This is a genomic window from Rickettsia endosymbiont of Halotydeus destructor (assembly GCF_049278075.1).
Classification (GTDB): Bacteria; Pseudomonadota; Alphaproteobacteria; order Rickettsiales; family Rickettsiaceae; genus Rickettsia.
This window is the reverse complement of the sequence record NZ_JAPNPB010000003.1, coordinates 57,672-173,014: the sequence shown is the minus strand read 5'-3', so window position 1 is coordinate 173,014 and position 115,343 is coordinate 57,672. Positions and strand designations below refer to the sequence as shown.

Below are 115,343 nucleotides of genomic sequence, written 5' to 3'. Positions count from 1 at the left end.
ACATCATATCGGCCATGATATCATAGAGTGCTTGACCGATATATTTACGTCTTTCCCTATTATCTATTATGTCATGTGCAGCAAACTTTACTGGGGGTAAAATAGTAATAGTAATTTTTGGAAATATTTTCCTTTTTAATATATTTTTTAACTTAGAAAAATGCGTAAATTGTGTTCCGTCTATTCTAACTGGTAAAATTACTGCATCTGCTTTATCAGCAATCATCCCCGGACCTTCATAAACTTTCATTAAAGAACCGGTTATGCTTATTCTTCCTTCGGGAAAAATAGCTATTTTCTTATTTTTTTGCACTATTTTTATTAAGGTTTTTAGTGCCATAGCGTTAGAAGGATCAACCGGTAATGTTTTTGCCATACGCAAAAAAGGCTTAATCCACCATATTTTAGCTATCTCGGTATTAATAGCAAAAGTCAATTGTTCCGGCAAATATGTAGCAAGTAAAGGTGGATCAAGATAAGAAACATGATTAGCTATAATTACAGCTCTTTTTCCAGCATTATGGAAATTTTCTAGCCCTTTAACTTCCACTTTATACATAAAATCAAAAAATACTTGAAATATACACCTTATAAGCTTGAAAGGTATAATCTTAACTTCCGGCATTAAACGATAAATGTAAAAAGCAACGCTTATATTAAGTAAGCTTACCACTAATATGACGGATGGAATTGAGAAATTTAGGTAAAATAATAATGATAATATTATAGTAGAAGCCGCCATAAAAATTGAATTGATTAAATTATTTACGGCTATAATTCTGCTACGATGGGCGGGGCTTGTAAAATATTGTAATACTGCAAAGAGCGGTACGATATACAAACCACCGATAGCTGCAATAAAAAATAAATCTATAACAATACGCCAATTGTGTATTTTTGATAAAAATATTAAGATATTTTTTAATTGCTCAGGTTCATAGCGAATTGCACTTATTCGGCTGGCAAAAAATAAATCAATGCCAAATATACTAATTCCAAGAGCCGAAATAAAAACATACTTGGTGGTAATTTCATTTTCAAAAATCTTGCTGCACCAGAATGATCCTACCCCCACTCCAAGTGAAAAAATTGCTAAAAATAAATTAGCAACATTTGCGTCGGCACCAAAAGTTTCTTTAGCAAGTAAAGGGATTTGCGCAATTATTGCAGCACCTATAAACCAAAACCATGAAATACCAAGTATCGCTAAATATACCTGCTTTTTGGCTTTAGCATATTTTAGCATATTTAAGCTTTCATTGATGATATTAAAATTTATTTTAATATCAGGATTCGCGTTATTTGATTTGGGCGCAAAAAAACTAGTAACCAAACCTAAAATAGCTACAATAACTAATGCTAGAATAATAAAATTACTGTTTATAGTGTAATAACTGCCGATTATGGTACCGATAAAAATACTAATAAAAGTTCCAGCTTCAACAAAGCCGTTAGCTCCTAATAATTCGTCTTTATTTAAATGATCGGGTAAAACGCTATATTTTATTGGACCGAAGAATGTCGAATGAATGCCCATGAAACAAATAGATAATAACAAGAGTAACAAGCTATTATGAAGAAATCCATAAATAGCAAGGCCAATTATAGCAATTTCGCAGCTTTTAATAATTTTAACCAAATACGAGCGTTCGTATTTATCGGCAACTTGTCCTGCAATACTTGCAAATATTATAAAAGGCAATACGAAAATAGTATTGGCGACCAGCACCAATATATTACTATATTCACTTAAATGGTTGGATAAGCCATAAGTTATCAGGATAATAAGAGCGTTTTTTAATATATTATCATTAAGACAACCGCAAAATTGGACTATAAAATTTGGTAGAAAACGCTTGTCCCTAAAAAGATATAATTTATCTGATTTCATAATATTCAACTTAAAATATGCGCAGTATATTATGCAATTTATCTTGGTCTGTCAAATATAGCTTCGGTCTGTTTATACAGTTGATAACGCTTTTTCCTTTTTTTATGTATATCAATACTTATTTTGCAATACTGGCATTGCAAAATAAGTATTGATATAGTAATACTCGTAGGGCATAAGCGTTGTTGCACGGTTCGGAGATTATACTAAAATTCTCCAGCGTCATTCTCCTACTTCGTACAACTTTGCTCAGCTAATACCGAGATAGTTAAAAGTTTATGCAGACTTTTAATGAGCCTTGATGAGCCATATACTTCTTCGCTATATAAAAGAGCATCATAGCCTTACCCCACGCTCGAGCATACCATGCTTAACATTTAGGTTTACTCCAGCATTATATAAAGTTTTAGCTAAATTATCTGGTTTAGAAGTAGCTGCTTTAGTTTGCCCTTGGAGTTTTGCTTCTACTTTTGGTGATGAGTTGCTCAATTTCTGTACTGCCATAACGTGGGCGCTCGGCTCTATTACTGCTGTATCTATAACTATAGGCGCGCCCAAAATCCCATCAACTCTATTTACCTGCTTTTTTAGAAATAGCTCTGTTTTGTACTTCAGCTCCAGCTTTTGTATAGTTTATCCCATACGATTTACTATAGCCTATTCCCACAAACGGTGCTACTAATATTGAATCATTACTATAGCTTTTGTACATAGAAATTATTACCAAGTCTCTGCACCCCATATAAAGAGAACATTAAGCCGTTAATCTGCGCTTTGTCGCCAGACTTCGCATTTTATATTTCATGTCGGTCTTAGTTATTGCAACTGCGGTGCCAAGCATCGTGTCATCGCTTGGTAATATATCAAACCCAAATACGCCGCCAGTGGTTTTTGCATTATAACCAGCCACATTATTTTTCTGTTTTTGGCTTGACTGATTATAAAACGGTAAAGCCCATGCCCCATAATTCATATCAGATTCTTCACCTGCAGATGCAGTTCCTAAAGCTTTTCTTCTATCCGAGAAATCAATTCTATTAGATACTATGCTTCAACAGTAGGATTAATTCTGCCTATCTCTGTTGTAACTTTTGTTGATACCGGATTTTGATCATTTACTATATTTTTAATATTTTCTATTCTTCTTGCTACTTCTTGTTCTATAGCTTGCTCGGATATATCTGTATGCACTGCATAAATGTTATTATCTGCCGGATCAATTTCTAAATGCCATTTAGAGTAACCGTTGTTCGTTTTAACTATAGGTAGTTTATTCCCATGATCAGAAAATTCAACACTACCTCCATCTTTTTCGATAAATATATATTTTCTATTACCTAAAGCTACTGCCTAATCGATTTCAATTTGTTTAGTACGTACATTTGCATTAACGATAATTTTACTTTTAGTGACGATATGTTCGAGTTTACCGCTAGCGGCAAGAGTAGTTTTAAAGCTAGTGTTAGTCCCTAAATTTACATCCCCATCAGCAAAAATTAACTTACTATTATTTATATTACTATTAATGTGAGCTTCACCATTTAAAGTAGGGGCAAAACTTACACGGGCAGTACTTTCAGCAACCTCGATATTACTATTACCAAACTCAATTCTTGTGCCGTAAATGTTTTTAGTTAATGTAATCTTTTTATTGCTTGTAAACTCTACTATTGGTACTGCTTTAGCTTTACTGTTTATGATACAAGCAAATTTTTTGGCGCTCGTCTTGCCAATATACTAGTGTAAATCAGTACTGACTTGCCCTTAAATTTATCTTTCCTAATTCCTGTAGATAAGCACAATTCTTTAAAATGTAAATTATTAAATAAATCTCTAGATATATATCTAATATAAAATAAACCTGTAATACATTTCTTCTATTGGGAGCGGGTTTTTTGATCAAAAATACTATACAACTCAACCCTTCCTATTTATAAATATTCTTTTTCTACTTCTTAATTTTTTTTAACTTTATTTTACGTTGTAAATAATAAAAAATAATAAACAGGCTTTGTTTGGTAGACGGATTGGGATCAATTGACCGTGTATAAAAGCATTACATTTTAATAAACTAAAAATAATTTATAAATGAAAAATTTTACATTTGTTTTAAATACTGCCTTTTCAAAGTTAATAAAGTTTAATATTGACAGTGATTATAACGATCAAGGGCCATATATTAAGAACGCAACTGGTATATGGGGAAATGTTGAATATTACAGGCTTGTGTCTCAAAAAACGTTAAAGACATATCATTTTAATAATCCGAAGGTAAGTGTTCAAGCATTCAAGAATAATTTATATTTTCCTTTTTTAAAGGAGCTTAACATTGATTTAACAGATATTCATGAAGCGCTTATTGAGGCAAATTCAAGGTGTTTTTTCTTGAAAAATAAACAGGGTGAATATTTAAATGAGCTATTTTTATATAAACTACAACAAGTTGTTGAGGTAATATTTAATAAAATATCTACAGGTGTATCTTTAGTTGATTCATCACTAGAAGATATAATTGATTTACCACTAACTAATGCTTACAAAATGGAAGAGAGTGCAGCAGAGCAATTTAATAGCTTCTTTAATAACTTTGGGCTATTCCAGGTTCGCAATGTTACTCAATACATGCAAATGATTGTGAGCATGGATAACTTGGCAAAGGAGTTTGAACTTCCCCAATCAAGGATGAGGTATCAATTTTTAAAAATTACTACACCACGTAAAGAAATAAGACGCCCGGGGGGTATAATAACTGAGCAAGATAACTTAGCAATTTATTATAGAGATCAAGCATATCATATTTTTGATCCAGATTATGGTATGATTTCAGGTTTATCTTATCAAGAATTAAGGTCGATATTAATACAACTTGAGCTAACACGCAGTGTTTTTCTAATAGAAAGAATTGAGTTTTCCTCTGGTCCTCATGCAAAAAGGAAGTTAGAAAGGTTTTTGCAACCTATTACAAGAGCGCGGGATATGATTACGGAAAGCCGCAGAGTTGACGTAATAATATATGGTCATAAAATATCTAAGAGGATTTTAGATACTATGGGAGCATTTATTGTAGAGCAAGGTAGCGACAGAGAAAGGACAATTGGACAGTGGCTACTTACAAAGCCTCATAATAATACTTTAAGAGAATATGAAAAGATTTTTTTAGATGCAGGAGAATATGCAGCTACAGTAAACCTATTATTTAATGTGCAACCATCAAATTTAGCGGATATAATACAAGGAACTCAAAACTTACTATTTAAGAGAGGAGAGGGAAACGAGGAAAAGAAGAAGTACAGTATAGCGAAGAAAATTCAAGCACAAGCTACTGCGTTTATTCAAATGCGCAAAAAACAAACGACGGACTTGACTGATCTAAATCCAGATGACTTCAATATCAAGAGCCAAGCGCACAGTATTGCATCATTTAAGATATCCCAACTATCTTTATTAACAAAACAATTATCGCTCTCAATATTAGATATAAAAGATATAGCTAATTTATATTTAATGAATTCTCACAAAAGATTAAGGGTCAATCGTTTTAATAAACTTTCAAAAGCTAAATCTACATCTTTAGGTAGGTTGAGAAATGCCCCTGATATGATTTCTGCAACATTTTCAGGTGATAAAGTAAGCATGGCAGTAAATATAGGACATATGGTGTTTGGTCCTAAATTAGAAAGATTCTTAGGTAATTCCATGTCTACAAGTGCTACTGTAAAAAGAGCTGCAGCAAACTCTATTTTAAATTTTCTCAATATCAAGGATCTGCTCACCAACTCGTATCAATTACATAAATTAGGCTATAACCGCAGTGATCCACAAGTTCACGATCTGTTAGTAAGAATAGCTTTTAATATTATTGATTCTCTACCTTATATTCTTAGTACATTCGCTCCTTATATAAATCCTGCACTATATCTACAATTAATGCGATGTACGGTTATAGGAGCAACTGTATCGTTAATAGTACAAGTAATATACAACGCTAGTAAGTTAGTAGAGGAATATGCGCACAAGTATCCTCTCACTGAGGCGGAAAAGGTCCATCTCTTTTTAGACCAAGCGTTGAGTTTAGGGATGGCAGAGGTTTCATCGCATATTAAAAGGATAGTTGATACTACAATAACATCTAGATATTATTACGATGAGATGAAAACAATAGAAAAAATTTTTGGTTCATCAACAATATATGTTCGCTATGTAGAGAAAAAGCGAGCAAAAAATGATGGTCGCTCTTATTCGGACAGAGTAGTTCAAGAATATCAGAGTTTAGAGATAGTCAAGTGCGAGTACATACAACGTGACCCATGTACAGGGTTCCAACTCATATTTAATAGTATAATATCACTTGCTCGCTCAGTAAGGCCTACTCAGGAGTTTGTAGTAATAAAACCAGAAATTGCCTTAATAGATCTTACTAGAGTATCTCCAGATGCAGGACGCCGACTAAGTCGTTTTTCTATACAGCCACCAGAAAATATAACATTCTATGCTGCTCCAACATTAGATAGTACTGATAAAGGTGAATGTAGTGGTCCAAATAGTGTTTTTGGTCCACAGCAAGATACAAAGTATCATGCTTATAATATGGTAATGATAAGCGATACATCTCTTAAGACAGTTAGGCCGAAAGACATAACCATTATATATAATCTACAAAATGTTACAGTAGGAAGAATTAAAGCAGCAACAGAAACGACCAATATATTGGATAACGAGCAAAATGCAAAATATTATAAATATACCAATGTATTTTTTATATCTGAGGTTAAGACTATGCAAGAAGGGGTAATAACTAAAGCAGAAGTAAGAAATCCATGCGGGGTTTGGGCTACAACAATTCTTGAGGGGTTCAGATCTGAACATCAAGGCCCTGTAGATTTAGAAGAGCTAAGCAAGCATACTCTAGGCGCTGCATTGGTGTCCAAACTCCGTCACGACGCGCATAACACATGGGAAGTAGTAAAAGGTCTGGAAATAGAAGGGGGGGGCAATAATACTGCAAATTATTTCATGTTTTCTAGTATAAAATTTGTAGGTAAGATAGTACTCCATGAACATGCTATTAATACATTAGATTTTAATAATGTACAAGATGATATTTTACAAATTGCTATATCAGAGCATAAAATTATTATTACCCCTTATATTAATGAGAATGTGCCAAATTTACCAAGTTTCATAGATAAAGTTAATGCTATTAATTATATTATAGGAAGAGCCCATTTCACAGAAAAATTTATTTGTCAGCATTCTGATACACCAATCATAATTAATGGTCAAGGTACTAACTTAACTAATATAGACACAATTCATAATTGCCCGCATATCATGATGCACCCTGATACTTTGATTATAATTGATCAAGAGAATGTTAATTATAATATTTATTTAGACCAAATTCAATATAGAGGTAATAGTACCGTTGATAATAATATAATTAATGGTACTATAAATATTTTTTTTAAAAATCATTTGATGAATTCTCAGGAGGCTTTTGATAACCAGGTGAGTATGAGGTATTTAGAATCAGAGAATAGTTTATCTATGATTCTAACTCAACCTAGAACACAAGAACAATTTACCTTAAAGCTTAATAATTACAATGAGAGCTCAGTTTACAATATAATAAATCCACACAACGAAATTATAGACTTTATACTCCAAGAAGAAATAACAGATTTGATATATAGTAAAAGAAATACAACGTATGATGACCAAGAATGGTATATTAAGTCTCCTAGCAGCATAAAGTATAATTATCATTATCACGATGAGAATAGTATAAATTATTTAGGTTCGTGGTATCAAAATCATGAAATAACGTTCGGGCCAAGGATGGATTGTGCAAGAGGAGGGGGGAGCAATGATACGTATATCATTGCTGATTATAGTAGAGATAAAATCACTATTGACAATTGCTACATAGATGAAAATTATCCATTGCCAGCTCTTCAATATAATGCAGACCTAATAAGTATTGACACATCTAATAAAATTAGGATTGAATCATCATCAGATGATCTAGTATTAAAGTATAATCATAATAATATAACACTACCACCAAAAGCAATTACTCTTAAAAATTATTTTCGATGTATAATGATCAACGAGTATCTTACATCTGACTTAGGTATTAAGGAACAAAAAAAGATTATTATCGGAGATAAGAATGGATATTATTTTACTTTCAAAGATCCTCTAGATCCGCAGGAACTAATATATTATGGTAGCAAAGATAATTTTGGCAAAATTACATTAAATCATGATTACATTCTTAACTATGCACAATTAAACGCTAACTCTGTCGACGTGCTATACTATAAAGTTGATCACGATTTATTGATAGCTTTTAACTCTATCGTTCAAGATTATTACTCAGAAAAAGATGCGGGTAAATTAACGGTTCTAGAAGATTTCTTCCGTGTTCCAAGTGCGTGGTATAATTTTATCATATATTATACTCAAGATAATAAAGTGCTAACAGGAGAAATGTTATTAAATATTGCTACGGCCGCTATAAATGACAAGAATTTTAGGGAATCATGGGAGAGGTTAAATTATAAAGATTACCATATTAATACTACTGATACAAGACACGTAATGATTGATTGTAACGACAGATTGTTATCTGATAGTAGGACAGATATATATGGTACATACGGCAGGTTAGTATTTGACTTAGATCAAGTCACACCTAATGATCTTAAAATATCCTTTAATGAAAATCAAGATATTGTTTTATCTACTCCTAATAATTATATTACAAATATTACAATTAAAAATTGGCAAAATCAATCAATAAGTCCTTTACATACAATAGAGTTTAGGAATAATAAATACCACTCGAAATTAAGGAGTTTTTATTCATTTAATCTAGGTAAGTCTAATGATGTAAGTAAACTGAAAGAAAATTTTGCTTTCATAAAATTTTCTTATGTTCTTGATCAAGAGGACTTACTGCTACCTCTTTATTGTCAAAAGTACCTCAAGAGCATGCAAGATATTTGGGACATAATAAAAACAAATCTGAGTGCTAAAGAGAAGTATAAGAATATTAATGATAACGTTAATATTGCTGAATTAGAACAAAAGATTGGAGATCACTATTTGTGCGTAGCAAAAAAATTATTTATTCAAGAGATGCAAAAGATAAATGAGTTATATTTGATTGCTATTGCGAGGGAGAATTACGAGAGTTATGAGGCAAGTTTAAGACTTGGTAAAGATTATTATACTCCACATATTGCACCTTTAGTTGATTTTGTCAATAATAGTTTTTCAAGTTATTTAAATGATCCTATTACTATGCCAACTGATAGTGATTTAGAAAAAACTCTATGGGATTGGATAGACCCAATTTTTGGCAATATAGGTGCATTAAAGGAAAGTTTGCAGCCCCCAGCATCAAGGGTTTCTCAGCAGACTTTTGAGATAATATCAATCGAGAGTATTTATTATCTTGAAGAAGTAGCAAGTAGTGGAGCAAGGCCATCATCAATAATAAATAATGTTATTGGATGGTTTAAAAATTCAATGAATGAAATATCCACGAGTGTTTATAATAAAATTTTGAATAAATCTAGTATAGAACAAAATTATAATATTTCGGTACCTTATCAATTAGGTAATAATAAAAAAGCAGAAGGTAATAAATATAAAACTATAGATCCCTCATTATTAGACACAATATCCTCAAAATCCTTTAAAGAATTATCTACTATAGATAATTTTCAAAATCTTTACATTATTTTAGATTCTTTATCAGGTAGTACTTCTTCTCTTCTGATAAAAAAATTTTTGATTAATCCAATAAAAAATATTTTTTCTATATTTACTAACCCATCTATGGCTTCGCCTCATAAAGGTAACTATAATTATCAAAAACCTAATGATGCTCTTGATAAAATCATGCTTAACTTGATGAGAGGTCAAGAGAAATATAATGACCAAGACAATGAGCTTGTAAGCTCTCTCGTCGGTGAAATTATATAAGAATTAGGGGTATTCAACAATCATTAATCCACTACTAAAAATAAATGTTTATTAATAAAATAATATAGATTGAGTGTAATGTTTTGGTTGATAATCTCATACTAAAAATAGAAACAATATCTTTTTTTGAGCTTGACAAAGCGACAAAATAATAATAAAAGTGAATCATGATGATATCCTTAAAAGTTAAAAATTTTATTCAGAATTTAGGTTGGCGTAGATAGTCTTCTAGGTCTTTAAAAACTCATATTATATGAGCTTCAGAATAAATTATTAACTTTACATTATAGGATACCAAAATGTTCCTCTCTTTTATTTCTAAAAGATTTTCTTTTAAAAAAAATCTTTTAGTTTTTTTATTTTCTCTACTTATTACTACAATAGTGCACGCAGATCACAAGAAAGTTGTAATTATAGTGCCTCTTGAACATGAGGCGATGACGCAAATTGTTGCTGGAATTAAAGAGTCTCTAAACGATAATGACGTAGAGATCATAGTTAAAAATGCTCATGCTGACGCTAATATTTTACTTAGCTATATCAAACAAATGAAACATCAAAATATCGATCTAATAATCCCGATTGGTACTTCTACCAGTCAAACCGTAATTGCGCATATAAAAGATAAGCCGATTGTTTGTACAGCAGCCATGATTGATAATAAAAATCTTCCTTTAGTTATCGGGGTTAATGATGAAATAAAAATTACCGAGGTAATTAGTAAATTATCTTTTTTGAATAATATAACCCTGATTTATAGTAGTAATGAAAAAGTTGTGCCGGAAGTTGAAGAGCTAAAATCATACGCTGCAAAAAATAATATTTCAATACATCTTGCAATGGTCCAAACTTTAAATGATCTGCCGATAGCTGTAAAAAATGCTCCAAGAGATACACAAGCTTTTCTAATATTAAAAGATCATTTAATAGTTAGCGGTATAAATATACTAAAGCAAGAAGCCTTTAAACGTGAAATTCCAATAATTGCTTCTGATGAAGGTTCGGTAATTAACGGTGCAACTATTGCATTAGGGGTAAGAGAAAAAGAAATCGGAGTAAGAGCCGGTTTGATAGCTAAAAAGATTTTAACTGGCACAAAACCAAGTGATATTCCTTTTGAGTCTATGAGCGATTTAACTTTATTTATTAATCCTGTATCTTTTGCCAAACAAAACATCCTTACTGAGGAAAATTTATCGGCGCTGCCATTTGCTCATATCGCAACGCAGGAATAATAAAGATATGAGTATTTTATTTATTGCGCTTGAGCAGTCTTTGCTGATGCTGCCTCTTATTTTAGGTATGTATATAAGCTATCAGATCTTAAAAATTACTGATCTTACTGTGGATGGTACGTATGTTTTAGGTGCAGCAGTATTTGCTCGCACTATTTCATTTGGTTTATTACCTGCTTTGATCGCTAGTATGATAGCTGGTATTATAGTAGGTAGCATAGTTAGCTTTATGCAAAAAGATAATCGGGTTAACAGTTTAATAACCGGCATACTTGCAGTATTTATGCTTTACTCGGTTAATTTGCAAATTCTTCAGCGTCCTAATATATCCGTTTTGGGTATGCCGACTATTTTATCTTTGTTTAATGGCGAGAACTGGTTAATTCCTCTGATTATAATTAATGCTCTGATTATGATTACGGTAATAATTTTATTGCAAGGAAGGATAGGGCTATTACTTCGGGCATTTGGTTATAATAGGAATCTGCTACACACCTTAGGTAAGTCGGCGGAGCTTTATCGCACAATAGGGCTTAGCCTTAGCAACTTGCTCGCCGCTTTAACAGGCGCCTTGACTGCTCAAGTAAACGGTTTTGCTGATATTAATATGGGGTTTGGTATAGCGCTTGTAGGTATCGGAGCTATTGTAATCGGGCGTCATATCTTAATCCATGCTAATAAATTTAGTCCTTTTAAAGAAATATTCGCTTGTTTCATAGGTATATTATTTTACTTTATAAGTCTTAGTTTTTTACTAGCAATAGGAATTGATCCAATAAATCTTAAACTAATTCTCGGCATAATATTATTTATTTCATTACGCAAAGTAAGAAAAGGTAGCTTATGAAACCTTATTTATATGCCGAAAAGATAGAATTTAAAGTTAAAGAAAGAAATGAGCCGCTACTTGCTCAAACTACCCTTGGTATTTCTAAAGGAGAATTCGTTGTAATATTAGGGCATAACGGTAGCGGTAAATCTACTTTAACTAAAATACTTGCCGGTTATATGCACCCCACTTCCGGACTAATATTTTTGGATCAAATGCCAATTAATAAAATTTCGACAAGTGAAAAAGCTTCAATGCTTGTGACGATAACGCAGAAAGCAGAAGATAGGTTATTTTCTGAATTAACCTTAGAGGAAAATATTACTTTATGGGAAAGCAGATTTTTTAAGAAACAGCGTTTGACGAATGAGGAAGTACTTAAGTTAACTGGTAACCCTAAACGTTTTTTAGCTCTTTTAAAACAGCCGCTTAGTGCTTTTTCTGGGGGCGAAAAACAGATTATTTTGCTAGCACTCGTCATTGCACATCCACCAAAGATATTATTTTTGGATGAACATACCGCTAGCCTTGACCCTAAAGCTTCCAAAGAAGTTATGGACAGAACGGCAAAAATCATAGAAGAGCATAAAATAACCTCCTTGATGATCACGCATAATTTGGAGGATGCGGTAAATTATGGCAAAAGGGTTATAATCCTTGATAACGGACATATAATAACGGACTTTATAAAACCGGCAAACTTTTCCTTGCCGGAATTGAAGGAACGGCTAGGGTAGTAGTAGGGGTGCTGCAACTCCCCCGTTCTATACACTAAATAGCTTAATCATAGAACTAGACAGACAACGCATTTATCGCCCATTAGGTCCACTTTCTGATTCTCTTCATATTTTGATACTTCAATATTTAAGTCTGCAAATGGAGCGGTATAAAGAGAATTAAAATTTGAGGTGTTAGAAGGGGGATCAAATAACGCAACTATATCTTTCTTATTACTATCTAAAATTTTGAGATTATTAGCTTCAATCTCTTCATGTATTATGCTGTTAATTTGCTTGTCGGTTGAATGTTGTTTTTTATTTCCTATAATTCCTAAATGAATAGCCACAGCTAATTTTTCGTTTTCTATATTAAAGTCTTGGTCTCTACAATTAACGGTTATACAATCTATTGATCCAAGTTTTTTCCCTATAGTAAGAACTATATCTCCATTAGTAGCGTTTTTTTCAAATAACCAACCGTTCCAATGAAAATTTGCCAGGTAAAGACAAGCTTTTCCCTGACCATGATCTATTATAGCACATTTTAAGTCAGCAGCTAGTTTGCTTAAAATTTCCATATCTACTTTTAGTACTTCGAGTGGTTTACCGTAAGATTTTCTAAGAGGCTCATTAATATTTTCTGCATATATATTTTCTATCTCTTGCATTATTGTTTTGGCACTATTAGCAGGAAGAGTTGTAGTAACTGGGGCAGCTTTTTGCTTTTTCATTATTTTTCCTTTATTTAAAAGAGAATTTTGGCTTAGCTACCGTCATTAATCGATAACCAAATGGAATGCTAGAGTTATAATTTCTATTATTGATGTTAGTGTAGAAAAATTAAATCTTCAAGAATTTAAGTATGTATTAATAAAAATATACATTGGGTGGAATAATTTTGTTAATGGTCTTATCCCAAAATTAGTGTTGTTAATTTACAAAAATCGTCATTGCGAGGAGCAGGGCGATGCAGCAATCTAAGAAAAAATACTTTTCTATCATCCTGAACTTGTTTCAGTATCTTTTTCATCACTTTTTTTCTGTTGACTTTTTTTCCGTCTTTGTAAATTTTCTTTTAATGCACTTGATAAATTATCAAATTTTGTTTTTGATTTAGGTTTTTCAGCTTTTCCTGAATTTTCTTTTATTTTAGTCATTTAATACTTACCTTTCACTTAGCCGCAATAAAAATTTCTACTAGGCTTTTTATAATTTTATTATATAGTATACCTTAATCATTAAACAGATAAAAGCACACATGAGTCAATTTAATATCCAGTCTGCCGAGTTACTTGATGAAAAACGAAATATTGCAAGGCAAGGAGGCGGTGAAGAAAAAATTAACTTGCAACATAAAAAAAGTAAACTAACAAGTAGAGAGAGAATAGAAATATTATTAGACCCGAGTAGCTTTACCGAGACGGGTATGTATGTATCCCATAGATGCGATAATTTCGGCATGAAGGATAAAAAGTTTTTAGGTGACGGCGTAGTGACCGGGCACGGCACTATAAACGGTAGATTAGTTTTCATATATAGCCAAGATTTTACGGTTTTTGGCGGTTCGCTCGGCGAATATCATGCTAAGAAAATTTGTAACGTTATCGATGCTGCAATAGCTAGCGGTGCGCCTGTTATCGGTATTAATGATTCAGGTGGTGCCAGAATCCAGGAGGGAGTAGATGCTCTTGCGGGGTACGGTGAAATATTTCAACGCAACGTCCTTGCTTCCGGAGTTATCCCGCAAATTTCTTTAATCATGGGGCCTTGCGCCGGCGGTGCCGTATATTCTCCGGCTTTAACCGATTTTATATTTATGGTTAAAAATACTTCTTATATGTTTGTCACTGGTCCGGACGTAGTTAAAACCGTTACAGGGGAAGAAGTAAGTCAAGAAAAACTCGGCGGTGCGCATATGCATACCACTAAAAGCGGTGTTGCTGATTTGGCATTTAAAAATGACGTAGAAGCGCTTTTGGAAGTCCGTAAATTTTTTAATTTTCTGCCATTGTCCAATCGCAGTCCTCTACCGATGCGTTGTACGATTGACCCCGCCGATAGGGTGGATATGTCTTTAAGTACGTTAATACCTGTTACTCCTAATAAACCTTATGATATGAAGGAGTTAATAGAGCGCATAGTTGATGAAGGGGAGTTTTTTGAATTACAGCCTGATTTTGCTAAAAATATCATTATCGGCTTTGGTTATATGGAAGGTTATCCTGTCGGTTTTGTAGCAAACCAGCCTTTGCATTTAGCGGGGTGCTTAGATATTAATGCTTCAAGAAAAGCGGCAAGATTTATCCGTTTTTGCGATGCTTTTAATATCCCAATCGTTAGTTTAGTTGACGTACCAGGATTTTTACCGGGTACTGCGCAAGAACATGACGGTATTATTAAACACGGAGCCAAGCTTTTATATGCCTATGCTGAGGCAACAGTTCCTAAAATTACCGTAATTACTCGTAAAGCTTATGGGGGTGCTTATATAGTTATGAACTCCAAGCATCTACGGGGAGATATAAATTATGCATGGTTTAATTCGGAGATTGCCGTTATGGGAGCTGAAGGAGCAGCAGAGATAATATTTAAGGAAGAATGTAAAGACCCGGAAGCAAAAAAGCAAAAAATCGCCGAGTATAAAGATACTGTGACGTCGCCCTTTGTCGCTGCGTCCAGAGGGTATTTAGACGATATTATAAAACCTCAAAATACCAGATGGCGAATATGTAGAGCATTAAATTTTCTGCGTACTAAGAAAGTTGAATTACCTTGGAAAAAGCACGATAATTTGCCGCTGTAGCTTAAGCGTCGTTGTTTACCTTGTCATTGCGAGGAGGCATTTATGCGTGGCTCTAAAAAAGTGCCGTATGTCATTCCTGCGAAAGCAGGAATCCAGTTTTTTCTTTGTCATGCTGAACTTGTTTCAGCATCTTCTTAGTAGATACTGAAATAAATTCACGAGGACTTAAAAGTATTTTTTCTGGATTCCCGTTTTCACAGGAATGACATAAAGGAGCACTATACTAATATTACATTATTTACGAGAAATTATGACTAAACCGTTATTTGATAAAGTTCTAATTGCTAACCGCGGTGAAATTGCCTTGAGAATAATACGCACCCTGCGAGAAATGGGTATTAAATCTGTTGCTGTGTATTCTGAAGCAGATACCAGTTCAATGCACGTGCAGCAGGCGGATGAAGCTTATTATATTGGTAATTCTCCAGCAACCGAGAGTTATTTATCAATTAAAAATATTATTTCAGCCATTCGTGAGAGCGGTGCTGGTGCAGTTCATCCTGGGTATGGATTTTTATCCGAGAATCCGAATTTTGCTAATATTTTAAAGAGAGAAGGCGTTACTTTAATCGGCCCGAGTGCTACGGCTATTAAGAAAATGGGCGATAAAATTGAAGCGAAGAAAATTGCAATCGAGGCAGGAGTTAGTACTGTTCCGGGTTATATGGGAACAATAAGCAATGTTAAGCAAGCAATCGATATTGCCAATGAAATAGGCTTCCCTGTAATAGTTAAAGCAACTGCTGGCGGCGGTGGGCGCGGTATGAGAGTAGTAAAAGATCAAGAGGAAATGGCTAGTGCTTTTGAATCAGCTAAACTTGAAGCAGTAAATAGTTTTAGTGACGGTAGATTATTTATTGAAAAATTAATCCAGTCACCGAGGCATATCGAAATTCAATTACTTGCTGATCAGCACGGCAATAGTGTATGTTTAGGCGAACGGGAATGTTCTATCCAGCGTCATCATCAAAAAGTAATAGAAGAAGCTCCGAGTTCTTTTATTAATGAAGAAATAAGGCAGCAAATGTATGACCAAGTAGTATCCTTGTCTAAAAAGGTTGGGTATTACTCAGCTGGTACTGTGGAATTTATAGTAGATAGTGAAAAAAACTTTTATTTTTTAGAGATGAATACAAGGTTGCAAGTAGAGCATCCTGTTACCGAATTAATCACTGGTATAGATATAGTCGAAGAAATGATAAAAATTGCCGCGGGCAAAAAGCTTTCATTTTCTCAAAAAGATGTGAAGTTAAAAGGTTGGGCATTTGAGTCTCGAATTTGTGCAGAAAATCCAAGCCGTGGATTTTTGCCGTCTAGCGGTAGGATTACTGCCTATTCCGAACCTGCGAAAAACCCTAATATTCGTATAGATACAGGGATTGGGCTCGGCGGTGAAGTAAGTATGTTTTATGATTCAATGATTGCAAAATTATGCACTTATGGAGAGAATCGAGAACAAGCAATTGAAGTTATGAGATCGGCGTTAAGCTCATATATAATTAGTGGTATTTCTCATAATATAAGCTTTTTGGAAGCGGTAATGTTGCATCCTCGCTTTGTTAGCGGCGATATTACTACTGCCTTTATAGAAGAAGAATATCCGGATGGCTTTTCCGGAGCTAGCTTAACTTCTGAGAGCACCGGCGTATTTGTTGCAACTGCTATTTTTGTTTATATTTCGGAACAAAAACGTGCTTCGTCAATTTCCGGTAATATTAGCAACCAGAGTAATAAAATCGGTACTAGATGGGTGGTGTCGATTGACGATAAATTATTTCCTGTGTTAATTACCCCTGTTGAAAACGGCTATAATATACGTCATGAAAGCGATCGGCTATATATTCGGAGTAACTGGCATTTGGGTAACGATCTTTTCGCCTGTCTAGTTAATGGCAAAAAAGCTAATATTAAAATTGAAAATATACCCACCGGCTATATTTTATCACATGCGGGCATTAGCGTAAAAGCATTTGTGCGTTCCCCGCGTATATCAGAGCTTGAAGCGTTAATGGTTGCAAAAATCATTAATGAAGAAAGTTCTGAATTGCAAGCGCCTCTTACAGGGCAAATTGCCATAATTAAAATAAAAGAAGGCGAGGCGGTAATAGCGGGGCAGGAGATTATGATACTAACCGCTATGAAAATGGAGAATATAATCCTTGCAGAAAGAGACGGAAAAATAGCTAAAATTTTCGTTAACGAAAAAGATCATGTATTGAGAGGACAGACGCTGCTGGAGTTTGTTTAACTCTTCTGCTTTTAAAAATTGCTCTTTCATTTTATCAGGGATTCACATGCTCACTTATTAAGTATAAGCTGCGCGTGTTCACCCTTCAAAATAAAATTCAATTTTCAAAATCATTTGAGTAGTAACATTATGGCATTATTAAATGAATATGAAAAGCATGTTTGATGTCATTCATGCTGTCCCTTATGTCATTCCCGTGAAAACGGGAATCCAGACTAAAAAGCCTTAGTTTGTAAGGCTTTTTTCTATAGAACTGTAAGTTATCGTTACATTTGTTTAATTCTTCTGGATTCCTGCCTACGCAGGAATGACATCGGAGATGAGGAATAACATCATTATGCTAAATTATTTTAAACCGCTATTACAAAAACATTTCCGCAGTAGATCAATAATTTTTATTTTAATGATAGCTGCGACTATTCTAGCTTGCGCTACTTATTATGTAATGTCGGTAGAGTCAAGAAAAGGCGGGCTAGACCCAAGTAAAGTCATAGGCTTTATATTAGTCGATTTAGTAATTTTTTTAATTTTAGGCGTATTACTTGCTCGCAAATTTTTTCAAAGTTTTTTTACCAAAAGTGATGATCAAAATGCTTCTAAATTACAAAACCGTATTATTATTGCTTTTAGTCTAGTTGCCACTGTTCCTACTATTATCGTTTCGGTATTTTCCGCTTATTTTTTTAATTTCGGTATTCAGGTTTGGTTTGATAAAAAGATTTCGGCCGTTTTAGATCAATCCATAATAGTTGCCGAATCTTATATTGACGAGCATAAATTACAGTTAAGGGAAACATCTATGTCCGTTGCTGAGGATTTAAGCGATATGTATTATGATTTAGTGCATAATCCTGCTTTGTTTACCAAAACGCTAAATACTGAAGCTGAAATGCGCTCGCTTGATGAAGCAATAGTTTTGAATAAAGCCACCAACACTATTATTGCCAATACCTTCCTGAGTTTTTCTCTGTCCTTTGCAACTATACCAGCTCATTTAATAAAAAAAGCGGATTTGGGTGAGATAGTAGAAGTGAAGTCTGATCCTACTAAAATCCGCATGCTGATTAAGCTTAAAGAATATAATGATGTATATTTATTAGTCGGCAGATTGATTGACAATAAAATTATTGATCATATTGATAAAACTAACGGTGCAGCCGGAGAATATTACCGCCTTAAAAAGCAGGTTTCCGGCATGCAAATAAAATTTTCGATAATTTTTATTTTCATTGCTTTATTGCTTTTGCTGGTCGCAATAAGTTTCGGAGTTATGTTTACCGCTAAAATAGTAAATCCCATAAAAAAATTAGTTAACGCAACAGATAAAGTAAAAGATGGTGATTTAACTATTCAGGTTCCTGAAGATGAAGTTGACAAAGATGAAATAGGCGCGCTCTATGCAGCATTTAATAGAATGATTAAACAGCTTGGTCGTCAACAAAGAGATTTAATTATAGCACAGCGTGCTCTTGCCTGGTCGGATGTAGCAAGAAAAGTAGCGCATGAGATTAAAAATCCCTTAACTCCTATTTTACTTGCTTCGGAGAGATTGCTTAAAAAATTTAGCAGTGATGTTAAAGATAAAGCGGAATTTGAGAATTATTTACATATGATTATTCGTCATACTAACGATATAAAAAAGATTGTTTCCGAGTTTGTACTTTTTGCAAGGCTTCCGGCTCCTGTGTTTGCTCGTTATGATCTAGTACTGCTTATTAAAGAGATAGTTAAATCACGTAAATTAATAAATGATACAATATCATATGCTTTTAATAGTAATGTTGATTCAATTGATTTTGTCTGTGATGCTACGCAAATAAATCAGATAATGATTAATTTGTTAAAAAATGCCGAAGAGTCAATAGATTCTAAAAAAAATGTCAAAAAAGGTAATATTTCAGTTTCTATAATATCTTCATCTTCGCTAGTTACCATATCCGTAATAGATAACGGCATCGGCTTTCCGCCAGAGCTAATCGGCAGAGCCGCAGAAGCTTATGTAACTACTCGAAATAAAGGCATGGGAGTAGGGCTTGCTATCGTTAAGAAAATAGCGCAAGAACATTGCGCTACCTTGGATATAGCTAACAGTAAACAAGGCGGAGCAGTAATTAATATAGAATTTAATAACGAAGAACTGGAAAGTAAAATTAAACGTTTGGAGGTGTAGTATTATTTACTTAGCTTGCTTTCGAAATTACTATATTAAGTTGTTTCAAAAGCAAGAAGATTTAAATTATAGATTACCCAGCTTTTATATAGAGTGTTTTACTTATCGGGCTGACTAGTATAATCATAATTATTATTACTACTATACGCATCGTTTCCAGCAGATTTAACATCATTATCATAAGGACACTGCCATGAAGTTTCTCTATTGGCTTCACAAACAGCGTTACCAATAGCGCCTATAATTCCTGTTATGTTATACCGCCGCCGCTGCCCCCTGGAGATTCATTCTTATTATTACCTTTATCTTTACTCATAAAATCCTCTTAAATTATTAATAGTTAAATTAATTGTAGAATATAAATATTTCTACAATTAACAGTATATAAGTAAATGATTGTTAGCATAAAGAAGATTTTATTAAAAATTACTATTAAAAATCACTTTATATTGATATAGTGGCTATATAACCATAAATTGATTAATGAGAAGGGTTATGAAATTAAAAATTATCTTTGTAATTATATGTTGGATAGTAATATTATCTACAGCTAGGGCAAATACTTCACCTAAAGATATTATCATTCCGAGGGAAGTTTTATTTTCTTATCCTGATAAAATTAAGATAAGTTTTAGTCCGAATGGCAAATATATTAGTTATTTAGGAAACAATAATGAGGTACTGGATTTATTAATTGCCGATAGTGAGAACCTAGAAAATATTAAAGCAGCGATCAAAGTAAAAACGGGCGTTTATGATTATATATGGGCATACGATAACCAGCATATTTTGTATTTAAAAGATGTAAATAATGATAAAAACTATCGGCTTTATAGTTATGATTTAGAAACTAACCATACAAAATTACTTACCACAGAAAAAGGAATAACAGCCAAAATTTTTGCCAAAAGAGCAACCAACAAACCATATAAAATATTAATTGGCTTAAAATCATCCAATCAACATTATTTTGATGTTTATGAGTTAAATCTTCTTGATCATAGTAAAAAGCTTATTATGAAAAATAATAAATTTTCTAGTTTTATCTTCGATAATGATCTTAATATACGTTTAGGTATATTTATAAATAATAAGGGAGAAAAAGAATATTTCCGATTAAAAAATAATCAATGGCTATTTTTAATGAGATTATCGAATGAAGATATTATAAATACTAAATTTTATGATTTTGATCATACTAACAACAATATTTATTTACTCGATGGTCGAGATAATAATACTGTTACTCTTAAATTATTAAATTTAAATACCGGGGTATTGAAGTTATTAGCTAAGGATAAGCGTGTTGATATTAATGTATTAACATCACATCCGACTATTCATGAGATTCAAGCAATAGTAACCGAATATGATAAAGTTGAGTATAAAATATTAGATAACTCTATTAAGAGGGATATTAAATATCTTCAAAACCTCAATTTAGGTAATATACATATTATACACCGTACTCTAGATGATCAAATTTGGTTTATTGAATTTTATAGTGATGTTAATCCTACTAAATATTACAAATATAACCGCCAGAAAAAGCAAATTAAATTCTTATTCTGTCGTAAAGCTGAACTAGAAAAATATCGTCTTGCTCCTATGAATCCTATAATTATAAAGTCTCGTGACGGCTTAAATTTAGTCAGTTATATTACTTTTCCTAACAATATGAAATTATCTAGAAAAATATACCCAAATAAACCTTCGTCGCTAGTTCTTTTAGTGCATGGCGGTCCAGCTATAAGAAACTCTTGGGGTATGAATACTGAACATCAATGGCTTGCTAATCGTGGTTATATTGTTTTAAGTGTCAATTTTCGTGGTTCGGCAGGTTTTGGTAAAGATTTTCTAAATAGCGGTAATGGAGAGTGGGGTAAAAAAATGCAAGATGATTTAATAGATGCTGTTAATTGGGCTATTAAAAACAAAATAGCCGATCCTAGAAAAATTGCTATTATGGGATCGAGTTATGGAGGTTATGCTGCTCTAGCAGGATTAACATTTACCCCTAACTTATTTGCGTGTGGTGTAGATATTGCCGGGCCTCCTGACTTACTAACAGCTTTAAAAAATCTTTCTGGAGATTGGAAATTTGAAAAATATCAAGCAGAAATGAAAATAGGACCTTCAGAAACAGCGGAGCAAAGAGAAAAATTACGTCACCAATCTCCCTTAACTTATGTCAAAAGCATAACGAAACCGTTACTTATAATTCAAGGAGGTAAAGATTCAGTAATAAAACAAACTGAATCTGACCGAATGGTAGCGGCAATGGTAAAATATAATAAACCTATCATTTATGCGTTGTATAAAGATGAAAATCATAATTTTTGCAATATATATAACAATATTTCTTATCATATTATAATAGAGCAATTTCTAGCGAAGTACCTTGGTGGCAAAACAGAACCTATTAATTACACATATTTAGGAAACCCCGCAAATCTTTTATTAAATGGAAAGCCTCCTTTTAAAACGTTATTAATAGAATTACTAGAAGCACGATAAATTGTTATTTCGATCCGCCCATTCTAATTTCTATCTTTTATTAGTAAATCACCATATTTTTTATTTATTCTTTCATATTTAGGTATTAGTGAACTCTTTAAACCATATAAATAAAGTAATCCCACCCATTTAAATGGCATATTTTCAAAAAAATTTGAATCTACAAGTATTTTTTCTATTTTGTCTTGTTCTACCATTTTGCTACGGTTAATATATTCGTCTCATAGTCGTGAAGGCGGCGATTATACTCCACAACTGATGAAGATACCGTAGTAGCAGTGCCTATGTCTTTGGCAGTGCCGCCGGCAAGTAAGGAGGTAGGCAGCAACGCTCGTGTCAATCCAGTTGCTAAAACCTGTGCCGCTTGGCGGGTGCCAGAAAACGCATCTCCAGAAAACGCACGTCCCGAGGACACATGCGCTGAATTAGCCGAAGAGGTAACGCCGCTTAAAGCCTCTCCCATTCCCCCGGCGAGTGCGCCTATACTGCATTACTGCCGTTAGCCGTAGCATAACTGGCTCCCAGCCCGGCGCCCCGGCATGCATGACTACTTTAGCTGCTCCTCCTTCGCTAAGACCGTATCGCTGCCCCAATATCACCGATATAACCTTGCCCGACCGCTAATACACCTCGTAACGCCTCCCCTCGAAAGTTATCAGGAATATTGCCGTTTGTAGAACCTATTTACTATTTTAATTCTCTTATTACCTTCTCTAGTAAATCAGGATCATCTTTTAGGGCTTTCCCAAATTCATCATCATCTTCAGGTTCTTTTAAGATTCTCAAAAACTCCTCGAAATTATTTGCTAAAAAAGAAATATCTTCTCCTTCATTCCGACCAAAAATCCAATAAACTACTGGCGGGTTATCACTTGTCGGATTAACACGATAGTCAAAACAGATTAAATCGCCTCCACCATTTCTACCAAATGCTACTAAATTTTTAGGAAAAAATTCCGCGGGGTGATTATAATTGTCTATTATATTATTATAACTTATAAAATCCTTGTCATACAAACTTTCGGGATCATAGTGTCTATTAAGCATTTTTGACTCTTCTGTACACATCCCATATATTTGACTTATAAATCCTTCAAGTTTCTTATGAAAATAATGATCATAATAATCAAAATCATAATCTATATCACCACCATCGCTTATCTTGAGGAGGTCTATAAATAACTTCGGTAATTTAAATGGAAACTTATTTAGTAAAATTAAATCTTTTTCTTTTAAAGCCAGCTGTGTATCAGACCATCTTATATCACTAACATTTTTTATTCTTTGTACCATGTATTCATACCTCCTATATGTCCTGTTTGTTGATGTTTATCGAAAGGAATTAACTGCACTCTTCCTGTCTCTATGATTATGATGTCATGTTAACTTATTTATTTATGCTTTTCCTTAGAAAAAATAGTTTTCTTACCCTGATTTGCAACCGTTTTCTCCGGTGTATTAACTACCTGAAGGTTAGCAAGCTTTTTATTATTCGCAGCTGAGCTCACAACGCTCTTAGTATTTGGTGGGCTGAATGGTTCTATATTCGGAGAATGCGGTTTGTCGGTTGAGGCATTTATTTTCTTATCCAATAGCTTTTGTGTTTCTTTAAGCTCGTTGATAATTTTACTAATGTCATCATCAAAATTCTGGGTTCTTGTAGTTACGCTCTTTTGTAAGCCCTCTGCAGTTTTTGTAGCTTTACTTACCGGATTCATTATCTCTTTTACAGCATGACTTGCTCCCCTTATTTCTTCTGTAATATTTACAGCATTACTCTTTAGGTTACTCCAACCTTGCACAGTATATTTCTTTACTACTTTTCCACCCTGTATTATTTTCTGTCCTGCAAGTTTTGGCTTTCTAATATATTTTATTAAACCCACTAACCAACGTATCACTTCTCCAAATCAACTATTTATTGCTCTTTAAAATAGCATTATCCGACCCAGTTTGTAAACTATTGATAGAAAATCAGGATAGGAGAGTTCAGGTTTTAAACAAAAAATCTTATAAATCTCGCTTTTTCCACCATTCGCCTGTATAGGTCTTATAGGCATCGGTTTATTCTCGACGATAACTTGCTGACGCTTTTCTGTTATTGCATCCCATCATTTATGATCTTCATTTTTATAATAACGATATATAAAATACTTTTCTGAAGTTTCGGCAATATTATATAACCTCAAGTTAGTGAAATGATACATTTCATAATGCCTAAGCATTACTTCTAAAAATTCGCCTAAATTTTACACCTTTATTCAAAACCTCTAGAGTATTAGCGCGAACAGATAGAAAATGTCAAAGGGAAGCGAGCCTAAAAGCTCTGCGATGACGATTTTGAGTTCTCTTTATCCTAAATTAGCGCTCCCAAAGCATTATTAATGCAGCTACTGGAAGCTCAATAAATTGTTATTTCGGTCTACAGAAAAAAGGCTTAAATTAGGTATATAAAAATAAAATAAAAAAAATGGAAATAATTTGAAAAATGTTGTTGACAAGAGGCGTTATCTTGCTTATAACTACTCCTACGAAGACGATGAATTACAAAGGCTTCGTAGCTGTTTTAAAAGTAAATAATTAGATATAGATAGTGACAGCGAAATGTACATATCACTTTAAGTGATTAATTAAACCTGTCAATTTTTTGAAGTAAAAATAGACAGAATCAAACTTGAGAGTTTGATCCTGGCTCAGAACGAACGCTATCGGTATGCTTAACACATGCAAGTCGAACGGACTAATTAGAGCTTGCTCTAATTAGTTAGTGGCAGACGGGTGAGTAACACGTGGGAATCTGCCCATCAGTACGGAATAACTTTTAGAAATAAAAGCTAATGCCGTATATTCTCCGAGGAGGAAAGATTTATCGCTGATGGATGAGCCCGCGTCAGATTAGGTAGTTGGTGGGGTAATGGCCTACCAAGCCTACGATCTGTAGCTGGTCTGAGAGGATGATCAGCCACACTGGGACTGAGACACGGCCCAGACTCCTACGGGAGGCAGCAGTGGGGAATATTGGACAATGGGCGAAAGCCTGATCCAGCAATACCGAGTGAGTGATGAAGGCCTTAGGGTTGTAAAGCTCTTTTAGCAGGGAAGATAATGACGTTACCTGCAGAAAAAGCCCCGGCTAACTCCGTGCCAGCAGCCGCGGTAAGACGGAGGGGGCTAGCGTTGTTCGGAATTACTGGGCGTAAAGAGTGCGTAGGTGGTTTAGTAAGTTGGAAGTGAAAGCCCGGGGCTTAACCTCGGAATAGCTTTCAAAACTACTAATCTAGAGTGTAGTAGGGGATGATGGAATTCCTAGTGTAGAGGTGAAATTCTTAGATATTAGGAGGAACACCGGTGGCGAAGGCGGTCATCTGGGCTACAACTGACACTGATGCACGAAAGCGTGGGGAGCAAACAGGATTAGATACCCTGGTAGTCCACGCCGTAAACGATGAGTGCTAGATATCGGAGGAAATTCTTTCGGTTTCGTAGCTAACGCATTAAGCACTCCGCCTGGGGAGTACGGTCGCAAGATTAAAACTCAAAGGAATTGACGGGGGCTCGCACAAGCGGTGGAGCATGCGGTTTAATTCGATGTTACGCGAAAAACCTTACCAACCCTTGACATGGTGGTCGCGGATTGCAGAGATGCTTTCCTTCAGTTCGGCTGGACCACACACAGGTGTTGCATGGCTGTCGTCAGCTCGTGTCGTGAGATGTTGGGTTAAGTCCCGCAACGAGCGCAACCCTCATTCTTATTTGCCAGCGGGTAATGCCGGGAACTATAAGAAAACTGCCGGTGATAAGCCGGAGGAAGGTGGGGACGACGTCAAGTCATCATGGCCCTTATGGGTTGGGCTACACGCGTGCTACAATGGTGTTTACAGAGGGAAGCAATACGGTGACGTGGAGCAAATCCCTAAAAGACATCTCAGTTCGGATTGTTCTCTGCAACTCGAGAGCATGAAGTTGGAATCGCTAGTAATCGCGGATCAGCATGCCGCGGTGAATACGTTCTCGGGCCTTGTACACACTGCCCGTCACGCCATGGGAGTTGGTTCTACCTGAAGGTGGTGAGCTAACCGTAAGGAAGCAGCCAACCACGGTAAAATTAGCGACTGGGGTGAAGTCGTAACAAGGTAGCCGTAGGGGAACCTGCGGCTGGATTACCTCCTTTAAAGACTAACTTAGTATATTGTTGCATTTTATGCAGCAATTGCTCAAAGTCCGATTTTTGCTGTCACTATCTTTAACTAATTATTTACTATTTAAAACTACCTGTTTAACTATTTCCTTTTATTCTCTTTGGTCCTTACTACAACCCCCTCAACAATTATTTATTTTTCTTAAGCTATATAAATATTTTTAATCCACCCTCATTAACTGTTTTTTTAATTAAAAAAGTAAAGAAGCATTTAAATAATCAAATTATATTTTCCCTTATAGCTTATTGGTTATCCGTTGGATTAGCCGTACAGCAAAAAGCAGTAAGGTACAGCGTCATCGCGATCGCTTGATACAAATTTTTCTGGATTCGTCTGTGCTCACGTATCTTTGTACGCTCCGCAAGGCTCGTCTTTATAATTCATCAAATCTTCCGCTTCCTGAATTTAGCTTTACCTAAAATAAAAAACTATTAATTAATGTAATTAATAGTTGACATTATGCACAGGATTTGTTATAAGAGTGCATTCAATTTATATGATAAATACGATGAATAAATTCATTTTTCTAATTATGGCAGTAATATTATCTGCTTGCGGTAGTACGTCTTCAATAAAAAATTCTCAAAAATTGGATGGTTTACCTAACTTTAATAATTATAACGTTGTTATAGTTAATGACTTTACTGATGGTGTGAGTAAGCAAGGTAATGATCCAAATATCCTAGCAGAAGGTAAAAGATTTGCTGATATGATAGTTAGTTCCATTAAATCTAAAAATATATTCAATGCCGTTGAAAGGAATGTTGTTGATTCTAGTCAGCATGCTATACTGATTGATGGAAGAGTCATAAAATATGATGAAGGCAATGGTGTTATGCGTATGCTTGTAGGGTTTGGAGCAGGTAGGTCTCATTTTGATGCCAAAGTAAATATAAGAGATAACCAAACTAATAAATCATTAGGTCTTATAGATGTAAATAAATGTAGCTGGTTGCTGGGAGGAGCGATTGCTGGGTCTCAAGATATTAAATCTCATATGAATTCTGCAGCTTCTAAAATAGCTACGGAATGTGCTATAGCAAAAAATAGAAAGAGCTAATAACTTTATAAAATCTAAAAGTTTATTTTTTAGATTGTTGCAGCCACTTTGTGCCTTTGTGTTGTATTCCTGGTGTTGTTGCATGGATAGGTTACAGTTTTCATCCCTTGGCTACGACCACGGGATCCAGAAAAAATTTTATTAAAAAAGCTGGATATCGTGATTAGGTCATGGTATGACACCGGAATGCTTTGCAAAAAATTACTATTACTGGATCCATGCAACAATGCCTGTATTCCTTCGCAATGACGGGTTTTGTTAATTTTTGCTAAAAAATTTATTTTTTTCACTTCTATCAGTCTTATTTTTCATATAATGCCATCAATTGGTATTACCTAAAAAAATTCATGAAGAAATAAAAAATCTCAAAAAAGTAAAATATAACAACTTTGAACCGATACTAGTCAATAGACTAAACATATAATTTCCTTACCTTTGTAATACACTTCCGCCATCTGTTGTATTTTTATATCTTTATATTTTATTATGCTTGTCATTTTTTGCTAAATTCTTAAGTGGATATTGCTAACGTTAAATAGAATCGATTATATTGGAAATAAATGCTAGAAAAATTGATTTATGATAAAAGAAAAAGACTATAAACTGCTGCAACAAAAAGTACAAATAGACCAAGCAAACGATAAAGCGATGAGGCAAAACTATCTTCTAAAGACCCATACATTGAATATGCGATAGCTATTTTACCCACCTTAGAAGGAGCACAAAAAATCATAGTTATAAATAAAAAACTTGTTGAACAATTAGTTCCTCAAGGGCTTGAAAATAAACATAATAAATACCATGTTACATTATACCATGGAGCATATAAAGCTGAGGATTTACCAGAAATTTTTGCCAAGCTAGGGAACATAGCTTACAATACAAAAGTCTCACATTGAATTTTAAGGATATAATAGTTGTTGGACCAAACAGATGGATTGATATTAATATCAATCGCTCTGATGAAGTGATAGAAAAAGTTGAACAGGACTATAAAGCAATATGTAACTTGCATAGTGAGATAGTTGATACATTTAGTGGATATCATCAGCGTCCTTTTGAGAGAGCAAGCAATACTCTTGAAATTCTTGAACCTCAAATTAAAGCCGAAAATGACAATGCTTTAAAAATTGCAAATCAAATTCAAACATATGGTGTTTCAGGTTTATACGAATTGTACAACCCTCACACTACAATGTGGTATCAATGGCCTACAAACCCTGCACTTGAGGAAGCTGCAGAAAGTGTAAAGCATAAGGTTAATGATAGCTTTCCTTGTGAGGGGTGGGCTTTAGTTATAGGAAAGTTAGGCTTTAATGGAAATATTAAGCATCTTGAAGCTATTTTTCCTTTGGGTCAAGATACTACCGTAGAACAAGCAATGGTACTGGGAGCAACAACTGACTTAGATTGGTAATAAAAAGATACATATTTATTAAAATATACAAAAACAAGTGTCGCTAAAGAGTTACACATAGTTAATAGTATTTTTTCAAGGACATAATATTTCTGGGTTTGCCTCCTAACCGAAATATTCTTACGCATTTCTTACGTTTGTATTGGTTGTACTCTTTTATCGTATGTCCTTTACCAATTCCTTCTCCAGTATTCTTTGCGATATCTCACTATTATACCTTTGAATATTTCTTTTCTTCTGTCTGTTGTTCTTTAATTTTTTTAGTGCTATATTTACGTTCTGTGAATAATATTAATTAGTTTTTATTAACTATTTTTAGATAAAAAAGCAAAAAAATGTTAAAATAAACAAGTTATATGTTTAAAATAATATTATAAAATTAAAATATTAGGATAAATATATGAATTATTTAGGGTACGGGGGCATATCTTTTGGAACGGTGTTAGCGATAATTGTATCGTATAACGCAAATAAATCAATATTATGGGCAATAATTCACGGTCTTTGCGGTTGGTTTTATATAATATATTATGCATTATTTAAGCAATAATATTCCCAGGGCTTAGTAAATTGATTTGAACGCTGTAGCGCGTTTCCCACCGCCTTCATCTACAATAATAGGTTTCACTTCCTGCGCCATAGGGTACTAACTTAACTGAATATTTTTACTTGAATTACAATAATTACTTATTGAAAAACAATAAATAATTATTGACAAGTAGGTTATTTCATAATATATTTCTATGTAAGAATTATATAAGGTATATATATGAATAAAATTCAGAAAGTAAGTTATTGTGTTTCTTGGCTTCTTAACTCATTAATTATTACGATTCCAGGTTTTTTACTATTAAGTTGGATTTTTATAGATTCAGAAATCATGAAAAATTTAACTAATCGAGGTATTGTGGCGATTTCTTATTCTCATGACGGAAGCTATACAAACCTAAGTTTAATAAAATGGACAATATCCTCAAAATTTTTAGGGTTTGTTGCTTATATTTTCGGAGTATTACCGTTATTATTTAATTTATATTATTTAAAAAAAATTTTTATAAATTATTCGGTAGATGAAATATTTAATGTTTTAAATGCCAAATATTATAATAATATTGCGTGGATATTTTTCTTAAGTGCCATTTTAATAGAACCATTAAGTAACACGTTACTGACTTTTGCCGTGACTACATCTAATCCTGTGGGGCAACGCTATATTTCTCTGTCTTTTGGAACAACAAATTTACAAAATATCTTTTTTGGAATATTAGTTATCGTGATTTCGTGGGTAATGCTTGAGGCAAGCAAAATACAAACCGAATATAAATTTACTATTTAAAAAATATTTCAATGAGTATTGTTGTAAACCTAGATGTAATGCTTGCTAAAAGAAAAGTAAAATTGCAAGATTTAGCCGAAGCGGTGGGGATTACGGTTCAAAATTTATCGATTTTAAAAACCGGTAAAGCTAAAGCTATACGTTTTTCAACTCTTGAAAGTATTTGTCAGTATCTGAATTGTCAACCGGGAGATATTTTAGAATTTCAAGAAGCTGAATCGTAACGTTGTTTAAGATAGCCATTGCCTGCGTGGATCAAAAACGGTGTTACCTCCGTTATGGCTCACCGCTATAAGCGGCGTGGCAATCTAGGTTCTGTGAACAAAATTTAAATTAATCTATTTTAGTTCTTTTTTGCTGCAAATTATAAGATTTTTTTGAAATATGAATAACTATTCCTACAAAAATTTTATTAATTTTCGCTAAAAAATATCTTAAAATATAAATAACTTAAATTTTGTTCACAGAACCTAGAAATAATAAAAACTTCGTCATTACAATTTTTACTTTACTGGATTCCCGCTTCCGCGAGAATGACACGAGGTCTTTTTAAAAATTGTCCGGTACTATAAGCAGCTACTCGCAATGACGGTGAGAGTTGCAGATTGCCACGTCGACATAAAGGCCTCCTCGCAATGACGAGCGAAGGTATCCACATAACAATACATGCTCGCAATGACGAATTTGTTTTATAAGTTGTAAACAAGTGAGTTATTTTATTTGCTAGCATCTTTGTAAGCTCTTTTGCAGTATATATCTTTTTTTTCAAAAATATAATAAAGCCATTTAATATATAGTTTCATTTGTTCTTTTGGTATATTATAGCTAACATCTTATATATAAAAAAATCCATATGTTAGATTATACGGAAATTATGGGATATATTGCCGGTATATTAACTACGATTGCTTTTGTCCCCCAAGTAATTAAAACTTATCAATCTCGTTCTACTCAAAATATTTCATTATCTATGTATGTTTTATCTTTGTATCTACTCGATAGGTTGCATCTTTTCAACAGCTTTTTGCTATTAACTTACTTAAATGCGACAAAACCGTTGATTCTAGATGAGTGTGTGGATATAAATAAGGTTATAAAAATTATCTACCATAACCCATGGACACTTATACTATCACCAATCAAAGATAATCTCTAAAAGACTAGGTCATTATGCAAAAGCGCCTTTATCCAAATAATATAATAAAAAGTAATAAATCTTCTACAACTATTGTAAAATTATTCGCTATATTTGTTACTTTATTTATTTCTGCGAATGTTTTAGCTGATCGGTTTGACGATCCTATAGGAGATCCTATAGGATACAGATTATGTATATTGATAGGAACGCTTCAATATAATGTTACACGAATAATTGGTATGATTGCTATAACTGGTTTGGGGGTTTTATCACTTCAAGGAAGTTGTCATGGACAATCTCTTTAATGGTTGTAACAGGGATTATAATAACTTATCAAGCTCCTAATATAGTAAGTATGATATATGGTGAAAAGGTATCAAGACTTTGCACCACATATGGTTATATGAGAGGCGGTACATGGGATACGATTGGAGGTGAATTATGTAGGGTATTGAAATTATTTAGCAGTACTACTATGAGAGCAATTGCTCTTGTTGGTGTAATAGTTTTAGGAATTCAGGCTCTTAAAGGTACTTTGAGTTGGACAATAGCATTGATGAGTATATTAGGAATCATATTAATGTTTTCAGCCCCTGCTATATATATATTAGTATTGTTGGAAAAAATGATTACAAACTAAACTGTTACGGTAGTTAGGAAGGATAGTAAATTACAGAAATCAAGCTTTAATAGACTGCCAGTTGATTATTTCTTGGCATTACCTAAAAACTTGACAAAGCGATAAAATAATAATAAAAGTGAATCATGATGATATCCTTAAAAGTTAAAAATTTTATTCAGAATTTAGGTTGGCGTAGATAATCAGGTTTTGTCGCATGTGTAAATAAAGATACCACCAGGGGATGATGAGGATGTTTACATGACGCTTAAATTTACAAAACAAACAATTTATGAGTCGGATATTTTGAGCTTTGAAAAAAAGGATAAGCCGAAATTTCTAAACTAATAGAAGAGGCTATCTATAGGTGCTGTTTCAAGAATTGTGTAAATTTTAATAGGTTATATAAAAGAAAGAAAAGAATATAATTACAAGGAATAAATATGCTAAAAGCTAAATCGTTAAAAACTTGCAATCTCGCCATTACTTGCAATACTCAATATTAGAGAGAATGAAAAAATAGTACCAATAAAGCCAATTAGCTATTTAGATGTCAAGAGTTTATTGAGGTCATTAAGAGATATACCAGTAACTTTAGAAACAAAAGAAGGCTCAGAGCCAATAGAAAGCATATTCTTTGCTACTTCATATTTACCTTTCGCTTCTCCTTCGGCTATACCTTCAGCCTTACCTTCAGCTTTCCCTTCAGCTTTACCTCTGGCTTCGGCCTGAGCTTCATATTTCTTTAGGGTATTAGCTTCAATACGTAGCCATTTCAGATGGTCTTCGTATGCATCTCGCTCCTCATGTGTAAAGTTCATGACATCAAGAACATTTAAAGCCTTCTTTAAACTATCATTATCTAGCTCTTTAGGTAAGTTATCTTTATTTAGAAGCTCATGCCTCGTTAAGAAAGCAACCCAGATATCTAAAGAGTTTCTAACTTTCTTAAGTATCTCTGGTAGCTCTTCATTAGGATTACTTGCAAACTTATTAAGCTCAATAGTATGTAGTTCTAGATCTTTAAAATATCTAAGTCCACTATCCTTCTCTTTCACATGGAATACATTATGATACTTATTTGTCTCTGGTATAGAAGTAAAGTTAAGAATATGTATTCCTATAGCTTTGTTTAAAGCAGAGTAGTCTTGAGCGGCTTGTAATTGTTCAGTATATAATTTTGCCCAATAATATAAAGCTCTTTTGTCATAATCTGCTTCATCACTAATCTGTATTTCTATGTTAAATCTTTTGCCGTCAATACCCTTTGCTTTTATATCAAGTATAGAAAGCTTATCCGTTTTAAAGCTTTTTGCGTTGTATGGATTAAGTAACGTTACTTCCGCTACTTGATCTTCAGCTCCTACTATTGAATTAATAAGTGATATAAGTAAATCCTTATTTTCTTCGACGCCAAAAATCTTTTTGAATGCGAGGTCCACTCTAGGGCTGATTCTTTCCATATTTCTAACTAAAATAAAATGATTCTCTACGTTTATTAAACGCTACTATTTATCCAACTCATTATACTATAGAACTTTATAAATACCAATAAAGAAAAAATAGCACGAAAGAAGGTTTTGTCGCATCTTACACATTAGGTTGTGGTTGGCACGCGGACTAGTATCCCTTGGTTGATTAAGCAGCCATAAGAATCTTAAAGTTGTTAAAACTAGAGTTTTGTTTTGTAGTTCCTATAATTTGCCCTTTTTGAATCATCCTAATATTTTCAATCCCAGTTAAAGTATTTCTTGCAGAGCGGTAACTCTTAAAACCAAGCATAGGAGAAGCCCGTTTCTTAATAAATCTATGATCTTGCTCTACAATATTATTTAAGTATTTAACTGTATGAAGCCTCCATTGTTTATTCTTTGGTAAATTATCATTTATAGCTTTGGCGGCAGAGATATTACTACCACTCTTATCAGTATTAATGCTTTCAGGATTACCATTATGCTTAATGGCTTTACGAAAGAAAGCCATAGCTGCAGCCTTATCTCTATATTTCCTAAACAGGAAGTCTATAGTATAACCATTGGTATCTACTGCTCTATATAGATACATAGATTTACCATTTACTTTAATATAGGTTTCATCCATTCTCCATCGAGACCCTACTGGTTTCTTTCTTCTTCTCAACTGCTTATCTATTAAAGAGGTAAACCTTACTACCCATCTTTGCAGAGTAGCGTGATCTATTGATACACCTCTAATATTAGACATTTCTTCTAAATCTCTGTAACTTAACGCAAATCTACACTTCATGTAGACAAATAACATTATCGTTTCAGGAGAAGAGCAGAAACCCTTAAAATATTTACGTAATTTAGATGATATAGACAGGAGCATTTCTTATCTTTGTATCTACTCGATAGGTTGCATCTTTTCAACAGCTTTTTGCTATTAACTTACTTAAATGCGACAAAACCGTTCAGGTTTACTATTCGGTACTAATTCTATTAAATTTTTATCTGAGTCAGAAGAATCAGAAGGTGGGGTTATTACATTAATGTTAGCTCCATATTGTATTAATAATTTAATTATTTCTGTTTTTCCTCTAGTAGCTGCCCATTGAATAGGCGTCCAACCCGAACTTTTTAACTCTATTAAAGCACCGTATTGCAGAAGGAGTTCTGTTACTATTATCCGATGCTGATCTGTTATAATAGCGTCAGTAATTACTGTATGTAAAGTGACATCCCCAAGATTATTAGAAATATTAGGATTAGCTCCTTTCTCTAGTAAAAATTTAACTATATCATAAGAATGTATTGCATGCAGAATTTAGAAGAGTATTGCCGACGATGCCAGTACTCTTAATGTTAGGATCAATATTTTTTTGAGCAAAAGCCTTTTCAAGAAGAAGTTTAAGATTATCGGGATTCATATCTGATCTGTGTTGGTTAACTGCATCAAATAAAATATCTGCCGTAATAGGAGAAGATGAGGCTAGAATCTTTTCAATATTAATATTTTTTTAAGATGCTTACTATTCGTAACATTGTCTGAACCCGTATAGACATAGTTTAACCCTAATTTTGTACCTCTAAAACCTGCAAACATAATAATCTCTATTTTTTATACCATTAAGACTATGTTAATATATTAAATAATATGAATTTTCAAGGTAAATATAAATCACTTAAAAAAATCCATAAAATCTTTTGGTAAGTTATCAAAATCCTCTTTTATAATAACTTTACCTTCCCAATATCCAGGTTTACGTTTTTTAGTAATATTGCTCTGCTTAATAATTTTTCGTATTAGCGTAAATAGATAATTATACATTATAATAACTAACATTTCAATTTTCTTAAATTTTTTCAATTATATGTTGTCCTACTTTTAAAATATAAGTTAATAATTTAACTCTTATCTGTTGAAAACGCTTGACTCCAAAATATTCCTATAATATCCTGTAGTTTTCCATTAAATCCCAAAATAACCCAAATAATACCAATGAATATATTTTTATCGAAATATGTAAATAATATAGATAAAAAGGGTAGAGTGTCAGTGCCGGCAAATTACCGTTCGGTACTAGGAAAGGAAACATTTAACGGGGTGATTGTCTATCCGTCAATTAGGAATAATTGTATTGAAGCATGCGGTATTTCACATATCGAGAAGCTTAGGCGCATGATAGAGACATTAGATCCTTATTCGGAAGAGCGAAATGCGTTTGAAACTATAATATTCGGTGAAGCGGTGCAGCTTTCATTTGATGGAGAAGGAAGAGTTATCTTGCCGCCCTCTTTAATGCAACATGCAGCTATTGAAGAGCAGGCTTGTTTTGTCGGTAAGGGAGTAATTTTTGAAATTTGGCAGCCACAAAATTTTGCAAAATATTTAGTTCAAGCTAAAGAAATTGCTCAAAATAGTCGATTGACTTTAAAGAATATTTAATTATGTCTCAACCTCATATACCGGTAATGTTGCAGGAAGTTCTGCACAACCTAAAGCCAAAAGCCAGCGACTCTTATTTAGACTGTACTTTTGGGGCAGGGGGATATAGTAAAGCAATATTGGATTGTTGTGATTGTTATGTCACAGCTTTAGATCGTGATCCGAGCGTTAAGTTGCGAGCTACAGAATTTGCCGAAAACTATCCCGGTAAGTTTGAATTTATTGAAACAAATTTTGCCGGTAGCTTTGCTAAATTAGGTGAGAAAAAGTTTAACGGCGTGATATTGGATTTAGGTGTGTCTTCTATGCAATTAGATATAGCAGCTAGGGGGTTTTCATTTTCACATGACGGACCTTTAGATATGAGGATGAGCAACGAAGGCTTTAGCGCAGAGGATTTTGTTAATAACGTAGAGGAGCAGGAAATAGCTGATATTATTTATAAATATGGTGATGAGACTTTTTCGCGAAGAATTGCAAAGAGAATTGTTGAATATAGAAAAAACGAAAGAATCGATACCACGGCAAAATTAGCTTCAATAGTTCGTACTAGCATCGGTTTTAGAAAAGGTAAAATTGATTCGGCGACTAAAACTTTTCAGGCTATTCGTATTTATGTCAATAATGAACTGGGAGAGCTTGAAGAATTTCTAGCAAATGTGCGTAACATACTAGAGAAAAACGGGAGGTTAATAATTGTATCTTTTCATTCATTAGAAGACAGAATTGTTAAAAGTTTTTTTCGGGAAAATTCTGAAAAAATAGTAGCTAAGTCTAAATACGCCAAAAAATCGGATGAAATTATTGATCCGAGTAAATGGCTTAAAATTATTACCAATAAAGCGTTGCATCCTTCCGATAAGGAAATTTCCGTAAATCCACGTTCTAGATCGGCAAAGCTTAGAGTTGCCGAAAAGATACAAAATTTATGAGTATTAAAAAATTTCATTATTTAATATTGCTAGTAATAATTATTGCTATTTATAGTTTGTTTAGTATTAAGAATAAAGTTTCAACACTTGATTATCAGTTAAGTAGCGTATCCAAACAGATTAACGATGAAACTAACAATATACATTTATTGAAAGCAGAAAAGGCATATCTTATAGCTCCTTTAAGGCTTAAAAAATTGGCTAATGCCTATTTACAGTTAGATACTATTAAATCTTCGCAAATGATAAAAGACCCTTTAGCTTCGAATAATGAGCAATATGTAAAATTTAATCAAAATATTAATATTTCTACCGGCAGTAATAAATGGCGTTATAAAAAAACTGTTAATAATAAATATGTTCAAACTATTTCAAGTAGGGTGAAGCCGTGAAGTTTAGGTTTTTTTGGGTATTTTCGTGGAATATGGTTTGGAACAAATTTTCGATGTCATTCCCGCGAAGGCAGGAATCCAGAAAAAGCTTAAAACGAGTAGGATTATATCATAAATACTATTTATTTAAAAAATTTCTGGATTCTCACTTTCGTGGGAATGACATCACTGTAATATGAAACAAACTTTAGAAAAGTTAAAACTTGTTATTAAAAACCTTACTCACTGGAATGTTTGTAGCAAAAACACCAGAGTAAGATTAATAGTAGTTATGTGTAGTTTTGCTTTTCTCTTTTGCAGTTTATCGTATCGTTTAATAATAGTTGCTACAAATGGCTATGATAAAAATACGCAATACTCAAAACAACATAATAAATTTAGAAAAGAAATCGTTGATCGTAATGGTAATTTATTAGCGGTTAACTTGCCTTCATCCTCGTTATTTGCTAATCCTCAAATAATTATTGATCCTAAAGCATCAATAGACAGATTGGCAGAAATATTACCTGAAATTAATAAAACAAAATTACTTGCTGAACTTAAATCAAATAAAAGTTTTGTCTGGATAAAAAGAGATTTGTTACCTAGTCAGCAGGAAAAAATAACTGCTCTTGGATTGCTTGGTTTTGAATTTGAGGAAGAACAAAAACGAATTTATACTTTTTCTAATTTATTATCTCATATTGTTGGGTATGTAGGGCGAGATCTCACAGGCCTTAGCGGCTTAGAACTTGCTTATGATAAATTTCTGACCAATTCCGATCCGAATTTAAATAAAGCAGGGAATCAAAAAGAACCACTTCAATTATCTATTGATGTAAGGTTGCAAAATATCTTAAGTGAAGAAATCGATAAAACATTCAAACAGTTTAATGCCATAGGAGCTGTTGGGATTATTGCTAATCCAAATAATGGGGAGATTTTAGCGTTAGTAAACAAACCCGATTTTGATCCTCATTATCCTAATTTAGCCAAGCCAGAAGAGTTGTTCAATATAGCAAGCCTTGGCATTTATGAAATGGGTTCAGTCTTTAAATCATTAACGATGGCGGTTGGTTTTGATACTAATTCGATAACTATGAATGATGCTTATGATATAAGTTATATGAAAGTCGGGGGATTCCAACTTAAAGATTATACACCAAGGCAAGGGTGGCATAGCGTGCCTGAGATTTTTCTGCATTCTTCAAATATCGGCACAAGTCAAATTATGCTGGAAATCGGTAAAAAAGATTTTAAAGAATATTTAAAGAAATTAGGTTTGTTAGATCAGCTACAGATAGAGTTGCCAGAGCGAGGCACTCCCCTTTTCCCGTCTGAAAAAAGATGGAATGAGCTAACAAGTGTTACTATGTCTTATGGTTATAGTATTTCAATTAGTCCCTTGCATTTTGTCAAAGCAATGTTACCAGTGGTTAACGGTGGTACGTTATATGATCTTACATTGTTAAAGAGAAAAGAAAATAATCCAGTAGGAACTAGGGTTTTTAGTGAAAACACTTCTAACCAAATGAGAAAATTATTTAGATCGGTAGTAAAAAACGGTAACGGCAAAAGGGCAGAAGTAAAAGGCTATCTTGTTGGTGGTAAGACTGGTACGGCGGAAAAGCTTTCATCTAATGCTAGCGGTAAAAAGAAATATCTAAAAAATAGTAGAGCTTCCTCATTTTTAGGTATGCTGCCCGCATCTAACCCGCAATATGTTATTTTTATCAGGTTTGATGAACCGAAAGGTACTAAAGAAAGCTTTGGCTTTGCAACGGCAAGTTGGACAGCTGCTCCCACTGCTGGTCGTGTATTTGAGCGTATGATATCGCTATATGGTATAGAGCCGGTAGAACCGCAAAATGAAGAACTAACTCAGTAGTATGGTTTTTCAATCACTAGTAAAAATAAACTAACGTAATTATTGGATAAATTTTTGACGAACAATAAAATTTATCTTCTACTAGGTTTTGTGACCTATTATATTTTATTAAAGATAAATATTTATGAAAGTTGAGAAAGAAGATCTGGGTAAAGATACGAATCATACGCTTATTATCGAAGAACTTAACAAGTCTTATCTCAGCTACATTAAAAATAAAGAAGCAGTAATAGAGACCGGCACAATTGGTATAACCCTCGGAACCGTAGGATTAGCAACGTTGTTTGGATTTGGGTGGGTAGGAGTACCGTTAGTAATAGGTTCCATTTTGTTTGTTGGTCGTACTAAGGAAGCATATAAAAAAGAATTATTACAAGCACTTTCTATAGGTGAACTTGGTGACATTGAAGAAATCAAAAAATATTATAAACAGCTTCCTAAGGATTTAAGAGAAAAATGGACAAATGATTATGCTTTTTCTAAATTAGCCGACTATCTTAAAATGGAATTTTCAAAAAATGATGAAGCTCCTAATTTTACCTATCCAATATTAGACAATATAGAAGAGGGATGGGTGGATTTATCAGGAAAGGGTGAATAACGCTACCAAGATATTCCTAAACTAAGGTTATTTATACTGGACTAAATGCAATATAGCATACTCTCTTTCTAATAGCAGTGGCGTTGTTGTATAGATGATACCCCACGCGTTATGGCTCACCGCTGCAAGTGGTGCGGCAATCTAAAACTCTCTACTGTCATTGCGAGCGAAGCGAAGTAATCTAATTATTTTTCTTTTGAATTAGAATAACATAAACAATAAAACTAGTTGCTTAATTCTGAACTGCTAACGAATTTATAAATGGTGGGATCACTAAATATTTGTCGTAAAAATTCATTATTTAGTGTATGACTGGTTTTATAACCGGTGATTTTGCCTATAAAAGTAGAGCCACTAGTATACAAATCACCAAATAAATCTAAAAGTTTATGGCGGACAAATTCATCTTTGTGTCTAAGTCCTGTAGGGTTTAGAATAGTATTTTGCTCTTGATCAATACCTATAGCGTTATCAAGAGAAGCCCCTTGTGCGAGACCCTTGCTTTTTAAATAGTCTACATCTTGTATAAAACCGAAAGTTCGGGCGTCGGCAATATTTTTTTTAAAAGAGTTGTCTCCTGGCTCATTACCTGAAAAGATTAAATTTTGTCTACCGATAACTTTACTGGTAAAATCTATAGTTAAATCGATAGTCATATTAGAAGAAGGAGAGCAGAGTAATTCACAATCTTTATGAATTACCTTTATTTCTTTCAAAATTTTCAAATATTTTTTAGGAGTATGTTGTAGTTTTCTCCCTGCGCATTCAATCATAAAAACAAATGGCTTACTGCTCCCGTCCATTATAGGTACTTCAGGCCCATCAATTTCTATTATAGCATTATCAATCCCACATCCCCAGAGAGCAGCCATTAAATGCTCAATCGTTGAAACATACACACCGTGGGAATTTTTTATACTGGTAGATAATTGTGTATCAAAAACATTTAAATAGTTACTTTCGATATAATTGGTTTCCTCGGTTAATATATCGGTTCTAACAAATACAATGCCGGTGTCTTCTTTTGCAGGCTTTAAGGTCAGTTGAGCAATTTTACCCGAATGAACACCTATACCGTAGCAGCTAACCGGCTTTTGTATGGATATTTGCATTTATTTTATATTATTTAAAATAATATAAATATATTAATGGTTAAGGCTAAGCCATACAAGTTATATTATGTTACGAAATATTACACTACAAAACCAAATAATTCTTTTACTTCTGTAACCGTTTTTACTGCTCTATTCCTTGCTTTATCTGCTCCGCTATGTAATAGGCTTAATAAATAATCTTGATTATTTATTAAATCTAAATATTTGTTATGGATCGGTTGTAGTTTAGAGATAATAATTTCCACTAAATCTTCCTTAAATTCAACAAAGCCTTTATTTTGATAATTTAGGGTTATTGCCTCAATATTAATTTCGGATAAACTAGCATAAATATCAATTAAGTTACTAATTTCAGGACGATTTTCTTTATCATAGCTAATTTCGGTTAAATGATCGGTTTTAGCTTTTTTTATTTTTTGATAAATAAGATCGGCGTCATCTTTTAAATTAATCCGGGAAAAATCGGAAATATCAGACTTGCTCATTTTTTTACGACCATCTTTCAGGCTCATTATTCTAGCCGCAGCTCCCCCAATTAATGGCTCCGGTACTTTCAAAACTTCCTTATTAAATTTTCGATTAATTACACCAGCTATATCTCTCGTTAATTCTAAATGCTGTTTTTGATCTTCACCTACCGGTACTAAATCAGATTGGTATAATAATATATCAGCTGCCATAAGTACTGGATAAGAAAATAGCCCAAGACAAGCTTTTTCCTGATTTTTGCCGGCTTTATCCTTAAATTGCGTCATACGTTTAAGCCAGCCAAGAGGTGTAACACAGTTTAATATCCAGGCAAGTTCGCTATGCTCTTTGACCATGCTCTGGGCAAATATAGTAACCTTATCGGGAGAAAGACCGGCAGCTAGATAAATAGCCAAGGTTTGCATAATCGAGTTTTTAAGTTCTTCAGGAGTTCGATCAACAGTAATGGCATGCAAATCGGCTAAAAAGAAAAAACAGTTATATTCTTCCTGCATTTTAACCCAGTTTTTAATGGCACCCAGGTAATTACCGAGATGTAAAGAACCAGTAGCTTGAACGCCAGAAAGGATAGTTTTTTTCATTTAGTACCTTATTTATTTTGTTCCTAATAAATTTATGCTATATATCTTAATACTTTGCGAAATATGAGTAGGTATTGTTGTGTGGATAGGTTAAGCATGTTCGATGTCATTCCCGCAAAAGCGGGAATCCAGACTTTAACTTTGTCATGCTGAACTTGTTTGCCGCATCTTTTGTAGTATATCCTGAAATAAATTCAGGATGACTATAAATTTTTCTGGATTCCCGCCTTCGCGGGAATGACAAGACCTACATACCGACAGTATATTATACTTTATCAATAATTTTAATTAATTTATTATTTATGTTTTGGCGTTTAAGAATCTTACTATTTTATGGCTTACTTTCCATATTTACTTTTATTTTTTTTGTTATATGTTACATACCCGTAACGTTTTTCAATGTCAACTATCAAATAAGATATAAAATCGGTGTTATCTTTTCTTACGCTTTCATTTGGTTAGCAAGACTTTGTTGCGGGCTTAAATACCAAGTTGAGGGACTCGAAAAACTTCCTAAAGTTCCTTCCATAGTTGTATCCAATCATCAATCATTTTGGGATCAGATATTTATGCAACTCATTATTCCAGAGCATTCATGGGTATTAAAACGTGAGTTATTTAATATTCCCTTGCTTGGATGGGGGCTTAGAATGGTTAACCCTATTGCAGTAGATCGCAACGTTAATATTTCGGTTACTCAAATTTTAAGAGAAGGGCAAGAAAAAATAAATCAGGGATTATGGTTAATTATCTTTCCTGAATCAACTAGAGTACCACCAGAAAGAACAGTAAAATTTAAACCAAGTGCCGTAAAACTAGCTTCCCTGTCAAAAGTACCGATTGTTATGATGGCGCATAATGCAGGGCTTTTCTGGCCTAAAGGTTTCTGGTTTAAAAAACCCGGAACGATTCAGGTAAAAATTATTGGCGTTATAAGTGCAGAAGAGGTAGAGCATTCAGAGGTACGAGAGCTTAACGAGAAAATAGAAGGAATAATTAATGAGGAGAAACAAAAGTTATTAAATTAATATCATTTTGATAGATTAATTTTTAATTATAGTTATCATTAAGTTACAGAGATAAAAAATATTTGAAGAGGTATTTATGAAAAATGGTACACAATTAAAGTTAATTGCAGTTATTGATAGTTTGCATATGATGCTTTACGATGCTCAAGGAATAAAAATTACCGGTAAACCTGAAGAAATATCGTTAATGTCGGAAGAACATCACCATCATAGAGAAAAAAGCCAAAGTCATTATCAAAATAAATCCACTCCGGGTTCTTTGTTTGAACCGCATACCTCTCTTAAAGATATAGAGCATAAGGAAGCAGCGAGAAGCGCTGCAAAGCATTTAGATAAAATAATGCAAATTCCGCATAAATATAAAGAATTAATTATTGTTGCTGAGCCGCAAATGCTAGGGTGCGTAAGGCAAGAGTTAAATAATAATTTAAAGAAGATGATAACAAAAGAAGTGGCTAAGGATTTAGTTCATCATAAAGCGGAAGCAATTGAGCGAGCAGTGTTTTCTTAAACTACTCTTGTCATTTTGTGGTTTGACCAGCGTTGTTGCATGGAGCAGTAAAAGCATTGTTGATGTCATTCACGCAAGGTATTGTTGCGTGGATACTTTAAACGTCCTCAGTGTCATTCCCTCGAAAGAGGGAATCTACTTAACAATATAACAAAAGTTAGATACCAGCTTTCGCTGGTATGACACCAAAATTCGATCCACGCGAGAATGACATAATTGATATTCACCCTAATAACAGAGGAGTAGTTTATGCAAAATGATATACAAAAAATATGTGTTATCGGTTCAGGAGTTATGGGGGCAGGGATTGCTGCTTTAATTGCTAATGCTTCTCATAAAGTTGTTTTGCTAGACATTGCTAGCAAAGATTCAGACGATAAAAATAAAATCGTTAAAAATGCGATAGAAAATTTGCATAAACAAAAGCCTCCTGCTTTGTCTTTTCCCGATAAAGCAAATCTTATTACTATCGGTAATTTAGAGGATGATCTAAATTTAATTAAGGATTGTGATTTAGTCATTGAAGTAATTATTGAGAAGCTGGAAATCAAACATCAATTATATGATAAAATTACTCCCTATTTAAAGAATAACGCAATTATCGCCTCTAATACTTCGACGCTGCCGTTAAAAAGACTGAAAGAAAATTTGAGTAGCGAACTTAAATCCCGCTTTGTTATTACACATTTTTTCAATCCACCAAGATATATGGAGTTACTCGAATTAATTACGGATCATGAAGTAGTGCCGAAAATAATTAATCAGGTTTCCGAATTTCTAACCAGGATTCTTGGTAAGACAATAGTAAAATGTAACGATACTCCGGGGTTTATTGCTAACAGAATCGGGTGCTTTTTACTTGAGCTAGTAGTTCGTAAAGCCATAAAAGCAAATTTAGATCCGGTAATTATTGATAAAATATTTACTACTCAATTTGGCTTACCGGGTACCGGAATTTTTGGCTTATATGATTTAATAGGCCATGACGTAATGAAATTAATATCCGGTTCGTTACTTGCTAGCCTGCCGGAAAATGATTATTACCACAAAATATATTTAAATACTCCGATTCTTGACAGGATGATTGAAAATAAATTAATCGGTCGTAAGGGAGGAGGAGGGTTTTATCGCTTATCCTTAATAGAGGGAAAAAAGATAAAAGAAGTTATAAATTTAACTGATTTATCTTATAAACCAGTGCAGAAAGTAGCAAATGAATTTGCTGATGTTAATGAGCTTTTAACAAGCGAATCTATTTATAGAAAGTTTTTTGCTGAAGTTATAACAGAATTTTATGTCTATTTGACAAGTTTAATTCCTGAAGTTACAAGCAATATTTATGATATTGATTTAGCCATGAAACTTGGTTATAGCTGGAAATTTGGACCTTTTGAATTATTAACATTTCATATAAAGGAAGGTTGGGAATGGTTAACCAGTCAAGCTAATATAATGAGATTGCCGTTACCTGATTATTTAGTAAAGGCCGAATATAAAAATATTGATAAAGAAAAATTTAGCTTAAGAAAAGATATAGTAAAAATAAGCGAAATAGTAGCGGAGAATGATTCGGCTAAGTTATTACTTTATCAAAATCAGTTAGTTTTTGTTATCAATACTAAAATGAACTGCTTAAATAAAGAGGTATTTTATTTACTACAAAAAGCCATTGAAATAGCTGAGAATAAGGAGCAAAATCTTTATATTTGGCCGCAAGGCAATAATTTTTCTGCTGGCGCTGATTTAAAGTTAATCCTTTCCCATATAGAAAATCAGGATTTTCAAGGCTTAGAAGAGTTTTTAAAGCTGGGTCAGCAAACTATGCTAAAGTTAAAATACTCATCGGTGCATGTTATTAGTTGTGCATTTGGTATAGCGCTTGGAGGAGGGTGTGAGTTGTTACTACATTCAAGTTTTGTCGTTGCTAATCAAGAATTAAATGCTGGCCTTGTTGAGGTTTCGGTCGGTCTAATACCTGGATGGGGCGGTGTTACCGAGATGCTTTTAAGAAGCGAAGGCGATAAAGATAAACTAGTTAAGAATATTAAAAATATTTTGACTTCAAATAAATCAAGTTCTGCCGATTATTTTGCTGCTGATTATAATATTACTCATTTACAAATAAACATGAATAAGAATTATATTTTAGACGAGGCATTGCAATTACAATTACCTAAAAAAATTATACTTTCTGCCGGCAAAATAACTCTGCCAAAGATAGCTTTAGCGAATGAGTTAGATACTTCAAAATATAATGACATACAAAATAAAATATTATCCAGGCTACAGGATTTTATAAATAATCATTCAGAGATAAACGAAGAAGAAGTATTATCGTTTGAGCGAGAAATATTTTTAGAATTAGCTAAAGACCCTAAGGTTATAGATAAGTTAAGGTCGGTGTGAAGTTATTGAGTCTCAAACGTCATTGCGAGTGACTAAAAGGAGCGCGGCAATCTAACATGCCATGTCGTCATTGCGAGGAGCCGCTAGGCGACGTGGCAATCTAAGGAGAAATAGTTGAACAATTGCTTCGCTCTGTTCGCAATGACAAGTATAGCCTTAGATTGCCGCGTCGAAACTGCGTTTCTCCTCGCAATGACGGTAAAAATAGTCCTCTTAGTGCTACATCTAATTACTGCTATAATATACCAAAATAAATCTGGTATGTTTATGATTACTTTACTTGCAGCAATAACAGGCTTTGTTAGCTCTCTATTACCTGAGATTGTCAAACTATTTAAAGATTTTCACGATAAAAAGCATGAGTTACATATTTTAGATCGACAAATTGAAAATAATAAACTTAATCACTCTAAAACTTTTACGGAGCTAAATATATCTAAAGAAATGCTAGAGCAATCTTCTCTTTATGCGACTTACTACTCGGGTATTAGATGGATAGACGCCTTAAACAGTTCAGTGCGGCCAGTGCTAGCTTACAGCTTTTTTGCTATGTATGCGGGAATGAAATATATTCAATATAAAGCCATAAAAAATACGGCTATTTTAGTAGAATATTTGGATGTTTTATGGAGTATAGAAGATCAAATTATTTTCACGGGAATGACATCGAGCACCTAACACCTCTTTAACTAACGGAATCGTTACCTTACGTTTGGAGATTAGAGCAAAGTTGTTAATTTGCTCTAATCTTTCCATAATCTCTTTATGTTGTCTAGGTAAATTTACTAGTAAAAAATCTGCAACATTCTCGGCTACTGTTATAGAAGAAGTAGAGAAATGTTTAAAAATCAATATTTTCATTAATTCATCATCCGGCGGCTCTATTTCAATAGTTAATACGGATTTTATTCTTGAAGATAAATCAGGTAATATAAAATTTTTATTTATATTAGAAATAGTAAGTAATAAATATTTTTGTCGTTCATTAATTAAATTAAATAAATGCAGTAAAATTACCTCTTGCCAATTTTCAATATCTTCAATAATGAAACTATCATATTTAGCTAAAATTTCTTCATCAAAAAAAATATCTTGAATAATAAAAGCGTTGGTTAAATTTTGCCATATTTTCGTAAGATATGTTTTACCTGAAGAAGGCGGTCCTTTAATTAACAACGTAAATTTATAAGGGTTCACTCCCCAGTCTGTTTGTCGGTTTTTTAACTTATCGTACGCTAATCGGTTAGACTGTGAGACAATAAACTCATCGGGATGATATTTTGTATTATGAGAGAAAGGAAATATAAGTTGTTGCATCAGTCAAATATCTTAAAAAGAGCTTGAATTGGTGTCATTCCTGCAAGATAGGTTTAGTCGTTCCCGTGAAAACGGGGCCTTGTTGCACGGCTCAATAAAAGTGGCAATATGTCATTCCTGCGAAAGCAGGAATCCAGAGAATATTTAAGCAAATTATATAGCAAATTTTTATATAATTTTGTTTATTTTAAGTATTTTTTCTGGATTCCTGCTTTCGCAGGAATGACATCAAAAAATCGAGTCATGCAACAACGCCTAAAAACGGGAATGACATTCCTAAATTTTATCCTGATGATAAAATTTACTAGCTTTGTAAAGGTCAAGTATATTGAGAAGTAGAATTTTGGTAATACCAGCAATCGGAATAGCAAAAAATATGCCGACAAAGCCAAATAAACTTCCGCAAGCCAAAATTGAGAACATTATCCAAACTGGATGAAGTCCTATTTTATCCCCAATAATTTTAGGCGTTAAAATATATGATTCGCTAATATTCCCGATAAGATAAATCATTACTATATATAATAATTTTATTTTCATACCGAAGGTTAAATAGCCGACAAGTAGAGCTAAAGAAAAAGATATAAAAGTTCCAATAAACGGAATAATGACCAGAAAACCACTTAAAATCCCGAGTAAAAGCGCTAAATCTATACCTACTATGGATAATGAAATACTATAAAAAACTGATAATAATAAGCAGATATTTAATTGACCCCTTATATAAGCCGATAGTAAATTATCAATGGAAAATAACATTTCTGTTATTTTCTTTTTGCTTTGTAGCGGCAATAATAATCTCATATTTGCTATAATTTTTGGCCAATCTCGTAAGAAATAAAATAATATTATAGGTATTAATAAAAATAATACAAATATATTGATTGTAACTATAGTATAATGCCAAAAATTATTAGCAACGCTGCTTAATATAGTGAATGTATTATTTATAAAACTACTTAGCGACCCTTTAATTTTATTTGCAATATTCGGCTCTATTGAATAAATTTTTGCAGAAATATGAGGCATTATTTCTGCCTGAAAATAATCTTTATATTTAGGTATGGCATTAATAAAAATAGAAATTTGTTGATAAATTATCGGTAATAATATAGTAAGCGCTATAAAAAATACACTTAGGAAAACCAGAAATACTATGGAAGCCGCTATATTTCTTGGTATCCGGAACCGTGAAGCAATAAAATCAATTGCTGGCTGTAATAAATAAGCAAGTATAAAAGTAATAAAGAAAGGCTTTATAACAGTGGAAATTGATGCTAAAGCGGTTATAATAAACCCCAGCAAAAGAAACCAAAATATAGCTGTTTTATTCAAAATATTTCTCTTTTTTGATGAGGTTATATTCTTATACTGTGGATAACGGGATCGTCATTGCGAAGCCCCGAAGGGGCTGCAGCAATCTGGGCTTTGTCATGCTGAATTTATTTCAGTATCTCTTGCAAAAAGATCCTGAAATAAATTCAGGATGACTATTTTCTAGATTACCACGTCGTTGCTATCGCAACTCCTCGCAATGACGGTTGGGGGCACGCAACAATGTCGTTCGCAATGACAATGCGAGTAACATCCCTCTCTCCCAAATAACACTACTACCTAGCCACCTGCACGGTTGCCGGGCGTAATAGCCGGTCTTTAATCTTATAGCCCACCTGCATTATGGCAATTATACTTCCGCTCTCATATTCATCACTATCGATTTGTGAAATTGCATTATGAATATTATGGTCAAACCGTTCACCTATTATCGGCTCTATTAACTCTATATTATGTTTTTTAAATATTTTTGCAAGCTCTAGTGTAGTCATTTCTACGCCTGAGATAACACCGGTGACAATATTAGCTGCTTCTCCTTCAAGATTTTGTGGTTTATATTCTAGCGCTCTTGATAAATTATCACTAACGGCCAGAATATCCCTGGCAAAAGAAACTATGGAATAATCGCGTGCTTCATCACGAGATTTTTCTAAACGCTTTCTGGTATTTTCAGCCTCTGCTATGCTTCTAAGTAATTTATCTTGCAATATTGTGATTTGGTTTTTTAAATTAATTGCTTCTTCCGATTCAGATTGTAAGTTTTCTTCCTGTATTATTTCTTCCATAGCGTTATTTGTTTCTTCTTCATTTTTTTCTTTACTGTTGTTATCCATTTTATTATCTAATTTATTAAAGATTAATGTTAAATAATATAATGAAAAACTTAAATTTTTCAAGTATACTCTGCTGATTTTAAAAATTGCTTTTTCATTTTATCAGCGGGTCCTGTGTGCATATACCAAAAGTATGCTGCGCGCAGTCGCCCCTCAAAATTCAATCCTTAAAATTATTTGAGCATATACTAATCATTTTTCAAGAATTATTACAGAACAAATTACAATTATGAGACCATCAGGCAGAAAAAATAACCAAATACGTCAAGTATCGATAGAATTATCTCCTCTTACTAATGCGGAGGGTTCTTGTTTAATTAAAATAGGCAATACTCACGTTATGTGTAGTGCAAGTTATGAGACAAACATACCGCCATTCTTACGTGGGCAAGGGCAGGGCTGGGTTACTGCGGAATACGGTATGTTGCCGGCTTCTACCAATCAACGTATTAAAAGAGAAGCGGCGCAAGGCAAGCAAGGTGGCAGGACGCAGGAAATTCAAAGATTGATAGGCAGGTCGATGCGCTCGATAATTAACCTTAAAGCTCTCGGAGAGCGGCAAATTATTATTGATTGTGATGTAATAAACGCTGATGGTGGTACCAGAACGGCTGCCATTACCGGTAGTTATATAGCACTTCATTTAGCCGTTCGTTCATTAATGAAAAGGAAAGCATTAAAAGCTAATCCACTAACTACGCAAATTGCCGCTATTTCTTGCGGTATATATAAAGGTGAGCCGGTAGTTGATTTGGATTATTTAGAAGATAGTAATGCCGAAGTGGATGCAAATTTTGTTTTCGCAGGTGACGGAAATTTAATTGAAGTGCAAAGTACGGCTGAACAAAAACCATTTTCTGAAGAGCAGTTTTTAGCGATGCTAAAACTAGCAAGGGCAGCAAGTACTGAATTGTTTGAATTGCAGAATCAAGTGTTGTTGGAAGGATAAATATTACTCTGTCATTCTGTGATTTGTTATACCGTGACTTGATCACGGTATCCATTCCTTTTATTAAAGTTTTTTCTGGATACCTCAGGTACAAGCCACGGTATGACAATGTACTTGTGATAACCATAATACGATAATTACAATCCACGCAACAGTACCATCACAAAATGACAAAATTTTTCTTATTCCGCCGCTTCTTCTTCTGCTTCCCCTAAAAATACAACTTTTGATGCTTCTTCTAAAAATACAGCTTTTGATAACTCATATTGATTACCAAATATTATATCTTTACCTTCTTTAAAGACTATATTTGGGTTAAAGTTTTCCTCTATACTACCAGAAATCGTAATTGTACCAGCTGTGCATGCAGGCATGGTATTAGCTTCAGCAAATGACAATACATCAACATTCACTGCATTTACAGAAGCTATATCAGCACTAGCTCCATCAAAACTCATATCATTATTGACATTTTTAGACATACATATCTCCTTAAATGATTTAAATTTTCTTAATATAAAAATACTTATTAAGTATCCTCGAGTAAAAATACAAAAAACATTTGATATTGCAATTTAAATTTTTTTACTGAAGATTTCATTTAGTTCTTTATTCAACTATAAATTGCATTATAATAGCGTATTTTTTAATTTATACGGCTTATAATGTTAAATCTACCTAAATATTTTATTTCGATTTTTCTCTTTATTATTTTAAGTACTAATAAAGCTGATGCTTCTGCATGGTTACTAGAACAAGGGCGATATCGATATGGTATAAATATTAATAATGTTGATAAATCTTCAAAAAAGGAGAAAAAACAACGAGAGATTTTTGCTCGAGAGATAAAGGAAGAAATCGAGCAACTAGAGGTGCATGCGGGGCAATTAAAGTCTAATTCACCTGATTATAAAAAAATATTAAAACGAATAAAGAAACTACGGCAAGCGCTCGGACGATTGCCGCCATATCAAGAGGAATGGTTTACTAGCGGCGCTATTGAATACGGCATTACCGATAATCAAAATTTCGGCGTCCATTTTCTATTTAAAAAAGAGAAATTTAACGGCAAAAAAACTTTTAACGAGGAAGCAGCTTTATTTTATAAGCTCAAATTATTCCAAAAAAATAATTTTGTCTTATCGTTGCAACCTAAGATATTTGTTAGTAAAAATAAAAACTGCAAAGAAGAATTTTTTGCTGAAATCTCATTATTATCTGGCATATCGGAAAAAATTTATTCCGCTACCGTGTTTAATCAAAATACTTTTAGTATAGGTCACTATATAAATTATATTGGCTATAAAAAAATATATATTAATACCTCAACTACTGAAGGAATTAAATTTGCAAACGGTTTTATGCTAGTTAACTTTACTAAATATCATACTCGTCAGGATTACGGTTATATTTATACTGAAACTGTTTATGAGCAACTTTCAGTTGCAAAAATAATAAAACTTGATAATGTAGGGAAAAATTTTTTAACGACCCAACTTGGTTATTTTTGGGATCAAAGTCTATCAAATAAAAAATATAAAATATCGGGTATAACATTTTCCTTATGGTTAGATATATAAATGAAGAAAATATTTTAAATGCAGTTAAGGATAAAGAATTATTAGATGAACTGCAAATTACTAATTTAAAATTGATTCAGGCAAAAACAAAAGAAAATTTTATTAAAATTATTATTCAGCAAGAAGTGATAGATAACGAATTAATGATAGATATTTTGCAGGAAAATTTGTCTTTCCGTGGCCCCGCCACGAAATTCAGTCTTTTTAGCAATACTTTTCTGGACACCGTGGTTAAACCAGGAGGTGACATTTCCAACTCTTTACTTATAAGAAATATAAACGGCAAAATTTACGATTATTCTCGTTTTAAAGAATATATAATAAAAGGGTATTTTGTCTATGAAGGCCAACAAAATAATAAGATTATTGCAATAAACGATCTTAGAAATTTATTTTTATTAGCAAGCACTAAGAACTCTATACGCTTAATTAAAAAATTAGATTTTTATAAGATTCTAGAGAAAAATTTTGCACATCTTAATATTATTAAGTCAAAATATTTCCTGGAATTCACGAGTGATACAATCATTGCCAAAAATATTAACTATAGTCATAAAATAATATTTTTCCTTACTGTGTTTTTTATAATACTTATATATTTTCCTTTACTATTTCATATTACCAATAATGCCGGCTATTTTTTACAAAATTTTTTGAAAATATTATTATTCTCTCGTGCTGTATTCTCTTATAACACCAGAAGCGAGGAGCGAAGCCTATATATAATAGGTGAGTCGATGAGCAAAAAGTTTCCAATCTATACCATTTTAATACCTTTATATAAAGAAACAGGTAAATTAAAATCGATACTTAAAAATGTTGCGCTTCTTAATTATCCTAAAAATAAACTGGATGTTAAACTTATTATTGAAGCCGATGATTATTTAATGATCAGGGAAATCGGCGTTTATAACTTACCTTCATATATCCACATATTACAAGTACCAATCTCTTTGCCGAAAACCAAACCGAAAGCATTAAATTATGCTTTGCAGTATTCTCGAGGAAAATATTTAGTTGTATATGATGCGGAAGATATGCCTGATCCTAATCAGTTAATTGCAGCGTTAAAAGCATTTGAAATCTTACCGCCGGAATATGCCTGTCTGCAGGCTAAACTTAATTTTTATAATAAAGACGAGAATCTACTGACTAAGATGTTTAGCATCGAATATAGTTTATGGTTTGAATATATTTTAAAAGGACTAAGCTTATTAGATTTACCGGTAACGCTCGGCGGCACCAGCAACCATTTCAAAACAGATATCTTATATGATATAGGTGGATGGGATGCCTATAACGTTACGGAAGATGCCGAACTTGGGATAAGGCTGTACTCACGAGGCTATAAGGTATATATGATTGATTCATATACTTTAGAAGAATCACCTATTGGTATTGGAAACTGGTTAAATCAACGATCTCGCTGGATTAAAGGTTTTTTACAAACTTTTTTTATTTTTAAAGCACAAAGAGACAAATATAAAAAATTTAATTTAAAACAAATATTTACTATTTATATTTTTATTGGTTTATCTTCTTATAGTTTCTGGTGCTTACCTTTTATAATATTTACTATTATAATAAATGAAAATCCTATCATTAATTATTTATGGTTAATCAACGGGTTTTTCGCTTTCTCGTATTTATATATTAGTGCTTGCTATATAATAATGACTTATAGAAAGAGGGCAAAATTACGGTTTCTTGATATTATAGCTTTAATTCTCTGGCCTAGTTATTTTATATTACACACGATAGCGTCCTATAAAGCCTTCTGGGAAATTATTTTTCAGCCGTTTAAATGGAATAAAACCAAACACGGCGTTAGTATGCAAAATTTTGATTAAATAACAAATTATTTAGTAATTACCTCTTGAACTATAGGAAATAACTTATATATACAAGATACATTTAAAATATTAAATTTGGAGGTTAGAAATGTCTTTTAAACCGTTATATGACAGAATTGCCATAAAAGCGATTCAACAAGAAGAAAAAACGCTTGGTGGAATTATTATCCCCGATACTGCAAAAGAAAAACCTATGCAAGGAGAAGTAGTTGCTGTAGGCAAGGGCACTAGAGGAGAAAATGGTGAATTTCATTCTTTAGAACTAAAAGTAGGAGATAAAGTTTTGTATGGTAAATGGGCTGGTACTGAAGTTAAAGTAAATGGCGAAGAATTAATCATCATGAAAGAAAGCGATGTTATGGGCATTATTAATATGTGAGGAAATCCTGCCTCCAACGTCATTGCGAGGAGTTGCATTGGCATCGACGTGGCAATCTAAAAGACTCTCACTGTTATTGCGAGCGAAGCGAAGCAATCCAACTAATTTCATAAAGATTGCCGCGTCGGCATAAATGCCTCCTCGCAATGACGATGTCTTTTGCAATGATTTCGATCTACGAGGCAATATCTCACAAGAATGCCCGATGAAACTAATAATAATTTATTTAAGGAGAATTCAATATGGAAGCAAAAATAATTAAACATGGTTCAAAAGCACGTGAACAATTGTTAGAAGGCATCGATATCTTAGCTGATGCAGTAAAAGTAACTTTAGGTCCAAAAGGTAGAAACGTACTTATTGAGCAATCATTCGGTGCACCGAAAATTACCAAAGACGGTGTTACGGTAGCAAAATCAATTGAAATAAAAGATAAAATTAAAAATGCTGGTGCTCGTTTAGTTAGGTCTGTTGCGACTAAAACAGCTGAAACAGCCGGGGACGGTACTACTACTGCAACTGTTTTAGCAAGAGCTTTAGCTAGAGAAGGTAATAAGTTAGTCGCGGCAGGATATAATCCGATGGATTTAAAACGCGGTATGGATCTAGCAGTAAATGCCGTAGTAGAAGAAATTAGAAAATCTAGTAAAAAAATTAGTAGTCAAGAAGAAATTGCGCAAGTAGGAACTATTTCATCAAACGGCGATAAAGAAATCGGCGAAAAAATTGCTAAAGCAATGGAAGAAGTAGGAAAAGAAGGAGTAATTACTGTTGAAGAAGCTAAAAACTTTAGTTTTGATGTCGAAGTAGTTAAAGGAATGATGTTTGATAGAGGTTATTTATCACCGTATTTTGTAACTAATTCTGAAAAAATGGTAGCAGAACTTGAAAATCCTTACATCTTGTTATTTGAAAAAAAATTGTCAAGTTTACAAGCGATGTTACCAATACTTGAAGCAGTACATCAATCAGCTCGTCCTTTACTTATAATTGCTGAAGACGTAGAAGGTGAAGCATTAGCAACTTTAGTTGTTAATAAATTACGCGGTGGTTTAAAAGTTGCAGCAGTAAAAGCTCCAGGGTTTGGTGATAGAAGAAAAGCTATGATGGAAGATATCGCTGTTTTAACTAAAGGTGAGTTAATAACCGACGATCTGGGGATGAAACTTGAAAATGTCAGTATTCAAATGCTTGGTACAGCTAAGAAAGTTACTATCTCTAAAGAAAATACCGTTATCGTTGATGGAGCAGGGAGCAAAGAAGATATTGAAATAAAAGCTTCTCAAATTCGTAAACAAATTAGCGAATCTACTTCTGATTACGATAAAGAAAAACTGCAAGAACGTTTAGCTAAACTTTCAGGCGGTGTTGCCGTGTTAAAAGTCGGCGGTGCTACCGAAGTTGAAGTAAAAGAGCGTAAAGATCGTGTTGAGGATGCGCTTCATGCGACCAGAGCAGCAGTAGAAGAAGGTGTTGTTGCCGGCGGCGGTGTTACTCTATTACATGCAGCAGAAGTTTTAAAAGCATTAAAAGGAGCTAATCATGACCAGCAAGCAGGTATAGAGTTAGTAACGAAAGCTTTGCAAGATCCGGTAAGACAAATTGCGGAAAATGCTGGTGAAAATGGCGGCGTCGTAGTCGGCAAACTTTTAGAAAGTAAGGACAAAAACTTTGGTTTTAATGCGCAAGATATGACTTATGTTGACATGATTAAAGCGGGAATAATCGACCCAGCAAAAGTAGTGCGTACAGCTTTGCAAGATGCTGCTTCCGTTGCTTCATTAATTATTACTACCGAAACGTTAATTGTTGATGAACCTGCTGAGAAAGAAAATTCAGCACCACGTGGTCCTGGTGGTATGGGCGGCATGGGAGGAATGGGCGGAATGGATTTCTAACCAATTTATGTCATTCCTAGCTCAGCATTGTTGCGTGGATACCTCAAACGTTATTGCAAGCGACTGAAAACCTTGTTGCGTAGATCGAATTTTTGGTGTCATACCAGCGAAAGCTGGTATCTAACTTTTGTTATATTGTTAAGTAGATTCCCTCTTTCGAGGGAAGGACACCGAGGGCGTTTAGGGTATCCACGCAACAACGTCTTCCCGCGGAAACGGGAATCCAGAAAGTTATTTAAAAAAGGACTGGATACCGTGGTTAAGCCACGGTATGGCAAGAGTAATAGCATCGTAATTACAAAACAATGACAGTAACCGATATAAAATATAACCTAGCTGCTGCTTACCAAATAATGGCATATTTGGCTATGGATGATCATACTTATACTCACTTATCTGCCAGACCTTTAAATTCTGATTTTTATTATATTTATCCCTTTGGATTAAGGTTTGAAGAAGTAACTCCGAACAACTTACTTAAAGTTAATTTAGATGGAGAAGTTTTAGAAGGAAACGAGTATCAGTATAATAAAACTGGTTATTTTATTCACGGTGACATATATAAAGTACGGCCTGATATTTCTTCCATATTTCATTTTCATACTCCCGCAAATGTTGCCGTTTCATCAATGAAATGCGGGCTATTACCTATTAGTCAGTGGGCATTACATTTTTACGAAAAAGTCTCATATCATAATTATGATTCGTTAGTGCTTAATAATAATCAAAGTACGGCGCTGGTCAATGACCTCGGGCAAAATTATGTAATGTTTTTATGCAATCACGGCGTAATTACCTGCGGAAAGACAATTCATGAAGCGATGTTTTATAGCTATCATTTAGAACAGGCCTGCAAAACTCAATGTTTAGCTTACGGGGCAGGGCAGGAGCTAATTACTCCTTCTAAAGAGATATGCCGGCAAACAATACAGGATATATTGTCATTTGAAAAAGATTTAGGCAAACGTGACTGGGAAGCGTGGCTTAGGTTAATAAAAAAATCTTCTGGGTAATGTCCTTGCGAGCGACTGAAAGCGTTGTTGTATGGCTCGAATTTCTGCAAAGCGTGCGGTGTCATGTCGTGGCTTGACCAGCGTTGTTGCATAGCTCGGAAATTATACCAAATTCTCCGATGTCATTCCCACGAAGGTGGGAATCTAGAAACTAAAAGGCGTAACACTATAAATTTTACAACTAAAAGCTTAAATTATTTTACCTTTTTCTGGATTCCCGCCTTTAGCTAGAATGACATACGGCGCTTTTTTAGAACCATGTAACAACGCTGGCTTGACCACGATATGACACCCTAATTGTAATAACCATTTAAGGAAGAGCCTGCGCAGCGTATAAAAATACGTGAGTATAGTGAAATGTATTGAATTAGGTGTAGTTTATAGGAGAAATTTTATTTTTTTAAGGATATAGCGAATACCGCTAATGCTAAACCATTTACGGTATGAGATATGTTTTTAAAAAATTAAAAGATAATGTAGAAATTGCACCTAATTCAATACATTTCACTATACAGGCGAGTCCTGAAAAATTTGCTTGTATCAAGCTTTTTGAATAACGCTGTACTTAGTGGATCAAATAATTTGTTATATAATTTGCTTAAATATAATAAATATTTGAGATCATTATGATAAAAAATTATTTAAATAGAATCTTTAAAACTTACATTCCTAAATCTCAATCTTCTATTGAATTCAATAATATTACCTATGGTGATTGGTACGGTGACTCTAAAGAAATCAAAATCGGTATAGATGCTTACAGAAAAAACGTTATAGTATATCGATGCGTTAATTTAATTGCCCAATCAGCAGGTCATGTGCCTTGGAAATTAATGAAAAACAATGAAGTACTTGCAAAGCATCCACTATATCATTTATTAAAAAAACCAAATCCAGAAAAAGCCGGGGCTGATTTTTTCAGTGAATTGATAGCAGGTAAGTTGTTATTTGGAAATGGTTATATTTTATCTACGTCAGACATAAAACCGCTAGAGATTTATTTACTTCACCCAACTGCTACGGAAATAATATTAGAACAAAATCAGGCGGTTGCTTATAGGTATAAAAGCAGTAAGGGCGAAAAAATTTATCCTATCAATCCTATTAATAAAATAAGTAGGATTTTGCATTTAAAAAACTACCATCCGACTAATCAACATTATGGATTATCAGCCCTAGATGCTGCAGCTTTACCGATCGACTTGCATCAACAAGCCACTTATTGGAATAATTCTTTACTACGAAATGGAGCGCGTCCTAGTGGAGCATTAATAGTGAAAGACGGTAACGGCTATCTTAGTGATGAACAATTTGAAAGGCTGCAAGCTCAATTAGCCGATAAATTTACCGGCAGTAATAACTCCGGCAAACCCTTATTACTAGAAGGGGGGCTAGGATGGCAAGAGATGAGTATTAACCCTAAGGATATGGACTTTATTGAATCTAAAAACTCAGCGGCAAGAGAGATAGCCTTAGCTTTCGGTGTACCCCCTCAATTACTCGGTATTAAAGGCGATAATACTTATAGTAATATGCAGGAGGCACGATTAGCTTTATGGGAAGAAACGTTAATACCTTTACTTGATAAGCTAGCCGATAGCTTAAGCAACTGGTTTTCACATTTATATCAGGAAGATATTATTATTGATTTTGACCGAGATAGTATATCAGCTCTTACTGAGAAGCGTGAAAATTTATGGTCTAAAATAGCAAGTGCCGATTTTATGACGTTAAACGAGAAAAGGGCGTTTGTCGGGCTTAAACCTGTTGCCGGTGGCGATAATTTATGCCCTTAAACTTATGACTAGAGATATAACGGATACTATAAATAGCTTATATAATTTTATTGCCAAACTTATTATTTTACTGGAAGATGAGTTAACTTTGCTTACCTTGCAACGAAATGAGAATAATATAACAGCTACAAAAAATATTGCCGAAACATTGAATAAATTAGTAAATTTGATTGCTCAGTTAAATAAGCTGTCTAACAATATTCCGACTTCTACAGAATTAGACGAAAAAGACAAATTAATTATTGATAATTTTTTAAAAAATTATCATCGATGTCATTCCCGCGAAGGCGGGAATCCAGAAAAATTAAACTAAAGATGTGATTCCCGTTTTGGCATTGTGGCGTGGCTCAAAAACGGTATTCATCCGTCATTGCGAGCCGCTATAAGCGGCGTGGCAATCTAGAAATAGTAAATTTCATAGCATTTTTAGCTATTTTTTTCTTAGATTGCCACGTCGGTGTTATGCACCTCCTCGCAATGACGAGGGAGGATATCCACGCAACGGTACCTGCAGGAAAATGAAATCAAAACCGATCCAGAGCCTAGATGAAACACTATTTGTAATAACTCTTTTTAACCAAAATACTACGCAACAATACTATCACCGAAGTGATTAATATTATTAACAAACTTATAAAAAAACTTAATGTAATAGGTAATGACTTGTAGTTCTGCCATAATAACATACTAAAAAATGGCGTAGCGGAAGATAAAAGTGTACCGCCTAGAGAGTGAGAAAGGCTATACATACGCATCTTATTTGTCGGAATAAATAACGATTGAATAATAATTTGTAGAGGTACGGCATAAAATGCTGCAAGTCCCATAAGAATAATAGGATAATAAATTATAAATATTTGTTTATATAAAGAAATTTGCATAACTAATGCAATTATAAGGCTTAAAGCTAACGAAGCAATAATCTGTTTTAAAGGATTAGCTTTGTCGGCAAGAAAACCCGAAAATATTGCTGCTATCGCATAAATAATAATTAAAATTATATTCATGGTTTGAGCTTGGTTGTGATCAATGGTGCCAGCTATTTGTGATAAAAAAATACCTAAAAAGATTACTAAAAAATGATAAATTCCACCGATAGAGCCATTAATAAGTATTGATACAATAAATTCCAGCCTAGTATCCTGTAAAATTTGCCATAAGTTTTTATCATTTTTGTTAGGATGTTTTTTTCGGTAATATAAAAACTCTTCGCTTTCTTTAAAGAATTTTCTCATCAAAATAGCAGCTATCCCAAACATTCCACCGAATAAAAAATTTAACCGCCATAAATATTCGAATGAGCCAAAATTATTAGCATAATAATACGCTATAGCGGCAAGTAATGCGCCGACCTGGCTACAACTGACTACTATACCATTAGTTAGATTCTTATGGTTATTACCGGCTTTTTCAGCAACATAAATTTTTACGGCATCAACTTCACCGGCAAGACTCATTAAAAAGATCATTCGGCAGAATATCAATATGATAACGGCAAAATTGCCAATTTGTATAAAGCTCGGAGTAACAGCAATCAAACTTGTAGAAATAGTAGCAATAATTACCGAAATTTTAATCGATTTAATACGCCCGTATTTATCTCCTATAAAACCGAATATTAACGATCCGATCGGGCGAGCTATGACAGCTCCACCGAGTATTGCAAAGAATCCAAGCATTTGCACATCATGAGTAGCAGGCGGTAAAAAATTCTTTGCCAGGATGCTAGCCGAAAGCCCAAACAAAGCATAATCGTAATAACGAATGATTGTTATAAAAAAGGCAATTAAAAAAGCCGGATGTTGCATATGGTTATAATTCAGAGTATAATCGTAATTATAGCAGTAATAGGAAATATTTATGAATTGTTTTTTTAAATTAATAAAATATTTAGTTTATACTTTCCTATATTTAGTAGTTACAGTTATAGTAGCTTATATTGTTTTTGCCGAAGGCGTACCTGATGATGGACAGTGTCACGCTATGGAGAGGCCACTACTTATTCATTATAGTTTAGCTTTCGTTATAACTGGTTTACCACTGCGTGTACTTATATATAGTAGAAATAAAAGATTGAAACTAAAAAAATGATTGGTAAATTAAGTGGTAAAATAGACTCCTGTTTTGACGATTACGTTATAATCGATGTAAACGGAGTAGGATATTTAATATATGCCTCCGGCAAAACTTTACGTAAATTACCGGAAGGTGAATTTTGCAAATTATTTATTGAAACTCATGTTAGGGAGGATCATATTCATCTCTACGGGTTTTTATCTCTAGAAGAAAAAGCATTTTTTAACTTATTGCAATCGGTTAGCGGTATCGGCACCAGAATGGCATTATCTATTTTATCAAATCTTACGCCTGCAGATATTCAGCTTGCCGTAAATCAGGGATATAAAGATAGTTTTAAAGCTGTTTCGGGAGTAGGGGCCAAGCTTGCCGAACGTATAATAATGGAGTTGAAAGGTAAAGTTTTAATAGGAGGAGGGAGTGCCGCAATTAAAAGTGAATTAAATTTAAGCGGTATTAGTCCGGTTGCTAGTTCTGAGGTGATAAAAGCTTTAAGCAATCTTGGTTTTAATAGATTTGAAGCTCAAAGCATTGTGCAGGAACTTATTGCAAAAAATCCTGAAATCTCTATTAATGAATTAATTAAACTTGCCTTGAAAAATCGTGGCTCAAATGTCTGAAAATATTTTATCACCGGAAGAAAATCCAAATGATCAGGAATTTTCGCTAAGACCTTCTTATTTACAGGAATTTGTCGGGCAGCAACAAATTAAGGAAAATCTATCAATTTTTATTCAGGCTGCTAAAGCACGATTTGAGCATTTAGATCATACACTATTTTATGGTCCGCCTGGTCTTGGGAAAACTACCCTGGCAAAAATTATCTCTAATGAGCTTGGGGGAAATTTTAAATCTACTTCTGGTCCCGCTATATTAAAAGCTGCCGACCTGGCCGCAATTCTAACTAATTTAGAGAAAAACGACGTATTATTTATTGATGAAATTCATCGCCTTAATATATCTGTTGAAGAAGTTTTATATCCGGCAATGGAGGATTTTGTCTTAGATATTATTATTGGTGAAGGACCGGCGGCAAGGTCGGTAAAAATAAATTTGCCGCCATTTACCTTAATCGGTGCTACTACTAGGCTTGGTTTATTAAGTAACCCGTTAAGAGACCGCTTCGGTATTCCGCTGCGTTTAAATTTTTATAGTGTTGGAGAATTAAAAAAAGTATTAAATAGAGCAAGCAAGCTACTTGCGATTAGCTTAACTGATTGCGGTTCCGAAGAAATAGCTAAAAGAAGTAGAGGGACTCCTAGAATTGCCCTAAGACTCGTTAAACGAATAAGAGATTTTGCGGCTGTTGACGGCAAATTAGAAATTGATAAAATTGTTGCAAATGCGGCATTAAATCGTTTGGAAGTCGATAGTATCGGGCTTGATAGTAACGATGAGCGATATCTGAAATTTATTGCCGATAATTACGGTGACAGACCGGTAGGAATTGAGACGATTGCCGCCGCTTTGTCCGAACAACGTGACGCACTCGAAGAGACTATAGAGCCGTATTTAATTCAAATAGGCTTTCTACAACGTACCCCAAGGGGAAGAATAATAACTCCGAATGCTTTTGAGCATTTAGGATTACCACCCCCGACTCCGAACCGTAATACTATTCAATATAACATTTTTAACGAAGGATAAAATTTTGCCATTAGTGAAAATATCAAATAATAATTATAGTGCTAGCGAAGTCATAAAGAGGCTACTTAAAGATTTTATTAAGCCTTATTCTCGCAAAATATTTGTGGCTATATTTTTTATGATTATTGGGGCAATTTGTACGGCAATTATTGTTGATTTAGTTAAGCCGATTATTGATAAAATTTTCTTAACCCACAATAAGAAAATGTTACAAATAATGCCTTTTATTGTTATGGGAACATTTTTTGTTAAAGGAATTGCCGAGTATTATCAAAATTATCTGATCAAATTTGTTGGCCAAAGAATTTTAACCGATTTACAAATGAAAATGTACGAACATTTGTTATTTGCTGACCTGGCTTTTATTCAATCTCAATCCTCCGGACGCCTTATATCTCGTTTTACTAACGATATTTCTATGATGCGAGGCGCTGTTTCAAATTTACTTGTTGGCTGCGCTAAGCATTTTCTTTCAGTATTATTTTTAATAATATTGATGTTTAAGTTAGAGCCGATATTGTCATTAGTAACTTTTACTGCTTTCCCGCTTGCTATTTATCCGGTACAACGACTCGGAAGAAAAATACGCAGAATATCTTCGCAAGCGCAAGAAGAGCTAGGGCATTATACTTCTCGGCTCGATGAAACTTTTCAATCAATTAAAATCGTAAAATCATTTGTCGGTGAAAAAACGGAAAGTAATCGAGCTTTATTAATCGTTAATAATATTCTGAACTTTTATAAAAAAACTTCAAAATTGGATGCTTTGGTTTCTCCCATAATGGAAACGTTAAGCGGTATTATGATTGGTGGCATTATATGGTATGGCGGAACTTTGGTAATTGAAGGCAAAACCACGCCGGGGGCACTTTTTGCTTTTCTTACCGCTTTTGCTTCGGCTTATAGACCTTTTAAAAGTCTTGTTTCTTTAAATATTAATTTACAGGAAGGCGTAGCCGCGGCAAAAAGAGTTTTTAATATTTTAGATACTCAGCCAATTATAAAAGACCATGCGAATGCTTTAGATATCGATTTTACCAATCCTAAAATAATTTTTAAACAGGTTGGGTTGAATTTCCATGGTAAAGTAGCTATAAAATTAGTTGATTTAAAATTAGTTCCCAATAAAACCATTGCTTTTGTGGGGCGGTCAGGAAGCGGTAAAACCTCGCTTGGTAATTTACTAGTTAGGTTTTACGATCCAACTGAAGGAGAAATTTCAATTAATGACCATAATATAAAAGATATTAAAATTGCTTCACTGCGTGAGCAGATTTCGCTAGTAACTCAGGATACTCATTTATTTGATACTAGCGTTGCCGAAAATATTGCATATGGTAATATAAATGCTACAAGAGAGCAGATAATTGCGGCGGCAAAATATGCCGATGCCGATGAGTTTATCATGCGCTTACCTGAAGGTTATAATACTATCATAGGTGCGCAAGGAGCCACTCTCTCTGGCGGACAGCGTCAACGCTTATCGATAGCAAGGGCATTTTTAAAAGATGCGCCTATTCTAATTTGGGATGAGGCTACCAGCTCTTTAGATCAAAATTCCGAGCAGAAAATTATAAAATCATTAAAAGAATTGCGTCAGGGAAAAACTACTTTAATTATCACTCATCGCTTAGCCAGTATTACTGACGTTGACGATATAATAGTTATGAAAGCTGGCATCATTTGTGAACAAGGAACTCACAATGAATTATTAGCAAATAAAGAAGAATATTATAAGCTATACAATAAAGAGCTGAAAGAGAGTAGTTAGTCTTTATTCCAAACCGTCAGTGTGGATGGGCGTCGGTGTGCGGATAGCAGTATGTCATTCCTGCTCTCTCTTGTGTCATTCCCGCGAAGGCGGGAATCCAGCCCTTTTCTTTGTCATGCTGAACTTGTTTCAGTATCTTTTATTTGATCCTGAAATAAATTTAGGATGACTAAAAGTATTTTTCTGGATTCCCGCCTTCGCGGGAATGACATCGAATATAGCTTTAACTTATATCCCCTCAACCTTTTCTCTACCCACCGAACTGTTCTTTAATAATACGATCCTCTAAAGTATGATTTTTATTAAAAAGTAACTTGATAGTTTTTTCTTTTTCTGATTTTATAGTTACCGATTTTATATTACTGAATTCTTGAAAGTCGGCAGTGGCATTTATCGGTCTTTTATGTATTTCGAGTATTTCAAATTTAATAGAAGTAGAGGAGGGCAGTAATGCTCCGTGCCACCTTCGCGGTCTAAATGCGCAGATAGGAGTTAAGCATAATACATTTGAATCTAACGGCAAAATAGGTCCTCCTGCCGATAAGTTATAAGCACTACTACCTGCCGGAGTAGCAACTATAGCTCCGTCGGCTACTAGCTCGCTCATCCTCTCGATTTGATTGACTTCAATTCTAAACTTAGCGGCTTGATTAGTTTTGCGAAATATTGAAACTTCATTTATAGCAAGAGCATGATGTATATTACCGTTAACATCTTCTGCTTGCATTGAGAGAGGATTTAAGTTGGCTATAATGCTTTCATGTAAATTTTCTAATAATTTTTCATTATTTACAGGGTTCATTAAAAAACCTAAACTCCCTGAATTAATACCATAAAAAGGTAGATTAAGATTCATATAACGATGGATTGCGTGCAACAATTCTCCGTCCCCACCTATTACAATAATTGCTTCAGCTTCCTCTGGTTTGCTAAAGGAGAAAAGTTTTTTAAGCTGCTCGGCAAGTATAGCAGATTTAGGAGAATTATTATAAACCACCGCTATTTTATTGATATTCACTACACTCCTCTTAACTTCAAGTTTGATATAATTCTGCATTCTCTCTCATCCCTATGAAAGCAAGGTATTGTTGCATGACCCTTAAAAAGCGTTCCGTGTCATTCCCGCGCAGGCGGGAACCCAGACCTTTCTTTGTCATGCTGAACTTGTTTCAGCATCTTTTTAGTAGATCCTGAAATAAATTCAGGATGACTAGAAAATATTTTTCTGGATTCCCGCTTTCGCGGGAATGACATTGAAAATTTGAGCCATACTAAATATAAAACATGATTAACTAGTAAAATAATAAAACAAGATGCAGTAACGTCGCTAATAAAATGTCCCCCCATCAATATACGGCTAAAACCTACCAGTGAGCCGAAGAGGAGAGCGGTAATATAAACCCATGAAAAATATATATGCGGCAAAATATAAGCAAGGCTAGTGAAATAATAACCCATCGCAGCATGACCGGAAGAAAACGAGCAATTACTATCACACTGATTGGTTATTAGCAAAGCTCCAGTAAAATCTTTTTCTCCGCCGAAATTTTCTATTTGCGCAGGACGTGCTCTACCAAAATTCTCTTTTAAAGCGTAATTAACTATTAATCCGGGACCGATAGCGACAGTGATTAATATATAAAAGCTCCACGATAAAAAAATGGATTTTCTATATTTAATAAAATAATAAAATGCTGACAATAAAGATATTATAACTATCGCTTTCGTTAATATCGGTATGGATAAAAATAAAAACCTAACTACAGCAGTGTTTTTATAAATAAAACCGTTATTAGTATGATAGAAAAATTTAGAAAAATCTATATCTAGCTGAGGAAATAAAATAAGTATAATTAAAATAGTTCCTGATATAAACATACTTATATAAACTAAACGATTATTAATCATAGACGATAGAACAAGAATAAGTTATAAGTTAAGATTATAATAACTATAGAAATTAATTATGTCATCATTCAATATTAAAAACCATAAAAATGATTTCCTCTTTATTCCGCTCGGCGGAGCTAATGAAATAGGGATGAACGTTAACCTTTATCACTATAAAGGTAAATGGTTGATGATTGATTGCGGCAGCGGCTTTGCCGATGATTATTTACCAGGTGTTGATATGGTAATTGCTGACATTAGTTTTATTGAAAAACATAAAAAAGACATAGTTGGGCTAGTACTTACCCATGCTCATGAAGATCATTTAGGAGGCGTACAATATTTATGGAATAGCTTGCAATGTCCAATATACGCCACGACATTCACGGCAAATTTTTTAAAGCTTCGCTTAGCAGAATATAATTTCTCCAAAAATCTTAAGATTCATGAAGTAAAGGCCGGAGCTAAGATTAACTTAGAGCCGTTTTCTCTTGAAATGGTGCCGTTAACACATTCAGCACCAGAAATGCAAGCTATTATGATTCGTACCGAAATGGGCAATGTACTTCACACGGGGGATTGGAAGTTCGATCATGATCCAGTACTTGGACTTAAAGCCGATGAAGAGCTATTAAAGAGTTACGGCGATGAAGGAGTTTTAGCATTAGTATGTGATTCAACAAATGTATTTAACGAAGGTAGTTCTGGCTCAGAAGGAGAAGTGCGCAAAAGCCTTATAGATATAATAGCCGGCTGCCCTAAATTAGTTGTAGTTTCAACTTTTGCCTCAAATCTCGCACGATTAGATACTTTAATACATGCAGGGCAGTTAGCAGGTAGAAAAGTTGTTTTAACTGGTAGAAGCTTACATAGAATGATGAGCGCAGCGCAAGAAAGCGGCTATTTTCAAGATATCGCACCCTTAATTAATGAACGAGATATAAGTAGATTTAGAAAAGAAGAATTATTAGTAATTGCTACCGGCTGCCAGGGCGAGCCGATGGCTGCTACCGCTAAAATGGCAAGTAATTCTCATCACTCAATAAAGCTTAGCCCTAAAGATACCGTTATTTTTTCTTCAAAAATCATTCCCGGAAATGAGAAGAAAATATTCCGAATGTTTAATATATTTGTTAAAGCCGGAATTGAAGTAATTACCGAACGTGACCATTTTGTGCATGTATCGGGTCATCCAGCCGTTGATGAGCTTAAAAAAATGTATTCTCTGATTAGACCTAACGTTTGTATACCTGTTCATGGCGAACCCGTTCATATTCACGAACATGTTAAGCTTGCTAAGAAAAATGGCATAAAACATGCGGTCGAGGTAGAAAACGGCAGTGTGGTGGTGCTTGAGCAAAATAATTCTCGAGTAATTGCTAAAGTTAATAGCGGCTATTTAGCGGTTGACGGCAATTATCTATTACCCGTAGAGTCTTCAATTTTCAAAGCTCGTAGGCGTATGCGTGAGTCCGGTATAGTAATAGCCACCGTGATAATAAATAATAAAGGCGCATTAGTAGCAAATCCTGTATTATCGATGCCGGGCCTGCTTGATCCGAAAGAAGATATAAAATTAATTAATTTAATCAAAGATGATATTGTTAAGCTTATCGAGACTCAGAATAAGCAAGTAAAAAGAATTTTATCGCTTGAACAAATTGAAGAAGCTATAAAATCAACTATCCGTAAAACTTTAAAACAAGAAGTTAATAAATCCCCGGTAATATCTGTAAATATTGAAAAAATTATTGAGTAGTCAGGCCTGTCATTGCGAGGACTTCAATTGATTGCGTGAGGCACAAAATGGTGTTACCTCCGTCATTGCGAGCGGCCTTTGGTCGCGCGGCAATCTAAAAAATAATAGCTGGGATTGCTTCGCTTTGCTCGCAATGACGAGGATAGCCTTAGATTGCCACGTCGGCACTTTGTGCCTCCTCGCAATGACGTTTGAGATATTCATACAACTTCCCTCCGTTGTCATAGAAATCAAATTAGCATATAATATTTACGATCTTTTTTGGTACGTAAATAATTTTTTTCGGTGCATTACCTTCTAAAAATTTTTGGATTTTCGGTAGATTAATAACAATCTTTTTTACTTCCTCTTCGCTGGCGGAAATATTAAATTCATAAGTATCACGGAGTTTGCCGTTAACTTGGATTGCTATAACACAAGACTCCATAGTAAGTAACGATTCATCAAATTCAGGAAAGGTTATTTTATATAGATAATTTTGATTTCCTAGTTTCTGCCAAATTTCTTCTGTTACATGAGGAATAAAAGGATTTAGTAGTTGTATTAAAACGGTAAAAGCTTTTTTAATAGTCTTGTAATCTACTAGATTTTCTTTAGCAAGCTCATCCGATAAACTATTAAATAATTCTCGCATTCTAGCAATGGCCTTGTTTAGTCTAAAATATTTTATATCTTCCCCGACATGCTTTATAGTAGAATGAATTACCCTATTCAGGTCTTTGTTAAATGAAGTATTAGTCGGCTCTTTTAAAGAAATTATTGTTTCCGTGGTAGTTTCAAGTCTACTAATAAAACGTGCGCATCCTTCAATACCGCTTGCCGACCATTCCAAATCCTTTTCAGGAGGGCTATCTGATAACACAAAAAGTCTAATTGCATCGGCTCCATAATTAGCTAGCATCGTCTCAAGGTCTATGAGATTCTTCTTAGACTTACTCATTTTTTCGATGCGACCCTGATTTACTTCTTCGCCGGTGCTTTTTTTAACAAAAATATTTCCTTGTTTTATAACTTCATCAGGATATAGCCAATTGTTATTAGTATCTTGATAAGTTGCATGTAGTACCATTCCTTGGGTAAATAAGCCGGTAAACGGTTCTCGAATGTTTACATAATTTTGTTCATTCATTGCTTTGGTGAAAAACCTAGCATATAGTAAATGCATTACAGCATGTTCAATCCCGCCTATATATTGATCTACGGGCAACCAGTAATCACAGGCGGCTTTATCTGTCATTTCTTCAGCATTAGGAGCGCAATATCTGGTAAAATACCAGGAAGATTCAAAAAACGTATCAAATGTATCAGTTTCACGAATTGCTAACTGCCCGCAATTCGGACAATTAACATGTTTCCAGCTAGGATGATTATCAAGCGGATTACCCTGACCATCAAATGTTACGTCATCGGGTAATTTTACAGGTAAATCATTGTAAGGTACGGGGACTATTCCACAAGCTCCGCAGTGAATCATCGGAATAGGGCAACCCCAAAATCTTTGCCGGGATACACCCCAGTCTTTTAAGCGATAATTAATCGTAGCTTTGCCAATAGATAATTTTTCAAACTCTTTAATAGCTTTTTGTCTAGCATCAAGAGTAGTTAAACCGTTTAAGAAACCTGAATTAACTAAAATTCCCTCGCCGATATAAGCTGCTTTCTGTACAGCAATTTCAGATTCTTTATTATCTATTACCTGTTTAATGGGAATATCCATATTAATCGCTAGCTCATGATCACGCTCATCATGTGCAGGGCAGCCAAAAACTGCGCCTGTTCCATAATCCATCAAGACAAAATTAGTAATGATAACGGGAATGGTGATATTAGAATCGAATGGATGAACAGCGTAAAGGCCAGTAAATATTCCTTCTTTTTTTGTTTTATCAATCTCAGCATTGCCTTTCACATGCGAGCATTTAGCAATAAAGTCACTTATTTCTTTAGTTGCTTTAACTGCTGTTTTGATGATAGGGTGATTAAAAGCAATTCCAACGAAAGTTGCGCCAAAAATAGTTTCAGGCCGTGATGAGAATATTTCGATTTTAGTCTCCTCATCACCAGATATTTTAAAACTGAAATTAGCACCCATGGACCTACCAATCCACTTATCTTGCATAAACTTAACGGCATCAGGCCATTCTTTAAGATTTTGTAATTCATTTAACAGCTCTTCATTATAATTAGTAATTTTTAAAAACCATTGTTTAAGATAACGTTTTTCGACTAATGCACCGGAACGCCAGCCACGTCCGTCTACTACTTGCTCGTTTGCTAGAACTGTATTATCAACCGGATCCCAATTAACAAGTGACTCTTTTTGATAAGCAAATCCTTTTTCATATAATTCTAAAAAAAACTTTTGTTCATGTCTATAATAATCGGGATCGCAGCTAGTTATCTCTCTAGACCAATCATATGAGAAGCCCATAGATTTAAGTTGCCGACGCATAGCTTCTATATTTGCGTAAGTCCATTCTTTCGGATGAGAGTTATTTTTAATGGCGGCATTTTCAGCAGGGAGACCAAAAGCATCCCAGCCCATAGGATGAAGCACGTTAAAGCCTTGCATGGTCATGAACCTTGCTATTACGTCGCCGATAGAGTAATTACGTACATGCCCGACATGTATCTTGCCAGAAGGGTAGGGCCACATCTCAAGCACATAATATTTGGGTTTATTACTATTGTTTGAAACCTCAAAAGCCTTATCATTATGCCAAATTTTTTGCCATTTCTCTTCAATATTCTTCATAATTTTATTATTTTCTATCTGCATTAATGTAAAGAGTACGGGCTTTTCTCAAAATTTTATCTTCCAGCATAAGAGCAAGATCAGATTTACTATCGCTTTGCTGCCAACGATTATTTTTAAGTATTTCTTCAAATATTTTAACTTCTAATGAATCAGGGTGGATTATATCATCTTTAATAAAAATATTTATTTTAAAGCGATAATTTTGTTTACCAGCAGGACTATACCATTCGGTAATGATAACTCCGCCATTTGAATCAGCAGAGGCTAAGGGAATAAAGTTTAAAGTTTCTATTGAAGCTTGCCAAAGATATTTATTAACTAAGTAACCACTTGCTTTGGTTGATTCATTTTTAACTCTACCAGGTCTAAAAACTAACCCTTCACCGCCGGCTGCAGACCCTACTTCTTCCCACTTTGTTTCTTTTTCACTCTGCGGATATCCGCCATCTGCTAAAATAGGATTACTGGCACTTATATTATAAGTGATAAAAATTATTGAAAAAAATAACTTAAAATTCTTTTTCATGGCAATTAATTAATAAGTTGAGTTTTATTTGAAAAACAATAGAGAAGCTTTATATCTTAGTCAAAAATTATTTCAAATATATTGTTTAAAAATGAAAAGTTGTCATGCTGTGGCGGTATTGTTGCGTGGATACCTAAAGCATCCTTGGTGTCATTTTCGCTGTCTCCGATGTCATTCCCGCGCTAGGTGAGGAATCCAGACTTTTTTGTCATGCTGAACTTGTTTCAGCATCTCTTGAGAAATATCCTGAAATGAATTCAGGATGACTTAAAAGATTTTTTTCTGGATTCCTCACCTAGCGCGGGAATGACATACGTTGCTTTTTTAGAGCTATACAACAAGGCTTGCTCGCAATAACAATTAGGTCAAGCCTTGGTATGACACTCGAACACTTTATTTATCTGGGCAACAATGCACTTATATCGAACATAAGCCTACTAAATTCTTCTTCATTAGAATATTCCAAAGTTATTTTTTCTTTTATTTGATTTTTAAACCAAGTAATTTGTCTTTTAGCATATTGCCTGGTTTTATTTTGAGCTAAGATTAATGCTTTATCTAAAGCTATATCGCCGTTTAAATAAGCTAAAATTTCGCTTACCCCCACGGCTTTCCTTGCCGAGCCGGTGAAATTTTGAAAATTTTCTTTAATTGCAGCTATTTCGATAATTGATCCTTCTTCAAATATTTTTTCCAATCGTTCATTGCATGTTTTGTATAAAAACGTCCGTTCAGGATAAAGAAATATTACTTTAAAATTAAATTCTGATAAAAGCGATTCTTTCGGTAAGGTCTGAAAAAAGAAAATAGACTCGCCTGTTTGCAAAAACACCTCATAAGCTCGACTTAAACGTTGGCTGTCATTCGGTTTTATTTTAGCGGCTGCTAAAGGATCAAGATTTTTTAGCCGTTGCCAAAATTCTTCTACACCTATTTTAGTTAGTATATTCCTAACCTCTTGCCTTAAATCCGCTGATATTTCAGGAATTTGATTATAACCAAATAATAAAGAGTTAATATATAAACCGGTCCCGCCGACTAATATTACTAATTTCTTTCTCGCATTAATTTCTTTTATTTTTTCTGTCGCTAACTGTAGATATTTTACTACCGAAAATTCTTCGGTAATTGGTAAGAAATTATACAGATGATAAGGTAACTCAGCTTTGTAATCTTCCGGTGGTGAAGCCGTAATAATAGGTATCTCTTTATATACCTGCATGGAATCAATATTTATTATTTCACCGTTGTAAATTTTAGCTAAATGATGAGCTAAATAAGATTTGCCGCTAGCCGTCGGGCCGCATAAAATAATAACTTCTTTTTTCACTTTAATACTAATATTATCTAATAATTATTTATCCTGATAATAAAGGTAAAGCAAATAAAATTTGTTCACAGAATCTAAATTTTTGTTATAATCCTGCTGGTTATGAAATATACTTATGAAATGAAAATCTAATATATGACTGAATATAAAAAAATTATTGCTCAAAATAAGAAAGCTTTATTTGAGTATTTTATTGAAGAAAGCTTAGAAGCGGGTATAGTATTAAAGGGTAGTGAAGTGCAGTCACTGCGCCTTGGTAAAGCCTCTATTGAAGAAAGCCATGCGGCTGCTTCATTGAATGAGATATTTTTATATAATTGTCATATTGCGGAGTATGAGAAAGCAAATAGACTTAATCATTCTACCAGAAGACCAAGAAAATTACTATTACACGGTAGAGAAATAAGAAAAATAATCGGTAAAATTAAACTCAAAGGCTATACTTTAGTAGCTCTATCGTTATATTTTAATAAAAAAAATAAAATAAAAGTTGAACTTGGTATTGCAAAAGGTAAAAAATTACACGATAAAAGGCAAACTCTTAAAGAAAAAGACTGGAAAAGGGATCAAGGTCGATTAATGAGACAGAAATAAAATATGCTGCTCGTCTTTCAAGAATTATTTTTTTATTTTATCAGGGAATTCGCATACTCGCCTATTAAGTATAGGCTGTGTGCTCACCCTTCAAAATAAAATCCAATTCTCGAAATACAGCTAAATTCAGAAAGATTTAGACAAGATGAATTTAAAGGCGAGCCTGCACAGCGTACTAAAGTACGTGAGCACAGGCGAGTCCTAAAAAATTCGCTTGTATCAAGCTTTATGAATGACGCTGTACTTCACGTATAAAATATTGCTCGTATATTTCTATTAAATATTAACTTTTACTTTACTTAATGCAGTAAACTTCCTATAAAATTATAGGAAACAAATTATGCAATTAAATTTATGCAGAATATCATCGGTAAAATATTATTTATAATTGTAGTCACCATAGCTGCTTTATTTATTTATAAAACCATAAAAATTTCTTCTACAAAACCGATTTCCGTAACTATTACAGAAAATAAATCCTCTGAGGGAACATGTGAAAAAGAGAAAGTTAAAGAAATTATTAAGGAATATTTAATAAGCAGTCCGGAAATAATTATTCAGTCAATTGAAGGATTGCAAAAACGTAAAATAATGGAAAAAGAAGATAAGGTTAATAGTTATATAAAAAATAATCAAGTAGATATTGAAACTAGTAAAACTTTCCCAACCTTAGGAAATATTAATGGCGATATAACGATTGTAACATTTTTTGATTATAATTGTTCTTATTGTAAAAAAGGTGATTTATTTATAAATCAATTATTAGAAAGTGATTCAAATGTTAAATTGCTACTTAGACCTTTACCTATTCTAGGAGATGCTTCTCAATATCTTGCACAGGTTGCTTTAGCCGTTTACAAGGTTAACCCAGATAAATTTAAAGCTATCCACGAAGGCTTAATGGCAATAAAAGACGTTACTAAAAAATCGGTGGAAAACTTATTAGTGGAAAACGACCTAAATATTTCAGAAATTGAGGAAATAGCAGATAGTAAAGAAGTTAAAGCCTTAATCGAAGAAGATATGGAAATAGCTAAGAATTTAAAAATTCAAGGTGTGCCGGTTTTTATTATAAATGGGCGACTAATTCCGGGATTAATAGATTTAGTACAGTTACAAAGTATAGTTAAAGACATAAGAGCCAATAAGTAACTAATAAATTACTTGACAGGTAGCTATTAACTTGCTAGAATTTCTATTAATTACTGAACTGGAAATATAGTCAAAAGCATAGTCAGGCGACTTGCAAAACTAATAGTTCTATACTACTCATTTTTCAAAAATCATTTTTTCATTAGAGTTTTTTCCAAATTTGCTTATAGGAGAAAATTTGAAGGAGACGCGGAGCTTCAATCTACAGATACTTAAATGTAGTATGTGAGGATTCGAGTGCCGGCTCACATTGTCCAAATTACCTTTAAAAGTAGAGTTTCAAAAACTCCATTTTATTTAGATTTGCGTCCAAGACAAAAGGATAGAGTCTATAAGAATAGGCAAAAGAGCGTACAATATCGTCAGCTAATTCAAAACAATTTACCAAAATTTATATCATTAACCATAACCCGTCAACATTTCACTATAATCCATAAATAATAAAATCAATGAACCCAATAAATAAAGAATCTAAAGAAGTACCTAATAATTGTTATGATCAAAACATTAATAATGTCTCAGAAAATGCAAATGTTATTAATCTAAAACAATTAAAACGTAAATTACCCGCAGAGTTGCAGGCGCAAGCTGAAAGCCTAAAAGTCGAAAATGTTAATTCTTTATTAAAACAGGAGTTAGTTTTTGCCATTTTAAAAAAATCAGTCGAGCAGGGGGGGCTAATTTTAGGAGAAGGGGTATTAGAAGTTTTGCCCGATGGGTTTGGCTTTTTACGTTCTCCGGAAGTAAATTATCTAGCCGGCCCTGATGATATTTATATTTCTCCCAGCCAAATTCGTCGTTTCGGTTTGCGTACAGGTGATACCGTAGAGGGGCAAATTAGAGCGCCAAAACCGGGAGAACGTTATTTTGCTTTGCTAAAAGTAAATAAAGTTAATTTTGAAGACCCGGCTAAATCTTACCATCGAGTACATTTTGATAATTTAACTCCTTTATATCCCGAGGAAAAACTTTGCCTGGAACTTGAAGATAACAGTAAAGATTTGAGTACAAGAGTTATAGAGTTGGTTGCTCCTATGGGCAAAGGACAACGTGCTTTAATTGTTGCTCCGCCCCGTACCGGTAAAACTGTATTATTACAAAATATAGCGCATGCTATTACTACTAATAATCCGGAAGTATTTTTAATAGTGTTATTAATAGATGAGCGTCCTGAAGAGGTCACCGATATGCAGCGCTCCGTGCGTGGAGAAGTTGTAAGCTCTACTTTTGATGAGCCGGCAAGTAGGCACGTTCAGCTTGTCGAAATGGTTATTGAAAAAGCTAAACGTTTAGTCGAGCATAAGAAAGATGTGGTAATTTTAGTAGATGCTATAACAAGGTTAGCACGAGCTTATAATACTGTTATTCCGTCATCTGGTAAGGTATTAACGGGCGGTGTAGACGCTAACGCTTTACAAAAACCAAAAAGATTCTTTGGAGCTGCGCGAAATATTGAGGATGGGGGGTCACTAACCATAATAGGAACTGCATTAATTGAAACCGGTTCACGGATGGATGAAGTGATTTTTGAAGAATTTAAAGGGACTGGTAACTCTGAAATCGTATTGGATAGGAAAATTGCCGACAAACGTATTTACCCGGCAATTAATATTACCAAGTCAGGTACCAGAAAAGAAGAGTTGTTAGTTGATAAAGATGCTTTAAAGAAAATGTGGGTACTTCGCCGTCTTATCAATCCTATGGGCGAAACGGAAGCAATGGAATTTTTGTTAAAGAAATTAGAGAATACCAAAACTAATAGCGAATTTTTTGATTTAATGAATTCGTAATATGCGTTATTGTGAGCATTTGCTGGTATTGTTGTGCGGCTCGTTTTATGTCATTGCCGCGCTAGGTGAGGAATCCAGTAAAATGTAGTCATCCTGAATTTATTTCAGGATCTTTTTCACGAGATGCGGCAAACAAGTTCAACATGACAAGAAGGGGATTGCCACGTCGCTACGCTCCTCGCAATGACGATTAATAATCTATGCGGGAACAACATCGAACATAAAAATAATTTATGGAGGAAATAATGAAAAAACGCCCCAAAATATCATTAATCGGTGCCGGTAATATAGGTGGGACACTTGCCCATTTAATCAGTATTAAAGAACTCGGTGACATAGTAATATTTGACGTGGCAGAAGGCTTGCCGCAAGGGAAAGCTCTTGATCTTTCGCAAGCAAATGCGGTTACGGGTTCTGACATTACGATCAAAGGTACTAACGATTATAAAGATATAGAAGATTCCGATGCAATAATTATTACGGCCGGTTTACCAAGAAAACCTGGAATGAGTAGAGATGACCTGATTAGTGTTAATACTGCCATCATGAAAACGGTTGCGGAGAATATAAAGAAATATGCGCCAAATGCTTTTGTTATAGTAATTACTAATCCACTTGACGTTATGGTTTACGTAATGTTAAAGACTAGCGGTTTGCCTCATAATAAAGTTATCGGCATGGCAGGGGTACTTGATTCCTCAAGATTTAATTATTTCCTCGCCGATGAGTTTAAAGTATCGGTAGAGAATGTTACCAGTATGGTACTTGGTGGTCACGGTGATGCAATGGTGCCGCTTGCAAGATACTCGACTATTTCAGGTATTCCGATACCGGATTTAATAAAAATGGGATTATCGAGTCAAGAACGTATCAAGCAAATAATCGATCGTACTCGAAACGGCGGCGGAGAAATCGTAACGTTACTTAAAACCGGCTCTGCTTATTATGCTCCGGCAGCTTCAGCAATTCAGATGTTAGAATCTTATTTAAAAAATAAACGCCAAATCCTTACTTGCGCTGCTTATTTACAAGGTGAGTACGGAGTACAAAATTTATATGTCGGTGTACCGATCGTTATCGGTAAAAACGGTGTAGAGAAAATAATAGAAATAGAATTAAATGCAGAAGAAGAAGCCTTATTTAATAACTCAGTTGATGGTGTTAAAAAGCTAATTGAGGCAATAAAGTAGTATTTACTTATATCGTTCCTAAGCCTCTTATGTCATTCCCTCGAAAGAGGGAATCCAGAAAAAAGCAATTTTAAGTCATTCTGGATTTATTTCAGGATCTAGTAAAAAGATACTGTCCAAGTACAGCATGATAAAAGTAAGACTGGATACCGGCTTTCGCCGGTATGACACTGAGGACGTTTGAAATATTTATACAACAACGCTTTCACGAGAATAATATACTGCCATTTTACCGAGTCTTGGCATAATTTCATACTTATTATTTCCCTTCTAACTAAAATTTATTATACTTTTTTTAAAGATTTAGTATAATCCTTTTCAGACTTATATCTCAAAAGATAAAATATAAATTATGAATAATACGGCGCAAATATTAAGGTTGGCTGAAGAGAAAATTTTGTTAGTACAAAATAGTCGTGATCTACAGCAATTTAAAGTAGAGTTTTTAGGCAAGCAAGGTATCGTAACTTCGGAACTAAAAAAGCTAGGCAGTTTAAATGAAATCGAACGGAAAGAATTTGGTATAAAAATCAATAGCTTAAAAGAAGAAATACAGAATATTATAAAGATAAAACAAGATGTTCTAGAGGAAGAAGAATTAAATCAAAAACTTGCGAGCGATAAAATTGATTTAACTATTCCGGCAAGGAAATATAAACAAGGCTCTATTCACCCGATTACGCAGGCAACGGAAGAATTAACTCAAGTATTTTCAAAATTTGATTTTTCTATCGAGAACGGCCCGACCATTGAAACCGATTTTAATAATTTCACAGCTCTTAATTTTGAAGATGACCATCCGGCACGGCAAATGCACGATACTTTTTATTTAAAAGGTCAAGAGGATGGAAAGCCTTTATTACTACGTACTCATACCTCAAACGTGCAAATCAGGACAATGAAAACAAAACAACCGCCTTTTAGGTTTATAGCTCCCGGAAGAACTTATAGATCGGATTCGGATATGACTCATACCCCAATGTTTCACCAAATAGAAGGATTAGTTATTGATAAAAATATTAATATGGGACATCTAAAATATGTCATTACTGAGTTTATAAAAAGTTTTTTTGAAAACGATAACATCGAGTTACGTTTTAGACCTAGTTTTTTCCCATTTACTGAGCCTTCTGCCGAAGTGGATATTAGAATGAATAAAAACGATAAATGGTTAGAGGTTCTAGGGTGCGGAATGGTGCATCCGAATGTATTAAAAAATGTCGGTATCGATAGCAATATTTATCAAGGTTTTGCCTTTGGCCTTGGAGTAGAGCGTTTTGCCATGCTAAAATATAATATTAAAGATTTGCGACAATTTTTTGAGGGTGATTTACGTTGGCTAAAACATTATAATTTTTCTAGTTTTGATATTCCCAATTTAGCGATGGGGTTAACGAAATGAAATTTACTTTATCTTGGTTAAAGCAATTTTTAGATACTAATTATTCTGTTTTAGAAATAGCTAATCTACTCACTGATATCGGTTTAGAAGTTGAAGAAATAATTGACAAAAGCGAAGAATTAAAGAGCTTTGAAGTAGCACATATTATATCTACTAAACCTCACCCGTCAGCTGATAAGCTAAAGCTTTGCAATGTACAAACTAAGAATGGCTTAGTGCAAATAGTTTGCGGCGCAAGCAATGCCAGGGATGATATTAAAGTAGTCCTGGCAAGTATCGGCACGGAAATACCGAACGGTAAATTTAAAATTAAAGAATCGGTAATAAGAGGTGAGAAAAGCTTTGGTATGTTATGCTCGGAAGAAGAGCTTTTACTTTCGTCAGAGTCAGAAGGTATTATTGAGCTGCCGCACAATGCTATAGTCGGTGAGTGTTTTACTAAATATTATGGCTTGGACGACCCGATTTTTGATATTGGCGTTACTCCTAATCGTGGTGATGCTTTAGGGGTTTATGGAATTGCAAGAGATTTAGCAGCCAAAGGAGTCGGCACCTTAAAAGACATAACTATTCCGCAGCTAACTGGTAAATATATGGCCACAACTAGTTTAGAAATAAAAGATAAAATAGCCTGCCCCTTATTTACCTTTCGAGAAATAAAGAACCTAAAAAATAAGCCAAGTCCGGAATGGTTACAAAAATTACTACATAATATTAAAGTAAAGCCCGTATCCGCAATAGTTGACGTTACAAATTATATATCCTATAGCTTTGGCCAACCTATGCATGCTTATGATTTGGATAAATTGAAAGGTGGGATTAGTGTTGAACGTGTTCAGTGTTCTACCCGCCTAGGCGGGTATCCAGAAAAGGCTTCTGGTCATCCTGAATTTATTTCAGGATCTACTGAAATAAAGATGCTAAATCAAGTTCAACATGACACAAAAAGTCTGGATTCCCGCTTTCGCGGGAATGACATAAAGGAGGGGGGTGACATAAGTGAGTGCCTTAAATTCCAAGCCCTAAACAATCATGAATATGAACTCCAAGCAGGGGATTTGGTAGTAAAAGACGCAAACGGTATTCAAGGCCTTGCGGGTATTATAGGAGGAGCTGCGAGTAGTTGTACTGAGGAAACCACGAGTATTTTATTAGAAGCGGCTTGTTTTGATGCTAAGCTAATTGCTAGTAGCGGTAGGCGATTACAAATTGATACCGATGCACGTTACCGCTTTGAACGTAATATTGATAAAGCATTTACTCTCAAAGCTCTAGATATTGCCACTGATTTGATTTTATTAATATGCGAAAAAAATGAATTATTGAGTAGTGAAATATCGGAGAGAGTAATAGGCGGAGAAGAAAAAACAATACCGATCTTGTTAGATTTTCCTGTTAATTACTTAGAAAAAATTACCGGAATTAAGCTAAATATCAACGAGATATGCGATATATTAAACAAATTAGGCTTTGCTACCGTAATTAATGATGAAGTTATTAAAATAACCGTGCCGTCTTGGCGTCATGATATAAATATTTTAGAGGATATAGTTGAAGAAATCACTCGCATTTACGGCTATGATAAATTAGAAAGTATTAAGTTACCAGCAATAGAGCAGAGTGCCATTATTCCTAAAGAGCAAAAAAGGATTACTATTTTTAAAAGAATATTAGCAGCGCAAGGCTATGATGAAGTTGTAACTAATTCATTTATGAATAGTAACGAAGCAAAGTTATTTTCAGAAATAAAAGAAGAATTATTTTTGTTAAATCCTATCAGCGTTGATAGCAATTATATGCGTGGTAGTATATTGCCGAACTTACTAAAGATAGCCGGAAAAAACCTAACCAGATCAATAAAGGATGTAGCCATATTTGAAATCGGACCTGTATTTATAGGAGTTAAGCCAGAAGAGGAATTAACTTTTTTATCCGGTATTAAATGCGGCTCTTACAGCTTAAAAGATGCTCATACCTTGGGGCGGGCTTATGATGTCTTTGATATTAAAGCCGATTTGGAAATAATATTTGATTATGTCGGTCTTGCAATCGATAAATGTAAGTTAAATGCTGTCACGTTACCTTATTTTCATCCGACGAGATCAACAAGTATTAGTTTAGGTAAGAATGTAATAGGTTATTTTGGGCAAATTCATCCAAAAATATTAAAGCATTTTGATATTGATGAAGAAATATTAGCTTTTGAATTAAATATTATGAATATTCCTTTTCCTAAACCAAAATTTGGTAAAAAGGAGGGATTTACTGTCTCTGATTTTCAAGTGAATTTTCGAGATTATGCTTTTGTTATTGATGAAAACCAATCGGTTGGAGAAGTGATAGCATACATACAGGGGTTTAATAAAAAGCTTATTAAATCGGTTGCGTTATTTGATGTTTATACAGGAGATAAGTTGCCCTCGGATAAAAAATCTATAGCTATTAAAGTTGAGTTGCAAGCGGATGACCGCACTTTAACCGAACAGGAATTGAATTTATTTAGTAAGGATTTAATAACTAGTGTAGAGCAAAAATTTCAGGCAAAATTAAGAGAATAGAGTAGAAGAGATATTTGTAAGTTTTACTTGCTATGTAATCTAGCTGCTTGTACCTCTCATTATTGCATGGCTCTTGAAAAGCCCTCAATGTCATTCCCGCGTAGGCGGGAATCCAGATTTTACTTTGTGTCATGTTGAACTTGTTTCAGCATTTATTAGAAAGGATCATGAATAAATTTAGAATGATTAAAAAATATTTTTCTGGATTCCCGCCTACGCGGGAATGACATTGCTAGTTTACTCTAATAAAAATTTTAAAGGAACAAAATGGAAACAATCAATAAAAATGAGAATAACAATAAGTTAAAGATAATAATTAATACTAAATCATTAGTACATGCTTTGGCATTTGCAAGTTCTGTCGTCGAAAAACGTAACGTAATATCAGAGCTAGCAAATATTAAATTATCGACAAAAGATAATATATTAGAGCTTAGTTCTACTAACATGGATTTATATTTGAGCCAAAAAATAGGCGTTCAGGTAATTCAGGAAGGAGAGCTTACGGTATCGACAAAAACTTTAAATGATATAGTTAAAAAACTTCCCGATACTGAACTTACTTTAACAGATTTAGGGGCATCTGGATTGCAAATATTGGGAAAAAGCTGTCACTTTAATTTATTTACTCTACCAGCCTCTTCCTTTCCCGTAATGGATAATATTCAAGTAGAAGCAAGTTTAAAAATCTCTTGCGCTGACTTTGCAAAAATAATTGAGTCAACAAAATTTTCAATCTCTACCGATGAAACCCGCTATAATCTAAACGGAATTTATTTGCATGTAAAAGATGGTAAATTTTGTGCTGCTAGTACTGACGGGCATAGGCTTTCAGTATCCTCAATAACTTCAAACGAAAAAATAGAGGATTTTGGCGTTATTATTCCACAAAAAAGTGCTGAAGAAATCTTAAAAATAGTGAAAGATATCAAAAATATTCAGTCAGATATCGAGATTTTCTTAAGCGTTAATAAAATTAAATTTATCTGTAATGAAGATACTATTATGTTATCGAAGCTGATAGATGGTACTTTTCCGGATTATGGAGCTTTTATTCCAGCAAGTAGTAATAGTAAGCTGGTAATTAACCGCAAAATACTTGCCGATATTATAGATAGGATTGCCATAATAACGGTTGATAAGTTTAAAGCGGTGAAATTAACTTTATCAGCCGAAAGCCTGGAAATTAGCGCTACCGGTGAAGCAAGAGGAAACGCTAAAGAGATTATTGAGGCTTCCGGCGAGCAGGAAACTTTTTATGAATATAACAGCGCAGAGCCTTTAGCTATAGGATTTAACCCGCAATATTTAGAAGATATATTAAAAACTATTAGAGCTGATATAGTGGAATTACATTTTACCGATGCTTCTTCGCCGGTGTTGGTTAAATTTCCTGAAATCCCTAACGATATTTTTGTCGTTATGCCGGTAAAGGTCTAATATGTTAAGCTATTAGACAACCGGTATTATTGCTATCAGGCTCATTTGTAGGTTCATTTACAATGTCACTATCCTTTCCCATTAAAGATATATTGGAATCTAATATTGTACTTACATTTACGTCATCGCTATTCTCTTTTATATCAAATGAAAGCAAAGGACTAACTTTAAGGGTAGGAAATAATACGTTGAAAGGATAGTATAATGATACTTTACTAAAACCGTATATAATCTCTTGTTTTATATTATTATTAATTTCTTTATTAGCATATAACGTTTTATACTCTGTAATTAAGTTATAATAATCATCTATGCTATTATCACGCTGTACATTATCGAGCGTATCAAGTGTAATATCTGAGCATTTCTTTGAGCCTAATGTTTGACCTACATGAATTAAAAAATTTCCTTTATCTCTATTGCCATATAGGAAAGATTGGGCTTCTACCCAACTATTACAATGCAAGTGTGCTAAATAAAAACAAGCATCTCCTTCTCCGAGTAATGCTGCATAGTTTAAATTTTTCATCATTTGTGTAAAAAGTTCTTTATCTTCTTCGGCTATTATGGCTGTTTTTTCTGCATTTTTTTTTAAATCATAAATTTTTACAAACTCTTCATATTGCTCTATTGCTTTAGCTAGCATTTGAGGAGGGGTTAAATATTTTATTTCCTTGGCGCCGAAAGCAGTTAATTTTTCTTTTTTCATAAATTCCTCTTTTTATATGATGATACAGTAGTTACAACTATCAGAGTAATTCGGAGTCTTGGCTACTAACTGTGAGGTATTATCTTCTTCGTTGTGTGTATTTGACTCTTGCAAAATATCTTCTAATTGTACCTTAGGTATTTCCTGTAATTCTATTAATGTAAAATCATTTAATTCTCTATGGCTCCTCATATCGCTCTCATCTGCGATAAGGTGGCATTGTACCTTGTTCTTTTGACATTCTTTATTATATTCTTCCAGAATTGACTGCAGCGATGATTTAATTAAAAAATCTGGGATAGGCGTTTTAATCCACTCTAATTTAATATTATTAATAATATTAATATAAGAATTAAGCAGAGAATCATTATATTGAATGTGTTCTACTATAGTTTTGTAAGCTTTATCTATTACTATTCCCGTATCTTGAAGACGTATATTAATAGGATCATCGTTATAAAACTTTGCTACTTTAGCGAAAGCATTTTCATTACCTAAGAGCATGGCGCATTGTAGATATTGCATAGCTTTCGTATATTATTCTCATTAGTCTCGGCTTCCTCGTATAAACTTAGACCTGTATTGTATAGCTCTATAATATTTAATGGCTTACATATCGGTATAGCCTGAAGAGATATTCTCCAAATATTTTTTAACATAACTGCTCATAAATTGAACTTAAGATTTAAATCTAATGTTATTTTGTTTAAAAAGAAAGTTCGCCAGCTACAAAATGAGATATTTTTTTTGAAGGAAGTTGTATAATTATTCTACCAAGCTCATCGATACCTTTAAATATGCCGTTGACTGGGGTATTACCGTCATTAATTGTGACTGATTCATGTAGCTTATAAGCCTTTTCTAGCCAAGCTTTTCTAATCTCAGTAAATCCTTTTTGCTCCCAAATTTGATAATATTTTTCAAAATTTACTATAAATATATCAAGCAAAGTTGTCGGTTCGTGAATTGTCATATTCTCGGCAGAAAAACTAGTAGTTAGTTGATCAATATTTACTGGATTATCAATTATATTGATTCCTACTCCGATTATTAGGTAATTATTATTTGAAACAGTAAGAGATTCAAGAAGTATACCAGAAATTTTTTTATCGTTAATTAGGATATCATTAGGCCATTTCAATTTGATACTCTTCTGCTTTGAAGAATTGGCTTCGTAAAACTTCGAGGGGTTCGCATACTCACGTAGTTTGACTACGCTCCGTGTGCTCACCCCTTGTTTTACGTTCCAATTTTCCAAATCATTTGAGTATGGTTTGCTTATAATAAGAGCATTTATAGTATCATATACCGCAAGACCTGTTACAAAAGATAATTGAGGGAAAAGTGTCAGTTCTTTATTTGGCTTTAATAATAAACTGGCATGTAAATTACCTGGTAAGGATTGCCATTTTTTACCGTTCCGTGTGCGTCCTTGGGTTTGAGTTTTTGCAAGTATTGCATAATTTAAAGAAGGATTAGTTTTTGCAATTCTTATAGCCTCTAAGTTAGTACTATCTATCTCGTCGAAGATGAGTAGTTTATAGTTATTCATATATTAAGTTACTCCTATCTTTTCTTTATGTCATTCCCATGAAAACAAGAATCCGGGCTCTTTATTAAGTTTTTTCTGGATACCGTGGTCAAGCCACGGTATGACATCGTACGCATATAACATCAGGTTTTATCTCAAAACTTAATAAAGAAAGATGCAAAGAGTAAAAATCCTATAACGATGAAATTAATTAATAATAAACCATAGCGAACTGATATTTTCTTATCGGTAAGTATGTTATTATCAACAAAATACATAGTTTTGATAATTTTGAGGTAATAATAAGCAGCGATAACACTGGTAAAAATACCTATAAATGCCAGTAGATACTCTCCTTGGTTAATTGCTTGGTAAAAAAGATAATATTTACCTAGGAAACCTGCTAACGGTGGGATACCTATCATTGAAAACATAATAATTGATATAGCAGCGGCTAACGCTTTATGATTTGCCGCCGCTCCTTTTATACTTTCAAAAGTTGCATTATCTGCTTCATTTCCAAGTAATGCTAATAAACAGGCAAAAAATCCTAATACTCCTACCGCATATATCATCATATAAAGCATTGCGGCAAAATCTCCATCATTGCTATGCAATGCTACTCCAACCAACACATAACCGATATTTAAAATACTACTATAGGCCATTAGCCTTTTTAAAGATGTTTGCCTAAGTGCTCCAAGTGCCCCAAAAATCATTGATAAGACGGCTATTATTTTTACTAAATTAACACTAATAGAATGATAGTCACCGATAATTAGATTCATTACATTCAGTAAAACGGCAATTATTCCAATTTTTGAAGCAGTGGCAAAATACGTAACCGAGCTTATGGGTGAACCTTCATATACATCCGGTGCCCATGAATGCAGAGGAACACTTGCAAGTTTAAAGAATAAACTACTTAAAAAGAATATAACTCCGACTATTAAACCGATATTTACCGTATTATTATTTAATTGATATAAAATATCGCTAAATTCTAAGCTGCCGCTAAAGCCGTATATAAAGGAAATACCGAATAACGATAAACAGGTAACCAAGCTACCTAAAATAAAATATTTTAACGCTCCCTCAGAGGAACTAATATCTTTTAATTTGAATCCCGCAAGAACATATGCAATTAAAGCGGATAGCTCCATAGCGCAAAATAATAATAAAAAATTTCGTGCAGAAATTGCTGCAAAGATTCCTGCGGTGGATAACAATAACAAAGTAAAAAATTCATTCTTCAATTGTTCCTTATTAGTAGTACAGTAATCAAAATAAATCAGCATAGTTAATATAGTAAATACTAAAACTAAAGCTTTATAATTGCTTGTAACTGCGTTAGTAGCAAAGGAATTGTTAAATGCGATAGCTTCCTGGCCGGAAATTTTTAAAACCAAAAAAACTATTATTATCGATAATAAAATAGTAATATTAGCAATAATTTTATTTTTATTGGTAAAAATTACAGCAAAAAATTGGCTGAAAAGTGCAAGTAATATAAGCGCTAATTCGGGTATTAAAATATTAAATTGTGCAGGCATGATGTTATTCATAATTGAATTATTTTTATTATATCGTTCTTTTTTCTTCTTCTTTATGGTATATATATTTTATAGTAATTATCTGAAATTAAAAAATTTAAGTTAAAAATGCAGTCATTATCATTTATATTAATAGGATTAAATACGTTATGCCGTCAATTGCGGTTATCCGTTAGTTCGGTAGATTTTTATAAAGATGTATATAGAAATTATCAAGGTTACGGTATTAAATATTTATTTATTGTTTCTTTTATTGCTTCAATAATTTTATGTATTTGTACATTGAATTATATTGAAAATATTAAATATGTTACAAATCAACTGCCGGATATCCAATATAATAATAGCAAAATTTTTCTGGAGGAAGAAAAACCTTTATATTTATATAGTAAAAATAAAGATGTAATAGCAGCAATTGATATAAATAATCAGCTAACCGTTACAGAAAGAAGCAAAATACCGGTTATTTTGACTGAAGATCAGCTTATACTAAATTTAGTAGAAGGAGTTAGTAAGAAAAAATTAACTAATTATATTAAATATTCTAAGATATTTACCGGACAGAAAGCTTTAAGCCCAGAGATGGTAAAGAAATATTGCGCTTATATCGTATCTAAAATGCCATCTCTTCTTATTTATATAGGGATGCCGTTCTTTATTGTCCTTTGGTTTATTAAATGTTTATTTGAAATAAGTTTCATAATTTTATTAGTTTACGTCATAACAAATTTATTCGGCCCTAAATCTCTGATGAAAAACTGTATGAGATTGGTAATATTCGCGAGCGGCGTACCGCTGTTATTACAACCTATTATTATATTATTTTATCCTGCGTTTGGTCAAATGGTATTTCTTCTTCAAATGTTTACGGTCGGATTATTATTCACCGCTCTGTGGCAAATAAAAAATAAAGAAATCTATAAAAATTATTAAATAAATGACGATAATAGAGTCTGGCAAATCAGTTAACGGTAAAATATGGCAACAAAAACCTATCAATGAAAATGATATTTTAGAACTAAGCCGTAATCTAGGGATAAGTGATTTTCTAGCCAGGCTATTATCTTGCCGAGTAAGTAGTTTAGCTCATGCAGAAAATTTTTTATCTCCAAAAATTAAAAACCTGCTCCCTGATCCCTTCCATTTACTTGATATGCAAAAAGCGGTTAATCGAGTTATTACGGCAATTTTAAATAAGCAAAAAATATGTATATTTGCCGATTACGATGTTGACGGAGCAACTTCTGCAGCTTTGCTTAAAAACGTATTTAGAGATTTAAGACAAAGTTGTGATATTTACGTACCTGACCGTATAGCAGAAGGTTATGGCCCAACGCCACAAGCTATGCAAAAAATCAAGGATAATGGTACGAAATTACTGATTACCGTTGATTGCGGTGCTATGGCACACGAAGCTTTAAAATATGCTAGAGAGGTAGGGCTTGACGTAATAGTAATTGATCATCATATAAGTACAGACATACTGCCGGAAGCAATTGCGATAGTAAATCCTAATCGTATAGACGAGAAAAGTGAATATAAATATTTAGCTGCTGTTGGAGTATCTTTTTTATTTACCACCGCTTTATTATCAGAATTAAAAAAACAAAATTATTTCATCGATAATCCGATACCGAATTTAATGAAATATTTAGATTTGGTAGCACTTGGCACGGTTTGTGATGTGATGAAATTAATACAACTAAATCGTGCATTTGTTGCTGCCGGTTTAAAAATAATGACAAAAAGGCAAAATATTGGTATCAAAACCTTATATGATACTGCAGGGCTTAACGAAGTACCACGTTGTTACCATTTAGGATTTATTTTAGGTCCGCGAATTAATGCCGGCGGTAGGGTCGGAAGATCGAGTTTAGGAGCTACTTTATTATCAACGGAATGCGCAATAGAAGCAAATAGTTTAGCAATAGAGCTTGAGAAACATAATAATGAGAGGAAAGTAATCGAGCTAATAATGATAGAGGAAGCAACTAATATTGCTTTGACTCAGGAAAATAATAGTTTATTATTTATCGCAAAAGAAGGCTGGCATCCTGGAGTTATAGGCATAGTAGCAGGAAGGTTAAAAGATAAATTCAATAAACCTGTAGCAATTATAGCATTAAATGATGGCATAGGTAAAGCCTCATGCAGGTCTATTGCAAATATTGATTTTGGAGCTACAATTATTAACGCTAAAAATAAAGATTTGCTCATAGCGGGTGGAGGGCATGCTATGGCTGCAGGCTTTTCCGTAAAAGCCGAAAAATTACAGGAATTACAGGAGTTTTTAAATGAATGTATTAAATCTGATATAAGCAAATTAGGGGATCATACGCAAGCTGAATATGATTGTGTATTAACTAGTTCGAGCGTTAATATGTCGTTAATGGAAGAGCTGAGTAACTTAGAACCTTTCGGTAACGGTAACCCTGAGCCGATATTTAAATTTGATAACCTTTTTATTATAAAAGCGGACATTGTTGGAGGTAAACATATCAGGTGTTTACTTGCGCCAACATTTCAGGTTGTAGGACGGAAAGCATTACAAGCAATTACTTTTAATGCTGTTGCAACGCCGCTTGAGGAAGCAATATTTAATGCTCGAGGAAAAAAACATATTTCCGTAATAGGTTCATTAAAAACTAATAACTGGCAGGATAATTATACCGTTCAGTTACATATAAAAGACATAATATTAACTTGATACTCGTTCAAAAGTAGTAATATGTCATTCCTAACTAAGCGTTGTTGCGTGGCTCAAATTTTTGGTGTCATACCAGCGAAAGCTGGTATCTAACTTTTGCTATATTGTTAAGTAGATTCCTTCTTTCGAGGGAATGACACCGAGGATGTTTATGGTATTCACGCAGTAATGCTGAGCTAGGAATGACATTGAAATAACGCTGTATCTCAATTCTTCACTTAACAGGAATATATAAATGACTGATTTAAAAAAAACAAAAACTACAATTACTAATACAGCTACTTCAAAAGACTTGGCAGAAGTTCAAGAGCATTATCAGGATTATCCTTACCCATATAGAAATCCTGAAGAGGAGAGAACAAGGTTGCTTTCTATTGTCGGTGAGGGGTTAGGAGAATTAAATCATTTCTTATATAAAGGAAAAGAAAGTTTTAACGATGGCTTTCGTTGCTTAGTAGCTGGAGGAGGTACAGGTGATTCTACTATTTTTCTTGCCGAGCAGTTAAAAAATAAAAAAAATGCTGAAATAATATATTTGGATTTTAGCAAACCAAGTATGGAAGTGGCACAAAAACGTGCTGAAATACGTGGACTTACAAATATTAAATGGATTAACGATTCTATATTAAATATCCCGAATTTAAAGCTTGGGAAATTTGATTATATAAATTGTACAGGCGTGCTACATCATTTGCAAAATCCACCGGAAGGCCTAAAAAATTTAAAAGACTCATTGACCTCTAAAGGTGGTATGGGATTAATGGTCTATGCTAAATACGGCCGTACTGGAGTTTACCATATTCAGGAACTTATGAAAATGGTTAATAGCAAGGCGCAGAGTAGAGTAGAGGAAGTTATGAACGGGAAAATTATACTTGATAATTTACCTGTTACTAACTGGTATAAAAGAGGATGGGAGCTATTTTCGGATTATCAGAATTTTGGGGATGTAGGAGTATATGATATGTTCTTGCATAAACAGGATCGTGCTTATTCCGTGCCTGAATTATATGAATTTGTCCAAAATGCCGGTTTAAATTTTGTCGATTATCTTGATCCACTGGAAAAATTATTACTTAGACCTGAAAATTATATCAAAGATTTTTCTCTTTTACAAAAAATCAAGAAAATGGACAAAGTTCAGCAGCAAGCCATTAGCGAGATACTTACTGGTAATATTATTAAGCATTCTTTTTATGCTTCTAATCAAAAAGATAGCGTAGCAACTATTAATGAGCTTGATAACGTACCTTATTTCTATAATATTGCCAATTTTGCTAAGCAAGTTTATGACTATTTAGAAGCTAACCCAGGAAATAATATTGTTAATTTTACGGTGAATAACGGTATATTACAAAATGTGAATATTTCAATACCTATAATGGGTTATACTAAATATATTTTTAAATATATAGCAGAAGAAAAAAGTTTAAGAGAAATATTTGAAGCTATACGCGCAGAGTTAAAACAAGAAGTAACCAACGATATTTTATTAAATGAGGTTAAAACTATATTTGCTCCGTTATTTGAAGCAAATATTTTATTGTTAAAATATAAAAACTTGTAAGAGTTAATATTTTCTATGTCGTTTTCGCGTAGGCGGAAATGACATAGATAAATTTAAGCCATAACAATGAATCACTTTAACGGGAATGGCATAGGAATCTTTTAAATAGACTTACAAAACTCTACTAGTCTTTTAGAAAGGCTTTTAATATTATAATTCTCTTTTAATCTTAAATAAGCTGCTTCGGAAAATTTCTGCGCTTCATTTGGATGATCAATAAGATATATAATTTCTTCTGCTAAATCATTAATGTTGTTTTTTTTGCAAATTAGCCCTTCTTTCCTATGAGTTAAAATTTCGTTAGGTCCCTCGGTATTAAAACTAACTACAGGTAAGCTTGTCTCCATAGCTTCAAGTAATATGATACCGAACGGCTCATGTAGTGATGGTAAGCAAAAAATATCAAGCTCATCAAAAAATTTATCTTTATCTTCAACCCAACCAGTAAATGATACACAATCGGTAAGCCCTAATTTATGCGTTAGAGTCAATAACTTGTCTCTCTCTTCTCCGTCACCGCCTATAATAGCTTTAAATTTATATCCTTTATCCTTTAGGATGTGCATTCCTTTAATAAAAAAATCAGTTCCTTTTTTAGGAACGAACCTGGCAATCATGCCTATTACTATAGGATTCCTATATTGTTTATTTGAGACAAAATCTTTTTTAATATTTATCATGTTTGGTAGAAGAAAAATCTTTAATCCAATAAAATTATTTTTTAATAAATAGCTTTTCATATGTTCAGTTAGAGCAATAACATAATCACACTTTTTAAGGCCTTTTAAACTGTAATTGTGAGCGACTCCAATTAAAGGAATACGCTTAGGTTTAGCAAATCTACTAAAATTTATTGCCCTATTACCATGCGCAATAATTATATCAGCTTTAGTTTTATAGATTATATATTTAAGAATAAGGCATGAAAAAAAATCTATAGGGGCTAAATTTAGTAATTTGAAACTTTTTGAAGATAATAAAGCGTTTATTTTTGCCCCAAAGCTAGTAACATTTATAACTTCAACTTTTTGTAGTTTTAGGGCAAAACTATAATCTAAAAATGCCTGTTGAATACCGCCAAGGTCACGGCTTAGCATAATATTTAAAATTTTCATTTATACTCTTCTGATTTCGAGGATTATCTCAAGTGTTTTACAGTAAACAATATAGTTATTTATTTCCAAAACTCAAAGAAATTTGCTATAATGATAAATTCAAAATATTTAAATTCATAAAAATGATAAAAAAGATTAAATTTGTAAAAATGCATGGGCTAGGAAATGATTTTGTTATCGTCGATGCCAATGATTTGCCGAAGCAATATAACTTAACAAAGCTTGCCAAAAATATAGCAAATCGTCATACTGGAATTGGTTGTGATCAGTTTATTATTTATAGCAAATTAGAAGATTATTACAAGATGACTATTTATAACATAGACGGCTCCAGTGCTAAATTATGTGGTAATGCTTCAAGATGTCTTGCTAAGTTATTATATCTTAGATCGGAAGAGAAAAATATAACTATAAAGGTAGGAAATAAAAAACTAATATGTAGAGTTGAAGAAAATGATCAAATTAGTGTTAATATTGAAGAAGTAAGTTTTGTGGAATCTTGGATGCCTGAGCGTGAAAAGATTTGGGCAGTTGTCGAGCGTTACATGATTGATTTAAAGGAAACTATTTGTGTTGATGTTGGTAACCCGCATTTAGTTATTTTTAGTAGACTAAGCAATCAGGATAAAAATATAATCGGTGAGAAATTACAAGATAAAGAATTATTTAAAGATGGCGTGAATGTTAATTTTGCTGAAGTAAGAGATAACAAAATTTACTTATCAGTTTGGGAAAGGGGGGCAGGGCTAACGCTTGCTTGCGGTAGCGGCGCTTGTGCAAGTTTTGCGGCAAGTTTAAAGCTTGGCTTTACGCACTCACCTAGCGCCGTAGTGTTTGAACTAGGTAATCTTATTATGTCTGAACAAAATGAGCATATAATAATGCAAGGTCCTGCTAGCCTAGTTGCGAGCGGAGAATTTTATTATGACTAACTCCCAAGAAATAGTAACGTTCGGTTGTCGTTTAAATATCTATGAAAGTGAAATAATTAGAAAAAACTTGCTATTATCTAGTCTTGAAAATGTAACGGTCTTTAATACCTGTGCCGTAACTAGTGAGGCTGAGAAACAAGCAAGACAAGCTATCCGCAAAGCAAAAAAAAATAATCCTAATTTAAAAATTATTGTTACTGGTTGCGCAGCACAAAATAACCCGGCAATCTTTGCCGCTATGCCGGAAGTCGATAAAGTTATTGGGAATGAAGAAAAACTTTTTGCCGAGCATTATAGGCTTTCCGAAGAAAAAATAGCGGTTAACGATATAATGGCGGTTAAAGAAACCGCAAACCATTTAATAAGTAGCTTTGACGGTAAGTCGCGAGCATTTATTCAAGTGCAAAACGGTTGTGATCACCGTTGTACTTTCTGTATAATACCTTATGGTAGAGGGAATAGTAGATCAACGCCAATCGGAGCTATAGCAAATCAAGTTAAGCATCTAGTACAAAATGGTTTTAAGGAAATTGTTTTTACAGGAGTGGATGTTACCGCTTATGGTCCTGATCTTCCAGGTTCTCCGACATTTGCTCAGATGATTAAGCGGGTGCTTGGGCTAGTGCCGGAACTTACAAGGCTTCGCTTATCTTCAATTGATGTTGCTGAAATTGATGAAGAACTTTTTAATCTTATAGCATATAACCCAAGAATAATGCCGCATTTCCATATTAGTTTGCAAGCGGGTGATGATATGATATTAAAGCGTATGAAACGTCGCCATAATCGTCAAAGCATAATTGATTTTTGTCATAAGTTACGTGCTATTAGGCCCGAAGTATCATTTGGTGCTGATATTATAGCCGGATTCCCTACTGAAACGCTAGAGATGTTTGAGAATACTAGGAAATTAATTGCAGAAGCAGATTTGCAATATTTACATGTATTTCCATATTCAGAGCGAGCAGGGACGCCGGCCGCTAGAATGCCGCAAATATTAAAGTCAATTAGAAAAGAAAGAGCCGAGATTTTACGCCAAGAAGGACAAAAACAATTACATGAGTTTTATAAAAAACATATCGGGCAAAAAGTAAATTTATTGGTAGAAAATAACCATACTGCCCATACAGAAAATTTCATTCCGGTAAAGCTTACTAGCCCGTTAGAAGTAGGAAAAATTGTTAAAGCGACCTTAGTAGCGATAGAAGGGGAGCATATGTTGTGTGATTATCCTTTACTATAAAATATTTTAGGTCCACTAAACTCTTTTAATATTGCTGCTTTATTATCAAAAGTTATAGTAGAAATACATCCGTACCTCCTATTAATTTTACCCAGTAAAATATCTGAAAAATCAGCATTATATTTTTCGTAATCATTGAGAGAAAGCCATAATATTTCAGGTTTTTCAAATACAAATTCTGTAGTTGACAATATAGCTCTTACTGAATCAGTTATTTCTTTTTTAGAATATTTGTAGCCTCGTTCCAAAACCCAAATAAGTTCGCATATTACTATATTATTAATAAATATTGATTGTGCTTGATTTTCATATTGATTTATTACTTTATTTACAATAGCTGCCTGCTTTTCATCATCTTGGGTTAAGTATCTAACCAAAACGTTAGTATCAATACCTATCATACTTACCTTTAATAATTTCATCCATTTTTTCGCAATTAATAATATTTTGAGGTTTTGGTAAGATACCTTGTAATTTCCTTACTGAGTTATTAATAGGTATAAGTATTATATGATTATCTTGAATAATGAATTCAACTTTGACACCTGAAGATAAATCTAACTTTTCTCTTATAAATGTAGGAATAGTTAATTGTCCTTTGCTTGTAAGCGTAGAATAATAACTTTTCATAATTACCTTACTTTAGTTAATATAGTATACCTACTATATTATAATAAGGAAAAATATTGTTCAACTTAATTTTATAGTAAATGTAAGAATCAACATTTTATGATAGTTTAAATGTATTGACAAAGTACTTACATAATGTAATATATTATATACTAATTAAAACAGGTGTTATATGAAATATAAACTGGATGCTTACGAGCAAGAACTTGAAGATAATTTTGAACAAATGATAGAATGTAATGATAAAGAAGAATATGAGAGGATAATGCAAGCAGCTAAGGAGCATGTGGCTAGAAAAAAATCAATTACTATTAGGCTTACCGAACATGATATTGAAGCAATGAAATTTAAGGCTTCTAAGAGAGGCATTCCTTATCAAACATATATTAATATGCTTATTCATTTAGACGCTGCAAAACTCTAATTTTTTTATGAAATTTAGATATAATTACGAAAAAAATGCAAAGCTATTGCTTGAGCGAAATATAAGTTTTGATGAAATAATTACCTATATTAATAATGGTAATATATTAGCTAGGACAGAACATCAAAACCAAAATAAATATCCAAATCAAAAAATTCTTCATGTAAGGATTTTTGACCCAGTATACTCTGTACCTTATGTTATTGAGGAAGATGGCACATTTTTCCTCAAAACATTCTATCCTAGTAGAAAAGCTAAAAAGAAATATTTAGATAAACAATAAACTTGTATGTTTAAAAACATTGCCATTTACGGTGGGGGGAGTTTTGGCACTGCTCTTGCTTGTCAGGTTGCTAGATGCTATAGTAATGCTGCTCTATTTTTACGTGACAACGACATAGCGAGTGAAATTAATATCAAAAAAACTAACAGTAAATATTTAGGCAAAATTATATTACCGAATAATATAGTAGCGAGTACGGATCTATTTAATATTAAAGATTTTGAAGTCATAATTATTGCTACGCCATCTTCGGTCTTTGAGGACACAATAAAATTATTAAAAGCTTCTTGTATTTCTTCTAATACTGTTTTACTAATTGCTACAAAAGGTTTTGCTAAAAATCCTACTGAGTTACTGTCTAATAGAATAAAATCTATATTACTTGACAATCCTGTAGCTTTTCTTGCCGGACCGAATTTAGCTAAAGAAATAGTACAAGGTTTATTAACTTCTGCAACTATTGCAAGCTCTGATAAGAATTTAGCCGATAAGCTCGCTGCTAGTTTAGCCTCAAAATTCTTTATTACTACTACTAGCGACGACATAGTAACGTTACAAGTAGCGGGAGCTATTAAAAACATAATTGCCATTAAAAGTGGTTTGTATGAGGCTGAGGCCCAAGGAGAAAACGCAAGAGCTTTGCTTATCACGGAGGCGTTAAAGGAAATAAGTATTTTATCGAAAGCCCTTGGCGGTATGCAGAGTGATTCGGATATTTTGCTTAAACCTGGAGTGGCAGGGGATTTAATTCTTACTTGTTATTCTAGAATATCGCGTAATGCAAGATTTGGTTATGAGCTTGGAACTTCCAGAGATAAAAAGAAATTTTTACAAGAATATAAAAGCCTTGTGGAAGGAAGAGAAGCAATAAAATTGGTATTAGATTTTATACAAAGATATAATCTTTCATTACCTGTTATTTCTTCAGTAGCTTCAGAACTAGAGTTATTATAATGTTTAAAATATCCTCAAAGGCAGCTCCAAAAATATTTAAAGAAATAGCACAGATAGTATTAAAGCTATTATTTATCTTAATATGTTTTTTTATATTATTATTTCCAGTAATAAACTTTAAAATTAATCTGGAAAGTGTTATTTTTCCTGCTTGTGAGATAATTTTGATTTACTATTGTACTTCATTATATGGCTTAAGCCTAGGTATAATATTTTTAGCGGGCATACTATGTGACTCGTTGTATTCAATGCCTTTAGGGACAAATTCTTTAGTATTTCTAACCGCTCATTTACTTTTTAAACTCGCTGCCCGGTTTTTTCTTGTTAAAAACTATTTAACAAATTTTATTATTTTCTGTGTTTATTGCTTTTTTATATTAAATTTCAGATGTTTATTGGTCTCAATAAAAAAATTAAATTCGGATGATTACGTCATAGTATTATTTCAATATTTAACTACTATATTTTTTTATAATTTAATTCGCTTTTTACTTGACCCTCCTTTAGACTATTTCAAAAAAAATGTTAAACAAAAAAATATTACATGACCAATTAGTGTCACGTCGTGCATTTGTAATTGGTTTAGGTAAGCTAGGGCTTTTATCGCTTTTAGGAATGCGGATGTTTTATTTGCAGCTTATTAAAAGTGAAGAATACAAAACCCTATCCGATAAAAATCGTATTAATTTTGTGGTTATTCCTCCTACCAGAGGACGAATTTATGATTTGGAAAATAATATGCTTGCAACAAATCAAGCCTGTTTTCAGTTATTATTAGATAGAAATAGCGGCACTAATTATTTGAATGAATTGGATTTAATAAGCCAGATTTTAAATTTATCTTCGGAAAAGCAACTTTTAATTAAACAAAAAATTAAAAAATCTGGTAGGCATATGCCTTTAATGATCCTTGACCAACTTAATTGGCAACAGGTATCATTAATTGAGGAGCAAAAACAAAAGCTGACTTCAATATTTATTGATATAGGTTATGCACGGTTTTACCCGTTTTCACAAGTTACCTGTCACCTAATTGGTTATACGGGCCGAGTAAATGAACAGGAAAAAAACGAGCAGAATATTTATAATATAAGTGATTTTAATATTGGTAAGTCAGGGATTGAAAAATATTATGAGGATACATTACAGGGAGAATTTGGTTATAAAAAAATTGAGGTTAATGCTTATGGTAAACAGGTAAGGGAAATTACTAATGTAGCTAGTAAACCGGGCGGCGATCTCCATTTAAATATTGATGCCAGGCTTCAAGCGCAAATACAACCCCACTTAAATCAACAGGGCTGTTCGGCAATAGTAACCGATGTTACAAACGGTAATATCTTAATTCTTGCCGCTTCACCCGTCTTTGAATCAAATAATTTTAGTAAATTATCGGAAAATTACTGGAATAGTTTAAATAATGATCCTTACAAGCCTTTAATCAATAAAACGGTACAAAATTGTTATCCTCCTGGCTCTGTTTTCAAAATAATTACCGTGCTAGCTGCACTGGAAGCGGGCATAAAACCTGATAAAACCTTTTTTTGCAACGGCGATTCAATGCTAGGTACCAATAGTTTCAGATGTTGGAATAATCACGGGCATGGGACTTTAGATATGCTAGGAGCTATAAAGCATTCCTGTAATATTTATATGTATGAATTATCAAGGATAATAGGGAGTGACAAAATACTGGAGACGGCCAGAAAATTTGGCTTCGGTTCAAAAACCGGTATTGATTTACCCTCGGAAAGCTCCGGATTTGTTCCTTCCAAAGAATGGAAAAAGCAAAAATTAAAATCTTCATGGACAATCGGCGATACTTTTAATTTGGCAATAGGGCAGGGCTTTACCACTGTTACGCCTATTCAACTAGCAAGATTTATAACGGCTATAGCTAATCAGGGTAAATTATATACGCCGCAAATAGCTAAAAATGATCCTGAATTTCAGCAGCTTGATATCGATCTACAAAATATTAAAATAATACAAGAAGGCTTATATAATGCAGTTAATATTGCAGGGGGAACTGCTTATTATAATAGAATTTTAGGAGAAAATCGTCAGCTTGCCGGTAAGACCGGTACTTCACAGGTACAATCAAAAGCAAATGCAAAAGATGATTTAAGCCGTGAATCTATCGCTTGGGAGCGACGTAACCATGGGTTATTTATAGGATTTGCTCCATATCATAATCCAAAATATTCGGTGACTATTTTTGTCGATCACGGAGGAGGAGGGAGCAGAGCTGCCGCTCCCATCGCTCGAAAAATTATGTCTGATGTTTTGGATAAATATAATTCTGATGTCATTCCTGCAAAAGCAGGAATCCAGAAAAATTAAACTAAAGAGTAACGATAATTTATAATTATATAGAAAAAAGCCTTAGAAGCTAAGGCTTTTTAGCTTGGATTCCCGCCTTCGCGGGAATGACATCGAACTAGCTAATTCTTTAGAAGATATTAATTTTTTTAAAAAATCACAGGGTTAGTATATCAGTATGTTACTGTAGCAGTAATAGTATCAAGGTAAGAACCTGCTTGAGCAAGAGGTTGGGCAGGAAGAGTTGCATATATTGTATGGTTGTTAGTTCCGGAACCGACAACAAGTGTGAAACTGCCGGTAACTACAATACTAGTGAGATTAAGGATTTGAGTTCTAGCATTATCTTTATATAAATTATAATTAAGGGTTTTTACTCCGGTTTTCATTTTGCGAGGTGTAAAAGTCCCTGATGAGCCGGTATTAAAACCTACGCTATAATTAAGAAGCAAGCCGACTAAACCTGTACATGTGACGGACATATTAATAGTAAGCGGGATAGGAGTATTGGCAAAAGGAGCAAAATTACCAAATGCAACTGTTGAAATACTAGCAGTACAAGCAGCAAAACTATTGGAAACTAAACTTAAATTAATACAAATAAAAATTAGAGTTCTTGCTATTATTTGCATACTACCTCTCCCAAATCTAATATTAAATCTGAGGTATTAAAATCATTATTAATAGGTGCTTCAAAGTGGCAACAATCATCATCTTGACAAGCTTTGCCCTTTAATGTTCTTAAATCTTTAATATTATGTATATATAATCTCCCTTCATATCCGACAAATAATTCCTCTTTTAAACCTTCAACCGTAACGATTTTATCAAAAGAGATAACTTTCTTATTACCGTCTACTAAAACCATTTCTACACTATTGACTATAGTAACGCCGAAATCTACCACAACTGCATTTTTCCATTTTGGAGCTATGTTTAAAGTTAGAGAATCAAACTCGGTATCTAAAGGAAGAGTTTCGTCATCTAATCTTATCTCCGATGATATGTAAGGCAAAACGTTAGGTATAAGTACTTTTCCGTCCTTATTAGTATAACCGGTTATCAAGTTATTATTGTAAATTGCGACATTTTTTAGTGTTCCTACTTTGACTAAAGCTAAACTATCATTAATCGGTCTAGTAAAGTAAAAATCTTTATCTAAGCTAACAATACTTCCCTTAAATTCCAATTGTGAAGTTAAATTTTTATTATATTTATATAAATATAATGCAGCATCACCGATTTGACCGTTTCTATTAAATTGTAAATTATAATCTGTAGTTTTACTTTTCATTAAATTTGCGCTATATCCAAAGCCAAGGGGCGTACTTACCGGGGCAGAGAAATTAATTTGCTGAGTATTATATTTATTGTGATAGGAGTTACTTATGCTAGCACTTTTTGAACCGCCAAGATTCATGCTAAAAGTTATATAAGCAAAAGTATGTTGATGCTTTCTATTTAAATCTGTTCCGGCAGTAATATTAAAAAAAGTGTTTTGAGTAATATCTCGTTGATAGCTAGTCGATATAATCTGCAAACGCTTACTTTTTCTTTCAGTAGTATCTATGGCAAAAGATAAAAAATTAACTGAAATACTACCGAGTGTTTCATGATTATAACCCGTTGACATTTGATAGCTTATTTCAGAAGAGGTAACTAATGGATAATTATAAATATCATAATAATTATTACCGTTTTTACTAAGATTGGCATTAAAATCCCAGCCTGAAGACTCATAACTATAACCTATAAGCGCTCTTTGAGCATTATTGATATTATGGAGATTAGAAGCTAGAGAAGCGGTAATTACCCCATAATTACCGATTTGAATGTTATTAGTAGTACCGATTGTGCCAAAGTTCTTTAGGGATTCAAAATGTATGCCGCTAGTCCAATAATCGGACATCCCCTGCATATAATCGGCACTTGTAATAAAATATTGATACTCGTTACTTTCTATTGCAAAATTTTGTCTTTGAATACCAGTAGCAAAAGAAAAATCCGATAATCCTTTTGCCAATAAAACAGGAGCTACATAATAAGGGATAGTAACTGTTTGGATTTTACCAGTAATATCTTGAGTTTTGACTACCAAGTCGCCTCTGCCGGTGATAACTGGTAGATTAAATACGTTAAAATCGCCTATTTTAGATTCGCCGTGATAAATAGAACTAGCATTTGCATAAACGTCAAGAGTACTTGGCAATTCTGATTTACCGGCAAATTCCAATAGAGGATGAGTAATTAAATTCGGTCTTATCGAAAAGTTAGTAGCATATTGCAAACCGATGAATCTAGTGCTATTAGACCAATCTGCTGGACTTGTGAGACTATCTCCAATCCTCCATCTAGCAATATTCTCGACATTATCAAATGTCCAATTTGTTTCAAGTCTAGTAAAAATATTATAGTCTCGTTTAAAATTCTTTTTTTTACTAAAACTAGAATTTATCGGTACAGTTCGCATAACAATACTGTTACTCAACGTTCCATATTTACAGAAATAATTTAATTCTTGAAAGCCAGCTAGAGATTTAGTATCCGATGTATCAGTGAATGTTAAATCATAATTTAGAAAGGCTCCGCTTATAGGTTTACCGGAAATCACTTTTTCAGGTATTTCTATAGCATTAAACTGTTGAAGTTTCATCTGGTTTGGAGAGAATTTAATTTCTAAAGCTAAGGTTTCTTCATCCAAATGATAGTTTGTTCCTGGGAGTAAATTTAAATTAACATAACGTATATCGTTTAAATCTATGCTAGCACTCGCTAAATATTCATCTTTAATATTAAAGGCCTTCAGATCATCCAAAGGAACTAACATGTGATTTGCGTTATTCTTTATTACTATAGAAAAATTTTCAGAATCAATATAATTAACCCTTAATGTTACTATTAATGCTCCATTTTCTATATTACCTTTCATACTATTTTCTGTATTATCGTCAGCAAGGCCGGTAGTTATTAGTAAGGTAATACCTGCAATTAATAATACCTTTTTAAGAAATTGTTGATTTATTTTCATTCCCACAATCTCTTTTCCACTTCCACAGTGATGATGGGTGTCAACGCCTGTTATACCGTGGCTTAACCCGCCCCGTTTGGTGTCATTCTAGTTCCTTGATCATGGCCTCCAGTCTCTTACTAAAGTTTTTTCTGGACCCGTGTTCAAGCCACGGGGTGACATTTCTCAATTTTTGAAAGACGGACAACATCCTAATTTATAGTTACCGGTACTCCAAATTCTACTACAAACTGAACCTGAGATTGCATACCTGCACGTCTATGCGCTAGCTCCTTTACCCCAATTCGATAAGCATCCTGTTTTTTGCTATAACTTATCTTATTAGTTAAGGTAATACGTATTAATTGATTTCTTCCGGCGCCAATTCTAAACATTACAGGTGTTGCCATTAAATCCTTTGTTTCCTTCAAAACTTCCTTACCATTTATATATTCTACTTTATACAACATTAACTGAAAGCTCTTCGGCACATCATTATCATTTCTTAAATTAATATTGGCTATCCTATTATCTTTATCTATTGTCAATTTTACTGGTGCGATGGTAAAAGCAGCTTGAACAACAGAAGAATTAAGGCAAATTAATATTAAAGTTAATAAGGTATAAAATTGTTTTTTCATAATTATTCTCTATAGTTTAGAAGTTTACCGTTACAGTTATCGTATCCGCATAAGTAGAATCAACCGGCGCAGTATTCTGACCTGAAGGAATTCTGCCATATACTATTATTCCCTGAGTATTACCGTTCCCCACACCTGCTACCGTGTCAGTCCCTATTATATCTCCCCAATTGTTATTTCTACCGGTGTCGGAGTAAAGGAAATAGTTTAGAGTATTTGTTACAGGGGTTCCTCTCATTTTACGTGTTGAGGTGGTACCTCCGCCTAAACCGGCATCCAGGCCGATGGTATAAGTGGTACCGTTGGTACAAGTTACGTTAATGGTAGTTATTTGGTCTGAATCGGCTGTATATATATAACTACCGAAAGGAAGAGGATTTGCTGAAACCGTACATTTATTCTCAATTTGCGCAGTAACTAAAAAATCAGTAGTTGCGGGAGAGGCAAGCGCGCCACCAGTGAATATTATTAGACCGATTAGAATAAAATAATGAATTAAATACTGTTTCATAAAATAGTCTCTATGGAAATGTTAAGGTTACGGTTATCGTATCGGCATAAGTAGAATCTACAAAAGCAGTATTCTGCCCTGACGGAATCCTGCCATAGACCGTTACTGCTTGAGCAGTACCATTTCCAAGACCTGGTACTGTGTCAGTACCTACTATATTACCCCAATTAGTGGTCCTTCCCGAATCTTGGTAAAGCGAATAATTAAGGGTGCGAGTATTAGGAGTTCCTCTCATTTTGCGTGTTGAAGTGGTAGCCCCAGACGCAAGCCCTGCATCTAGGCCAATTTTATAAGTTGTACCGTTTGTACAAGTTACGTTAATAGTTGTTATTTGATCTGAATTGGCCGTATACACATAACTTCCGAAGTTAAGAGCATTTGCTGAAATACTGCACGCATCAAGGATAGTAGCAGTCACCTGAAAAGTAGTATTGGTAGTAGCTGCCGTAGCATTTCCTGTAACAATCAATATATTAAAAATTATGAAGGTAATTCTCCAAAAGGATTTTTTAAGATACTTCTTCATAAATAATATATTTTTAATTGAAAAATAGTAATCTTTTTAGTTTAAAATGATTTTTATCCCTAGATAATTTAAATTACTTAGTTACCTTGTCTTAAACAACAGTTTGATGACTTTAAAAAAGCTTTTCAATAATATAAACTATCTTCATATCTAAATTACTGAATATTAATAAAGTAATGATATTTTAAGCACAAGATTCCATAAGTTACCTTAAAGAAAGTATTATTACCAGTTTTTAATAATTGTTTTTCCTAGATAATGTATTGCATAATACTATTTTTTTCTATATTTTTCGATTGAGAGGATATTGTCGGTATACTAGTACTTTAATCGTCATTGCGAACGATTAAAAGGAGCGCGGCAACTAGAATACTCCGGTCGTCATTGCGAGAAGGCACAAAGTGCCAACGTGGCAATCTTATACAATAAATTGCTTCGCTTCGCTCGCATTCATAAATAATAAAAAACAAAATGTATGTTAAAAAAACTTGGTTTCTGGTCGGTTTTCGCTTTGGTAACCGGCAGCCAAATCGGTACGGGAATTTTTATATTACCAGCAAGTTTAGCTCCTTTCGGAATATATAGTGTTTGGGGTTGGATATTATCCTCCTGCGGTGCCATTAGTATTGCATTATTATTTGCCACTTTATGCGCTAGATTCCCGAAAACCGGGGGGCCGCATGTATACGTCCAGGAGGCATTCGGTAATTTTGCGGCTTTTTTTATCGGTTGGACTTACTGGATTATTTCCTTTGTCAGCTCCGGCGCGGTAATTATTTCAGCAATTGGTTATTTAACTCCTTTAATCGGCGAGCAAACAAATTTAGTTTATTTATTTCTTGAAATATCGTTATTAATTGCCATTGCCGCTTTAAATTTAAAAGGTCCAGAACTTGCTGGGCGTGCTGAGTTTTGGCTAACCATTTTAAAATTTATTCCTTTATTGATAGTGGCCATATGTGCGCTATGTCGGTTTGATGTTAATAATTTTGTTATTGATAAAAAAGTGAATAATTTAAGTATGGCGGAACTTATGGGTAGGGTAACGCTATTAACTTTTTGGGGCTTCATTGGCATTGAGTGCGCCACTACTTCGGCGGGCGCGGTAATTAATCCTTCCAAGACTATCCCCCGTGCCATAGTACTCGGCACTGTTTGCGTGGCGGCTTTATACCTTATTAATAGTATTGGGATAATGGGTTTGATTCCCGGCGCGCAGTTAATGTATTCTAAAGCGCCGTATGTTGATGCAGCGCGTTTACTATTCGGTGGCAGTTGGCATCTATTAATTTCTTTGATAGCATCGGTTATTTGTATCGGCACATTAAATGCCTGGGTATTAACCAGCGGGCAAATTGCCTTAGGGCTTGCGGAAGACGGGTTAATGCCCCGCTTATTTGCCAAAAAAAATATTAATGATGCACCTATGTGGGGGCTTATTATAAGTTGCGCAGGGATTGTGCCGTTATTAATTTTTACGGCTAATGAGAGTTTTTCTGAACAAATTACTCAAATAATGGATATGTCGGTAATTGCTTTTTTATTCGTTTATCTGATTTGCGGCATAGCATTTTTAAAAATACTCTTTAACTCAAAAGAAAAATTTGCTTACTATTATCCACTAATCGGCATTTTATCGATTATTTTTTGCGGTTGGATTATTTACGAAACCCCTGTAAAAACTTTAATCATCGCTAGTATGTTTACTTTTAGCGGTTTGCCTGTATATTTTTTCTGGTATCAAAAAAAAAAGTACCATTAACAGATTCTTTTTGGTGATTTTGTCGTTAAAACTTGACTGCGGTGCTCACGTACGAAAAAGTACGCTGCGCTCCTCGTCTGCATTTTGCCTAAAAATTCCTCAAAAATAATTCAGTTAATGGTACTTTTTTAATGAAAATAATAATGAAATGATTAAAAAGAATATCGAATTTTTACGAAAGTTATTTATAGAATGCGGCATAAATGGTTATTTTATTCCGTCTAACGATAAATATATGAGTGAATACGTGCCTGAATATGCTAAAAGGCTTGAGTATATTACGGGTTTTACGGGTTCAAACGGGCTAGCGGTAATCTGTGAAGATATGGCTTTATTTTTTACCGACGGTAGGTATCTGGAGCAAGCGGCTAGAGAGCTTGATTTAAGTAGTTTTCAAATTTTTGATCTCAAGGATATCTATTCATTTCCCTGGGGAAATTATATAAAGGAAAATACCATGTTAGGTTATGATCCTGAACTTTTCACTTATCTGGTAAAATCTCGGCTTTTTAGTAATTTAAAAACGCCTTTACATAAAATTACTGGTAATTTAGTTGATCAGATTTGGGAAAATCAGCCTAGTGTGCCGGCTTCTAAAGTATATTTACACGATATCGCATTTGCCGGTATTTCTCATAAGGAAAAAATAGAAAAATGTCGAAAAGTTTTGATAGAAAACTCAAGTGATACCTTAATTATTACCGATGCTAGTTCTATATGCTGGTTATTAAATCTGCGTGCAAGTGATGTTGCTTACTCTCCTTTGATGTTTTCCCTGGTAATACTAACTAACGAGCAATTATACTTATTCATAAATTCTGCAAGAATTGATAAGGAAATTATTACTGCTCGCCCTGAAATAACAATTTTACCGGAAAATGAGTTTGAAAATATTTTATTGAAAAATAGTCAAAAAATCCTTGTTGATAATAATTTTCTATCGATCCATATAATGGATTTGATAGCTGACAAAGAAGTTAAAAAGGTTGTAGACCCTTGCCAGCTATTTAAAGCTTGTAAAAATAAGATAGAAATTCAGCATGCGATTAATTTCCATGTTAATGATGCAGTAGCATTATGTGAATTTTTTGCCGAGCTTGATAGCCTTAATAATTTATCTGACTTTACCGAGTATGAGTTGGCGGAGAAATTAACAGTATATAGAAGTAAACAGGCCAATTATATAAGTGATAGCTTTCCAACCATTTGTGGTTTTAAAGAAAATAGTGCAGTTATTCATTATCAGGCAACCCGCCAAAACGCCAAAAAAATTGCAGGAGAGGGGATATTACTAATTGATTCCGGGGGGCAATATTTAGGCTGTACAACTGATATAACCAGGACAATTGTAATAGGTGAGCCGACAAGCGAGCAGAAGAAACGTTATACGCAGGTTTTGAAAGGTCATATTGCCTTAGCAAATGCAAAATTTCCTAAAAGTCGAATTACAGGAAGCAATCTCGATATATTAGCTCGGCAATATTTATGGCAAGATCATTTAGATTATCCACATAGTACAGGACATGGGGTTGGCAGTTTTTTAAGCGTTCACGAAGGACCGCAAAGTATAAGCTTACGCAACCAAATTATTTTACAGCCAGGAATGATTTTATCGAATGAACCGGGCTATTATATACCGAATAATTTCGGTATTAGAATAGAGAATTTAATGTATGTTAAAGAAAATAATGAATGGTTAGAATTTGAGACTTTAAGCTTAGTGCCTTATGCTAAGGAGCTAATTGAGGGCGCCATGCTAAATATTGACCAAATAAATTATATAAAACAATATTATCAAAAAATTAAATCTAAAATTTATTCCTTATTATCGCACAATGCTAAGATGTGGTTAGATAAACAGATAAATTTTTTCATAGAATAGCTATTATTATATTTGACTGTAATAATGTTTATTGCTATAAACCTTTATAGTTAGTGTTTATATGAATGCTAAAAACGTTTTCGATGTCATTCTAGTTCAAACGGGAATCCAGAATAATTTTCATACTCGTCATCGCGAGTGAGCATTGTTGCGTGGATCAAGTTTTTGGTGTCATACCAGCGAAAGCTGGTATCTAACTTACTATATGTTGTTACATTGTTAAGTAGATTCCCTCTTTCGAGGGAATGACACGATTTAGGACATTATCGTACGCAACAACACCCGCTCGCAGTGACATCTACTGGGTTCCTCACCTAGAGCGGAAATGACATAAGCAATTCTATTTTTGTAACGACTCTAAAATGGGGCGTAGCCAAGCGGTAAGGCAACGGTTTTTGATATCGTCATTCGGAGGTTCGATCCCTCCCGCCCCAGCCATTCGCCATTTTCTGGCAAATTCACGAAAGTATCAAAGGGCGGACGCAGCATATAATCAAGATTTTCAGGTTTTAGTGTTAGCAAACCTAAACCTTTAGTATCTACTTTTATTCTGAGTATATATAAAATTTTTGTTACTTTTTGCGTTACTAACTGTCTAGGTTCAGTGAACAAAATTTAAATTAATCTATTTTAGTTCTTTTTTGCTGCAAATTATAAGATTTTTTTGAAATATGAATCACTATTCCTACAAAAATCTTATTAATTTTCGCTAAAAAATATCTTAAAATATAAATAACTTAAATTTTGTTCACAGAACCTAATAAAAGCTTGATATTTGAAGGTTAAAGTTAGACATATTCTTACCATCTTGCATGTCTTTTGCTTTGAGTAGTAGCAAGATAATTCGGCGTAGAAGAAGGGGGAGAGACATTATTGCCTTTGCTATGTTGTTGCACAACACTATGTTCTTTAACTTGTTGCTGCTTTTTGCTATATGTTATCGGAGAAGCTTCAATAGTGTATGTTTTGTCATTATTATATTTAATGTTCATCATATTTAGTTTTTTATCAGATATTGCTTTCTCAATCTCCTTGTGCTTTTCTTCCACGTCCTTTAAGTCTATTTCCCTTCCATTATATGTAAATTTATCTCCTAGAGCGTTTTTAGCTGCTACTTGTAACTCCTTACCTATTATTGTATGAATAGTTCCTAATTCATTTTCTCCTTTTCCACTTTCATTAACATATTTTGCTATTATGCCCCAATATCCATCTTTACTACTGCTTTCAATAATTCCTATCCCTAAATTGACCATGGCAAGTGCTGTTGTTGCATATTGTTTGCCTCTTTCACCACCATCTCTAATAAAATCTTTTTGAATATCAGCCATTATATTATGCTTCTCTCTCCCAATCCACCCGCCAGGATTTAATTTATTCAAACCGCTTGCTCTTGTAAATGTTGATGCTTCTGATTCTTTTAGATTTCTTATATATTCGACTACATTCTGTGCAGATTTAAATTCCAGCAAAGGATAGCGTTGCTTTTTACTATAATCATTGGCGATATCTAATATTTCATTTCCTCGTTTCTCCTTAATCAGCAATTCAAATTTTCTTGCTTGAAATTCAGATTCACGGCACATTATGGAATTAGAGGGGTCAGTATTTACAAATACGCCGGTAATTGGGTCATTTTGATTTCTACAAGCTATGCCTATTGAAAAGCAAGATTGTGGGTCTGATTTTAATTCATAAATTTTTTGTTTCATTTTTTATCTCTGTAATTGTACTAGGTTCTGTGAACAAAATTTAAGATGTTTTTTAGCGAAAATTAATAAGATTTTTGTAGGAATAGTTATTCATATTTCAAAAAAATCTTATAATTTGCAGCAAAAAAGAACTAAAATAGATTAATTTAAATTTTGTTCACAGAACCTAATTCTTAAATAAGATTATAGATATTTTAATCTAAATTTGCATCAATATTAAAATATTATTTTGGTGCTATTATATAGTTGATGGTAAGAATATATGATTATAAAGATGTATAGTTAGTAGTTGCAATATTCATTTAATAATTTATCATATTATTATAATAATTTATTATATTATTTTTTTAATTAAAAGGCGTAACATGAGTGAGGAATTTCTAAAAGCTGTACGTGATAACCATTTAAGTAAAGTTAAAAAACTAATAAGTTTGAGTGATCTAATAGATTTAAATGCAGTGGATAAGTCGGGAAAGACAGCATTACAGTATGCTATCATAAATAATAATCCGGAATTAATAAAATTGTTTATTGGTTTTGGAGCAAATATAAATGTTAAAACCCGGCAAGGAAAAAATCTATTTGACTTAGCTATGGATAATAAATCCGTAAGCGATGAAACATATATATTATTATTGAAAGCAGGGGTAGATGTATCTACGATGAGTCCACGTAAGTTCTATCCCTTATTAAATAAACTCTTTCCAATCTTATTAAAATCTGAAATTGATATTAGTACTACTATAGGAAAATTCAAAAGAACATTATTACATTATGTTGCTGAGGATAATAATATTAAGACGGCTGAAATATTAATTAGTCATAATATTGACGTTCAAGCTCAAGAAATAACCGGAAACACTGCATTACACATGGCAAGAGCTCCAAAAATGGTAAAAATTTTATTAAAAGCAGGTTCAAATATAGAAGCCAAAAATAGGCTAGGACGCACTCCTTTACATAATGCTATTCTTTATGCCAATAAGCGTAATATTAATATTAAAGATAATTACAATGCAGTACTGAAGTTAATAAAAAATGGAGCTAACCCTAACGCAGTGGATTACTATGGTTTTTCTCCTTTAGATTATGCTATTCGTATTAAAAATCCTAAAATATTTGAATTGTTAATAAATGAAGGGGCTAAGATTAAGGAAAACAGCTATGAATTATTTTGTCAAGCATTAGAACATGGTAATTTTGTTGCAACAAAGTATTTATTTAAACAGGAATTTTTAAATAAAATTGATGACAAAAATGGACGAAATTATTTACATCTAGCAGCTATCGGAGGAAATAAAGCAGTATTAGAATATTTAGTAAAGCAAAATCCTATTAATAAAGAAGAACTATCTCAGTCTATTGACAAGCAAGGCAATACACCAATACATATAGCAGCCCAAAATAATCAACTTGCAATAATAGAAGATTTTCAAAAAATTGGATTTGACATAAATGCCAGGAATGCAAATGGTGATACTGTCTTGCATATTGTTGCAGCAACGCAAAATTCTGAAATGATTAAAGAATTAATAGAATTAGGAGCTGATATAAATATTAAAAATAAAATTGGTGAAACTGCATTAGATAAAATGGAGCAAGGTTCTAAAAATATTAATAAAAAACTAAGCAATAAGGAACTACAAGAACTCTTTAAAGAATCCAATATAATAGCACGAACCGGAGAGGTTAGCGATGAAACTAAGTACCTACATCAATATCGTCTAGATGGAGATTATAAAAATATGGAACGTGACGGTAACAGAGGAAGAAGTGCGACCCTTCTAGTACCAGATGTCAATATATCTCTATTTCACACAGGTATAGGCTTATTATATAATGCAGATGAGTCTACAATTAGACATTTTATGCCCCATGACTTTTGGACAGATAACGCACGTAGAACAGAAGATTTTTTTAATATGAAAATTGATAGCAAAAAATTTGTTCAAACGCAATCAAAAAAAGAATTTATAAAAACGTACAAGGGTTTTTTAAAAGATAATCCTCAAAAAGATTATAATGAAATAATAGCTAATTTATATCCTAAAGGATTAATTGGAATAGCTTTACAGGATGACGACCCCAGCCATAAATTATCTGCTTTAGAAGCAAAATATTATGTTTCTGAGAAATATGGTATGGATTTACCTATGACTATAGTAAAAAATGGAAAACTAATACCATGGAATCCTAAAACAACCGAAATCGGCAAATTATTAGCAAAGGTAAAGCAAAAAGATATATCTGAATATGGATTTGTTAAAAAAAGAGGAGAGTTAACCTTATTAAATAAAAATGAAGTAACGTACAATGAAGTTAAAAATTTTTTTGAGGGAATAGATAAAAATAATACAGAGAATAATTTAAAGAAATTATTAAAATTAGTAAATAAAAGATTAAAAGATGATAATTTATCTACTGTAAGTACTTTAAAAGATTTTATAATTCATAAACAAGATATAAAGGATCTGCTCACTGAGCTTGAAAAAGATAAAGCTATTAAATTAAACGAACAGGAATTAGAAGCAAAAGTTTTAGAAGCTTTGTCATCTATGCAAAGTGCACGGTCTAATAAAAATAGTTTACCCCAACTTGAAAAATATAACTCTATAAAAGATATTTTATCACAAGAATTAGCCGAAGAGAAGAGAATACCAAGTATAATTGACGGGCTTAAAGAGTTAATACAAGGTGATATAATAGAAGATCTAAAACAAAGCCGAAATCATAAAGAGTTTAAAGAAAAAGTAGACGACATTGTAAATATTCATAGTCAAGAAGACATTGTGCCTGTAAAACAAAAATTAAAAACTTTAGACAAATGGTGTGAAGAAATTATAAAAACAGATAATTCTCCTACTTTTAAAAATATCTCTAATATTGTAAAGCATGCTTTTAAAGCTGTTATAAATATAGGAAATAAAACAGTTTTCGAAGAAGAGAAAAAGAAAATGCATTTTTATATAAATGCAATTAAGGATGCTAGAAAGAATATTTTAACCTCTATAGAAAAAATAAGAGAAACTATAAAGAAAGATAATTCTCCCGCTGTTATTCCCCAGAAAAATCAAAAGCCCAAGAAGCTAGGTAAGGGGATAGTAAAGTAGATAATAATATGAGAAAGACAAGGTAAATAATATCTAATATATTTACTGTGTCTTTCTCTAACATTCTGAATATTTGTCCGCAGTAGCCTTGAAAAACAATATTTGGTAGCTCATTCGGCTTTCTCGTAAAATTTCTTTTTAATAATTTCAGCAAGTTTTTTAACTTCATTAAGAGGCGTGTAATTATATTTTTCTAAAACAGTAGTAAATTTATCAAGAATTTTTACTATTTTCTGTTGTGCTAACTGCTGGATAAAAGCTTGATGCTTAGGGGATTTAAAGCTAGCAGGACAAAATACATATAGAGGTTTACCACTAGCTGCGGCCTCACTACACATTGAAATCGAATCGGCAGTAGAGACTATATATTCCGCTTGGGACAGCATGCCTAAATACGGATTAAATTCATCGTTTTTAGTAGGATCGTAAATAATTGTAGATAAGGGTAGGCTGCTTTTGATAATTAACTTCGCTGATTTCGGGGTACGTCTGCTAAAACTAATAAAGAAAGTTAGTTTTCGAGTGTTATTTACTCTAATTAATAATGAAGCTAATAACAAAGCATCCTCATCACTAAACTTATAGTATTTATTATTCCCGCCGATAATAATGGCTATGAATTTTTCAAGATTAGGATAGTTTTTATGCAATGCTTTAGCGGCAGCGGGTAGTTTCGGTAAAACGCCAGTAAGTGCTCCGGTAATTCTTATAACATTTGAGGATTGATACGCAAGTTTGTCGTGGTTAGGTAAGACTACGGTATCAAATTCATTATAAGGAATATCTGGCTGCATTAATTGAATCAGCTTTATTTTATTATTAGATTTTTTCTTTAGATAAAACGCAAACGCCGCCGTCCTTCTACCGGCAGTAATTATTATATCAGGAAAAGCTTTGGTTGCTAAAGATTTCAATAATTTATTTTTGATATGAATAGGTTTTTTTTTAAGTAAAAAATTCGGTAATTTACCAAAAAAAGTATACTCTAGTTTTATTAGCGTATATTTTCCTCCCAGTTCTTCCGCTAGTGCTATAGCCTGGTTGGTATTACCGACTATATTATCACCGAGTACCCAAATAATCATATTTCTTTTTATTAAGTTTTTAGATTGCTGTTTTTAGATTGCTGTGCGACCGAAGGTAGCTCGCAATGACGTTTGTAGAATCCTACTTCACAAACAAAGCCCTGGTATGTTTACTATGTCGGTAAGGCTTAAAGCTTGATCGCAAGCATTTGCCAGCTCGGGCATAATAGGTAATTTACACACTAAAGGTATATTATATTCTTTTGAAAAATATTCGCCACTATTACCGTCAAATATATTTAAAATTTTTCCAGAAGCAGGATCATTTAAGTAGCTCATATTTTCAATGATACCTAATACAGACAGGCTTAACTTTCGGTATAAATCAATAGAGCGAATTACATCTATTTGCGACATTTTTTGCGGAGTAGTGACAATTATCACGCCATTTAAATGATAATTTTCTAAAATACTCAAGTGAATATCGCCGGTACCAGGGGGCATATCGATGATTAGATAATCAAGGTTATCCCATTTAGTTACCGATAGTAATTGATAGACAGTTTTGCTAGTCATCGGTCCACGCCAAATAATCGCCGAATAATCTTTAACAAAAAAGCCAATAGAAATAATTTGAATATTGTGAGACATCAAGGGAATTATTCGGCCATTCATTGTTTGCGGTACTCCGCTTACACCAAATATTTGTGGAATTGACGGACCGTAAATATCGGCGTCGGCTATTCCAACCCGGTATCCTTCCTTGTTTAATTGCTGAGCAATTAGAGCGGCAATAGTAGATTTGCCAACACCGCCTTTGCCGGATGCAACTAATATTACTTTTTTTACGTTCTCTATAAAATATTTAACTTTTTGAGTTTTTTTATCTATATTTTTGTTACCGGTGAAGATAATTGTTATTTTGCCAACACCGGGAATTTTATTAAGCTTATCTATTACTTTCGCTTTTACTTCCTGTGCTTCCCCAGCAGGTTGGTCAGATATATCAATTGAAAAACCTATATTATGATCTTTAATAATTATCTCCGAGATGATCGTAGTTAAATTAGTGCCGTCTTTAAATATAATATTCTGAAGTTTATTAAAAATCTGTTGTTTATTCAAGTCAGTCATGAGTAAGTTTCCTTTTGAAGTCATATTTAGTCAGGTTCTACGAACAAAATTTTAATTATTTATATTTTAGGGTATTTTTTAGCGAAAATTAATAAGATTTTTGTTAGAATAGTTATTCCTATTTCAAAAAAATCTTATAATTTGCAGCAAAAAAGGACCAAAATAGATTATTTTAAATTTTGTTCATAGAACCTAGTATACTGTTTGTATTTCAGAAATTAATATAGTATATATAATAATCGTGTCTTTAAGTTAAAATATAAAAAAATGTTTGATAAAAAATATATTCAATTTTTCAAAAAATCTCCATGGAAAGATTCGGAAGAAAATAATAATAACATATTCACCAGGCCACGAAAAAATCAGTTTGATTTAAATAAATTTCAATTTAACTTTAATTTTAGTAGTAAAGCTGTAATTTTAGCGATATTTGCACTTTTAGCGTTGTGGCTTGCCTCCGGTATTTATGAAGTAAAAGAAGGAGAAGAAGCTGCCGTAATAAGATTCGGACGCTTTGTACGCAAAGGGTTTCCGGGTCTTAATTATCGATTACCTACACCGTTTGAAACAGTAATAATAGAAAAAGTTAATCAATCTCGGAGGATTGAAATAGGCTACCGAACAAGCAATTTAGGTAAAAGCGGCAATGATAATACTAAAAATATAGCAGGTGAAAGCATAATGCTAACGGGCGATGAGAATATTGTTGCTTTAAATTGTGATGTAATGTGGCATATCAACGACCTAGAAAAATTTGCTTTTAATATACTAAAACCTGAAGAATCGGTCAAAGCTACCGTTGAAAGTGCTGTTAGGGAAATAATCGGTAATACTCCTATTTCTTGGGTATTATCAGATCAAAAACAAGAGATTACTTATAAAATTGAAACGTTAGCACAAAAAATCTTAGATAGCTATAATGCTGGGGTTAATATTGAAATGGTGCAATTGTTAAAAGCAGAACCGCCGGCTGAAGTAATAGACGCTTATAGAGATGTGCAGACTTCCAAAGCCGATAAGGAAAGAGAAATAAACCAAGCTCAAGCTTATAATAATAAAATTTTACCGGAAGCTCGAGGGCTTGCGGCAAAAATTTTACAAGAGGCAGAAGCTTACGGAGCAGAAATAATTTCAAAAGCCGAAGGAGATAGCCAGAGATTTAACGCTGTTTATAAACAATATGCGATGAATAAACAGTTAACCAGAGATCGTTTATATTTAGA

At 33.4% G+C, this 115,343-nt stretch carries 100 protein-coding genes, 1 tRNA gene, 1 rRNA gene and 1 pseudogene (2 of these 103 cut by a window edge); 61 read left to right on the top strand and 42 right to left on the bottom strand.

What is annotated here, in order from left to right; genetic code table 11:
- From OTR29_RS04395 to OTR29_RS04375, 5 genes are all read right to left on the bottom strand, one after another.
- Window positions 1–1,891 carry the 5' portion of an acyl-[ACP]--phospholipid O-acyltransferase gene (locus tag OTR29_RS04395; protein ID WP_422229444.1) on the bottom strand. It extends 1,556 nt beyond the left edge of the window, so the window shows 1,891 of its 3,447 coding nt (coding positions 1–1,891); its start codon is at window positions 1,889–1,891; its stop codon lies beyond the left edge, outside the window.
- A 336-nt stretch (window positions 1,892–2,227) separates the two neighbouring features.
- Window positions 2,228–2,449, bottom strand: a complete 222-nt coding sequence (locus tag OTR29_RS04390; protein WP_422229443.1) for a hypothetical protein — start codon at window positions 2,447–2,449, stop codon at window positions 2,228–2,230.
- Window positions 2,450–2,462: 13 nt separating this feature from the next.
- Complete coding sequence (locus OTR29_RS04385; RefSeq protein ID WP_422229442.1) at window positions 2,463–2,603, bottom strand: hypothetical protein; 141 nt, start codon at window positions 2,601–2,603, stop codon at window positions 2,463–2,465.
- 42 nt (window positions 2,604–2,645) lie between these two features.
- The gene (locus OTR29_RS04380; protein WP_422229527.1) at window positions 2,646–2,924 is read right to left on the bottom strand and encodes an autotransporter outer membrane beta-barrel domain-containing protein; all 279 of its coding nucleotides are present in this window, start codon (window positions 2,922–2,924) and stop codon (window positions 2,646–2,648) included.
- Between the two features lie 11 nt (window positions 2,925–2,935).
- Window positions 2,936–3,082: a hypothetical protein gene (locus tag OTR29_RS04375; protein ID WP_422229441.1), complete on the bottom strand. Its 147-nt coding sequence runs from the start codon at window positions 3,080–3,082 to the stop codon at window positions 2,936–2,938.
- 897 nt (window positions 3,083–3,979) lie between these two features.
- Here OTR29_RS04375 and OTR29_RS04370 point away from each other — a divergent pair.
- From OTR29_RS04370 to OTR29_RS04355, 4 genes are all read left to right on the top strand, one after another.
- Window positions 3,980–9,886 (top strand): hypothetical protein, encoded by a 5,907-nt coding sequence (locus OTR29_RS04370; protein WP_422229440.1) that lies wholly within the window; start codon window positions 3,980–3,982, stop codon window positions 9,884–9,886.
- Between the two features lie 299 nt (window positions 9,887–10,185).
- A complete protein-coding gene (locus OTR29_RS04365; protein WP_422229439.1) occupies window positions 10,186–11,121 on the top strand; it encodes an ABC transporter substrate binding protein in 936 nt (311 codons plus the stop codon).
- Between the two features lie 7 nt (window positions 11,122–11,128).
- Complete coding sequence (locus OTR29_RS04360) at window positions 11,129–11,968, top strand: ABC transporter permease (protein WP_422229438.1); 840 nt, start codon at window positions 11,129–11,131, stop codon at window positions 11,966–11,968.
- Window positions 11,965–12,687, top strand: coding sequence for an ATP-binding cassette domain-containing protein (locus OTR29_RS04355; protein WP_422229437.1), 723 nt, complete (start codon window positions 11,965–11,967; stop codon window positions 12,685–12,687). Before OTR29_RS04360 ends, OTR29_RS04355 begins: the two co-directional genes overlap by 4 nt.
- A gap of 47 nt (window positions 12,688–12,734) precedes the next feature.
- Here OTR29_RS04355 and OTR29_RS04350 read toward each other — a convergent pair whose 3' ends face one another.
- Complete coding sequence (locus tag OTR29_RS04350; RefSeq protein ID WP_422229436.1) at window positions 12,735–13,400, bottom strand: hypothetical protein; 666 nt, start codon at window positions 13,398–13,400, stop codon at window positions 12,735–12,737.
- 267 nt (window positions 13,401–13,667) lie between these two features.
- Window positions 13,668–13,826, bottom strand: coding sequence for a hypothetical protein (locus OTR29_RS04345; RefSeq protein ID WP_422229435.1), 159 nt, complete (start codon window positions 13,824–13,826; stop codon window positions 13,668–13,670).
- Window positions 13,827–13,927: 101 nt separating this feature from the next.
- Here OTR29_RS04345 and OTR29_RS04340 point away from each other — a divergent pair, with 101 nt between their 5' ends.
- The 4 genes from OTR29_RS04340 to OTR29_RS04325 all read left to right on the top strand — a co-directional run bounded on the left by OTR29_RS04340 (window position 13,928) and on the right by OTR29_RS04325 (window position 22,407).
- Entirely contained in the window at window positions 13,928–15,472 is a 1,545-nt protein-coding gene (locus OTR29_RS04340) for an acyl-CoA carboxylase subunit beta (RefSeq protein WP_422229434.1), read from the top strand.
- 250 nt (window positions 15,473–15,722) lie between these two features.
- Entirely contained in the window at window positions 15,723–17,720 is a 1,998-nt protein-coding gene (locus OTR29_RS04335; protein ID WP_422229433.1) for an acetyl-CoA carboxylase biotin carboxylase subunit, read from the top strand.
- Window positions 17,721–18,057: 337 nt separating this feature from the next.
- Window positions 18,058–19,890 carry a sensor histidine kinase NtrY-like gene (locus OTR29_RS04330; RefSeq protein WP_422229432.1) on the top strand — a complete coding sequence of 611 codons (1,833 nt, stop codon included), beginning with the start codon at window positions 18,058–18,060 and terminating at the stop codon, window positions 19,888–19,890.
- A 495-nt stretch (window positions 19,891–20,385) separates the two neighbouring features.
- The gene (locus OTR29_RS04325) at window positions 20,386–22,407 is read left to right on the top strand and encodes a S9 family peptidase (RefSeq protein ID WP_422229431.1); all 2,022 of its coding nucleotides are present in this window, start codon (window positions 20,386–20,388) and stop codon (window positions 22,405–22,407) included.
- Between the two features lie 23 nt (window positions 22,408–22,430).
- Here the strand turns inward: OTR29_RS04325 and OTR29_RS04320 are convergent, their stop codons facing one another.
- From OTR29_RS04320 to OTR29_RS04305, 4 genes are all read right to left on the bottom strand, one after another.
- On the bottom strand, window positions 22,431–22,604 hold the full coding sequence (locus OTR29_RS04320) for an Imm39 family immunity protein (RefSeq protein WP_422229430.1): 174 nt from the start codon (window positions 22,602–22,604) through the stop codon (window positions 22,431–22,433).
- Between the two features lie 490 nt (window positions 22,605–23,094).
- Window positions 23,095–23,700, bottom strand: a complete 606-nt coding sequence (locus OTR29_RS04315; RefSeq protein ID WP_422229429.1) for an SMI1/KNR4 family protein — start codon at window positions 23,698–23,700, stop codon at window positions 23,095–23,097.
- Window positions 23,685–23,759, bottom strand: a complete 75-nt coding sequence (locus tag OTR29_RS04310) for an HNH endonuclease (RefSeq protein ID WP_422229525.1) — start codon at window positions 23,757–23,759, stop codon at window positions 23,685–23,687. Before OTR29_RS04310 ends, OTR29_RS04315 begins: the two co-directional genes overlap by 16 nt.
- Before the next feature lie 39 nt (window positions 23,760–23,798).
- Complete coding sequence (locus OTR29_RS04305; protein WP_422229428.1) at window positions 23,799–24,308, bottom strand: hypothetical protein; 510 nt, start codon at window positions 24,306–24,308, stop codon at window positions 23,799–23,801.
- 769 nt (window positions 24,309–25,077) lie between these two features.
- Between OTR29_RS04305 and OTR29_RS04300 the strand changes: the two genes are divergently transcribed.
- From OTR29_RS04300 to OTR29_RS04265, 8 genes are all read left to right on the top strand, one after another.
- Window positions 25,078–26,578: ribosomal RNA gene (locus tag OTR29_RS04300) — 16S ribosomal RNA — on the top strand.
- A gap of 536 nt (window positions 26,579–27,114) precedes the next feature.
- On the top strand, window positions 27,115–27,666 hold the full coding sequence (locus tag OTR29_RS04295) for a DUF4410 domain-containing protein (RefSeq protein ID WP_422229427.1): 552 nt from the start codon (window positions 27,115–27,117) through the stop codon (window positions 27,664–27,666).
- 895 nt (window positions 27,667–28,561) lie between these two features.
- Complete coding sequence (locus OTR29_RS04290; RefSeq protein ID WP_422229426.1) at window positions 28,562–29,083, top strand: hypothetical protein; 522 nt, start codon at window positions 28,562–28,564, stop codon at window positions 29,081–29,083.
- Window positions 29,084–29,852: 769 nt separating this feature from the next.
- Window positions 29,853–30,419 carry a DUF2975 domain-containing protein gene (locus OTR29_RS04285; protein ID WP_422229425.1) on the top strand — a complete coding sequence of 189 codons (567 nt, stop codon included), beginning with the start codon at window positions 29,853–29,855 and terminating at the stop codon, window positions 30,417–30,419.
- A gap of 11 nt (window positions 30,420–30,430) precedes the next feature.
- A complete protein-coding gene (locus tag OTR29_RS04280) occupies window positions 30,431–30,643 on the top strand; it encodes a helix-turn-helix domain-containing protein (protein ID WP_422229424.1) in 213 nt (70 codons plus the stop codon).
- Window positions 30,644–31,272: 629 nt separating this feature from the next.
- Complete coding sequence (locus OTR29_RS04275) at window positions 31,273–31,575, top strand: SemiSWEET family sugar transporter (RefSeq protein ID WP_422229423.1); 303 nt, start codon at window positions 31,273–31,275, stop codon at window positions 31,573–31,575.
- A 14-nt stretch (window positions 31,576–31,589) separates the two neighbouring features.
- On the top strand, window positions 31,590–31,862 hold the full coding sequence (locus OTR29_RS04270) for a TrbC/VirB2 family protein (RefSeq protein WP_422229422.1): 273 nt from the start codon (window positions 31,590–31,592) through the stop codon (window positions 31,860–31,862).
- Window positions 31,841–32,197, top strand: coding sequence for a TrbC/VirB2 family protein (locus tag OTR29_RS04265; RefSeq protein WP_422229421.1), 357 nt, complete (start codon window positions 31,841–31,843; stop codon window positions 32,195–32,197). Before OTR29_RS04270 ends, OTR29_RS04265 begins: the two co-directional genes overlap by 22 nt.
- Window positions 32,198–32,718: 521 nt before the next feature.
- Here OTR29_RS04265 and OTR29_RS04260 read toward each other — a convergent pair.
- From OTR29_RS04260 to OTR29_RS04245, 4 genes are all read right to left on the bottom strand, one after another.
- Entirely contained in the window at window positions 32,719–33,639 is a 921-nt protein-coding gene (locus OTR29_RS04260; RefSeq protein ID WP_422229420.1) for an Rpn family recombination-promoting nuclease/putative transposase, read from the bottom strand.
- 175 nt (window positions 33,640–33,814) lie between these two features.
- The gene (locus OTR29_RS04255; RefSeq protein ID WP_422229419.1) at window positions 33,815–34,525 is read right to left on the bottom strand and encodes an IS6 family transposase; all 711 of its coding nucleotides are present in this window, start codon (window positions 34,523–34,525) and stop codon (window positions 33,815–33,817) included.
- Window positions 34,526–34,588: 63 nt separating this feature from the next.
- Window positions 34,589–34,948 (bottom strand): ankyrin repeat domain-containing protein, encoded by a 360-nt coding sequence (locus tag OTR29_RS04250; RefSeq protein WP_422229523.1) that lies wholly within the window; start codon window positions 34,946–34,948, stop codon window positions 34,589–34,591.
- Window positions 34,949–35,314: 366 nt separating this feature from the next.
- Complete coding sequence (locus tag OTR29_RS04245) at window positions 35,315–35,479, bottom strand: hypothetical protein (RefSeq protein WP_422229418.1); 165 nt, start codon at window positions 35,477–35,479, stop codon at window positions 35,315–35,317.
- Window positions 35,480–35,635: 156 nt separating this feature from the next.
- Here OTR29_RS04245 and mraZ point away from each other — a divergent pair, with 156 nt between their 5' ends.
- The 5 genes from mraZ to OTR29_RS04220 all read left to right on the top strand — a co-directional run bounded on the left by mraZ (window position 35,636) and on the right by OTR29_RS04220 (window position 39,874).
- The gene (gene mraZ, locus OTR29_RS04240; protein ID WP_422229417.1) at window positions 35,636–36,082 is read left to right on the top strand and encodes a division/cell wall cluster transcriptional repressor MraZ; all 447 of its coding nucleotides are present in this window, start codon (window positions 35,636–35,638) and stop codon (window positions 36,080–36,082) included.
- Window positions 36,083–36,084: 2 nt separating this feature from the next.
- Entirely contained in the window at window positions 36,085–37,014 is a 930-nt protein-coding gene (gene rsmH, locus OTR29_RS04235; RefSeq protein WP_422229416.1) for a 16S rRNA (cytosine(1402)-N(4))-methyltransferase RsmH, read from the top strand.
- A complete protein-coding gene (gene ftsL, locus OTR29_RS04230) occupies window positions 37,011–37,406 on the top strand; it encodes a cell division protein FtsL (protein ID WP_422229415.1) in 396 nt (131 codons plus the stop codon). The genes rsmH and ftsL overlap by 4 nt, the downstream gene beginning before the upstream one ends.
- A 175-nt stretch (window positions 37,407–37,581) precedes the next feature.
- Window positions 37,582–39,273: a peptidoglycan D,D-transpeptidase FtsI family protein gene (locus tag OTR29_RS04225; protein ID WP_422229414.1), complete on the top strand. Its 1,692-nt coding sequence runs from the start codon at window positions 37,582–37,584 to the stop codon at window positions 39,271–39,273.
- Between the two features lie 124 nt (window positions 39,274–39,397).
- Complete coding sequence (locus OTR29_RS04220; RefSeq protein ID WP_422229413.1) at window positions 39,398–39,874, top strand: hypothetical protein; 477 nt, start codon at window positions 39,398–39,400, stop codon at window positions 39,872–39,874.
- A 224-nt stretch (window positions 39,875–40,098) separates the two neighbouring features.
- Here OTR29_RS04220 and lpxC read toward each other — a convergent pair whose 3' ends face one another.
- Both lpxC and trpS read right to left on the bottom strand, forming a co-directional pair.
- A complete protein-coding gene (gene lpxC, locus OTR29_RS04215; protein ID WP_422229412.1) occupies window positions 40,099–40,986 on the bottom strand; it encodes a UDP-3-O-acyl-N-acetylglucosamine deacetylase in 888 nt (295 codons plus the stop codon).
- Between the two features lie 80 nt (window positions 40,987–41,066).
- Window positions 41,067–42,059, bottom strand: a complete 993-nt coding sequence (gene trpS / locus OTR29_RS04210) for a tryptophan--tRNA ligase (RefSeq protein WP_422229411.1) — start codon at window positions 42,057–42,059, stop codon at window positions 41,067–41,069.
- Window positions 42,060–42,361: 302 nt separating this feature from the next.
- On the opposite strand from trpS, the gene OTR29_RS04205 reads away from it, so the two are divergent.
- The 4 genes from OTR29_RS04205 to OTR29_RS04190 all read left to right on the top strand — a co-directional run bounded on the left by OTR29_RS04205 (window position 42,362) and on the right by OTR29_RS04190 (window position 46,682).
- A complete protein-coding gene (locus OTR29_RS04205) occupies window positions 42,362–43,087 on the top strand; it encodes a lysophospholipid acyltransferase family protein (RefSeq protein ID WP_422229410.1) in 726 nt (241 codons plus the stop codon).
- Window positions 43,088–43,163: 76 nt separating this feature from the next.
- Complete coding sequence (locus OTR29_RS04200) at window positions 43,164–43,598, top strand: host attachment protein (RefSeq protein WP_422229409.1); 435 nt, start codon at window positions 43,164–43,166, stop codon at window positions 43,596–43,598.
- A gap of 249 nt (window positions 43,599–43,847) precedes the next feature.
- Window positions 43,848–46,004 carry a 3-hydroxyacyl-CoA dehydrogenase/enoyl-CoA hydratase family protein gene (locus tag OTR29_RS04195; protein ID WP_422229408.1) on the top strand — a complete coding sequence of 719 codons (2,157 nt, stop codon included), beginning with the start codon at window positions 43,848–43,850 and terminating at the stop codon, window positions 46,002–46,004.
- A 141-nt stretch (window positions 46,005–46,145) separates the two neighbouring features.
- On the top strand, window positions 46,146–46,682 hold the full coding sequence (locus tag OTR29_RS04190; RefSeq protein WP_422229407.1) for a hypothetical protein: 537 nt from the start codon (window positions 46,146–46,148) through the stop codon (window positions 46,680–46,682).
- Here the strand turns inward: OTR29_RS04190 and OTR29_RS04185 are convergent.
- The 3 genes from OTR29_RS04185 to grpE form a co-directional block, all read right to left on the bottom strand.
- A complete protein-coding gene (locus OTR29_RS04185; RefSeq protein ID WP_422229406.1) occupies window positions 46,629–47,321 on the bottom strand; it encodes an HdaA/DnaA family protein in 693 nt (230 codons plus the stop codon). The genes OTR29_RS04190 and OTR29_RS04185 overlap by 54 nt on opposite strands.
- Before the next feature lie 276 nt (window positions 47,322–47,597).
- On the bottom strand, window positions 47,598–48,656 hold the full coding sequence (locus OTR29_RS04180) for an AI-2E family transporter (protein WP_422229405.1): 1,059 nt from the start codon (window positions 48,654–48,656) through the stop codon (window positions 47,598–47,600).
- A 275-nt stretch (window positions 48,657–48,931) separates the two neighbouring features.
- Window positions 48,932–49,489, bottom strand: a complete 558-nt coding sequence (gene grpE / locus OTR29_RS04175; protein WP_422229404.1) for a nucleotide exchange factor GrpE — start codon at window positions 49,487–49,489, stop codon at window positions 48,932–48,934.
- A gap of 229 nt (window positions 49,490–49,718) precedes the next feature.
- Here grpE and rph point away from each other — a divergent pair, with 229 nt between their 5' ends.
- Window positions 49,719–50,438 (top strand): ribonuclease PH, encoded by a 720-nt coding sequence (gene rph / locus OTR29_RS04170; protein ID WP_422229403.1) that lies wholly within the window; start codon window positions 49,719–49,721, stop codon window positions 50,436–50,438.
- Between the two features lie 182 nt (window positions 50,439–50,620).
- On the opposite strand, the gene OTR29_RS04165 is transcribed toward rph, so the two are convergent.
- Window positions 50,621–50,920 (bottom strand): hypothetical protein, encoded by a 300-nt coding sequence (locus OTR29_RS04165; RefSeq protein ID WP_422229402.1) that lies wholly within the window; start codon window positions 50,918–50,920, stop codon window positions 50,621–50,623.
- A 183-nt stretch (window positions 50,921–51,103) separates the two neighbouring features.
- Here OTR29_RS04165 and OTR29_RS04160 point away from each other — a divergent pair, with 183 nt between their 5' ends.
- From OTR29_RS04160 to OTR29_RS04130, 7 genes are all read left to right on the top strand, one after another.
- Window positions 51,104–52,018, top strand: coding sequence for a hypothetical protein (locus OTR29_RS04160; RefSeq protein WP_422229401.1), 915 nt, complete (start codon window positions 51,104–51,106; stop codon window positions 52,016–52,018).
- Window positions 52,003–53,868, top strand: coding sequence for a glycosyltransferase family 2 protein (locus OTR29_RS04155; protein WP_422229400.1), 1,866 nt, complete (start codon window positions 52,003–52,005; stop codon window positions 53,866–53,868). Before OTR29_RS04160 ends, OTR29_RS04155 begins: the two co-directional genes overlap by 16 nt.
- Window positions 53,869–53,959: 91 nt before the next feature.
- The gene (locus OTR29_RS04150) at window positions 53,960–54,250 is read left to right on the top strand and encodes a co-chaperone GroES (RefSeq protein ID WP_422229399.1); all 291 of its coding nucleotides are present in this window, start codon (window positions 53,960–53,962) and stop codon (window positions 54,248–54,250) included.
- 242 nt (window positions 54,251–54,492) lie between these two features.
- A complete protein-coding gene (groL, locus tag OTR29_RS04145; protein ID WP_422229398.1) occupies window positions 54,493–56,148 on the top strand; it encodes a chaperonin GroEL in 1,656 nt (551 codons plus the stop codon).
- Between the two features lie 305 nt (window positions 56,149–56,453).
- Window positions 56,454–57,161 (top strand): class II aldolase/adducin family protein, encoded by a 708-nt coding sequence (locus tag OTR29_RS04140; protein WP_422229397.1) that lies wholly within the window; start codon window positions 56,454–56,456, stop codon window positions 57,159–57,161.
- Window positions 57,162–57,787: 626 nt separating this feature from the next.
- A complete protein-coding gene (locus tag OTR29_RS04135) occupies window positions 57,788–58,957 on the top strand; it encodes a phage portal protein (protein WP_422229396.1) in 1,170 nt (389 codons plus the stop codon).
- A 4-nt stretch (window positions 58,958–58,961) separates the two neighbouring features.
- Window positions 58,962–59,270: a hypothetical protein gene (locus tag OTR29_RS04130; RefSeq protein WP_422229395.1), complete on the top strand. Its 309-nt coding sequence runs from the start codon at window positions 58,962–58,964 to the stop codon at window positions 59,268–59,270.
- 241 nt (window positions 59,271–59,511) lie between these two features.
- On the opposite strand, the gene OTR29_RS04125 is transcribed toward OTR29_RS04130, so the two are convergent.
- A complete protein-coding gene (locus OTR29_RS04125) occupies window positions 59,512–60,765 on the bottom strand; it encodes an MFS transporter (RefSeq protein WP_422229394.1) in 1,254 nt (417 codons plus the stop codon).
- Window positions 60,766–60,817: 52 nt separating this feature from the next.
- On the opposite strand from OTR29_RS04125, the gene OTR29_RS04120 reads away from it, so the two are divergent.
- The 4 genes from OTR29_RS04120 to OTR29_RS04105 are packed head-to-tail and all read left to right on the top strand — an operon-like array spanning window position 60,818 to window position 64,451.
- Window positions 60,818–61,048, top strand: coding sequence for a Holliday junction ATP-dependent DNA helicase RuvA (locus OTR29_RS04120; RefSeq protein ID WP_422229393.1), 231 nt, complete (start codon window positions 60,818–60,820; stop codon window positions 61,046–61,048).
- A complete protein-coding gene (gene ruvA / locus OTR29_RS04115) occupies window positions 61,045–61,653 on the top strand; it encodes a Holliday junction branch migration protein RuvA (RefSeq protein WP_422229392.1) in 609 nt (202 codons plus the stop codon). Before OTR29_RS04120 ends, ruvA begins: the two co-directional genes overlap by 4 nt.
- A complete protein-coding gene (gene ruvB, locus OTR29_RS04110) occupies window positions 61,646–62,680 on the top strand; it encodes a Holliday junction branch migration DNA helicase RuvB (RefSeq protein WP_422229391.1) in 1,035 nt (344 codons plus the stop codon). Before ruvA ends, ruvB begins: the two co-directional genes overlap by 8 nt.
- A gap of 19 nt (window positions 62,681–62,699) precedes the next feature.
- Complete coding sequence (locus tag OTR29_RS04105; protein ID WP_422229521.1) at window positions 62,700–64,451, top strand: ABC transporter ATP-binding protein; 1,752 nt, start codon at window positions 62,700–62,702, stop codon at window positions 64,449–64,451.
- Between the two features lie 250 nt (window positions 64,452–64,701).
- Here the strand turns inward: OTR29_RS04105 and OTR29_RS04100 are convergent, their stop codons facing one another.
- Complete coding sequence (locus OTR29_RS04100; protein ID WP_422229519.1) at window positions 64,702–65,469, bottom strand: NAD kinase; 768 nt, start codon at window positions 65,467–65,469, stop codon at window positions 64,702–64,704.
- A 98-nt stretch (window positions 65,470–65,567) separates the two neighbouring features.
- Window positions 65,568–66,359 (bottom strand): phosphatase PAP2 family protein, encoded by a 792-nt coding sequence (locus OTR29_RS04095; RefSeq protein ID WP_422229390.1) that lies wholly within the window; start codon window positions 66,357–66,359, stop codon window positions 65,568–65,570.
- Between the two features lie 58 nt (window positions 66,360–66,417).
- Here OTR29_RS04095 and OTR29_RS04090 point away from each other — a divergent pair, with 58 nt between their 5' ends.
- Window positions 66,418–68,100, top strand: a complete 1,683-nt coding sequence (locus OTR29_RS04090) for a ribonuclease J (RefSeq protein WP_422229389.1) — start codon at window positions 66,418–66,420, stop codon at window positions 68,098–68,100.
- A gap of 235 nt (window positions 68,101–68,335) precedes the next feature.
- Here the strand turns inward: OTR29_RS04090 and leuS are convergent, their stop codons facing one another.
- From leuS to miaA, 3 genes are all read right to left on the bottom strand, one after another.
- Window positions 68,336–70,855, bottom strand: a complete 2,520-nt coding sequence (leuS, locus tag OTR29_RS04085; protein ID WP_422229388.1) for a leucine--tRNA ligase — start codon at window positions 70,853–70,855, stop codon at window positions 68,336–68,338.
- A 7-nt stretch (window positions 70,856–70,862) separates the two neighbouring features.
- The gene (locus OTR29_RS04080; protein WP_422229387.1) at window positions 70,863–71,384 is read right to left on the bottom strand and encodes a DUF3576 domain-containing protein; all 522 of its coding nucleotides are present in this window, start codon (window positions 71,382–71,384) and stop codon (window positions 70,863–70,865) included.
- A 397-nt stretch (window positions 71,385–71,781) separates the two neighbouring features.
- Entirely contained in the window at window positions 71,782–72,714 is a 933-nt protein-coding gene (gene miaA / locus OTR29_RS04075; RefSeq protein ID WP_422229386.1) for a tRNA (adenosine(37)-N6)-dimethylallyltransferase MiaA, read from the bottom strand.
- 135 nt (window positions 72,715–72,849) lie between these two features.
- Here miaA and smpB point away from each other — a divergent pair, with 135 nt between their 5' ends.
- From smpB to dnaN, 8 genes and pseudogenes are all read left to right on the top strand, one after another.
- The gene (gene smpB / locus OTR29_RS04070) at window positions 72,850–73,308 is read left to right on the top strand and encodes an SsrA-binding protein SmpB (RefSeq protein ID WP_422229385.1); all 459 of its coding nucleotides are present in this window, start codon (window positions 72,850–72,852) and stop codon (window positions 73,306–73,308) included.
- A gap of 111 nt (window positions 73,309–73,419) precedes the next feature.
- Window positions 73,420–73,551, top strand: a pseudogene (locus OTR29_RS04065) (palindromic element RPE3 domain-containing protein); the annotation flags it as partial.
- Between the two features lie 111 nt (window positions 73,552–73,662).
- Window positions 73,663–74,460, top strand: a complete 798-nt coding sequence (locus tag OTR29_RS04060) for a DsbA family protein (protein WP_422229384.1) — start codon at window positions 73,663–73,665, stop codon at window positions 74,458–74,460.
- Between the two features lie 449 nt (window positions 74,461–74,909).
- Window positions 74,910–76,250 carry a transcription termination factor Rho gene (rho, locus tag OTR29_RS04055; protein WP_422229383.1) on the top strand — a complete coding sequence of 447 codons (1,341 nt, stop codon included), beginning with the start codon at window positions 74,910–74,912 and terminating at the stop codon, window positions 76,248–76,250.
- A gap of 245 nt (window positions 76,251–76,495) precedes the next feature.
- A complete protein-coding gene (mdh, locus tag OTR29_RS04050) occupies window positions 76,496–77,440 on the top strand; it encodes a malate dehydrogenase (RefSeq protein ID WP_422229382.1) in 945 nt (314 codons plus the stop codon).
- 352 nt (window positions 77,441–77,792) lie between these two features.
- Complete coding sequence (pheS, locus tag OTR29_RS04045; RefSeq protein ID WP_422229381.1) at window positions 77,793–78,842, top strand: phenylalanine--tRNA ligase subunit alpha; 1,050 nt, start codon at window positions 77,793–77,795, stop codon at window positions 78,840–78,842.
- Window positions 78,839–81,400 (top strand): phenylalanine--tRNA ligase subunit beta, encoded by a 2,562-nt coding sequence (gene pheT / locus OTR29_RS04040; protein WP_422229380.1) that lies wholly within the window; start codon window positions 78,839–78,841, stop codon window positions 81,398–81,400. The genes pheS and pheT overlap by 4 nt, the downstream gene beginning before the upstream one ends.
- Window positions 81,401–81,667: 267 nt before the next feature.
- On the top strand, window positions 81,668–82,840 hold the full coding sequence (gene dnaN, locus OTR29_RS04035; protein WP_422229379.1) for a DNA polymerase III subunit beta: 1,173 nt from the start codon (window positions 81,668–81,670) through the stop codon (window positions 82,838–82,840).
- A 4-nt stretch (window positions 82,841–82,844) separates the two neighbouring features.
- Here dnaN and OTR29_RS04030 read toward each other — a convergent pair whose 3' ends face one another.
- The 4 genes from OTR29_RS04030 to nuoN form a co-directional block, all read right to left on the bottom strand.
- Window positions 82,845–83,549 carry a hypothetical protein gene (locus OTR29_RS04030; RefSeq protein ID WP_422229378.1) on the bottom strand — a complete coding sequence of 235 codons (705 nt, stop codon included), beginning with the start codon at window positions 83,547–83,549 and terminating at the stop codon, window positions 82,845–82,847.
- A 12-nt stretch (window positions 83,550–83,561) separates the two neighbouring features.
- The gene (locus tag OTR29_RS04025) at window positions 83,562–84,074 is read right to left on the bottom strand and encodes a hypothetical protein (RefSeq protein ID WP_422229377.1); all 513 of its coding nucleotides are present in this window, start codon (window positions 84,072–84,074) and stop codon (window positions 83,562–83,564) included.
- 181 nt (window positions 84,075–84,255) lie between these two features.
- Entirely contained in the window at window positions 84,256–85,101 is an 846-nt protein-coding gene (locus OTR29_RS04020) for a biotin--[acetyl-CoA-carboxylase] ligase (RefSeq protein ID WP_422229376.1), read from the bottom strand.
- A gap of 134 nt (window positions 85,102–85,235) precedes the next feature.
- The gene (gene nuoN / locus OTR29_RS04015) at window positions 85,236–86,633 is read right to left on the bottom strand and encodes an NADH-quinone oxidoreductase subunit NuoN (RefSeq protein WP_422229517.1); all 1,398 of its coding nucleotides are present in this window, start codon (window positions 86,631–86,633) and stop codon (window positions 85,236–85,238) included.
- A gap of 108 nt (window positions 86,634–86,741) precedes the next feature.
- Between nuoN and OTR29_RS04010 the strand changes: the two genes are divergently transcribed.
- The 3 genes from OTR29_RS04010 to OTR29_RS04000 all read left to right on the top strand — a co-directional run bounded on the left by OTR29_RS04010 (window position 86,742) and on the right by OTR29_RS04000 (window position 90,907).
- Window positions 86,742–87,566 carry a DUF1189 family protein gene (locus OTR29_RS04010; RefSeq protein ID WP_422229375.1) on the top strand — a complete coding sequence of 275 codons (825 nt, stop codon included), beginning with the start codon at window positions 86,742–86,744 and terminating at the stop codon, window positions 87,564–87,566.
- A gap of 4 nt (window positions 87,567–87,570) precedes the next feature.
- Window positions 87,571–89,340 carry a single-stranded-DNA-specific exonuclease RecJ gene (gene recJ, locus OTR29_RS04005; protein ID WP_422229374.1) on the top strand — a complete coding sequence of 590 codons (1,770 nt, stop codon included), beginning with the start codon at window positions 87,571–87,573 and terminating at the stop codon, window positions 89,338–89,340.
- Window positions 89,341–89,575: 235 nt separating this feature from the next.
- Window positions 89,576–90,907, top strand: a complete 1,332-nt coding sequence (locus OTR29_RS04000; protein ID WP_422229373.1) for a class I SAM-dependent methyltransferase — start codon at window positions 89,576–89,578, stop codon at window positions 90,905–90,907.
- Between the two features lie 101 nt (window positions 90,908–91,008).
- Here OTR29_RS04000 and OTR29_RS03995 read toward each other — a convergent pair whose 3' ends face one another.
- Window positions 91,009–92,022: a glycosyltransferase family 4 protein gene (locus tag OTR29_RS03995; RefSeq protein ID WP_422229372.1), complete on the bottom strand. Its 1,014-nt coding sequence runs from the start codon at window positions 92,020–92,022 to the stop codon at window positions 91,009–91,011.
- A gap of 122 nt (window positions 92,023–92,144) precedes the next feature.
- On the opposite strand from OTR29_RS03995, the gene dapF reads away from it, so the two are divergent.
- A complete protein-coding gene (gene dapF, locus OTR29_RS03990) occupies window positions 92,145–92,954 on the top strand; it encodes a diaminopimelate epimerase (RefSeq protein WP_422229371.1) in 810 nt (269 codons plus the stop codon).
- Window positions 92,947–94,197, top strand: coding sequence for a tRNA (N(6)-L-threonylcarbamoyladenosine(37)-C(2))-methylthiotransferase MtaB (gene mtaB, locus OTR29_RS03985; RefSeq protein ID WP_422229370.1), 1,251 nt, complete (start codon window positions 92,947–92,949; stop codon window positions 94,195–94,197). The genes dapF and mtaB overlap by 8 nt, the downstream gene beginning before the upstream one ends.
- Here the strand turns inward: mtaB and OTR29_RS03980 are convergent.
- Together OTR29_RS03980 and OTR29_RS03975 are read right to left on the bottom strand one after the other, a co-directional pair.
- Complete coding sequence (locus tag OTR29_RS03980; RefSeq protein ID WP_422229369.1) at window positions 94,182–94,598, bottom strand: PIN domain-containing protein; 417 nt, start codon at window positions 94,596–94,598, stop codon at window positions 94,182–94,184. The two genes, mtaB and OTR29_RS03980, sit on opposite strands and share 16 nt — an antisense overlap.
- Complete coding sequence (locus OTR29_RS03975; RefSeq protein WP_422229368.1) at window positions 94,585–94,827, bottom strand: AbrB/MazE/SpoVT family DNA-binding domain-containing protein; 243 nt, start codon at window positions 94,825–94,827, stop codon at window positions 94,585–94,587. Before OTR29_RS03975 ends, OTR29_RS03980 begins: the two co-directional genes overlap by 14 nt.
- A 172-nt stretch (window positions 94,828–94,999) precedes the next feature.
- Between OTR29_RS03975 and OTR29_RS03970 the strand changes: the two genes are divergently transcribed.
- The 5 genes from OTR29_RS03970 to mrdA are packed head-to-tail and all read left to right on the top strand — an operon-like array spanning window position 95,000 to window position 98,831.
- The gene (locus tag OTR29_RS03970) at window positions 95,000–95,251 is read left to right on the top strand and encodes a CopG family antitoxin (RefSeq protein WP_422229367.1); all 252 of its coding nucleotides are present in this window, start codon (window positions 95,000–95,002) and stop codon (window positions 95,249–95,251) included.
- Between the two features lie 7 nt (window positions 95,252–95,258).
- On the top strand, window positions 95,259–95,534 hold the full coding sequence (locus OTR29_RS03965) for a hypothetical protein (RefSeq protein ID WP_422229366.1): 276 nt from the start codon (window positions 95,259–95,261) through the stop codon (window positions 95,532–95,534).
- 6 nt (window positions 95,535–95,540) lie between these two features.
- On the top strand, window positions 95,541–96,488 hold the full coding sequence (locus OTR29_RS03960) for an NAD(P)H-dependent glycerol-3-phosphate dehydrogenase (RefSeq protein WP_422229365.1): 948 nt from the start codon (window positions 95,541–95,543) through the stop codon (window positions 96,486–96,488).
- The gene (locus OTR29_RS03955; protein ID WP_422229364.1) at window positions 96,488–97,036 is read left to right on the top strand and encodes a hypothetical protein; all 549 of its coding nucleotides are present in this window, start codon (window positions 96,488–96,490) and stop codon (window positions 97,034–97,036) included. Before OTR29_RS03960 ends, OTR29_RS03955 begins: the two co-directional genes overlap by 1 nt.
- Window positions 97,011–98,831, top strand: a complete 1,821-nt coding sequence (gene mrdA / locus OTR29_RS03950) for a penicillin-binding protein 2 (protein WP_422229363.1) — start codon at window positions 97,011–97,013, stop codon at window positions 98,829–98,831. The genes OTR29_RS03955 and mrdA overlap by 26 nt, the downstream gene beginning before the upstream one ends.
- 152 nt (window positions 98,832–98,983) lie before the next feature.
- On the opposite strand, the gene OTR29_RS03945 is transcribed toward mrdA, so the two are convergent.
- The 5 genes from OTR29_RS03945 to OTR29_RS03925 all read right to left on the bottom strand — a co-directional run bounded on the left by OTR29_RS03945 (window position 98,984) and on the right by OTR29_RS03925 (window position 103,495).
- A complete protein-coding gene (locus OTR29_RS03945) occupies window positions 98,984–99,442 on the bottom strand; it encodes a spore coat protein U domain-containing protein (protein ID WP_422229362.1) in 459 nt (152 codons plus the stop codon).
- Complete coding sequence (locus OTR29_RS03940) at window positions 99,433–101,838, bottom strand: fimbria/pilus outer membrane usher protein (protein WP_422229361.1); 2,406 nt, start codon at window positions 101,836–101,838, stop codon at window positions 99,433–99,435. Before OTR29_RS03940 ends, OTR29_RS03945 begins: the two co-directional genes overlap by 10 nt.
- Window positions 101,839–102,029: 191 nt before the next feature.
- Entirely contained in the window at window positions 102,030–102,458 is a 429-nt protein-coding gene (locus OTR29_RS03935) for a fimbrial biogenesis chaperone (RefSeq protein WP_422229360.1), read from the bottom strand.
- A 16-nt stretch (window positions 102,459–102,474) separates the two neighbouring features.
- Window positions 102,475–102,969, bottom strand: a complete 495-nt coding sequence (locus tag OTR29_RS03930; RefSeq protein ID WP_422229359.1) for a Csu type fimbrial protein — start codon at window positions 102,967–102,969, stop codon at window positions 102,475–102,477.
- A 10-nt stretch (window positions 102,970–102,979) separates the two neighbouring features.
- Entirely contained in the window at window positions 102,980–103,495 is a 516-nt protein-coding gene (locus tag OTR29_RS03925; protein WP_422229358.1) for a Csu type fimbrial protein, read from the bottom strand.
- Between the two features lie 475 nt (window positions 103,496–103,970).
- On the opposite strand from OTR29_RS03925, the gene OTR29_RS03920 reads away from it, so the two are divergent.
- The 3 genes from OTR29_RS03920 to OTR29_RS03910 all read left to right on the top strand — a co-directional run bounded on the left by OTR29_RS03920 (window position 103,971) and on the right by OTR29_RS03910 (window position 107,577).
- Window positions 103,971–105,257: an APC family permease gene (locus OTR29_RS03920; RefSeq protein ID WP_422229357.1), complete on the top strand. Its 1,287-nt coding sequence runs from the start codon at window positions 103,971–103,973 to the stop codon at window positions 105,255–105,257.
- 148 nt (window positions 105,258–105,405) lie between these two features.
- Window positions 105,406–107,139, top strand: coding sequence for a M24 family metallopeptidase (locus tag OTR29_RS03915; RefSeq protein WP_422229356.1), 1,734 nt, complete (start codon window positions 105,406–105,408; stop codon window positions 107,137–107,139).
- 363 nt (window positions 107,140–107,502) lie between these two features.
- Window positions 107,503–107,577, top strand: a tRNA-Gln gene (locus OTR29_RS03910).
- Between the two features lie 362 nt (window positions 107,578–107,939).
- Here OTR29_RS03910 and OTR29_RS03905 read toward each other — a convergent pair.
- Complete coding sequence (locus tag OTR29_RS03905; protein ID WP_422229355.1) at window positions 107,940–108,851, bottom strand: hypothetical protein; 912 nt, start codon at window positions 108,849–108,851, stop codon at window positions 107,940–107,942.
- Between the two features lie 365 nt (window positions 108,852–109,216).
- Between OTR29_RS03905 and OTR29_RS03900 the strand changes: the two genes are divergently transcribed.
- Window positions 109,217–111,961 carry an ankyrin repeat domain-containing protein gene (locus OTR29_RS03900; protein ID WP_422229354.1) on the top strand — a complete coding sequence of 915 codons (2,745 nt, stop codon included), beginning with the start codon at window positions 109,217–109,219 and terminating at the stop codon, window positions 111,959–111,961.
- Window positions 111,962–112,071: 110 nt separating this feature from the next.
- On the opposite strand, the gene OTR29_RS03895 is transcribed toward OTR29_RS03900, so the two are convergent.
- Together OTR29_RS03895 and OTR29_RS03890 are read right to left on the bottom strand one after the other, a co-directional pair.
- Window positions 112,072–113,046: a mitochondrial fission ELM1 family protein gene (locus tag OTR29_RS03895; protein WP_422229353.1), complete on the bottom strand. Its 975-nt coding sequence runs from the start codon at window positions 113,044–113,046 to the stop codon at window positions 112,072–112,074.
- Window positions 113,047–113,133: 87 nt separating this feature from the next.
- Window positions 113,134–114,120, bottom strand: coding sequence for an Mrp/NBP35 family ATP-binding protein (locus OTR29_RS03890; protein WP_422229515.1), 987 nt, complete (start codon window positions 114,118–114,120; stop codon window positions 113,134–113,136).
- Between the two features lie 267 nt (window positions 114,121–114,387).
- On the opposite strand from OTR29_RS03890, the gene hflK reads away from it, so the two are divergent.
- A protein-coding gene (hflK, locus tag OTR29_RS03885; RefSeq protein ID WP_422229352.1) for an FtsH protease activity modulator HflK crosses the window boundary here: on the top strand, window positions 114,388–115,343 show its 5' portion. Its footprint extends 91 nt past the window's final position; 956 of the gene's 1,047 nt are visible here — the first part of the coding sequence; the start codon lies at window positions 114,388–114,390; the stop codon falls past the right edge of the window.

Bases quoted from the DNA above. Each gene is read 5' to 3' on its own strand.
- OTR29_RS04385 (WP_422229442.1), bottom strand. From the start codon at position 2,603: ATGTACAAAAGCTATAGTAATGATTCAATATTAGTAGCACCGTTTGTG.
- OTR29_RS04370 (WP_422229440.1), top strand. From the start codon at position 3,980: ATGAAAAATTTTACATTTGTTTTAAATACTGCCTTTTCAAAGTTAATA.
- OTR29_RS04365 (WP_422229439.1), top strand. From the start codon at position 10,186: ATGTTCCTCTCTTTTATTTCTAAAAGATTTTCTTTTAAAAAAAATCTT.
- OTR29_RS04360 (WP_422229438.1), top strand. From the start codon at position 11,129: ATGAGTATTTTATTTATTGCGCTTGAGCAGTCTTTGCTGATGCTGCCT.
- OTR29_RS04355 (WP_422229437.1), top strand. From the start codon at position 11,965: ATGAAACCTTATTTATATGCCGAAAAGATAGAATTTAAAGTTAAAGAA.
- OTR29_RS04350 (WP_422229436.1), bottom strand. From the start codon at position 13,400: ATGAAAAAGCAAAAAGCTGCCCCAGTTACTACAACTCTTCCTGCTAAT.
- OTR29_RS04345 (WP_422229435.1), bottom strand. From the start codon at position 13,826: ATGACTAAAATAAAAGAAAATTCAGGAAAAGCTGAAAAACCTAAATCA.
- OTR29_RS04340 (WP_422229434.1), top strand. From the start codon at position 13,928: ATGAGTCAATTTAATATCCAGTCTGCCGAGTTACTTGATGAAAAACGA.
- OTR29_RS04335 (WP_422229433.1), top strand. From the start codon at position 15,723: ATGACTAAACCGTTATTTGATAAAGTTCTAATTGCTAACCGCGGTGAA.
- OTR29_RS04330 (WP_422229432.1), top strand. From the start codon at position 18,058: ATGCTAAATTATTTTAAACCGCTATTACAAAAACATTTCCGCAGTAGA.
- OTR29_RS04325 (WP_422229431.1), top strand. From the start codon at position 20,386: ATGAAATTAAAAATTATCTTTGTAATTATATGTTGGATAGTAATATTA.
- OTR29_RS04320 (WP_422229430.1), bottom strand. From the start codon at position 22,604: ATGGTAGAACAAGACAAAATAGAAAAAATACTTGTAGATTCAAATTTT.
- OTR29_RS04315 (WP_422229429.1), bottom strand. From the start codon at position 23,700: ATGGTACAAAGAATAAAAAATGTTAGTGATATAAGATGGTCTGATACA.
- OTR29_RS04295 (WP_422229427.1), top strand. From the start codon at position 27,115: ATGAATAAATTCATTTTTCTAATTATGGCAGTAATATTATCTGCTTGC.
- OTR29_RS04285 (WP_422229425.1), top strand. From the start codon at position 29,853: ATGAATAAAATTCAGAAAGTAAGTTATTGTGTTTCTTGGCTTCTTAAC.
- OTR29_RS04280 (WP_422229424.1), top strand. From the start codon at position 30,431: ATGAGTATTGTTGTAAACCTAGATGTAATGCTTGCTAAAAGAAAAGTA.
- OTR29_RS04275 (WP_422229423.1), top strand. From the start codon at position 31,273: ATGTTAGATTATACGGAAATTATGGGATATATTGCCGGTATATTAACT.
- OTR29_RS04270 (WP_422229422.1), top strand. From the start codon at position 31,590: ATGCAAAAGCGCCTTTATCCAAATAATATAATAAAAAGTAATAAATCT.
- OTR29_RS04260 (WP_422229420.1), bottom strand. From the start codon at position 33,639: ATGGAAAGAATCAGCCCTAGAGTGGACCTCGCATTCAAAAAGATTTTT.
- OTR29_RS04255 (WP_422229419.1), bottom strand. From the start codon at position 34,525: ATGCTCCTGTCTATATCATCTAAATTACGTAAATATTTTAAGGGTTTC.
- OTR29_RS04245 (WP_422229418.1), bottom strand. From the start codon at position 35,479: ATGTTAGTTATTATAATGTATAATTATCTATTTACGCTAATACGAAAA.
- mraZ (WP_422229417.1), top strand. From the start codon at position 35,636: ATGAATATATTTTTATCGAAATATGTAAATAATATAGATAAAAAGGGT.
- rsmH (WP_422229416.1), top strand. From the start codon at position 36,085: ATGTCTCAACCTCATATACCGGTAATGTTGCAGGAAGTTCTGCACAAC.
- ftsL (WP_422229415.1), top strand. From the start codon at position 37,011: ATGAGTATTAAAAAATTTCATTATTTAATATTGCTAGTAATAATTATT.
- OTR29_RS04225 (WP_422229414.1), top strand. From the start codon at position 37,582: ATGAAACAAACTTTAGAAAAGTTAAAACTTGTTATTAAAAACCTTACT.
- OTR29_RS04220 (WP_422229413.1), top strand. From the start codon at position 39,398: ATGAAAGTTGAGAAAGAAGATCTGGGTAAAGATACGAATCATACGCTT.
- lpxC (WP_422229412.1), bottom strand. From the start codon at position 40,986: ATGCAAATATCCATACAAAAGCCGGTTAGCTGCTACGGTATAGGTGTT.
- trpS (WP_422229411.1), bottom strand. From the start codon at position 42,059: ATGAAAAAAACTATCCTTTCTGGCGTTCAAGCTACTGGTTCTTTACAT.
- OTR29_RS04205 (WP_422229410.1), top strand. From the start codon at position 42,362: ATGTTTTGGCGTTTAAGAATCTTACTATTTTATGGCTTACTTTCCATA.
- OTR29_RS04200 (WP_422229409.1), top strand. From the start codon at position 43,164: ATGAAAAATGGTACACAATTAAAGTTAATTGCAGTTATTGATAGTTTG.
- OTR29_RS04195 (WP_422229408.1), top strand. From the start codon at position 43,848: ATGCAAAATGATATACAAAAAATATGTGTTATCGGTTCAGGAGTTATG.
- OTR29_RS04190 (WP_422229407.1), top strand. From the start codon at position 46,146: ATGACAAGTATAGCCTTAGATTGCCGCGTCGAAACTGCGTTTCTCCTC.
- OTR29_RS04185 (WP_422229406.1), bottom strand. From the start codon at position 47,321: ATGCAACAACTTATATTTCCTTTCTCTCATAATACAAAATATCATCCC.
- grpE (WP_422229404.1), bottom strand. From the start codon at position 49,489: ATGGATAACAACAGTAAAGAAAAAAATGAAGAAGAAACAAATAACGCT.
- rph (WP_422229403.1), top strand. From the start codon at position 49,719: ATGAGACCATCAGGCAGAAAAAATAACCAAATACGTCAAGTATCGATA.
- OTR29_RS04165 (WP_422229402.1), bottom strand. From the start codon at position 50,920: ATGTCTAAAAATGTCAATAATGATATGAGTTTTGATGGAGCTAGTGCT.
- OTR29_RS04160 (WP_422229401.1), top strand. From the start codon at position 51,104: ATGTTAAATCTACCTAAATATTTTATTTCGATTTTTCTCTTTATTATT.
- OTR29_RS04155 (WP_422229400.1), top strand. From the start codon at position 52,003: ATGGTTAGATATATAAATGAAGAAAATATTTTAAATGCAGTTAAGGAT.
- OTR29_RS04150 (WP_422229399.1), top strand. From the start codon at position 53,960: ATGTCTTTTAAACCGTTATATGACAGAATTGCCATAAAAGCGATTCAA.
- groL (WP_422229398.1), top strand. From the start codon at position 54,493: ATGGAAGCAAAAATAATTAAACATGGTTCAAAAGCACGTGAACAATTG.
- OTR29_RS04140 (WP_422229397.1), top strand. From the start codon at position 56,454: ATGACAGTAACCGATATAAAATATAACCTAGCTGCTGCTTACCAAATA.
- OTR29_RS04135 (WP_422229396.1), top strand. From the start codon at position 57,788: ATGATAAAAAATTATTTAAATAGAATCTTTAAAACTTACATTCCTAAA.
- OTR29_RS04130 (WP_422229395.1), top strand. From the start codon at position 58,962: ATGACTAGAGATATAACGGATACTATAAATAGCTTATATAATTTTATT.
- OTR29_RS04125 (WP_422229394.1), bottom strand. From the start codon at position 60,765: ATGCAACATCCGGCTTTTTTAATTGCCTTTTTTATAACAATCATTCGT.
- OTR29_RS04120 (WP_422229393.1), top strand. From the start codon at position 60,818: ATGAATTGTTTTTTTAAATTAATAAAATATTTAGTTTATACTTTCCTA.
- ruvA (WP_422229392.1), top strand. From the start codon at position 61,045: ATGATTGGTAAATTAAGTGGTAAAATAGACTCCTGTTTTGACGATTAC.
- ruvB (WP_422229391.1), top strand. From the start codon at position 61,646: ATGTCTGAAAATATTTTATCACCGGAAGAAAATCCAAATGATCAGGAA.
- OTR29_RS04095 (WP_422229390.1), bottom strand. From the start codon at position 66,359: ATGATTAATAATCGTTTAGTTTATATAAGTATGTTTATATCAGGAACT.
- OTR29_RS04090 (WP_422229389.1), top strand. From the start codon at position 66,418: ATGTCATCATTCAATATTAAAAACCATAAAAATGATTTCCTCTTTATT.
- leuS (WP_422229388.1), bottom strand. From the start codon at position 70,855: ATGAAGAATATTGAAGAGAAATGGCAAAAAATTTGGCATAATGATAAG.
- OTR29_RS04080 (WP_422229387.1), bottom strand. From the start codon at position 71,384: ATGAAAAAGAATTTTAAGTTATTTTTTTCAATAATTTTTATCACTTAT.
- smpB (WP_422229385.1), top strand. From the start codon at position 72,850: ATGACTGAATATAAAAAAATTATTGCTCAAAATAAGAAAGCTTTATTT.
- OTR29_RS04060 (WP_422229384.1), top strand. From the start codon at position 73,663: ATGCAGAATATCATCGGTAAAATATTATTTATAATTGTAGTCACCATA.
- rho (WP_422229383.1), top strand. From the start codon at position 74,910: ATGAACCCAATAAATAAAGAATCTAAAGAAGTACCTAATAATTGTTAT.
- mdh (WP_422229382.1), top strand. From the start codon at position 76,496: ATGAAAAAACGCCCCAAAATATCATTAATCGGTGCCGGTAATATAGGT.
- pheS (WP_422229381.1), top strand. From the start codon at position 77,793: ATGAATAATACGGCGCAAATATTAAGGTTGGCTGAAGAGAAAATTTTG.
- pheT (WP_422229380.1), top strand. From the start codon at position 78,839: ATGAAATTTACTTTATCTTGGTTAAAGCAATTTTTAGATACTAATTAT.
- dnaN (WP_422229379.1), top strand. From the start codon at position 81,668: ATGGAAACAATCAATAAAAATGAGAATAACAATAAGTTAAAGATAATA.
- OTR29_RS04030 (WP_422229378.1), bottom strand. From the start codon at position 83,549: ATGAAAAAAGAAAAATTAACTGCTTTCGGCGCCAAGGAAATAAAATAT.
- OTR29_RS04025 (WP_422229377.1), bottom strand. From the start codon at position 84,074: ATGCAATATCTACAATGCGCCATGCTCTTAGGTAATGAAAATGCTTTC.
- OTR29_RS04020 (WP_422229376.1), bottom strand. From the start codon at position 85,101: ATGAATAACTATAAACTACTCATCTTCGACGAGATAGATAGTACTAAC.
- nuoN (WP_422229517.1), bottom strand. From the start codon at position 86,633: ATGCCTGCACAATTTAATATTTTAATACCCGAATTAGCGCTTATATTA.
- OTR29_RS04010 (WP_422229375.1), top strand. From the start codon at position 86,742: ATGCAGTCATTATCATTTATATTAATAGGATTAAATACGTTATGCCGT.
- recJ (WP_422229374.1), top strand. From the start codon at position 87,571: ATGACGATAATAGAGTCTGGCAAATCAGTTAACGGTAAAATATGGCAA.
- OTR29_RS04000 (WP_422229373.1), top strand. From the start codon at position 89,576: ATGACTGATTTAAAAAAAACAAAAACTACAATTACTAATACAGCTACT.
- OTR29_RS03995 (WP_422229372.1), bottom strand. From the start codon at position 92,022: ATGAAAATTTTAAATATTATGCTAAGCCGTGACCTTGGCGGTATTCAA.
- dapF (WP_422229371.1), top strand. From the start codon at position 92,145: ATGATAAAAAAGATTAAATTTGTAAAAATGCATGGGCTAGGAAATGAT.
- mtaB (WP_422229370.1), top strand. From the start codon at position 92,947: ATGACTAACTCCCAAGAAATAGTAACGTTCGGTTGTCGTTTAAATATC.
- OTR29_RS03980 (WP_422229369.1), bottom strand. From the start codon at position 94,598: ATGATAGGTATTGATACTAACGTTTTGGTTAGATACTTAACCCAAGAT.
- OTR29_RS03975 (WP_422229368.1), bottom strand. From the start codon at position 94,827: ATGAAAAGTTATTATTCTACGCTTACAAGCAAAGGACAATTAACTATT.
- OTR29_RS03970 (WP_422229367.1), top strand. From the start codon at position 95,000: ATGAAATATAAACTGGATGCTTACGAGCAAGAACTTGAAGATAATTTT.
- OTR29_RS03965 (WP_422229366.1), top strand. From the start codon at position 95,259: ATGAAATTTAGATATAATTACGAAAAAAATGCAAAGCTATTGCTTGAG.
- OTR29_RS03960 (WP_422229365.1), top strand. From the start codon at position 95,541: ATGTTTAAAAACATTGCCATTTACGGTGGGGGGAGTTTTGGCACTGCT.
- OTR29_RS03955 (WP_422229364.1), top strand. From the start codon at position 96,488: ATGTTTAAAATATCCTCAAAGGCAGCTCCAAAAATATTTAAAGAAATA.
- mrdA (WP_422229363.1), top strand. From the start codon at position 97,011: ATGTTAAACAAAAAAATATTACATGACCAATTAGTGTCACGTCGTGCA.
- OTR29_RS03945 (WP_422229362.1), bottom strand. From the start codon at position 99,442: ATGCAAATAATAGCAAGAACTCTAATTTTTATTTGTATTAATTTAAGT.
- OTR29_RS03940 (WP_422229361.1), bottom strand. From the start codon at position 101,838: ATGAAAATAAATCAACAATTTCTTAAAAAGGTATTATTAATTGCAGGT.
- OTR29_RS03935 (WP_422229360.1), bottom strand. From the start codon at position 102,458: ATGAAAAAACAATTTTATACCTTATTAACTTTAATATTAATTTGCCTT.
- OTR29_RS03930 (WP_422229359.1), bottom strand. From the start codon at position 102,969: ATGAAACAGTATTTAATTCATTATTTTATTCTAATCGGTCTAATAATA.
- OTR29_RS03925 (WP_422229358.1), bottom strand. From the start codon at position 103,495: ATGAAGAAGTATCTTAAAAAATCCTTTTGGAGAATTACCTTCATAATT.
- OTR29_RS03920 (WP_422229357.1), top strand. From the start codon at position 103,971: ATGTTAAAAAAACTTGGTTTCTGGTCGGTTTTCGCTTTGGTAACCGGC.
- OTR29_RS03915 (WP_422229356.1), top strand. From the start codon at position 105,406: ATGATTAAAAAGAATATCGAATTTTTACGAAAGTTATTTATAGAATGC.
- OTR29_RS03905 (WP_422229355.1), bottom strand. From the start codon at position 108,851: ATGAAACAAAAAATTTATGAATTAAAATCAGACCCACAATCTTGCTTT.
- OTR29_RS03900 (WP_422229354.1), top strand. From the start codon at position 109,217: ATGAGTGAGGAATTTCTAAAAGCTGTACGTGATAACCATTTAAGTAAA.
- OTR29_RS03895 (WP_422229353.1), bottom strand. From the start codon at position 113,046: ATGATTATTTGGGTACTCGGTGATAATATAGTCGGTAATACCAACCAG.
- OTR29_RS03890 (WP_422229515.1), bottom strand. From the start codon at position 114,120: ATGACTGACTTGAATAAACAACAGATTTTTAATAAACTTCAGAATATT.